The organism is Rhodococcus sp. HNM0563 (assembly GCF_012726195.1).
Classification (GTDB): domain Bacteria; phylum Actinomycetota; class Actinomycetes; order Mycobacteriales; family Mycobacteriaceae; genus Rhodococcus.
Map to the genome: position 1 here is coordinate 56,429 of NZ_JAASAF010000011.1, position 110,614 is coordinate 167,042.

Annotated in this window: 122 protein-coding genes (2 of these 122 cut by a window edge); 89 read left to right on the plus strand and 33 right to left on the minus strand. The window is 67.4% G+C overall.

What is annotated here, in order from left to right; all coding sequences use genetic code 11:
• From HCA61_RS22120 to HCA61_RS22155, 8 genes are all read left to right on the plus strand, one after another.
• Positions 1 to 151, plus strand: partial view of a hypothetical protein gene (locus tag HCA61_RS22120; RefSeq protein ID WP_169690356.1) — the 3' end only. Its footprint begins 509 nt before the window's first position; 151 of the gene's 660 nt are visible here — the last part of the coding sequence; its start codon lies beyond the left edge, outside the window; it ends in the stop codon at positions 149 to 151.
• A gap of 226 nt (positions 152 to 377) precedes the next feature.
• Entirely contained in the window at positions 378 to 683 is a 306-nt protein-coding gene (locus tag HCA61_RS22125) for a hypothetical protein (RefSeq protein WP_169690357.1), read from the plus strand.
• Positions 680 to 982, plus strand: coding sequence for a hypothetical protein (locus HCA61_RS22130; protein ID WP_169690358.1), 303 nt, complete (start codon positions 680 to 682; stop codon positions 980 to 982). The genes HCA61_RS22125 and HCA61_RS22130 overlap by 4 nt, the downstream gene beginning before the upstream one ends.
• Positions 979 to 1,974 (plus strand): NADAR family protein, encoded by a 996-nt coding sequence (locus HCA61_RS22135; RefSeq protein ID WP_169690359.1) that lies wholly within the window; start codon positions 979 to 981, stop codon positions 1,972 to 1,974. The genes HCA61_RS22130 and HCA61_RS22135 overlap by 4 nt, the downstream gene beginning before the upstream one ends.
• Before the next feature lie 93 nt (positions 1,975 to 2,067).
• The gene (locus HCA61_RS22140) at positions 2,068 to 2,475 is read left to right on the plus strand and encodes a hypothetical protein (protein WP_169690360.1); all 408 of its coding nucleotides are present in this window, start codon (positions 2,068 to 2,070) and stop codon (positions 2,473 to 2,475) included.
• 162 nt (positions 2,476 to 2,637) lie between these two features.
• A complete protein-coding gene (locus HCA61_RS22145; RefSeq protein WP_169690361.1) occupies positions 2,638 to 3,486 on the plus strand; it encodes a hypothetical protein in 849 nt (282 codons plus the stop codon).
• A gap of 147 nt (positions 3,487 to 3,633) precedes the next feature.
• A complete protein-coding gene (locus HCA61_RS22150) occupies positions 3,634 to 3,816 on the plus strand; it encodes a hypothetical protein (RefSeq protein ID WP_169690362.1) in 183 nt (60 codons plus the stop codon).
• An 86-nt stretch (positions 3,817 to 3,902) separates the two neighbouring features.
• Entirely contained in the window at positions 3,903 to 4,274 is a 372-nt protein-coding gene (locus HCA61_RS22155; protein WP_169690363.1) for a hypothetical protein, read from the plus strand.
• Between the two features lie 72 nt (positions 4,275 to 4,346).
• Here the strand turns inward: HCA61_RS22155 and HCA61_RS22160 are convergent, their stop codons facing one another.
• The gene (locus tag HCA61_RS22160) at positions 4,347 to 4,613 is read right to left on the minus strand and encodes a hypothetical protein (protein WP_169690364.1); all 267 of its coding nucleotides are present in this window, start codon (positions 4,611 to 4,613) and stop codon (positions 4,347 to 4,349) included.
• 257 nt (positions 4,614 to 4,870) lie between these two features.
• Here HCA61_RS22160 and HCA61_RS22165 point away from each other — a divergent pair, with 257 nt between their 5' ends.
• Positions 4,871 to 7,489 carry an ATP-dependent DNA helicase RecG gene (locus HCA61_RS22165; protein WP_169690365.1) on the plus strand — a complete coding sequence of 873 codons (2,619 nt, stop codon included), beginning with the start codon at positions 4,871 to 4,873 and terminating at the stop codon, positions 7,487 to 7,489.
• A gap of 3 nt (positions 7,490 to 7,492) precedes the next feature.
• Here HCA61_RS22165 and HCA61_RS22170 read toward each other — a convergent pair whose 3' ends face one another.
• Positions 7,493 to 7,774: a hypothetical protein gene (locus tag HCA61_RS22170; protein WP_169690366.1), complete on the minus strand. Its 282-nt coding sequence runs from the start codon at positions 7,772 to 7,774 to the stop codon at positions 7,493 to 7,495.
• Between the two features lie 261 nt (positions 7,775 to 8,035).
• Between HCA61_RS22170 and HCA61_RS22175 the strand changes: the two genes are divergently transcribed.
• The 7 genes from HCA61_RS22175 to HCA61_RS22205 all read left to right on the plus strand — a co-directional run bounded on the left by HCA61_RS22175 (position 8,036) and on the right by HCA61_RS22205 (position 16,268).
• On the plus strand, positions 8,036 to 8,386 hold the full coding sequence (locus tag HCA61_RS22175; protein ID WP_169690367.1) for a hypothetical protein: 351 nt from the start codon (positions 8,036 to 8,038) through the stop codon (positions 8,384 to 8,386).
• 393 nt (positions 8,387 to 8,779) lie between these two features.
• On the plus strand, positions 8,780 to 10,525 hold the full coding sequence (locus HCA61_RS22180; RefSeq protein ID WP_169690368.1) for a class I SAM-dependent DNA methyltransferase: 1,746 nt from the start codon (positions 8,780 to 8,782) through the stop codon (positions 10,523 to 10,525).
• A complete protein-coding gene (locus HCA61_RS22185) occupies positions 10,522 to 11,727 on the plus strand; it encodes a restriction endonuclease subunit S (RefSeq protein ID WP_169690369.1) in 1,206 nt (401 codons plus the stop codon). The genes HCA61_RS22180 and HCA61_RS22185 overlap by 4 nt, the downstream gene beginning before the upstream one ends.
• Positions 11,727 to 14,861: a DEAD/DEAH box helicase family protein gene (locus HCA61_RS22190; protein WP_169690370.1), complete on the plus strand. Its 3,135-nt coding sequence runs from the start codon at positions 11,727 to 11,729 to the stop codon at positions 14,859 to 14,861. Before HCA61_RS22185 ends, HCA61_RS22190 begins: the two co-directional genes overlap by 1 nt.
• A 166-nt stretch (positions 14,862 to 15,027) precedes the next feature.
• Positions 15,028 to 15,342 (plus strand): integration host factor, actinobacterial type, encoded by a 315-nt coding sequence (mihF, locus tag HCA61_RS22195; RefSeq protein WP_169690371.1) that lies wholly within the window; start codon positions 15,028 to 15,030, stop codon positions 15,340 to 15,342.
• 117 nt (positions 15,343 to 15,459) lie between these two features.
• Entirely contained in the window at positions 15,460 to 15,864 is a 405-nt protein-coding gene (locus HCA61_RS22200) for a hypothetical protein (RefSeq protein WP_169690372.1), read from the plus strand.
• Entirely contained in the window at positions 15,864 to 16,268 is a 405-nt protein-coding gene (locus HCA61_RS22205) for a hypothetical protein (RefSeq protein ID WP_206040456.1), read from the plus strand. Before HCA61_RS22200 ends, HCA61_RS22205 begins: the two co-directional genes overlap by 1 nt.
• 214 nt (positions 16,269 to 16,482) lie before the next feature.
• On the opposite strand, the gene HCA61_RS22210 is transcribed toward HCA61_RS22205, so the two are convergent.
• Positions 16,483 to 16,695 carry a hypothetical protein gene (locus HCA61_RS22210; protein WP_169690374.1) on the minus strand — a complete coding sequence of 71 codons (213 nt, stop codon included), beginning with the start codon at positions 16,693 to 16,695 and terminating at the stop codon, positions 16,483 to 16,485.
• Positions 16,688 to 18,292 (minus strand): hypothetical protein, encoded by a 1,605-nt coding sequence (locus HCA61_RS22215; protein WP_169690375.1) that lies wholly within the window; start codon positions 18,290 to 18,292, stop codon positions 16,688 to 16,690. The genes HCA61_RS22210 and HCA61_RS22215 overlap by 8 nt, the downstream gene beginning before the upstream one ends.
• 120 nt (positions 18,293 to 18,412) lie before the next feature.
• Between HCA61_RS22215 and HCA61_RS22220 the strand changes: the two genes are divergently transcribed.
• The 4 genes from HCA61_RS22220 to HCA61_RS22235 all read left to right on the plus strand — a co-directional run bounded on the left by HCA61_RS22220 (position 18,413) and on the right by HCA61_RS22235 (position 22,554).
• The gene (locus HCA61_RS22220) at positions 18,413 to 18,673 is read left to right on the plus strand and encodes a hypothetical protein (protein ID WP_169690376.1); all 261 of its coding nucleotides are present in this window, start codon (positions 18,413 to 18,415) and stop codon (positions 18,671 to 18,673) included.
• Between the two features lie 92 nt (positions 18,674 to 18,765).
• The gene (locus HCA61_RS22225) at positions 18,766 to 18,954 is read left to right on the plus strand and encodes a hypothetical protein (protein ID WP_169690377.1); all 189 of its coding nucleotides are present in this window, start codon (positions 18,766 to 18,768) and stop codon (positions 18,952 to 18,954) included.
• A gap of 67 nt (positions 18,955 to 19,021) precedes the next feature.
• Positions 19,022 to 19,336, plus strand: coding sequence for a hypothetical protein (locus HCA61_RS22230; protein WP_169690378.1), 315 nt, complete (start codon positions 19,022 to 19,024; stop codon positions 19,334 to 19,336).
• A 203-nt stretch (positions 19,337 to 19,539) separates the two neighbouring features.
• Positions 19,540 to 22,554, plus strand: a complete 3,015-nt coding sequence (locus tag HCA61_RS22235; protein ID WP_039583599.1) for a Tn3 family transposase — start codon at positions 19,540 to 19,542, stop codon at positions 22,552 to 22,554.
• A gap of 23 nt (positions 22,555 to 22,577) precedes the next feature.
• On the opposite strand, the gene HCA61_RS22240 is transcribed toward HCA61_RS22235, so the two are convergent.
• Entirely contained in the window at positions 22,578 to 23,246 is a 669-nt protein-coding gene (locus HCA61_RS22240; RefSeq protein ID WP_039583585.1) for a TetR/AcrR family transcriptional regulator, read from the minus strand.
• A gap of 129 nt (positions 23,247 to 23,375) precedes the next feature.
• On the opposite strand from HCA61_RS22240, the gene HCA61_RS22245 reads away from it, so the two are divergent.
• The 3 genes from HCA61_RS22245 to HCA61_RS22255 all read left to right on the plus strand — a co-directional run bounded on the left by HCA61_RS22245 (position 23,376) and on the right by HCA61_RS22255 (position 25,987).
• Positions 23,376 to 24,947: an MFS transporter gene (locus HCA61_RS22245; RefSeq protein WP_039583601.1), complete on the plus strand. Its 1,572-nt coding sequence runs from the start codon at positions 23,376 to 23,378 to the stop codon at positions 24,945 to 24,947.
• A 12-nt stretch (positions 24,948 to 24,959) separates the two neighbouring features.
• On the plus strand, positions 24,960 to 25,241 hold the full coding sequence (locus tag HCA61_RS22250) for a universal stress protein (protein WP_225623914.1): 282 nt from the start codon (positions 24,960 to 24,962) through the stop codon (positions 25,239 to 25,241).
• 128 nt (positions 25,242 to 25,369) lie between these two features.
• Complete coding sequence (locus HCA61_RS22255; protein ID WP_006553200.1) at positions 25,370 to 25,987, plus strand: recombinase family protein; 618 nt, start codon at positions 25,370 to 25,372, stop codon at positions 25,985 to 25,987.
• Positions 25,988 to 26,364: 377 nt separating this feature from the next.
• Here HCA61_RS22255 and HCA61_RS22260 read toward each other — a convergent pair whose 3' ends face one another.
• A complete protein-coding gene (locus HCA61_RS22260) occupies positions 26,365 to 26,925 on the minus strand; it encodes a hypothetical protein (protein WP_169690379.1) in 561 nt (186 codons plus the stop codon).
• A 154-nt stretch (positions 26,926 to 27,079) separates the two neighbouring features.
• Between HCA61_RS22260 and HCA61_RS22265 the strand changes: the two genes are divergently transcribed.
• The 9 genes from HCA61_RS22265 to HCA61_RS22305 all read left to right on the plus strand — a co-directional run bounded on the left by HCA61_RS22265 (position 27,080) and on the right by HCA61_RS22305 (position 33,664).
• Positions 27,080 to 28,489, plus strand: a complete 1,410-nt coding sequence (locus HCA61_RS22265) for a hypothetical protein (RefSeq protein ID WP_169690380.1) — start codon at positions 27,080 to 27,082, stop codon at positions 28,487 to 28,489.
• Positions 28,490 to 28,586: 97 nt separating this feature from the next.
• The gene (locus HCA61_RS22270; RefSeq protein ID WP_169690381.1) at positions 28,587 to 28,820 is read left to right on the plus strand and encodes a hypothetical protein; all 234 of its coding nucleotides are present in this window, start codon (positions 28,587 to 28,589) and stop codon (positions 28,818 to 28,820) included.
• Between the two features lie 381 nt (positions 28,821 to 29,201).
• The gene (locus HCA61_RS22275) at positions 29,202 to 29,645 is read left to right on the plus strand and encodes a hypothetical protein (protein ID WP_169690382.1); all 444 of its coding nucleotides are present in this window, start codon (positions 29,202 to 29,204) and stop codon (positions 29,643 to 29,645) included.
• 84 nt (positions 29,646 to 29,729) lie between these two features.
• Positions 29,730 to 29,963: a hypothetical protein gene (locus tag HCA61_RS22280; RefSeq protein ID WP_169690383.1), complete on the plus strand. Its 234-nt coding sequence runs from the start codon at positions 29,730 to 29,732 to the stop codon at positions 29,961 to 29,963.
• A gap of 200 nt (positions 29,964 to 30,163) precedes the next feature.
• Positions 30,164 to 30,499 (plus strand): hypothetical protein, encoded by a 336-nt coding sequence (locus HCA61_RS22285; protein ID WP_169690384.1) that lies wholly within the window; start codon positions 30,164 to 30,166, stop codon positions 30,497 to 30,499.
• The gene (locus HCA61_RS22290; RefSeq protein WP_169690385.1) at positions 30,496 to 31,452 is read left to right on the plus strand and encodes a cytochrome; all 957 of its coding nucleotides are present in this window, start codon (positions 30,496 to 30,498) and stop codon (positions 31,450 to 31,452) included. The genes HCA61_RS22285 and HCA61_RS22290 overlap by 4 nt, the downstream gene beginning before the upstream one ends.
• A gap of 287 nt (positions 31,453 to 31,739) precedes the next feature.
• Positions 31,740 to 32,474 (plus strand): hypothetical protein, encoded by a 735-nt coding sequence (locus HCA61_RS22295; protein ID WP_346777628.1) that lies wholly within the window; start codon positions 31,740 to 31,742, stop codon positions 32,472 to 32,474.
• 71 nt (positions 32,475 to 32,545) lie between these two features.
• A complete protein-coding gene (locus tag HCA61_RS26915; protein ID WP_346777629.1) occupies positions 32,546 to 33,121 on the plus strand; it encodes a nucleoside hydrolase in 576 nt (191 codons plus the stop codon).
• A 198-nt stretch (positions 33,122 to 33,319) separates the two neighbouring features.
• Positions 33,320 to 33,664, plus strand: a complete 345-nt coding sequence (locus HCA61_RS22305) for a hypothetical protein (protein ID WP_169690386.1) — start codon at positions 33,320 to 33,322, stop codon at positions 33,662 to 33,664.
• A 280-nt stretch (positions 33,665 to 33,944) separates the two neighbouring features.
• On the opposite strand, the gene HCA61_RS22310 is transcribed toward HCA61_RS22305, so the two are convergent.
• The 3 genes from HCA61_RS22310 to HCA61_RS22320 all read right to left on the minus strand — a co-directional run bounded on the left by HCA61_RS22310 (position 33,945) and on the right by HCA61_RS22320 (position 36,366).
• On the minus strand, positions 33,945 to 34,505 hold the full coding sequence (locus HCA61_RS22310; RefSeq protein ID WP_169690387.1) for a hypothetical protein: 561 nt from the start codon (positions 34,503 to 34,505) through the stop codon (positions 33,945 to 33,947).
• A 125-nt stretch (positions 34,506 to 34,630) separates the two neighbouring features.
• Positions 34,631 to 35,068 (minus strand): hypothetical protein, encoded by a 438-nt coding sequence (locus HCA61_RS22315; RefSeq protein WP_169690388.1) that lies wholly within the window; start codon positions 35,066 to 35,068, stop codon positions 34,631 to 34,633.
• Positions 35,065 to 36,366 (minus strand): AAA family ATPase, encoded by a 1,302-nt coding sequence (locus tag HCA61_RS22320; protein WP_169690389.1) that lies wholly within the window; start codon positions 36,364 to 36,366, stop codon positions 35,065 to 35,067. The genes HCA61_RS22315 and HCA61_RS22320 overlap by 4 nt, the downstream gene beginning before the upstream one ends.
• A gap of 299 nt (positions 36,367 to 36,665) precedes the next feature.
• Between HCA61_RS22320 and HCA61_RS22325 the strand changes: the two genes are divergently transcribed.
• The gene (locus HCA61_RS22325; protein ID WP_169690390.1) at positions 36,666 to 37,112 is read left to right on the plus strand and encodes a hypothetical protein; all 447 of its coding nucleotides are present in this window, start codon (positions 36,666 to 36,668) and stop codon (positions 37,110 to 37,112) included.
• A 61-nt stretch (positions 37,113 to 37,173) separates the two neighbouring features.
• On the opposite strand, the gene HCA61_RS22330 is transcribed toward HCA61_RS22325, so the two are convergent.
• Entirely contained in the window at positions 37,174 to 37,605 is a 432-nt protein-coding gene (locus tag HCA61_RS22330; protein WP_169690391.1) for a hypothetical protein, read from the minus strand.
• Between the two features lie 132 nt (positions 37,606 to 37,737).
• Here HCA61_RS22330 and HCA61_RS22335 point away from each other — a divergent pair, with 132 nt between their 5' ends.
• From HCA61_RS22335 to HCA61_RS22355, 5 genes are all read left to right on the plus strand, one after another.
• Complete coding sequence (locus HCA61_RS22335; protein WP_169690392.1) at positions 37,738 to 38,148, plus strand: DUF6573 family protein; 411 nt, start codon at positions 37,738 to 37,740, stop codon at positions 38,146 to 38,148.
• Between the two features lie 280 nt (positions 38,149 to 38,428).
• Positions 38,429 to 40,123, plus strand: coding sequence for a hypothetical protein (locus HCA61_RS22340; protein WP_169690393.1), 1,695 nt, complete (start codon positions 38,429 to 38,431; stop codon positions 40,121 to 40,123).
• A 478-nt stretch (positions 40,124 to 40,601) separates the two neighbouring features.
• Positions 40,602 to 41,153, plus strand: coding sequence for an ImmA/IrrE family metallo-endopeptidase (locus HCA61_RS22345; RefSeq protein WP_169690394.1), 552 nt, complete (start codon positions 40,602 to 40,604; stop codon positions 41,151 to 41,153).
• Positions 41,154 to 42,365, plus strand: coding sequence for an MAB_1171c family putative transporter (locus HCA61_RS22350; RefSeq protein WP_169690395.1), 1,212 nt, complete (start codon positions 41,154 to 41,156; stop codon positions 42,363 to 42,365). It begins immediately after the preceding gene.
• Positions 42,358 to 43,734: a cytochrome P450 gene (locus tag HCA61_RS22355; RefSeq protein ID WP_169690396.1), complete on the plus strand. Its 1,377-nt coding sequence runs from the start codon at positions 42,358 to 42,360 to the stop codon at positions 43,732 to 43,734. The genes HCA61_RS22350 and HCA61_RS22355 overlap by 8 nt, the downstream gene beginning before the upstream one ends.
• Here HCA61_RS22355 and HCA61_RS22360 read toward each other — a convergent pair.
• Complete coding sequence (locus tag HCA61_RS22360) at positions 43,709 to 44,137, minus strand: hypothetical protein (RefSeq protein WP_169690397.1); 429 nt, start codon at positions 44,135 to 44,137, stop codon at positions 43,709 to 43,711. The genes HCA61_RS22355 and HCA61_RS22360 overlap by 26 nt on opposite strands.
• A complete protein-coding gene (locus HCA61_RS22365) occupies positions 44,134 to 44,808 on the minus strand; it encodes a helix-turn-helix domain-containing protein (protein ID WP_169690398.1) in 675 nt (224 codons plus the stop codon). The genes HCA61_RS22360 and HCA61_RS22365 overlap by 4 nt, the downstream gene beginning before the upstream one ends.
• 366 nt (positions 44,809 to 45,174) lie before the next feature.
• On the opposite strand from HCA61_RS22365, the gene HCA61_RS22370 reads away from it, so the two are divergent.
• The 3 genes from HCA61_RS22370 to HCA61_RS22380 all read left to right on the plus strand — a co-directional run bounded on the left by HCA61_RS22370 (position 45,175) and on the right by HCA61_RS22380 (position 46,909).
• Positions 45,175 to 46,119: a DUF932 domain-containing protein gene (locus HCA61_RS22370; RefSeq protein ID WP_169690399.1), complete on the plus strand. Its 945-nt coding sequence runs from the start codon at positions 45,175 to 45,177 to the stop codon at positions 46,117 to 46,119.
• 245 nt (positions 46,120 to 46,364) lie between these two features.
• A complete protein-coding gene (locus HCA61_RS22375) occupies positions 46,365 to 46,514 on the plus strand; it encodes a hypothetical protein (RefSeq protein WP_169690400.1) in 150 nt (49 codons plus the stop codon).
• Between the two features lie 2 nt (positions 46,515 to 46,516).
• Positions 46,517 to 46,909: a hypothetical protein gene (locus tag HCA61_RS22380; RefSeq protein ID WP_169690401.1), complete on the plus strand. Its 393-nt coding sequence runs from the start codon at positions 46,517 to 46,519 to the stop codon at positions 46,907 to 46,909.
• Positions 46,910 to 47,036: 127 nt separating this feature from the next.
• On the opposite strand, the gene HCA61_RS22385 is transcribed toward HCA61_RS22380, so the two are convergent.
• Entirely contained in the window at positions 47,037 to 47,657 is a 621-nt protein-coding gene (locus HCA61_RS22385) for a hypothetical protein (RefSeq protein WP_169690402.1), read from the minus strand.
• 130 nt (positions 47,658 to 47,787) lie between these two features.
• On the opposite strand from HCA61_RS22385, the gene HCA61_RS22390 reads away from it, so the two are divergent.
• From HCA61_RS22390 to HCA61_RS22405, 4 genes are all read left to right on the plus strand, one after another.
• Positions 47,788 to 48,423, plus strand: coding sequence for a type IV toxin-antitoxin system AbiEi family antitoxin domain-containing protein (locus tag HCA61_RS22390; RefSeq protein WP_169690403.1), 636 nt, complete (start codon positions 47,788 to 47,790; stop codon positions 48,421 to 48,423).
• Between the two features lie 353 nt (positions 48,424 to 48,776).
• Positions 48,777 to 49,688 (plus strand): nucleotidyl transferase AbiEii/AbiGii toxin family protein, encoded by a 912-nt coding sequence (locus tag HCA61_RS22395; RefSeq protein WP_169690404.1) that lies wholly within the window; start codon positions 48,777 to 48,779, stop codon positions 49,686 to 49,688.
• Positions 49,689 to 49,857: 169 nt separating this feature from the next.
• Positions 49,858 to 50,244 carry a hypothetical protein gene (locus HCA61_RS22400; RefSeq protein WP_138845962.1) on the plus strand — a complete coding sequence of 129 codons (387 nt, stop codon included), beginning with the start codon at positions 49,858 to 49,860 and terminating at the stop codon, positions 50,242 to 50,244.
• A gap of 107 nt (positions 50,245 to 50,351) precedes the next feature.
• Positions 50,352 to 50,831 carry a GNAT family N-acetyltransferase gene (locus tag HCA61_RS22405; RefSeq protein WP_169690405.1) on the plus strand — a complete coding sequence of 160 codons (480 nt, stop codon included), beginning with the start codon at positions 50,352 to 50,354 and terminating at the stop codon, positions 50,829 to 50,831.
• An 80-nt stretch (positions 50,832 to 50,911) separates the two neighbouring features.
• On the opposite strand, the gene HCA61_RS26045 is transcribed toward HCA61_RS22405, so the two are convergent.
• Positions 50,912 to 51,235, minus strand: a complete 324-nt coding sequence (locus HCA61_RS26045; protein ID WP_206040457.1) for a hypothetical protein — start codon at positions 51,233 to 51,235, stop codon at positions 50,912 to 50,914.
• 251 nt (positions 51,236 to 51,486) lie between these two features.
• Here HCA61_RS26045 and dnaG point away from each other — a divergent pair, with 251 nt between their 5' ends.
• The 6 genes from dnaG (at position 51,487) to HCA61_RS22440 (ending at position 56,071) form a co-directional block, all read left to right on the plus strand.
• Complete coding sequence (dnaG, locus tag HCA61_RS22415; protein WP_169690406.1) at positions 51,487 to 53,229, plus strand: DNA primase; 1,743 nt, start codon at positions 51,487 to 51,489, stop codon at positions 53,227 to 53,229.
• Between the two features lie 106 nt (positions 53,230 to 53,335).
• On the plus strand, positions 53,336 to 54,019 hold the full coding sequence (locus HCA61_RS22420) for a hypothetical protein (RefSeq protein WP_169690407.1): 684 nt from the start codon (positions 53,336 to 53,338) through the stop codon (positions 54,017 to 54,019).
• Between the two features lie 74 nt (positions 54,020 to 54,093).
• Positions 54,094 to 54,576: a hypothetical protein gene (locus HCA61_RS22425; RefSeq protein ID WP_169690408.1), complete on the plus strand. Its 483-nt coding sequence runs from the start codon at positions 54,094 to 54,096 to the stop codon at positions 54,574 to 54,576.
• Positions 54,577 to 54,655: 79 nt separating this feature from the next.
• A complete protein-coding gene (locus HCA61_RS22430) occupies positions 54,656 to 55,159 on the plus strand; it encodes a hypothetical protein (protein WP_169690409.1) in 504 nt (167 codons plus the stop codon).
• 147 nt (positions 55,160 to 55,306) lie between these two features.
• Entirely contained in the window at positions 55,307 to 55,627 is a 321-nt protein-coding gene (locus HCA61_RS22435; RefSeq protein WP_169690410.1) for a hypothetical protein, read from the plus strand.
• A gap of 3 nt (positions 55,628 to 55,630) precedes the next feature.
• Positions 55,631 to 56,071, plus strand: coding sequence for a hypothetical protein (locus HCA61_RS22440; RefSeq protein ID WP_169690411.1), 441 nt, complete (start codon positions 55,631 to 55,633; stop codon positions 56,069 to 56,071).
• Between the two features lie 398 nt (positions 56,072 to 56,469).
• Here the strand turns inward: HCA61_RS22440 and HCA61_RS22445 are convergent, their stop codons facing one another.
• A complete protein-coding gene (locus tag HCA61_RS22445) occupies positions 56,470 to 57,426 on the minus strand; it encodes a hypothetical protein (RefSeq protein WP_169690412.1) in 957 nt (318 codons plus the stop codon).
• Between the two features lie 362 nt (positions 57,427 to 57,788).
• On the opposite strand from HCA61_RS22445, the gene HCA61_RS22450 reads away from it, so the two are divergent.
• The 6 genes from HCA61_RS22450 (at position 57,789) to HCA61_RS22475 (ending at position 60,860) form a co-directional block, all read left to right on the plus strand.
• Positions 57,789 to 59,093 (plus strand): hypothetical protein, encoded by a 1,305-nt coding sequence (locus HCA61_RS22450; protein ID WP_169690413.1) that lies wholly within the window; start codon positions 57,789 to 57,791, stop codon positions 59,091 to 59,093.
• Positions 59,094 to 59,149: 56 nt separating this feature from the next.
• Positions 59,150 to 59,365, plus strand: a complete 216-nt coding sequence (locus HCA61_RS22455; protein ID WP_169690414.1) for a hypothetical protein — start codon at positions 59,150 to 59,152, stop codon at positions 59,363 to 59,365.
• Positions 59,362 to 59,676 (plus strand): WhiB family transcriptional regulator, encoded by a 315-nt coding sequence (locus HCA61_RS22460; RefSeq protein WP_169690415.1) that lies wholly within the window; start codon positions 59,362 to 59,364, stop codon positions 59,674 to 59,676. The genes HCA61_RS22455 and HCA61_RS22460 overlap by 4 nt, the downstream gene beginning before the upstream one ends.
• Positions 59,673 to 60,377, plus strand: a complete 705-nt coding sequence (locus HCA61_RS22465) for a hypothetical protein (protein WP_169690416.1) — start codon at positions 59,673 to 59,675, stop codon at positions 60,375 to 60,377. The genes HCA61_RS22460 and HCA61_RS22465 overlap by 4 nt, the downstream gene beginning before the upstream one ends.
• 78 nt (positions 60,378 to 60,455) lie before the next feature.
• The gene (locus HCA61_RS22470; RefSeq protein ID WP_169690417.1) at positions 60,456 to 60,611 is read left to right on the plus strand and encodes a hypothetical protein; all 156 of its coding nucleotides are present in this window, start codon (positions 60,456 to 60,458) and stop codon (positions 60,609 to 60,611) included.
• 3 nt (positions 60,612 to 60,614) lie between these two features.
• On the plus strand, positions 60,615 to 60,860 hold the full coding sequence (locus HCA61_RS22475; protein ID WP_169690418.1) for a hypothetical protein: 246 nt from the start codon (positions 60,615 to 60,617) through the stop codon (positions 60,858 to 60,860).
• 99 nt (positions 60,861 to 60,959) lie between these two features.
• Here HCA61_RS22475 and HCA61_RS22480 read toward each other — a convergent pair whose 3' ends face one another.
• Positions 60,960 to 61,571, minus strand: coding sequence for a hypothetical protein (locus HCA61_RS22480; RefSeq protein WP_169690419.1), 612 nt, complete (start codon positions 61,569 to 61,571; stop codon positions 60,960 to 60,962).
• A gap of 161 nt (positions 61,572 to 61,732) precedes the next feature.
• On the opposite strand from HCA61_RS22480, the gene HCA61_RS22485 reads away from it, so the two are divergent.
• The 6 genes from HCA61_RS22485 to HCA61_RS22505 all read left to right on the plus strand — a co-directional run bounded on the left by HCA61_RS22485 (position 61,733) and on the right by HCA61_RS22505 (position 71,560).
• Complete coding sequence (locus HCA61_RS22485; protein ID WP_169690420.1) at positions 61,733 to 64,057, plus strand: AAA family ATPase; 2,325 nt, start codon at positions 61,733 to 61,735, stop codon at positions 64,055 to 64,057.
• Positions 64,054 to 65,433 (plus strand): AAA family ATPase, encoded by a 1,380-nt coding sequence (locus HCA61_RS26920; protein ID WP_169690421.1) that lies wholly within the window; start codon positions 64,054 to 64,056, stop codon positions 65,431 to 65,433. Before HCA61_RS22485 ends, HCA61_RS26920 begins: the two co-directional genes overlap by 4 nt.
• Positions 65,434 to 65,489: 56 nt before the next feature.
• Positions 65,490 to 67,304 carry a hypothetical protein gene (locus HCA61_RS22495; protein WP_169690422.1) on the plus strand — a complete coding sequence of 605 codons (1,815 nt, stop codon included), beginning with the start codon at positions 65,490 to 65,492 and terminating at the stop codon, positions 67,302 to 67,304.
• A gap of 254 nt (positions 67,305 to 67,558) precedes the next feature.
• Complete coding sequence (locus tag HCA61_RS26050; protein ID WP_206040458.1) at positions 67,559 to 67,825, plus strand: hypothetical protein; 267 nt, start codon at positions 67,559 to 67,561, stop codon at positions 67,823 to 67,825.
• A gap of 305 nt (positions 67,826 to 68,130) precedes the next feature.
• Entirely contained in the window at positions 68,131 to 68,925 is a 795-nt protein-coding gene (locus HCA61_RS22500; protein ID WP_169690423.1) for a hypothetical protein, read from the plus strand.
• A gap of 310 nt (positions 68,926 to 69,235) precedes the next feature.
• On the plus strand, positions 69,236 to 71,560 hold the full coding sequence (locus HCA61_RS22505; RefSeq protein WP_169690424.1) for a hypothetical protein: 2,325 nt from the start codon (positions 69,236 to 69,238) through the stop codon (positions 71,558 to 71,560).
• A 113-nt stretch (positions 71,561 to 71,673) separates the two neighbouring features.
• Here HCA61_RS22505 and HCA61_RS22510 read toward each other — a convergent pair whose 3' ends face one another.
• Positions 71,674 to 72,183: a hypothetical protein gene (locus tag HCA61_RS22510; RefSeq protein ID WP_169690425.1), complete on the minus strand. Its 510-nt coding sequence runs from the start codon at positions 72,181 to 72,183 to the stop codon at positions 71,674 to 71,676.
• Positions 72,184 to 72,307: 124 nt separating this feature from the next.
• Between HCA61_RS22510 and HCA61_RS22515 the strand changes: the two genes are divergently transcribed.
• Entirely contained in the window at positions 72,308 to 73,348 is a 1,041-nt protein-coding gene (locus HCA61_RS22515) for a hypothetical protein (RefSeq protein WP_169690426.1), read from the plus strand.
• Positions 73,349 to 73,361: 13 nt separating this feature from the next.
• Here the strand turns inward: HCA61_RS22515 and HCA61_RS22520 are convergent, their stop codons facing one another.
• Positions 73,362 to 73,715: a hypothetical protein gene (locus HCA61_RS22520; RefSeq protein WP_169690427.1), complete on the minus strand. Its 354-nt coding sequence runs from the start codon at positions 73,713 to 73,715 to the stop codon at positions 73,362 to 73,364.
• 160 nt (positions 73,716 to 73,875) lie between these two features.
• Here HCA61_RS22520 and HCA61_RS22525 point away from each other — a divergent pair, with 160 nt between their 5' ends.
• Positions 73,876 to 74,115 carry a hypothetical protein gene (locus tag HCA61_RS22525; RefSeq protein ID WP_169690428.1) on the plus strand — a complete coding sequence of 80 codons (240 nt, stop codon included), beginning with the start codon at positions 73,876 to 73,878 and terminating at the stop codon, positions 74,113 to 74,115.
• Positions 74,116 to 74,212: 97 nt separating this feature from the next.
• Positions 74,213 to 74,365: a hypothetical protein gene (locus HCA61_RS22530; protein WP_169690429.1), complete on the plus strand. Its 153-nt coding sequence runs from the start codon at positions 74,213 to 74,215 to the stop codon at positions 74,363 to 74,365.
• 96 nt (positions 74,366 to 74,461) lie between these two features.
• Here the strand turns inward: HCA61_RS22530 and HCA61_RS22535 are convergent, their stop codons facing one another.
• The 6 genes from HCA61_RS22535 to HCA61_RS26695 all read right to left on the minus strand — a co-directional run bounded on the left by HCA61_RS22535 (position 74,462) and on the right by HCA61_RS26695 (position 81,687).
• The gene (locus HCA61_RS22535) at positions 74,462 to 75,256 is read right to left on the minus strand and encodes a metal-dependent hydrolase (RefSeq protein WP_169690430.1); all 795 of its coding nucleotides are present in this window, start codon (positions 75,254 to 75,256) and stop codon (positions 74,462 to 74,464) included.
• Positions 75,250 to 75,513, minus strand: coding sequence for a hypothetical protein (locus HCA61_RS22540; protein WP_169690431.1), 264 nt, complete (start codon positions 75,511 to 75,513; stop codon positions 75,250 to 75,252). Before HCA61_RS22540 ends, HCA61_RS22535 begins: the two co-directional genes overlap by 7 nt.
• Positions 75,510 to 75,806, minus strand: coding sequence for a hypothetical protein (locus HCA61_RS22545; RefSeq protein WP_169690432.1), 297 nt, complete (start codon positions 75,804 to 75,806; stop codon positions 75,510 to 75,512). Before HCA61_RS22545 ends, HCA61_RS22540 begins: the two co-directional genes overlap by 4 nt.
• On the minus strand, positions 75,806 to 76,168 hold the full coding sequence (locus tag HCA61_RS22550; protein WP_169690433.1) for a hypothetical protein: 363 nt from the start codon (positions 76,166 to 76,168) through the stop codon (positions 75,806 to 75,808). The genes HCA61_RS22545 and HCA61_RS22550 overlap by 1 nt, the downstream gene beginning before the upstream one ends.
• Positions 76,169 to 76,326: 158 nt before the next feature.
• Positions 76,327 to 80,649 carry an LAGLIDADG family homing endonuclease gene (locus HCA61_RS22555; RefSeq protein ID WP_169690434.1) on the minus strand — a complete coding sequence of 1,441 codons (4,323 nt, stop codon included), beginning with the start codon at positions 80,647 to 80,649 and terminating at the stop codon, positions 76,327 to 76,329.
• Between the two features lie 150 nt (positions 80,650 to 80,799).
• Positions 80,800 to 81,687, minus strand: coding sequence for an N-6 DNA methylase (locus HCA61_RS26695; protein WP_169690435.1), 888 nt, complete (start codon positions 81,685 to 81,687; stop codon positions 80,800 to 80,802).
• Positions 81,688 to 81,974: 287 nt separating this feature from the next.
• Between HCA61_RS26695 and HCA61_RS22565 the strand changes: the two genes are divergently transcribed.
• Positions 81,975 to 83,102: a hypothetical protein gene (locus HCA61_RS22565; protein WP_169690436.1), complete on the plus strand. Its 1,128-nt coding sequence runs from the start codon at positions 81,975 to 81,977 to the stop codon at positions 83,100 to 83,102.
• Between the two features lie 134 nt (positions 83,103 to 83,236).
• Here the strand turns inward: HCA61_RS22565 and HCA61_RS26700 are convergent, their stop codons facing one another.
• Complete coding sequence (locus tag HCA61_RS26700) at positions 83,237 to 83,368, minus strand: hypothetical protein (RefSeq protein WP_277352057.1); 132 nt, start codon at positions 83,366 to 83,368, stop codon at positions 83,237 to 83,239.
• A 246-nt stretch (positions 83,369 to 83,614) separates the two neighbouring features.
• Between HCA61_RS26700 and HCA61_RS22570 the strand changes: the two genes are divergently transcribed.
• Together HCA61_RS22570 and HCA61_RS22575 are read left to right on the plus strand one after the other, a co-directional pair.
• On the plus strand, positions 83,615 to 84,007 hold the full coding sequence (locus HCA61_RS22570) for a hypothetical protein (RefSeq protein ID WP_169690437.1): 393 nt from the start codon (positions 83,615 to 83,617) through the stop codon (positions 84,005 to 84,007).
• A complete protein-coding gene (locus HCA61_RS22575; RefSeq protein ID WP_206040459.1) occupies positions 84,004 to 84,744 on the plus strand; it encodes an RES domain-containing protein in 741 nt (246 codons plus the stop codon). Before HCA61_RS22570 ends, HCA61_RS22575 begins: the two co-directional genes overlap by 4 nt.
• 425 nt (positions 84,745 to 85,169) lie before the next feature.
• Here the strand turns inward: HCA61_RS22575 and HCA61_RS22580 are convergent, their stop codons facing one another.
• The 3 genes from HCA61_RS22580 to HCA61_RS22590 form a co-directional block, all read right to left on the minus strand.
• On the minus strand, positions 85,170 to 85,433 hold the full coding sequence (locus HCA61_RS22580; RefSeq protein WP_169690438.1) for a hypothetical protein: 264 nt from the start codon (positions 85,431 to 85,433) through the stop codon (positions 85,170 to 85,172).
• Between the two features lie 73 nt (positions 85,434 to 85,506).
• Positions 85,507 to 86,016 (minus strand): single-stranded DNA-binding protein, encoded by a 510-nt coding sequence (locus HCA61_RS22585; protein ID WP_169690439.1) that lies wholly within the window; start codon positions 86,014 to 86,016, stop codon positions 85,507 to 85,509.
• A 103-nt stretch (positions 86,017 to 86,119) separates the two neighbouring features.
• Entirely contained in the window at positions 86,120 to 87,769 is a 1,650-nt protein-coding gene (locus HCA61_RS22590; RefSeq protein WP_169690440.1) for a hypothetical protein, read from the minus strand.
• A gap of 249 nt (positions 87,770 to 88,018) precedes the next feature.
• On the opposite strand from HCA61_RS22590, the gene HCA61_RS22595 reads away from it, so the two are divergent.
• The 5 genes from HCA61_RS22595 (at position 88,019) to HCA61_RS22615 (ending at position 92,147) form a co-directional block, all read left to right on the plus strand.
• Positions 88,019 to 88,891, plus strand: a complete 873-nt coding sequence (locus HCA61_RS22595; protein WP_169690441.1) for a hypothetical protein — start codon at positions 88,019 to 88,021, stop codon at positions 88,889 to 88,891.
• A gap of 539 nt (positions 88,892 to 89,430) precedes the next feature.
• Complete coding sequence (locus HCA61_RS22600; RefSeq protein WP_169690442.1) at positions 89,431 to 90,072, plus strand: hypothetical protein; 642 nt, start codon at positions 89,431 to 89,433, stop codon at positions 90,070 to 90,072.
• On the plus strand, positions 90,069 to 91,397 hold the full coding sequence (locus HCA61_RS22605) for a DnaB-like helicase C-terminal domain-containing protein (protein ID WP_169690443.1): 1,329 nt from the start codon (positions 90,069 to 90,071) through the stop codon (positions 91,395 to 91,397). Before HCA61_RS22600 ends, HCA61_RS22605 begins: the two co-directional genes overlap by 4 nt.
• Positions 91,398 to 91,592: 195 nt before the next feature.
• Positions 91,593 to 91,844, plus strand: coding sequence for a hypothetical protein (locus tag HCA61_RS22610; protein ID WP_169690444.1), 252 nt, complete (start codon positions 91,593 to 91,595; stop codon positions 91,842 to 91,844).
• 9 nt (positions 91,845 to 91,853) lie between these two features.
• Positions 91,854 to 92,147 carry a hypothetical protein gene (locus tag HCA61_RS22615; RefSeq protein ID WP_169690445.1) on the plus strand — a complete coding sequence of 98 codons (294 nt, stop codon included), beginning with the start codon at positions 91,854 to 91,856 and terminating at the stop codon, positions 92,145 to 92,147.
• A 46-nt stretch (positions 92,148 to 92,193) separates the two neighbouring features.
• Here the strand turns inward: HCA61_RS22615 and HCA61_RS22620 are convergent, their stop codons facing one another.
• Positions 92,194 to 92,910 (minus strand): hypothetical protein, encoded by a 717-nt coding sequence (locus tag HCA61_RS22620; protein ID WP_169690446.1) that lies wholly within the window; start codon positions 92,908 to 92,910, stop codon positions 92,194 to 92,196.
• A 261-nt stretch (positions 92,911 to 93,171) separates the two neighbouring features.
• On the opposite strand from HCA61_RS22620, the gene HCA61_RS22625 reads away from it, so the two are divergent.
• Both HCA61_RS22625 and HCA61_RS22630 read left to right on the plus strand, forming a co-directional pair.
• Entirely contained in the window at positions 93,172 to 95,106 is a 1,935-nt protein-coding gene (locus HCA61_RS22625) for a hypothetical protein (protein ID WP_169690447.1), read from the plus strand.
• Entirely contained in the window at positions 95,103 to 95,483 is a 381-nt protein-coding gene (locus HCA61_RS22630; protein WP_169690448.1) for a hypothetical protein, read from the plus strand. The genes HCA61_RS22625 and HCA61_RS22630 overlap by 4 nt, the downstream gene beginning before the upstream one ends.
• A 55-nt stretch (positions 95,484 to 95,538) precedes the next feature.
• Here the strand turns inward: HCA61_RS22630 and HCA61_RS22635 are convergent, their stop codons facing one another.
• A complete protein-coding gene (locus tag HCA61_RS22635) occupies positions 95,539 to 96,186 on the minus strand; it encodes a hypothetical protein (RefSeq protein ID WP_169690449.1) in 648 nt (215 codons plus the stop codon).
• Between the two features lie 203 nt (positions 96,187 to 96,389).
• Here HCA61_RS22635 and HCA61_RS22640 point away from each other — a divergent pair, with 203 nt between their 5' ends.
• From HCA61_RS22640 to HCA61_RS22650, 3 genes are read left to right on the plus strand one after another with little or no spacing between them, the layout of a single operon-like run.
• Entirely contained in the window at positions 96,390 to 96,986 is a 597-nt protein-coding gene (locus HCA61_RS22640) for a hypothetical protein (protein WP_169690450.1), read from the plus strand.
• Between the two features lie 35 nt (positions 96,987 to 97,021).
• Positions 97,022 to 97,444, plus strand: a complete 423-nt coding sequence (locus tag HCA61_RS22645; protein WP_169690451.1) for a hypothetical protein — start codon at positions 97,022 to 97,024, stop codon at positions 97,442 to 97,444.
• Entirely contained in the window at positions 97,441 to 98,433 is a 993-nt protein-coding gene (locus tag HCA61_RS22650; protein WP_169690452.1) for a hypothetical protein, read from the plus strand. Before HCA61_RS22645 ends, HCA61_RS22650 begins: the two co-directional genes overlap by 4 nt.
• 33 nt (positions 98,434 to 98,466) lie before the next feature.
• Here HCA61_RS22650 and HCA61_RS22655 read toward each other — a convergent pair whose 3' ends face one another.
• Positions 98,467 to 98,778 (minus strand): metalloregulator ArsR/SmtB family transcription factor, encoded by a 312-nt coding sequence (locus HCA61_RS22655; RefSeq protein ID WP_169690453.1) that lies wholly within the window; start codon positions 98,776 to 98,778, stop codon positions 98,467 to 98,469.
• A gap of 142 nt (positions 98,779 to 98,920) precedes the next feature.
• Between HCA61_RS22655 and HCA61_RS22660 the strand changes: the two genes are divergently transcribed.
• Together HCA61_RS22660 and HCA61_RS22665 are read left to right on the plus strand one after the other, a co-directional pair.
• Entirely contained in the window at positions 98,921 to 99,220 is a 300-nt protein-coding gene (locus tag HCA61_RS22660) for a hypothetical protein (protein ID WP_169690454.1), read from the plus strand.
• Positions 99,221 to 99,286: 66 nt separating this feature from the next.
• Positions 99,287 to 100,009 carry a hypothetical protein gene (locus HCA61_RS22665; RefSeq protein WP_169690455.1) on the plus strand — a complete coding sequence of 241 codons (723 nt, stop codon included), beginning with the start codon at positions 99,287 to 99,289 and terminating at the stop codon, positions 100,007 to 100,009.
• Between the two features lie 22 nt (positions 100,010 to 100,031).
• Here HCA61_RS22665 and HCA61_RS22670 read toward each other — a convergent pair whose 3' ends face one another.
• Positions 100,032 to 100,715, minus strand: a complete 684-nt coding sequence (locus HCA61_RS22670; protein ID WP_169690456.1) for a hypothetical protein — start codon at positions 100,713 to 100,715, stop codon at positions 100,032 to 100,034.
• Between the two features lie 395 nt (positions 100,716 to 101,110).
• Between HCA61_RS22670 and HCA61_RS22675 the strand changes: the two genes are divergently transcribed.
• From HCA61_RS22675 to HCA61_RS22705, 7 genes are all read left to right on the plus strand, one after another.
• Positions 101,111 to 102,694 carry an ABC transporter substrate-binding protein gene (locus HCA61_RS22675; protein ID WP_169690457.1) on the plus strand — a complete coding sequence of 528 codons (1,584 nt, stop codon included), beginning with the start codon at positions 101,111 to 101,113 and terminating at the stop codon, positions 102,692 to 102,694.
• A complete protein-coding gene (locus HCA61_RS22680) occupies positions 102,691 to 103,734 on the plus strand; it encodes an ABC transporter permease (RefSeq protein ID WP_346777630.1) in 1,044 nt (347 codons plus the stop codon). Before HCA61_RS22675 ends, HCA61_RS22680 begins: the two co-directional genes overlap by 4 nt.
• Positions 103,727 to 104,563: an ABC transporter permease gene (locus HCA61_RS22685; protein ID WP_169690459.1), complete on the plus strand. Its 837-nt coding sequence runs from the start codon at positions 103,727 to 103,729 to the stop codon at positions 104,561 to 104,563. The genes HCA61_RS22680 and HCA61_RS22685 overlap by 8 nt, the downstream gene beginning before the upstream one ends.
• Positions 104,560 to 105,492 carry an ABC transporter ATP-binding protein gene (locus tag HCA61_RS22690; RefSeq protein ID WP_169690460.1) on the plus strand — a complete coding sequence of 311 codons (933 nt, stop codon included), beginning with the start codon at positions 104,560 to 104,562 and terminating at the stop codon, positions 105,490 to 105,492. The genes HCA61_RS22685 and HCA61_RS22690 overlap by 4 nt, the downstream gene beginning before the upstream one ends.
• Positions 105,489 to 106,103, plus strand: a complete 615-nt coding sequence (locus HCA61_RS22695; protein WP_169690461.1) for an ATP-binding cassette domain-containing protein — start codon at positions 105,489 to 105,491, stop codon at positions 106,101 to 106,103. Before HCA61_RS22690 ends, HCA61_RS22695 begins: the two co-directional genes overlap by 4 nt.
• A 231-nt stretch (positions 106,104 to 106,334) precedes the next feature.
• Positions 106,335 to 107,117: a hypothetical protein gene (locus HCA61_RS22700; protein WP_169690462.1), complete on the plus strand. Its 783-nt coding sequence runs from the start codon at positions 106,335 to 106,337 to the stop codon at positions 107,115 to 107,117.
• 69 nt (positions 107,118 to 107,186) lie between these two features.
• Positions 107,187 to 108,230, plus strand: coding sequence for a hypothetical protein (locus HCA61_RS22705; RefSeq protein WP_169690463.1), 1,044 nt, complete (start codon positions 107,187 to 107,189; stop codon positions 108,228 to 108,230).
• A 64-nt stretch (positions 108,231 to 108,294) separates the two neighbouring features.
• Here HCA61_RS22705 and HCA61_RS22710 read toward each other — a convergent pair whose 3' ends face one another.
• The gene (locus HCA61_RS22710; RefSeq protein ID WP_169690464.1) at positions 108,295 to 110,109 is read right to left on the minus strand and encodes an Hsp70 family protein; all 1,815 of its coding nucleotides are present in this window, start codon (positions 110,107 to 110,109) and stop codon (positions 108,295 to 108,297) included.
• A gap of 358 nt (positions 110,110 to 110,467) precedes the next feature.
• On the opposite strand from HCA61_RS22710, the gene HCA61_RS22715 reads away from it, so the two are divergent.
• Positions 110,468 to 110,614, plus strand: partial view of a hypothetical protein gene (locus HCA61_RS22715; protein ID WP_169690465.1) — the 5' portion only. It continues 111 nt past the right edge of the window; the window shows 147 of its 258 coding nt (coding positions 1-147); its start codon is at positions 110,468 to 110,470; its stop codon lies off the right edge, out of view.

Here is a 110,614-nt window from a genome sequence, read left to right on the forward strand (position 1 = left end):
CGACTTCACCGACGGCGACAGCGACGAAGTGTTCGTCCCGGCATTCGAGGACTGCATGTACCTCGACGAGTTGAGGGAGCACACGGGACAGTTCGGCAGGAACACCCGGATCGTCATCACGAGCACCGCGCAGGGCATCACGATCGACTGACCTTCGCGCGCGGTCCGCACCGGGGGAGCGTGGGCCGTGTGCCGCTGGCGGGCCGAACCCGCCGGCGTACGCGCCGCGCAGTCTCCTGTCCGTTGCGCCCCGCCGGTCAGGCCATCGGAACCGCCGTGCGCACTGCAACACCCTCACCCTGCAGGCCGGACTCTGACTACCGACCAACACCAGCGTCGGCAGCAGAAACCTGGCGACACCCCTGAGCAGGAGACCCATGAGCATGAACCTCCACAGCCCGATCAGCCACACCGAGGTCGCCAACAAGCGGGGCACCATCATCCACGTCGGGCAGCAGTGGTGCGACAACAGTCCGACGCGGGATCCGATTCGCCACTTCACCATCGAGTCGATCGAGGAAACCTACGGCCACCACACGGCCATCTGCCGGATCACCCACGGCATCGATCGCGCCACCGGCGTCCAGGTGCTGATTGATCGGGTGGTGAACATCGACATCGACCGACTGCACCCGATCCGCACCGGCTACCGACGGGTCACCCCAGAAGCTGACCCGTCGTGACGGCAGTGGGGCAGGGCAGCGACATCGAGCCGATCGCCATCGAGTCGTACGACACCGCGATGATCACCTGCCCCTACTACCAAGGCGTCACGGGAGGACGGTGCGTGAGCGGCTGCTGGGAGGAGCCGCGGTGTCAGACCGACGAGCCGCACGGTGGATGGCGGGTGCGGGATCAGCAGGGCAGGTTCATGCCGGCCAGCCGAGAACAGCTGCGGGCCACCGCCGAAGCCCGACTCGACGACTACAGAACCCGTCGCCCATCCTTGAATCAGACCACCACCAGCACGGAGACGCAGTGACCAGCCAGAGCACCACCGACACCCGTACGGCCCTCGACGTCATCGACCTCGGAGCGCACCCGGACTGGCCGCTGCATCTACGTCGCCCGGTGCCGATCGAGTGGGCCGGCCGGACCTGGCCGACACCCGAGCACGCCTTCGCGGCCGCGCACACCACCTCGGCGATCGCGTGGGATCGCATCGCCGACCCCGCCACGAGCAGCGAGGCCGCGCACCGCATCGGCACCGGCGCGGTCCGCCGCGACGACTGGCCGACCGCACGATTCTCAGTGCTCCGCGAGATCGTCGCCGCGATGACCGCCGATCTCGTCGTCCAGTCCTCGCTGTCCGCGACCGGCGATGCCCTGCTCGTCGCCGCCGGCCCGGACAAGCTGTGGGGCCGGCACCGGGACCGCGGATACAAGACGCCGATCGGCCGAAACGAACTCGGCCGCATCTGGATGCAGCAGCGGGCGATCGGCCGCGGCGACGACCCGCACCGATGGATCCGGGCGGCAATGATCGGGCATCGCGAGCACCAGATCGTCGAACCCGACACTCGCCAATGGGTGCAGGGCGAGCTGTCGCGCCTGGCCGCGAAATTGACTGCCGAGCACGGCACCGAGATCGCGCTGTCGGGATGGTCGACCGGGGTGGGCATGTGGTGGGCGGACGCCGCCCATCGCGCCGGCCTCACCCTGTGGGCGTACCAGCCGCACCCGGAGCAGACCGCCGGCTGGCGAGCTGAGCAGATCACCGAGCACCAACGGCTCCTCGCGCTCGCCGCCCGCCGCGTGATGGTCGGCGGCCGCCCCGACAAGCGGTTCGACCACGAGGCGAGCGTGCTCATGCTGTCCGATGCAGACGTGGTCATCGCGGTCCGTGACCCTCGGATCACCACGGGCAGCACCGTCGCCGCGCTCCGCGAGCTGGCGTCGCGACGCCAGGTGATCACCGTCGACGTGGTCGCCCGGACCACGACGATCTCTGCGGTCGACCCGGTGTTCGCCTGAGCCGACCCCGAATGGGTAGCAACACCGGGAGGTGCGGCACGACAACGTGAGTCGTGTGCAGCACCGGGCTGCACCTGCTTGCGAAGGAGCCACATGGCCGACACGCTTCCCTGCGACCCCACCGCGGTCGACGCTGAGGTCACCGTGTACCTCAACACCACCGTCGACGGGTCCGGCCGGCCCCTCGGGATCATCGACGGATACCAGCCCAGCCATGCCCTCGCCCCGGTGCTGACCTACACGGTTCAGACGATCCCCACGGTCGCAGGAATCAACGCCGCCCTGGAAGAGGTCTTCTTCGACCTCAACGTCGGGGACGACCCGGCCTTCGTCGCCAACCCGAAACTAGCGGTGGTGTGGTACCGCCGCATCGAGCGTCGCCGCTCACTGTCGGTCGGCGATGTCGTCGAACTGCTCGGCAGACGGTACGCCGTCGCGCGGTCCGGCTTCCAACGGATTGGTGACGCCGTCACCCTCTCTTCCGCGGCACGCGACGAATAGCGTCCGGAGCCCCCGGCCGCCGTTCACCTCCATGGTGGGCGGCAGCCGCATCAGGGCTGGCCAACCCAGCTTGACCGACACCTGCCTCATTGGCGGATTGTGTCGGCTGGCTGTGGCAATCTGTGATCCACTGCGATCTGCCGGCACGAAAGGGAGTCGCCCATGAGCAGCGGGGTTCGCCGCACCAGTGCGGTGTCGCACCGAGAGGTCAACACCGCGATCAGAAGGGCCCGGGCGATTGCGGACCGGTTCCGCAAGCGCGACCCCGACGGCGCCGGACGGATCGATGCAGACATCGTAGCAGCGAGCAAGCTGCTGTCCGCCCGCGACCGGGAGCGCACGCGTCCGTGTGCTTTCCTGCACGCAGTTCTCGCGCTCAACTTCGCCGAGGAACTCGAAGACCGCTACGGACTCGACGGCCTCTCAACCTACGCAGCAAGCGAATTGATCGGCTTGATCGGCCGCACGTTGCGCATCGAGGTGCCCGCGGACATGCTATCCGCTCAGCTGCGTGCACACCTCAATGAACGGAACGCTGCTCTCCTGCACGCACAACGAGGCACACTAGCCGACTCCGATCTGCATCAGCGCCGACTTTCGATCCGGGCAGCGCGCTACGCTCTGGCCATCACCAACGAGCTGCGAGAAGACCTGATGCGCCCCGCATCTGCCAGCACATCGAAGAGGTCGCCCTCTGCGAGCCCATCACGCTCTTCCTCGGATGAACCGCGACGCGTGAAGGAGCAGAAGCGAACCCAGCAGAAGAATTCGAAGAACACGCACCGCGGCTCGCGCAGCACGAAGCAGGCGCGCACCGATGACATGCCGCGTGGCGCATTCGGGCTTCGAGCCAAGGAAGTGGAACGTCTACGGAAGAATGCGCGAGAGCAGCTCCCTGCTGCGACGTCGGGATCCAGCGCTGTGCACCGGAACCCGCGAGCGACAGCAGCCACGAAGGGCGTTGGACACGTGGTCTCCGGAGGGCTTCCCGGGACATCGAAAGGTCACTAGCGGTTCGGGGCTGTCCGTTTATCCCGGGGCAGGTGGAGCAGTCCGTGGCCAGGTTCGTCCCGTGCTGTAACGGTTGAAACACCATTTCAGGTCGTTCCTAGCGTTGCTGTCGTCATCACGGAGACACGACACCAGGAGGACCACGTCATGGCACGGATTCGAACCGAATGCACTTGCGGAACCTGGGACTGGCTTCACGAGCCTCACTGCGACCGAGCCCCCGGCTGCCACGCCGTACACGACGAGTACGCCGACCCCGAGGTTGACCTCACGGACGACTGGGAGCCCACCCCAGCCGACTACGCCGCCGCAGGCCTCAACGCCGCATGACCCATCCGTGACTGCTGCTCCGCCGCTCGAACGGCGGAGCAGCAGTTGATCGCCCACCCTTCACCAACTCCGGAAATGAGATCACCTTGTCCGACTCAGCACGCCCGAAAAGCACCATCGCGCAGATCGTCACGGCGGTCGCCGCCGTCGCCGTCTCAGTCTTCCTTGTCATCGGGTCCTACGTGATCGTCGAGATCGTCGACCGACCGGTCACCCTGACATCGGTCCCGAGCGCGGCCAAACAGTGGGTGTGCCTGCCGTACACCGAGTACGTCCTCGACCAGCACCGCGCCGGCCTGACGCCCGAGCAGATCCAGGCCACCCTCGAGGTCTCGGAACCGGACCGCGGTTCACAGCCGGGAGTCACCGCCCCCACCGTGGACATCGACGAACCGCGCCTCGACTCGATCGACGCGTGCGGCCTGCCCTCCGAGATCATCGCGGCAGCCGCGAAGTAGCGACAGCTGTAGTCGGGAACGACCCCGTCCCTCGCACCCTGATCCGGGTGCAAGGGACGGGGCCGTCATCGTCTATCGAGCGACGCGCTCACGCGCGCCGAGCTCCTTACCGAGCAGGTCGAAGTGCGTGAGCATCCGGTACCAGTCCTCGACATGGTGGTCGACGGGCCAGCCCGCCTCGAACAGACGGCGGATCAGGTCGATCTGCTGGTTGTACCGGTCGACCCACGCAGGCGCCCACACCGTGCCGTTCCATCGGCGGAAGCCGTAAGGCATGTGATCCCAGCCGCGGATGCCCGGCGGAAACGACTGCGAAGCAGCGGAAGTGGAAACGGACATGAGGCCCTCCTACGGGGCTCGGGCGCGGCGGAAGGCCGCGCGGGCGGTGGGTCACAGACAGTGACCCCGGGTCCTCATGTGGTGTGCAACGACGGTATCGACCGCAGGCAGACGCTGTTTCAGCCAGCGATCGGCTGGTGAAGCGGGTCGGTACCGTGCCGATCGCAGCGCACACCGGAGGTTGTCGGTGTGCGCAGGAAAGATGCGGCGCAGGTACGAGCTGTCCGACGTCGGCGGGTCGGGAAGGGTGAGGTGAGGTGACCGCAGTCGAGCAGGTCGATACGTTGCGGGCCGCGGTGATTGCGCTCCACGAGTCGGGATCCGCGACCGCGATTCTGTCGGCCGCCGCGCGATCGGCGCACTGGCACCCAGCCGTGGTCGAGCGTGTTCGAGCTCAGCTGCCGGCGTTCGCTGACCAGCTCGGCGCTCTCGGGTTCGACCTCACACAGATCGCAGGTCCCACCGCGCGAAAGGCGGAGCCGTCGACGGTGGCCGCGCCGCGGCACGGCTTCGGCGCCGGACCTGCCCGCGTCCCACTCGATCCGGCGCTGCGAACACCGCAGCATGCCGCGCCGTCGGCCGGATTTGCTGCCGGTCCCGCCACCCCTGCTACTGACCCGGCCCTCCGCCAAGGGACACCGAAACCCCTGCACACGACCCGAATCGATCGGCCCCGCCACGACGTCGAGATCCCTACCATCCCGACGCTGTCGGCCGCAGCCGTCCTCGGGCAGCCCTCCCACAAGCCGCCACTCGAGTTCGAAGGCACCCTCGACGGACTCCGCGGCGTCCCGATCGACGACCTCGCCGGCATCCGCGACGACGCTGGCGTTGGAGACAAGGAACTGCAGCGCCTCACCGCCGCCGGGATCGCCACGGTCTACGACCTGATGATGCGGGTGCCGCTGCGTTACATCGACCGATCCGAGGTCACCCCCATGTCTGCCCTGCGGCCGGGGATGAAGAACGTCGCCACCGTCGGCAAGGTGCTGTCCACCAAAGCCGACTGGGGAAAGAAGTACGCGCGCATCGAGATCGGCGCCGGCAGCTACCGGGTCACGTCGATGCAGTTCCAGCAGCCCTGGCTGGCGCAACGCTTCCGTCGTGACGACCTCGTGCTGATGTGGGGTGACGTCACCGAATGGGAAGGGTTCATCCAGATGGGCGGCGCGCTGATCGCGCCGATGCGCGATGCCACCGCCCCGTTCGTGCCGGTGTACCCGCAGTCCGACAAGTACCAGGTCTCGACGTGGACGCTGCACCGCGCCGCGCTCGACGCGCTGCGCCGCCTGCCCGCGCTCGACGATCCGCTGCCGGAGCAGATCCGCACCGCCCGCCAGCTGCCGGGCCGCCTCGAGGCGCTGCGTGCCGTGCACGTCCCGGACAACGCCGCCGACGCCACCTCGGGCAGGGACCGTCTCGCCTACGACGAGCTGCTACGGATGCAGTTGGCGATGGGCGTGCAGCGCAACGCCGCCCGGCAGCGGCCCGCGGTCGTGCACGCACCGACCGGCCGACTGACCCGCCCGTGGCTTCAGTCGCTGCCGTGGCCGCTGACCGGCGCCCAGACCCGCGTCCTCAAGGAGATCGCCGTCGATCTGCGGGCGCCGTCGCCGATGAAGCGGCTCCTGCAGGGAGACGTAGGTAGCGGAAAGACTGCCACGGCCATCGGTGCCATGCTCATGGCGGTCGAAGGCGGCCACCAGGCAGCCCTGATGGCTCCCATCGGCGTTCTCGTCCAGCAGCACTACGAGGAAATCGCCGAAACCTGCGAGCATCTCGGTCTGCGTGCTGTCCTCGTCCCGGGGAAGAACAAGCCGAAGGCCCGGCGCGAGGCGCTCGCCGGCCTCGCTTCGGGAGAGATCCACATCGCGGTCGGCACCACCAGCCTGCTGTCCGACGACGTCCAGTTCAAGAGCCTCGGACTCGCGGTGATCGACGAGCAGCATCGGTTCGGCGTGAACCAGCGTGCCGCGTTGCTCGCCAAGGGCCCCGGCGGTGCGATCGCCGACGAACTCGGCGCCACCGCCACACCCATCCCGCGTACCGCGGCGATGACCCAGTTCGGTGACGTCGACATCTCCATCCTCGACGAGCTGCCCCCGGGCCGGACCCCGATCAAGACCCGGTGGGAACCGGTGGTCCCCCTGGACGACCCGACCCACGAGCACTGGGCGTTCGTCCGATCCCAAATCGCCGAGGGCAGGCAGGCGTTCGTGGTGTGCCCGCTCGTCGCCGAGCCGGAAACGAAGGCAGGCCAGGAATCCGAAGCGCAGTCCGCGGCCGCCATGGAAACAGCGGCGGCACTCACGGACGGTGCCCTCGCAGGACTGCGGATCGCGGTGGTCACCGGCCGGCAGAAGCCCGCCGACCGCGCCGAGACTATGCACGCCTTCAGCATCGGAGAACTCGACGTGCTCGTGGCGACCACGGTGATCGAGGTGGGGGTGTCGGTGCCGAACGCCACCACCATCACCATCCTCGACGCCGGCAACTTCGGTCTCGCACAGCTCCACCAGCTCCGCGGCCGCGTCGGACGAGGTAAGCACCCCGGGTTCTGCGTCCTCACCGGTGAGGTGTCCGACATCGGGCAGGCGCGCATGGACGCGATGTGCGAGACCACGGACGGCTTCAAGCTAGCCAACGTCGACCTCGAGCTCCGCGGCCCCGGCGCACTCGCGGGCACCGCCCAGGCCGGGCACCGCGCCGGGCTGCTCGTCGCGGACCTGCTCGCCGACGCCGAGCTGATGCACGCCGCCCGCGCGGACGCGCAGCAGATGCTCGCGGCCGACCCGCAGCTCCTCCGCCGTCCGACCCTGCGCGCCGAAGTCGAACGCGCCTTGGGGGAGGACGCCCACTACCTGCGGCGAAGTTGAGCGCTATGCGGGGACGACATCGGCGGTCCATGACGGGTAGCCGGTGAGGTCCGTGCTGCACCACCATTGCCCGTCGCGCCGGTAACTGTTCGCGGCCAGGACGTCGTCGGCGAGCTGCTGGCCCCAGGTCGTGTTCTGGTGGTCGCTCACGGGGATCTCCCGCTCCCAGGCGGGAGGATCATTCGGGTGGCTGTCGGCGTCCACCGCGGTCAGATCGATCGTGTTGTCGCACGTACTCGGGTGCATGGCGATGGTGGCGGTGATCAGCAGCGACGTGTCGTGCATGGCGCATCCTCTGGTTCGGATCGGTTGATGCGCAGCACGTTACGAACGGAAAGTGCGGGTTGTTTCAGCCGCGGATCGGCGCTTAGAGCTGTCCACCAGGCTCGCGCACAGGCCCAGGCCAGGCGGGGTCGCGACCTAGCGGCCACTCGGTCTTCGGTGCAACACCACCCATCCAGCGAAGGCAATCTGTTGCCACGAAACAGGACATGATGCCCCGGCCATCCGGGCTGGGGCCCGACCCTCGAAAGGGGGGAGTGCGGCATGCGCACTCGTACTGTTTCCTCTCTTCACCTGTGCCCGTCTTGCGGACACGGAATCGTTCGTGCCCGCTCGCTCACGGCACGGGAGATCACCGACGGCGCACCTCAGGACAACCTGGCGGTCATCGGGTGCTGCGCCACCCACAGTGATCCGGCCATCGTCGCCGTGTACGTCCCGGCTGCGACGGTCGCTACGTGGCCGGTGATCACCGCCGACACCGCGATCGACTCGTTCTGCCCCGACTGCGGCGACACCGCGACCGGCTGCAAGTACCTGCAGCGCGAGGTGACGGGGCTTGCCGAGCTCGTGGAAGCGCGGGCACGCGCGGACGAAAAGGTCGGAATGGACTAGGTTTGGTCGCCGCACGGACGCTGCCCCGCCCATGAAGTACAGGGGCAGGCAGCTCCATGTTGGCGTTGCCCGATGGATCCGCACGATCGAGTGCCGCCCACTGGCCGGACAACCAGTGTCGGCTCCTTCGTCCTCCGACACGATCAAGTCCGTGCACGGTCAGCGCAGGCAAGAATGCCCCCCGGTCCGACAGGCCCACGGAAGTCGATTGCCACAGCGTTGCCAAGCACCGTCGTCGCGCCGCCCTCATGGAACGGGGAGCGCTACAGTGCGCGATGATGTCTCTCTGACGTACCGGCTGCTACAGGCTGTGTGCCGCCTGTCCGGACGGCGTGCACAGGCTCGCTGCTGGGCGTCTGAATCGGTCGTCGAGTGAGCCTTGTAAGGAGCGTTGTGAGCACCCTCGGTAGCTTCATCTGGTCGATCGCGGACCAACTTCGGGGTCCTTACCGCCCCAACCAGTACGGCAACGTGATCCTCCCGCTCACGATCCTGCGCCGCCTCGACTGCATCATCGAACCCGACCGGGAAACGGTGCGCGAACTGGCAGCGAAGTACGACAACCCCAACCGCCTGAAGGTCGAGGTCAAGAAGGCCACAGGGCGGCCGTTCTACAACACCTCGAACTACTCCTTCGCCAACCTGCTCGCCGACGCCGACGGGCTGGCGGACAACCTGGCCGACTACATCGACCGGTTCTCGTCCGACGTTGATGTGTTCGAGTACTTCGACTTCAAAAAAGAAATCCTCGCCCTGGAGAAGGCGGAACTCCTGCGCGAGCTCATCACCTCGTTCAAGGCCATCGACCTGCATCCGGATGTCGTCTCGAACGCCGACATGGGCGATGCGTTCGAGTACATCATCCGCAAGTTCAACGAGGCCGCGAACGAGACCTCGGGTGATCACTACACCCCGCGGGACGCGATCCGGCTGCTGGTGGACCTGCTCTTCGCCGAGAAAGATGTCGACCTGACCGAGGCCGGCATCGTGCGCACCCTGTACGACCCCACGGCGGGCACCGGCGGAATGCTTGCGCTGGCCGAGGAACACCTGCTCACCCAGAACCCGGATGCGAAGCTGAGCCTGTACGGGCAGGAGTACAACGGGCAGTCGTATGCGATCTGCAAGTCCGATCTGCTCGCCAAGGGGCACGATGCAACGAACATTGCCTTCGGTAACACCCTGACCGAGGACGCGTTCACGGGCCGCTACTTTGACTACGGACTTTCGAACCCTCCTTATGGAGTCGACTGGAAGCAATACGTCAAAGCTGTCACGAAAGAACGCGACGAAGCGGGCCCATACGGCCGGTTCGCGCCCGGCCTCCCGTCGACGTCGGATGGGCAGATGCTCTTCCTGCTCCACCTGGCCCACAAGATGCGCGCCCCGGAGGACGGCGGTGGCCGCGTCGGCATCGTTATGAACGGCTCGCCGCTCTTCAACGGCGCCGCCGAGTCCGGTCCGTCGAACATCCGTAGGTGGCTGCTGGAGAACGACCTGGTCGAAGCAATCGTCGCGTTGCCGACCAACATGTTCTTCAACACCGGCATTGCCACCTACATTTGGATCCTCGACAACACCAAGCACCCGGACCGCAAGGGCCTTGTCCAGCTCATCGACGGTTCGTCGTTCTGGACGAAGATGCGCAAGAACCTCGGTTCCAAGGGCCGAGAGATCAGTGACGCTGACCGGGTCCAGGTTGTGAAGCTGTACGCCGAGTTCACCGACGCCGACCCGGACTACTCCAAGGTGTTGCGCAACGATGAGTTCGGCTATTGGACGATCACCGTCGAACGTCCCCTGCTCGACGAAGACGGGAATCCCGTCGTCGACCGCAAGGGCAAGCCCAAGGCGGACACGAAGAAGCGTGACACCGAGAACGTGCCCTTCACCTACGGCGGCGCGACCGCCGGCGCCGCGGGCAAAGCCGAGGTCATCCAGACATACTTCGATGCCGAGGTGAAACCGCACGTCCCCGATGCCTGGATCGACTGGGCCAAGACCAAGACCGGCTACGAGATCCCCTTCACCCGCCACTTCTACAAGTACGTCCCACCCCGCCCACTCGCCGAGATCGACGACGACCTGGAGAAGCAGGTCGCCAAGATCCTCGACCTGCTGCGCGAGGTGGAGGGATGACAGACTCGGTCCGCCTCAAGTGGCTGCTGACGGAATCCGACGTCCGAGCGGGGGCCGATGCCGGGGTTCTTCCGCTCTTGTCGGTCTCGATCAGCTGGGGTGTCCGGCGCCGGGAGGCGTCGGACATGACCACACGGGCAGCGTCCGAGGATCTGTCCAACTACAAGCTCTGCCGCGCAGGCGACCTCGTCATCAACCGGATGCGGGCGTTCCAGGGAGCGCTCGGAATCGCACCGGAGGATGGAGTCGTTAGCCCGGACTACGCGGTGCTGCGAGTCGACCCGAGGGTCGACAAGCGGTGGCTGAACTACTTCCTCACCAGTGGATTCACTGTGGCGACGATGGCGAGCCTCGTTCGGGGCATCGGCGGTACCGAGGCTGGGAATGTCCGGACTCCCAGGCTGAACGTCAGCGATCTGCAGTCGATGACCGTTCCCCTCGTGTCGGCGGACGAGCAGCGCGCCATCGCCGACTACCTCGACCGCGAGACCACCCGCATCGACACGCTCATCGAGGAGCAGCGGCGACTGATCGAGATGCTTCGTGAACGTCGCGCATCGGAAATCGCCATGGAATTCACCGAGGCTCGCAGGACTCCACTTCGGCAGGTGCTCGAGTATGCGCAGACAGGTCCCTTCGGTACTCAGCTGACGGCTGACGAATATGTCGACAACGGCATTCCTGTGATCAACCCGACCCACATTCAGCGAGGAGTCATCATTCCGGATGACTCGATAACCGTGACATCGGAGAAAGCAGAGGAACTCGAGCGGTACAGACTTGCTACGGGCGACATCGTGCTTGGGCGCAAGGGTGAGGTCGATAAATCGGCGCTTGTGGACGGACGAAGCGCAGGCTATGTGTGCGGGTCTGATGGGATGGTCCTGCGCCCGGCTGCAGGGACGGTGCCGGACTATCTGTGGTGGTTTCTCCAGTCGACAGAGGCCCACAGCCAGCTTGAGTTCTGGTCAGTCGGGGCGACGGTGAGCGGACTTAACCAGACAACGATCCGAAAGGTCCGTCTGCCGCTCCCGGGTGAACAACAGCAGCGACGAATCGCCAGCTATCTCTACGAAAAGACTGCGAAGATCGACGCGCTCATCAGCGAGACGTTGCTATTCATCGAGCTCTCGCAGGAGCGACGGTCGGCGTTGATCACGGCCGCAGTGACGGGGCAGATCGATGTTCGGGAGATGGTGTGATGGCCGCTCACAACGAGGTCGTCTTCGAGTCCGAGATCTGCACCTACCTGGAGTTCCACGGGTGGCTGTACTCGGCAAACGACGCCGGCTACGACCGGGAGCGGGCGCTGTTCCCCGAGGACCTGTTCGTGTGGCTGCAGGAAACGCAGAAGGCGGCGTACCAGAAGGCGTTGAAGGCCGCGGGGTCGCAGGCGAAGTTCCTCGACGTGCTGACCACGGCGCTCGACAAGCCCCTCGAGCACGGTGGCGGGACGCTGAACATTCTGCGTAGCGGGGTGCAGTACATCGGTGGTGGCCGGTTGAAGATGGCGCAGTTCCGCCCCGAGACCAGCCTGAACGCGACCACCACCGCCCAGTATGCGGCGATGCGGGTACGGGTGATGCGGCAGGTGCATTTCTCCACCGCCGATAGGCGCTGCATCGATCTGGTCTTCTTCGTCAACGGGCTCCCGGTCGCCACCGTGGAGCTCAAGACCGACTTCACCCAGTCCCTGGATGAGGCGATCAACCAGTACCGCACGGACCGACATCCGCTGACCAACGGCCGGCCCGAGCCGCTGCTCTCGTTCGGGCACCGGGCACTGGTGCACTTCGCGGTCTCCAACGACCTGGCCGCGATGACCACCCGCCTCGAAGGCGAGAAAACCCACTTTCTTCCGTTCAACATGGGGCACAAGGGCGGCGCGGGGAACCCGCCGGCCGAGGGCGGGCGCTCGTCGACGGCGTACCTGTGGGAGCGGGTCTGGGACAAGGACGCCTGGCTCAGCATCATCGGCCGGCTGATGATCGTCGAAACCAAGGAAGAGTGGGATGTCGCGACCGGTACGTCGGTGCGGCGCACGAGCATGCTCTTCCCGCGGTTCCACCAGTGGGAGGCCGTGACGAACATCGTCGCCGCGGTCCGCGAGGAAGGCGTGGGGCACCGCTACCTGATCGAACACTCGGCCGGGTCGGGGAAGACGAACACCATCGCCTGGACCGCGCACCGGCTGGCGCGACTGCACGTGGGCGACGAGAAGGTCTTCGACTCGGTGCTCGTGGTCGTGGACCGCACCGTGCTCGACGGGCAACTTCAGGACGCGATCCGGCAGATCGACGGGTCGGGGAAGATCGTGGCCACGATCAGCCCGGAAGACGTCCGCAAGGCGGGCGCGAAGTCGAAATCCGGCCTGCTGGCAACCGCGCTCAAGAACGGTGAGCTGATAATCGCGGTGACGGTGCAGACCTTCCCGTTCGCCCTCGACGAGATCCGCAAGGACTCGTCATTGAAGGGCCGGCGATTCGCGGTGATCGCGGATGAGGCGCACTCCTCACAGTCCGGCCAAATTTCCTCCAAACTCAAGGCCGTCCTGACCGCCGAGGAGGTCAAGGACATCGAAGAGGGCGGTGAGGTCGACGTCGAGGCGATCCTGGCCTCGGAGATGACCGAGCGAGCCGAGTCGGAGAACATCTCCTACCTCGCGTTCACCGCGACACCGAAGAACAAGACCCTGGATCTCTTCGGCCGTAAGAGCCCGGACGGGAAGCCGACCTCGTTCCACCTCTACTCGATGCGCCAGGCGATCGAGGAGGGCTACATCCTCGACGTGCTCAAGGGCTATCAAACCTACGACACCGCGCTGAAGATCGCCGGCAAGGCCGAGAGCGGCGACGGTGGCGAGGTGGAGGAGAGTGCGGCGCGTAAGGGGCTGATGCGGTGGGTGAAGCTGCACCCGACCAACATCAGCCAGAAGGTGCAGATCATCGTCGAGCACTTCCACGCCAACGTCGCCCACCTGCTCGAGGGCAAAGCGAAGGCGATGGTCGTGACCGACTCCCGCAAGGCTGCGGTGAAGTACAAGAAGGCGATCGACGCCTACATCACCAAACGAACTGCCATGGACGACTCGTACAACTACCGCACACTGGTCGCCTTCTCCAGCTCGGTGACGATGGACGAGGACGAGCAGTGGGCTTCGGAGTGGGGACCGCAACCGAGTAAGGACGACGAGTTCACCGAGGCCAACCTGAACCCCGGTGCAGGCTCGGACCTCGCTGCCGCGTTCAAAGGCACGACCTACACGATCATGCTGGTCGCCAACAAGTTCCAGACCGGGTTCGATCAGCCGTTGCTCTCGGCGATGTACGTCGACAAGAAGCTCTCCGGGGTCACCGCCGTGCAGACGCTCTCGCGGCTCAACCGCACCCACCGCACCGCGAGCGGGGAGCGCAAGCGCAAGACATTCGTCATCGACTTCGTGAACAAACCCGAAGACATCCGGGCGGCGTTCGAGCCGTACTTCACCGGTGCCACCCTGGAGACCGAGACCGACCCGTACGTCGTCGCCCACCTCGCCACCAAGCTCGCCCAGGCCGGCATCTACACCCCCGAGCAGGTACGCGGGGTCGCCGAACTGTGGGTCACCCGCAAAGGCAACAACGCGCTCTCGGCCGCGATCAGCCCGGCCAAGCACGACTTCCAGCGCCGCTACGCAGCGGCGCTCGAGGCCGACGACAAAGTCACCCTCAACACCCTCGACCTGTTCCGCAAGGACGTCTCCACCTACGTCCGGCTCTACGACTTCATGAGCCAGATCGTCGACTACGGCGACCCGTACATGGAGATGCTGTCGATCTTCCTGCGGCTGCTTGAGCGGGTGATCGCGGACTCGTCCTGGGCAGCGGAGGTAGACCTGTCCGATGTGGTCCTGGTCGGGGTCAAGCACAACAAGGCGGCCGCGGTCGACATCTCGCTCACCGGGGATGGTCAACTCAAGGGCATCAGCGGCGCCGGCACCGGCACCCGGAAGGACCCGAAGTACGTTGCGCTGCAGGTCGTCATCGACAAGATGAACGACCTCTTCGGCGCCGAAGCGTTCACCGAGTCCCAAGTCCGGGAGTTCGTGCAGGGCCTGGTGCAGCGACTGCTCGACTACCCGGACCTGGTCAAGCAGACCGCGGTGAACTCGAAGAAGCAGTTCATGGAATCGCAGGACTTCCAGTCGGCGGTGACCGAGGCGGTCGTCGACAACCAGGAGGCCCACAACACCATGGCCGACTACTTCTTCAGCGACGGCCCCGCCATCAGCGCCGTCATCGTGGCACTCGCGGATGCGTTCTACGAGGCAGCGATCGATCAGCAGACGCAGGTGTAGAGGGGCCCGACCCTGCACGGTCCCATGCGGGTCAGGCGAAACGGTGGCAGTGCCGCTGATTCGGTGTGGTGGGCGCGTTGGGTGGAGAAGTCGAACGGCAGGATCTGCGTGCAGTTGCCGCACCCCCGGCGGCACAACCGAATCGACTACCTCGAGGAGAACACCGATGGCTCTTCCCCAGCTGTCCCCCGAAGCACGTCAGCAGGCGCTGGCGAAGGCTGGCGCGGCTCGACGCACCCGCGCACTCATCAAGGAGGACCTCAAGAAGGGCCGGGTCGAGCTGCAGGATGTGATCCGGCGAGCCGAAACCGATGAGGTCCTCGCCAAGATGAAGGTCATCGACCTGATCGCAGCGCTGCCGAAGTTCGGGAAGACCAAGGCCTCTGCAGTGATGGTCGATCTCGACATCGCGGAGAACCGGAGCATCCGCGGACTCGGCCAGAACCAGCGAGGCGCACTGCTGCAGCGCTTCACCAGCTGACACCGACCCGTTGCTGCCGGCCCGCCATCCCGGAGGGCCGGCAGTCAGCGTGCAACACCCGTACGAGGCGGACGAAACCATGGCGGCATCTTCCATCCATCAGAAGGAGGCGCGACGATGCTGCAGATCACCCGCAACCCCGAGCAACCCCTCGACCCCGACGAGGTCGATCACCTGGCCCCCGACCACTTCACCGACCCCGACCAGGTGCGCTACCTGATCCTCACGCACGAGCACGTGTTCGCCTCGACCATGCCGGAGGTGACGATCGCTCCCTCGGTCCGCGTGGGACTTGTCGGCGACGGCGATCCGATCTGCGAACTCGTCGCATCGATCAGCCGAATCGAACCGGGCCGCGTCGTCACCACTGACCTCATCGTCACCGACCTCGAGGACTGGGCTCCCGACGCAACGGGTACCGGACACGAGCTGGCCGAGACAGTCCTCGACGAGATCGTCGACCTCATCAACGAGGCACTGTCGAATGCCCTGCACCTCGTAGCCGCGGGAGGTGCGTCATGATGAACCCCGGCAGCGGTGAACCCCAGCCGTATCCTCGATGCATCGATGCCGATGCACCCGCCGACGAAGGCGGGCAGGAGGATTTAATGGCCAAGGCCAAAGACACGGTCACAGTGAGACTGCCCGGGGAACACCGTGCAGTCTCCTGGTCCGGCGGTACCTTCGCCGGCGACCCCGAACTCGTCTCGAGTGCGCAGGGCCTCGCAGCGATCGCAGCGCAGGTCGAGGTCGCCCCGCCTGGCGGGTACGCCACCGCCGGCAACGACAGTCGACAGGCTGCGATGGTGGCGATGCTCGGCGTAGCCCGCGGACGCGGCATCGTGGTCGAGGACGACCCGGAACTGTGGGACGGCATCATCACCCCCGAACCCGACTCTGACACCGGCGGCGAGATCATTCACTGAGCGGAAGGTGCCTTCGCACATGGACTATCGCAGCACCCACGCAGTTGACCGTCGACGTGACCCTCGAGAACGCCGGCGGTCGCCGCGTCCGGTGACCGCGGACCGCGCGGACACCGGACAGAACATGACCGAGGTGATCCACGGCGAGCTGTTCTCCGATTACAAGCCCACGACGGGACCGAGATAGTCCGGGCACCGGGCACCGGGCACCGGGTCAGTGGGTGGTCCTCGCCTCGGTGATCAACTCTTGGGGCATCGCCCGCTGGCCCTCCCGCGCGCGGACCCACCGGACTGCCTCGCTGGGCGACATCCCCAGCACCTGTCCCAGCGCGGCAATCGTGGTGACGAGGGCTCCATCCACAGCGCGAACATCCCAGGCCCGCATGTCCCGGAATGTCGGGAGCGGACGCTGCGCTTGATCAGACACGTTCAATCTCCCACCGCGTAGGGCCGCCGACCACGACGACCTCTTCCTCGGACAAGCATCCCATTCCCGTTCGAGGCAACGACAGAATCCGCGAAGCATGGACCGTGCCGTGCAGTCGGACCGACACGTACTCGTCGTCGTCCCACTCGCGGCGCGCGAAGTACGACGACACCTCGCCGCGAAGGGTGAACGACGCCGCCGGGTTCAACGTCAGATCCGCCTGCTGCCGCTCACCTTTCGCGGCCGGCACCCACGCGGGAGCAGGGGAGCTGGTCGGAAACCACATCCCACGCGACACCGAGACCTCGGAGATCCCGCGCGCTGCGAGATGCCGTTGCGTGAGCGCGTACTGGGCCTGTACCACCGCCCGGGCCCGCCGGGCTTCCACCGACTGCGGCGGGTCCGAGTCGGGGTGGACAAACACATCCCGGACCGCGGACTGCATGTGCACCGCCGCGGGCGACATGTCCCGCTCTGTGTGCGCAGCCCACGCGGACATCGCTTGCGAGGCGACGGTGCGCCGAGCGAGGACCGCGACAGATCCCGTCTCGCTCGGTGTCACCATGCGGTGATCGACGCGCTCTCCGGTCCCGATCTGCCGCCACGGCTCGTCGTCGGCTGTCCGCCAGCACAACCCGGCCGCGGACTGACCCCACTGCGCCTGGTGGGGGGCCGCGAGAACTGCGCACTCCGCGTCGTCGAACAGTTCGCGGTCCTCGACGTCGGTCAGCTCGTCGCCCAACTGGACGGCGTTGTCGCGTTTGACCGGCACCGCGAACGGCTCGAGCGCACCCTGCGACAGCACGACTGGCACGGGCACTCCGTCGATGTGGTCATCCTCGATGCACGACCGCTGCGCTCGGTCGAGCGCCACGTCCCGATGGGCCGCGAACTCTGCGCTGCTCGTCTCCAGCGACCCATCCGCCCGGCGCGGGATGTCCGGAAGCCCCTCGGGTAGCGGCCCGTACCGGTCGTCCCGGCACACCGCCGTGATCGCGTCGGCGTCGGCCGCGGTCAGCGGAATGTCGTCGTACAGGCCGGTCGACAGGGATTGCGCAGCAGCGGTTCCGGCGGCAGTGGGAGCGGGTGTCGGGGGCGGAAGTTGGGTGCTGGCGGTGAGAGCGAGGCGGCGGGCGTCGAGGATCACCGAAGGGCAACGGTGGGAGGCCGCGGCGAACTGGCCGCACGCGGGGCAGCGCTCGCCGCCACCGCGGACCTGCGGAGGCTGCCACCCATCGGCGGCGGCCGGGTTCTCCGCGATGTCGGCGGCACGGCGGCGTGCGAGCCCACGCGTGACGAGCCGGCGGAGTTCAGTGGCCCGCTCCGGCTGTCCGCACTGCTCGTGGGCGTGGGCCTCGAGCATCAGGTTGTGCGCGCCGCGGGCGGTGGACGCAAGGTCGATGCGCTGCTGCTGGAGCTTGCGCAGCGCCTGGTCGAGCTCGCCGGCGGACTGGTCGAGCCATGCCTGAGACGTCGGTTGCCGGGCTGCGGTCGCCAGCCGCGCATCGTGGGTGAGCTGCAGCCGCCGTACCTCCTGCTCGGCGCGGTCGAGGCGATCAGCGGTGTGGGGGAAGCACCGTCGGCCGATACGGCACACGGGGCCCTCCTGGTCTGTGGGGTGCGGGTCGCGCACACCGTAGAAGCCCCGTTCACCACGACCAGGCGGTCAACTTTCTGTCGCAACACAGCACCGGGTGCGTTCGTAGCGTCCTCGGTCATGACCAGTACTGACCCGTCCACCGATCGCGAATCGGTGACTGTTGTGACCATCGACCACCGCCACGGCACCACCGTCTCGGCCCACCGCACCGAAGAGGGCGCCCAGCGTGTGCTGCACGAGCACGCCGAGATGTGGTGGCACGAACTCGCAGACGATCCCGGCCCGATTCCCACGATCCCGGCCGCAGCGATCGAGGAGTATTTCGCCCGGCACCCGAGCGAGTTCTACACGACCGAAGCCGTTGAACTTCAGGACTGATACGGCGCCCGCAGCTGCACCACCGCTCGCGGGTGCTCTGGCCGCCACTTCGGACACGCTCGACGACGCGCTGACTCAGGTTCTCGACGTGGGTGAAGGACGGCGCGCGGCAGGGTGCGCACGGGTCGGGTCCGGTGCGCGAGGTGGTGTGGCTGCGCACCCGGCTGGCAGGTGCGAGGGCGGGCTGGCTTGATCGGCGAGCGGTGCTCGAGATTCCCGTGCTCGTTCTCGACGAGAACTTGCAGGAGGTGGGGGAGTGGACGGTGGCACTGGCGTGTTGACGAGCTGAGGGGGCGTCTTCGGCTGGGGCTGTGTCCCTGGCCGGATGCAAGAGGTAGCCTCGAACGCATGTTCGATAACTGGGCGGCTGGGTTCGACCCTCCGCCGTACCGCGTTGTGGACCCGCCGACGCCAGTGATCGTGCATATCGCAACCGCTATCGGCTCCGTCGACGGGCGCCCCGCCAACGAGCTGCCACTCCGAGTGCGCGCGGAGGGCCTCGCCCTGGATCTCCAGGTGCCGGGGACATTGTCCGCGTGGGCCAGGGTGAATACGGGCGGCTGGATCTGCCGCTGCCAGTTCTCGATCCCGACCGGCAACGGCCGCGGCTACCTCGAAGTCGACCAATGGTGCCCCGCCGTAGCTGTCCGGCCATGCACGTGAGACATGCGGCGAAGTCCAGCGCAATGAGCCGTAACCCGCTCTGACGCTGACGATCAGGGGTAGCCGTAGCATCCGCCGGAAATCGGGCGGATTTGGCGTATCCGACTGGTGGGCACGGGGTTTCGAGTTCGGCATGCACTGTCGACTGGTTGGTGCTTGACTGCCGATGATGATGTTGGTCGGTGCTGGTGGAGGCTGAGGTCGTGGCGACGCGGATGTTCGCGGACGAGGAGTTGGAACGACTGCGGGGATTCCCGGAGATCAGCCGCGAGGAGCTGTTCCGGTACTTCACGCTGACGCCTGCGGATCTGGCGTTCGTGGATCCGGGCCGGGGCCGGGGCCCAGCCGAGCGGCTGGGCTTGGCGATCGCGTTGTGTACGCTGCCGTGGCTGGGATTCGTGCCGGATCGGCTGGTCACGGCTCCGCCGGTGGCGGTGGCTCGTGTCGCCGAGCAGTTGCGGTTGGATCCGGTGGTGATCGGTGCCTACGGCAGGCGAGCCAAGACCCGCACCGAGCATGTGCGCCTGGCCGCGCGGTACCTGGGATGGCGTGCGGTCGGTGCGCTCGAGTTCAAGGAGCTCGATGAGTTCCTGCTCGCGCGGGCGATGGAGCACGATTCCCCGACTCTGCTGTTCCGGCTGGCGTGTGAGTATCTGATCTCGGCGAAGGTGATCCGGCCAGGCCCGGTCACCGTGGTCGAGCGGGTCGCCCACGCCCGCCACCAGGCCCAGACCGAAACCTATGACCGGCTCGCTCACGAGTTCACTGCGGCGCGGTGCGCGGAGTTGGACGGCTTGCTTGTCACCGACGCTTCGCTGGGGATCTCGCGGTTGCGGTGGCTGTCGACCGGGCCGGTGGAGGCCTCGGCGGCCGCGGTCCGCGCCGAGGTCGACAAGCTGGGTTTCCTGCGCGGGTTGGGCGCTGATCGGCTGGATATGTCGGTGCTGCCCGCCGAGCGGCGCCGGTTTTTGGCCACGATGGGCCGGCGCCTGAGTCCGCAAGCGCTGCAACGTCGGGATCCGCAACGCCGGTATCCGATCCTGCTCACGGTGCTGGCCCAGTCCGGCACCGATGTCCTCGATGAGGTCGTGGCGTTGTTCGATCAGGCGATCTCGGTGAAATTCGGTGCTGCCGAACGGAAGATGCAGCAGCGGCTGGCCGAACGAGGAAAGACTGGAGAGGACCGTCAGGCGCTGCTGGACGATCTGTTGGAAATCGTCACCGACCCCGGCGTTCCGGATGAGGAGATCGGTGCGCTGATCCGCGGCGAGAAGATCGGGTGGGAGCGCCTGCGCGCGGCGATCGCCCAGGCCAAGCCCAGGTTGCCGCGTGATCACGGGCATCTGGCGGCGTTGGATTCCTCCTACAACTACCTGCGTCAGTTCACCCCCGCGGTGCTCGAAGCGGTGCGCTTCTGCGGCGGTACCGCCGCGACCGAGTTGCTGATCGCGGTGAACATGCTGCGCGAGTTGAACGCGACCGGGCGGCGCAAGGTCTTCGATGACGCCCCGACCGGGTTCGTGCCGATGAAGTGGCGCGGCTACCTCGACGAGGCCCGCAAATCCGGCAGCGCGACCGCGTATCGGCACTACTGGGAGTTGTGTGTGCTGCTCGGATTGCGTGACGGGTTGCGCAGCGGGGATGTGTTCGTGCCGGGCTCGCGCCGTTACGCCGACCCGGCCGCCTACCTGCTCACCACCGGGCAGTGGGAACCGCAACGCGTTGAGTTCTGCGGCCTGGTCGGGCGATCCGCCGATCCTGGCGTCGCGCTGGCCACCGTGGTCGCCGAACTGCACGACGCTCTCGGTGAGCTGGAGGAGGTGCTGGCCGGCGGGGACGGCCCGGTCCGGCTGGACGAGGGCGGGGATCTGGTGATCTCGCCGCTGAGCGCGGAAGATGTTCCCGCCGAGGCGATCACGCTCAAGGCCGAGCTGACCGAAATGCTGCCGTTCGCGCCGATCGTGTCGCTGCTGATCGAGCTGGACAAACGCACCGGCTACCTGGACTGCTTCACCCACGCCGGCGGTCAGGCCACCCGGACGCCGGAGCTCAAACGCAACCTGATCGCGGTACTGCTGGCGCACTCGACGAACCTGGGGTTGACCCGGATGGCCGAGGCGTGCGGAATCACCTACGACATCCTGGCCTGGACCGACGAGTGGTATGTGCGCGAGGAGACCCTGCGCGCGGCCAACCTGGTACTGGTCGGCTACCACCAGCGGCTGCCGCTGACCGCGGTGTTCGGCGCCGGAACACTGTCGTCGAGCGACGGGCAGCGTTTCCCGACGCGCGGTAAGTCGACCACGGCGCGGCCGTTGAGCCGCTATTTCGCCAGCGAGGGCCTGTCGACCTACACCCATGTCAGCGACACCCACGCCACCTACGGCACCAAGGTCATCGTGGCGACCAAACGCGAAGCCCACTACGTGCTCGATGAGATCCTGGGCAACGCCACCGATCTGCCGATCACCGAGCACGCCACCGACACCCACGGGGTCACCCTGGTCAACTTCGGGTTGTTCGACCTGCTCGGGATGCAGCTCTCGCCACGGATCCGGGATCTGGGGCGGATCACCCTGTACCGGCCGGGCCCGCGCGCCGAGGCCGAGGCCCGGTTCCCGCACGCGGGCCCGCTGATGACCCGCAAGGCCAACCTGGGTTTGATCGCCGAGCACTGGGACGATCTGCTGCGGTTGGCCGGATCGCTGAAGTTCGGGCACGCCACCGCGTCGCTGTTGGTCGGCAAGCTGTCGGCGTCGGGGCGGCAGAACACCCTGGCCGCGGCGCTCAAGGAGTACGGGGCGCTGCGGCGCACCATTTACGCCGCGAGATACCTCTCCGATCCGGACTACCGGCGCAAGATCTCGCGGCAGCTCAACAAGGGCGAGTCGCTGCACGCGCTGCGCCGCGACCTGCTCTATGCCCATGAGGGGATGATCCGGGCGCGCCACCTCGAGGACCAGACCGAGCAGGCCTGGTGCCTGACCTTGACGACCAACGCTGTGATCGCCTGGACCACAGAGTATTACGGGTTCGCTGTCGAGCAGATGCGCCGGACCGGGCAGCGTATCGATGACGAGGTCCTGGCCCACATCAGCCCGGCCCACAGTGCCAACATCAACTTCTTCGGCGCGATCGAGGTCGACATCGACGCCGAGCTGGCCCAGCTGGGCCCGACCGGGTACCGGCCGCTGCGGGTGCGCGACACCTTGTTCTGACCGCGCGGAACCGGGGCCCGTGGTTACGGCGTGGCGATGTCGATAGCGGTGTCTGCTGGCGTGGGTGTTCGGTGGGCGGTGAGGAAGTTGTCGACGAGCCGGGTGCAGTCGTCGTGGTCGATGCTGCGTAATCCGGTGAGACGGGCGAACACGATCGGGCCGAGGAGTTCGATGATGGCGAAGGTGGTGTCGAGCTCGCCGAGCATCGCGCGGGCCTCGGGACTGGTGAGGATCTGGTCGAACGGGTGGCGGTACTGCTCGATGACGCGCGCGCGCAGCGAGGTGACCGCGGCCGGGTCGGGGTGGTCCTCGCCGATGGAACCCATCGCCAGCCAGGCCAGGGTGGTCATCTGCACCGGAGCCTGTTCGATGAGGTCGGCCTGGCTGGCGAGCAGCGCCAGGAGCCGCTCACGCACGGGCCCGGTGCCGGTCGGTGTGTCGACCTGGGGAAGTAGTCGTTCGAAAGTCGCCGCGAGCAGCTGGGTGGTGCTGCCGAAGTGCCGGTAGAGGGTGGCGCGGGCGACCTTCGACACGCGGGTGACCGCCTCGACGGTGACCGCCTCGACACCGCCGGTGGACAGCAGATGGGTGGCCGCGTCGAGCAACCGGTTGCGTGAGCGCGCCAGTCGCGGATCGGCCTGCTCGTCGTCCGCGGCGAGCGGGTCGGTCGCCGCCGGGCCTGAGTCGGTCATGGACGCGCCTTCCTCCGAATTCGTGTCGTTGAACTCTTGATATGGGTGAACTCTATCCCACCCCCCAACCACTATGATACGAATGGTCTCGTACAGATACCGTTGGTCTTCAAAGTCGGGGAGGTGCCGGTGGCCACACCCGGAACGGACACTGTCGAGATCGCCCGCTGGACCAGGGCCCAGTGGTGGATGCTGGCGGTGTCGTGCCTGGCGGTGGCGCTGGTGGTCGCGGCGATGGCGGCGTTGTATTCGGCGTTGCCGCAGATCGCGCTTGCGACCGGGGCCACCCAAGCCCAGCTGACCTGGATCGTCGACGGCTACACGCTGGTGCTGGCGTGTCTGGTGCTGCCCGCCGGCGCCGTCGGTGACCGTTACGGGCGCCGCGTGGTGCTGGTGGTGGGGTTGGTGGTGTTCGCCGCCGCCTCGGCGCTGCCGCTGCTGCTGTCCGACCCGGCCTGGTTGATCGCGACGCGCGCGCTGGCCGGGGCAGGCGCCGCGCTGGTGATGCCCTCGACGCTGTCGATCCTCACTGCAGGGTTCGCCCCCGCTCATCGCGGCCGGGCGGTGGGGATATGGGCCGGGGTCGCCGGATCCGGGGCGATACTGGGGATTCTCGGTGCCGGGGTGCTGCTCGAACGATGGTCGTGGCTATCGGTGTTCGTAGGGTTGACCGTGGCCGGGGCGGTGCTGGCGGGGTTGGCGTGCACCATCGCCGAGTCCCGCCAGCGCGAGCATCCGCAGGTGGACTGGGTGGGCGCGGTGGCGGTGGCGGTCGCTGTCGCGGCGATCGTGTTCGCCGTGATCGAGTTCCCCGCGCGCGGCTGGGCCGACCCGCTCGTCGCCGCCGCCGCCGGGGTCGGCGTGGCCGCGACGGCGGCCTTCGTGGTCGTCGAGCTGCGCTCGGCGGCGCCGCTGCTGGATGTGCGGTTGTTCGCCCGCCGTGGTTTCGGTGCCGGGTCGCTGTCGGTGACCATCCAGTTCCTGGTCACCTTCGGGGTATTCCTGCTGCTTGTGCAGTACCTGCAGCTGGTCTTCGGTTACGGGCCGCTGGCCTCGGCGCTGGCGTTGGCGCCGATGGTGGTGCCGCTGGTCGTGATCTCGGTGATCGCGCCGTGGCTGTCGAGCCTGGTCGGGTTACGGGTGATGACCGTGGCCGGCCTGCTCACCATCGCCGCCGGGCTGGTGCTGGTGAGCCGGCTGACACTCGCCGCGCACTACCTCGACCTGCTGTGGCCGCTGCTGATCATGAGCGCGGGCCTGGGATTGTGCACCGCGCCGGCGACCTATGCCATCGTCGCCGACACCCCCGAGGCCAAACACGGGGTCGCCGCCGCGGTCAACGACGCCGCCCGCGAGATCGGCGCCGCGATCGGGATCGCCGTGGCCGGCAGCGTGCTGGCCGCCGGCTACACCCACCGCATCCAGCCCGCCCTGCCCCAGTTGCCCGAGCCCGCCCGCGGCCCGGTCGCCGATTCCCTGGCCGCGGCGCTGCAGGTCGCCGACCAGGCCGGACCGGTGGCCGCACCGCTGGCCGAGTTCGCCAAGGCCGCGTTCGTGCACGGCAGCGGCCAGGCCGCGCTCGCCCTGGCCGCCCTCACCACCGTCGGGGCGATCGTGCTGGCAGTACTGGCCCCCGGCCGCGCACCACGCCGCCGATACATCTCGACCATTTCCCCCGCAAAACACGCTCCCTTCTCGTGAAAGACGCCCGTCATGACGGCCTATCGCACGATCATCGTCGACACCGACGGATCCGACCGCTCCTACCGTGTGGTCGACCACGCCGCCGAACTCGCCCACGCCACCCACGCCCGGCTCCTGATCATCTGCGCCCGCCACCCCATCGACGCACGTGAGCTCGGGGCGGACCTCGACCGGCTCGGACCCGACGCCTACCAGCTACGCGGCACCACTCCCACCGAGGCCATCCTGCGGACCGCCCACCAGCACGCCCTCACCCACAACACACCCCCACACACCGATAACACCCCCTGACCTGTTCCGTAACCGGATCGGCCACCGGAACACCACGCAGAGCCAACGTCGGCCCAGCTCACCGGTGTTCCGTAGAGGTGTTCCGCTGACTGTGCCGGTCAGCCCCCGCTATCTGGAACACTTTCGGCATGGGTGAGCCGTTCCGCGTCGGATACTGCCGCTGCTCCACCGACGAACAAGACGTCGAGATCCAAACCGAGCAGCTATTGGCGCTCGGAGTGCCGCGTGAGCGGATCTTCATCGACAAAGGGTTCTCCGGGACCACCCGCAAGAACCGGGCCGGGCTCGACAACGCACTCGCCGCCGTCACCTCCGCCGCGGCGGCCATCGACGGGCGACAGGTAGTGCTGACCACGCCGAAGTTCGACCGATTCGCACGCAACATGGCCGAAGCAGGCCAGACCCTGACCGAACTGCGCGAGCGCGAGGTGCTGTTCGGACTCGGGAGCTCGATCTACGACTGGAACGACCCGTTCGGCAAGCTCTTCCTGCAAACCTTGGCCATGGTCGCCGAATTCGAGGCCAACCTCAACCACCTACGCACCCGCGAGGGCATGGCCAAGGCCCGCGCGAAAGGCAGGCTCAAGGGCAAGCAGCCGAAACTTCCTCTCACGGCACGGAAAACAATCCACCGCCGCTACCACGACCCCGCCGACGACGCGAGCCTGGCGGACCTGGCCGAGGAATACAGCGTCGGCCGCTCCACCATCCACCGCATCGTCAGCAGTGCTGCACCACGAGCCTGAGAATTCACCAGCCTGTCGTCAGGATCCCGCTACTTTGCACTTCCTGACAACCTTGGGTTGCGGGCCCTTACGTCCCACACGAGTTCTGGCCCGAATCGGATCGTCGGCGAGCTGGGCGGATACGCCGCGCCCGCCAGGAGCCGGTGGCGAGACAGACGATCGTTTCGACCCAACAGGCCGAGCGGATCACCGACCGGGCACTACGCCATATCCGCCCGATTTTCGGCAAATGCTACGGCTACCCCGATCAGTCAGCGCAGCTTCGGGTGGAGAACGTTCGTGGTCCCATTCGGCTCATGAATCGTCGACGCCCGCCGCTCCTGCTGCAGGGCTGTGCCCCGCGCTCCCGGAGCCTCACGGGCGCCGGCGCGATCCGGCTACCCGCAGAACAGGGCCGCTCGCGCCCGCAGCAGCTCCGGGTCGCCGTCGATCAGGCTGGCCGGAGCGTGCCCTTCGACGGTGGTCATCCACCAGCGGGCTACCGCCCATCCATCACCGTGCTCGGTGACCTGTCGGTTGACCTCGGCAACCACGGGGTGGACCCGCGCCCGCTCGACGTCGAACTGGAACGCCGGGAACAGAAATCGTCCCTGCACTTCCAGTCCGACGATCTCCCCGCGCGACCGCAACCGCGATGCGACGACCCGGTTGCTCGATCCGCGCGCACCCACGGCTTCGGCGACCTCCACCGCGGTGAACAAGGGCTGGCTGAGCACAACGTTCTGTTCCGCGATCTCGGCGCGGGCCGCGGCGAGGGCCTGCTCGACGAGCTGTCCGACGCCGGCCTCGGTGACTGCGGTCAGCGTCGGCCCCATCGACAGCAGGGTGGCGAGTTGGTCGCGGACGGCCTCGAAGGTGGGGCGGCGGTCGAGCTCGGTGAGGATCGCGCGCACGAACTCCGAATCGCTGAGGTCGGCGAGCTGGTCGCGCGGCGGCATGCGGTCCCTTCGTCGTCCAGTGGTAGCGGTGGCTACGCAATCTTGCCCCGTTGCGCGCGTTGCACCTACTCGATCACCTCTCGACCCCCTCCCTCGGGCGGACGGGACACCGAAACCACAGGTAAATCCGGTCGGGGAACAGGGAGAGAAGTTCGTGTGTGATGGGATCAACGATCCGGGAGGGCCACGTCGATGCCCCTCACAGCGCGGCGAGCGGCGCCGCGAATACCGGCGGGCGCTGTACGCGGCGCAGAAGGCCGCCGCCGTCGTCGACCCCACCGGCCCCGACCCGGACGACACCGTCCTGGTGGGGGAGTCCACGGCCGAACTCATCGCCGCCGCCCGCCAGACCGTCGATGACGCCTACGCCGCGTACACCGCCAACCCCACCGTGGAGTCGGTGCGCCGCTACGAGGCCGCTGTCCGCGACGCCGGCGCACTCATCGCCAGCCAGGTCGACGCCGAGATCGCCGGCCGACTCGACCCGACCGAACTCGGCCGAATCGACGCGGCCCGAGCCCACGTCAAAGAGATGCTCGCGCAGCAGATCACCGCGAAGCGCGCAGTCGAGCAGAAGATCCACGACCTGACCACCGAGATGCGCCGGCTGCCCCCGGTCGAACGCGTCGAGCGGCTAGCCCAGATTCGGGAGATGACCGACGAATTCAACTCCCGCACCGCGGCGATCCGCGCCGCCAGCACCGAGGTCGACAACCTCGAGCTGCGCCGCGGCGCCGAGGAAGGACGCATCGCCGCCGAAGTCCTGGGCCGCTACCGCGAGTACGGCACTGTCGTCCCCGACGTTCATCCGATGACCACCGCCCGCGCCCAGTCGGTCACCGCAAACGCCGCCACCGCGTTCCCCTCCGCATGGATGAAAGACTCGTCGGAGAACACCCGGCTGTTGGTGAAAGAGTCCAAGGCCCGCGCCTACTACCAGCACATATCGATGGTTCGAATCAGCGACACCACCGACTACCCCTACAGTGACGACCGTGCCAGCGAGCCGACCTGGGCGACCCGAAAGGCGATGCCCCCGGCACCCGACAAGTCACCGGTCGACCGGATGCGGGAACTGGACTGGCCCGACGGCACCAGCCCCAAGTGGGTCGCTGTCCGCGACCCCGAGACCCGTCGCTGGGGGTGGAAGCTGCGCATGACCAATAACGCGGTCGCGGTGATGTCCGAACTCCGGGTACCCACCTCCGTCGCCGGCCCCGATGAGACGAGGCGCGTCGCCATCCACGAGATGTCGCACCGCATGGAAGCGATCAACCCACGTATCGGGCCCGCCTGCTTGAGCTTCCGCGATCGCCGCACCAGCAACCCTGACGGCACCCTGCACCCGCTCCGGAAGTACGCGAAGAACGAGGTCGTGCGCCCCGACGAGTTCGTCGACGCCTATGTCGGCAAGGACTACAAGTCGGAGGTGCACAGCGAGGTGATGTCGATGGGCATGGAGTCGGTGTTCGGGGGATCCCACGGGGGACTCCAGGGACACCACGGGTACCGCGCCGACCCGGAGCATCGGAACCTGATCTTCGGGCTCTGCGTCACCGCCTGAACTCCGGCTGTCGCGCCTGCAACAGGGTGGGTTTTCGTTTCTAACGTCTCAATCGACCGAAATCGACTGAGACAGTAGAAACTAAGGGGAATTCACGATGGCGCACCTCCCGTACACCGCCACCCACCGACCGGCCGCCTCGGTGGTGCGCCACCGCACCCGCCTCGAGGTGGCGCGGCCACCGGCCCCGGCCACACTCGAGGAGGAGCTCCTCGCGAGCCTGGACGAGTGGATGGCACACCACCCGACCGCGGCCAGCATCGTCGCCGGCGTCAGCGGCGTCGCACTGATGTTCCTCGTCGCCTACGCAGTGGTCGCGTCGAGCATCTGACACCGCCCGCGGCGCCTCGACACCTGCACCGATACCAGTGAACCCACGGCACCGTCGGGGCATCTTCGCGCCACCACCACACCACCGCGGGGACCATCGCAGCGTCCACGGCAGAACCAAGGGCCTGCCGATGACCACCGTTGACGACGTAGTTTGGCTTCCCGCCGAGCTGTTTCTCCTCCAAGCGCTTACCCCGCGCCCAGGCGGGCAGGTGAGAGGTGGGCTGTCCGCGGATCGCCGGCAGGCGCATCGGGGAAACCCGCTGGCTGCGTGGGTATCCCCCGGCCAGCCGCGGGCGAACTGTGAGTGCAACACCCGCCGACCCTCATCGGCAAAGTCGTTCCCGACAGCACCGAGAACGACCGAAAGAGGTTGCCCGCCATGCCCGCTCCCGTGATCCCCACCAAGTCCAACTTCGCTGAGATTCACGGCATCGACACCGAGACCGGCTACCTCGTCGACGTCGACGGCGCGTTCCTCGGCGTGGACCCGGCCATCACCGCCACCAAGCACAAGCTGTTCATCTCCGCCGCGACCGCTGCCGCCCACCTGCTGCGCGCCCGCCCCGCCGCTGGCACCGCCACCGTGTGGAGCCGCAGCCACCAGCGCCTGTGGGACGCGATGAACATCGATCTCGGGCAACTCCGCGGTCACGTCCACCACGACGCCACCCGCTGGCTGCGCGACGCAATCGACCAGGCCCGCGTCGAGCGTCGCCTTCGCGAGAATGGCCAGCCCCTGCCCCCGCGCAACGCGATCTACATCAAGGCCCTGGCCAGCGAGATTCGCCTCGCGGAGCGCTCCGTCGCCCATCTGGCCGCCTGACCCCGCTGCGCCCCGACCTGACCCTTCGGACGGGGCGCAGCGGCCTCCAACCACCCATCTCACTTCGCCCGCCCAGGAGTCCGCATGAGCGATCAGCCACGTATCCGCGTCACCATCACCGAGACCATCGTCTACGAGCGCAGCTACACGCCCGAAGAGATCGCCGAGGCCGCCCCCGGACTCGGCGGCCTCACGCCCGGCGAGATCGTCACCGTCATCAACGACCACGGCGACTCCGAGGGGCACTTGCACGAGGACATGGAGCGCCACAACGAGGTCACCGGCGCAGTCGCTGAGGCGGTCCTCATCCACGTGTGACCAGCACCGCCGGCCCGTCGCTGGGAACTGCGCACGGGCTTGCCGGGCCGGAGCGCTGTCCGTCTGTTCCCGAGGGTTCGCCTCGCTTCGGGGAATGTCACAAGTTTTCGTGGCTGTGGCTGTGCAACACGTGGAGAGGTTCCGTCATACGTTTTGCGCATCGGATCTGCTCACACCCCCGCATTGAATGGAGAGCCACGGTGCACACACATACCGATAAGGCCGAACTTGATCTTGTTGCTGCGGTGCTGCTCGTCGTACCCGAGGCAACCACCATCACCCTGGAGCTCGCGGAGTTCACCGAAGTCCCCACGTGGGACACGATGGCTGTGCTCACCGTCGGAATGTACGGTGCGCTCGACGCGCTCGAACTCGACGCAGACGTCATCGCAGCGTTCTCCGCAGCGCATCCGCCAACAGGCCGGTACGTCATCGACATCGACGCCGCCCTCACCGCGCCCCTCGCCCCGCCGATCCCGCTGCCTCTGCCAGCTCCGACCGTCGAACCGATTGAGTGCCCGCGGGCGGCGTCGTGACCCAGCCGAGGCTCGCACACGCGACCGAGTGGGGGCGGATGTACGGCCGGTTTGTGGGGGACCTGCCGCGCGTGCCCTCGATCACGACCGTTCTGGGGGAGGCCCCGGACACTCTGCACGGCTGGCACGCCCGAGTCGCGGCCGACGCGATGAAGGCGTACCTCGACGGCGGTGACGCACTGGCCCGGTATCCGCACGTGATCGCCGCCATCGACGAAGCCCGCGCCCGCAACCGCGACGTGGACCGCGCAGCGCGCAAAGCGGTCGCAGGGACTGGTGCTTGGTTGGCCGACCAGGCGGCTGAGCGGGGCGATCGTGTGCACGACTACGCCGAACAGGTCGCCCGCTACTACCTCGGAGTCGGCACTCTCGACGAGATCACCGAAGCCCGGGATCGACTCGCCGCGCACAACGAACTCGGCTACGCCGCGCAGTTCGATGACTGGGTGATGAGATACCAGGTCCGGCCCGTCTTCTGCGAAGCGACGGTCTGGAATCACGACACTGGGGGATACGCCGGCACCATCGACATCGGATTCGAGACGAACGGTCTGATGATCATCGGCGACTACAAGTCGAAGGAATCGTTCGACAACCGCCCCAAGCGACTGGACCCCAAGGTCGGGCTACAGCTCGTGGCGGGGATGAACGCGCAGGAGTACTGCACCGACCCGCAGGCCCCCGGTATGTGGGAACCGTGGCGTTGGGGGAAGCCCGCGATGCTCGTCGGCATCGGCATTTCGGACACGGGCGTCGACGTCCAACGGATCAACCCCAACCTCCACGATCTGCTGTGGACGAAGTTCCAGCGACTGCGGGCACTGTGGCAGTCCCACCACGACGTCGACATGGCCGACGTCCTGTCTCCGCTGCGGCCCCCACCATCCGCCGCCCGATGGCCGGACGAAACCCTGGTCCCTCTCAACCTAGGCTCAGCAGGTGCCGCTGCATGACCCGTCGAGCCCCCCGGTCGAACCCGGGGGCTCGACCTCACGGCAGATGCGCTGTCCAGGGGCCTCCAGTGAGTGCCCGTGTCGTCCAAGAACATCGGTTGAAGCCAAGCGGAACGACACTCCCAACCGGAACTGATCGAGTGTCCGGACCAGGCCGCCCAGCACCCGCACAGACCGTGAAGGCGCAGGACAGTGCCATTGGAGAAACGCGCGAGCCGTTTCCAGTTTGATGCATCTATCCCATTACTCTCATGGGTGCGTTACGACACGACAGCTGGAGGATGAGAGTGGGTCAGCCGAACAAGGGACGGTTTCTCGACCGCCCGACCCCTTGGGTAGACCCACCCGCGCCGGGACCGACAGTCGTCATCGACATCGATGGCCCACTGGCCAACATGGACGAGTTCGCGCACCTGATTCAGGCCCCCAAGTACAAGGACCGGGACTGGAAGGCCTTCCACAGCCACTTCGGCGACGCCGCGCTCAACCGAGCTGGCGGGCGCCTCGTCCGTGACCTCGTCGACGCAGGCTTCACCATCGCGTACACCACCACGCGTCTCGACACCTTCATGCAGACCACGGACTACTGGATCCGGCAGAAGTCCCTGCCTCCGGGACATATCGAGTGCCGCGACTTCTGGACCGACGGCACCGTCCGCCCGTCCCTCGACATCAAGCGCCGGCATTGGTGGAAGTGGGTCGACAAGTACGAGGACCAGTCACCGGTCGTGGCCTGGATCGACGACGGTCCCGAAGCTGTCGCGATGCTCGCCGAGCAGGGCTGTCCTGTATGGAAGTTCGACCAGCTCGTCGTCGAGCACCTCGCCGACAACCTGTTGTCGGTCATCGAGCGCGGACCCCGCCCCGCGGACGAGCTCGCCAAGCAGCGCGCCGAAGCCCGCCCGATCTTCGACGAGGCCGAAGCGGAGCACCAGCGCAAGCACAAGAAGTGGCAGCAGGCACATGTCGCCCGAATGAAGCAGCGGCACAAGGAACGCCGCCAACGACGCGCCCAGTCGTAACCGGCCGCCGCCGACCGGTTGTCCTCGTTGACACCGACACCGGCATCGATGACGCACTCGCACTGCTGACCGTGCTCGCCTACCCCGCAGAGTTGATCGGAGTGGGCACCGTCTTCGGCAACTGCACCGGGAAGCAAGCCGCCGCAAACGCGATCACCGTCCTGGCCGCCGCCGGCCGCACCGACATCGCGGTCACCATCGGATCGCCGCGGACCGGACCCGCACCCACCACACCATCCCCACACGGCGCTGACGGTCTCGGAGACGCCGGGATGAGTCCCCCACCGGCATCACCCCAGCCGATGACAGTGCCGTCGACCAGATCCTGCGCGCAGGTGAATGCTCCGGACCCCGGTATCCCTGAACTTCTCGAGGAGCAGCAGCTGCTCGTGCACGTCCCGCGGATCCGGATCAGTCAGATAGGTGGCAGGTGTCCCGAAGTACGACGAAATCGCTTCGAGGACCGCAGGGGAGGCGGTGGGCTGTTCGCCACTGCGCAGTGCGTCCACCGTGGCCGCGTCAAGAGGAACCCCGAAGCAGTGACCGCGGCAGCGACGTCAGCGGACGATGCCTCCGCGACCTCGGGCCGATGCCAGACCCGGAACAGCAAAGACAGACGGTCTGACAACGAAATCGCCGCAGGTTGATCGGCAGTCGACATCGCTCATCATCTCCTTCTGACCTGCAGCGTCGGAGTCCCCGGACCAGAAAACACTATGTGACATCTCGCCTTGCTGGGGATCCACACAGGTCAGCGCGCCGACAAGTAGCGGTGGAACACGGCCGCGCCGCGTTCATAGCGTTGGCGTCGAATCCAACCCGCCGAGTTCACGCAGGAGAACTGCATGACCACCATCGCTGGCCTCGAGGCTCGCCTCACGAAGCTCTACGACGAGCACTCCAATGCGGATCTCGAGATCGAGACGACCAGCATGGCGCTGATCGCCGCGCTGCTGCGCGAAGCGGTCCCGACCGCGACGCACCTGCTGCTCGACTGGGGCGACCAGGGCCCGCACCACGACCTCGCCGATGTCACCGCCGCTGACGGCATGTCACTGATGGAGCAGGTTGAGGAGCGGGCGGAGGACGTCGCGGTGTACGTGACGAACCTGCGCGGCGCCATCGCCGACCGTTTCGAACCGATCAACCCCGAAGGCGGGGTCTACCGCGTCGAACTCGCCCGCTTCTGAGTTCAGTCGCTGTTCCGGCGGGGCTGCTCCAGGGGAGCGGCCCCGCCCACTGCGATCCGGCGAACCAGCGGCACTGCTCGCTCTCGGCGGCCGCACGTCACCGTAGCCATCGCCTGCCGCCCAAGAGGCCGGAGGCCTACGCCCAGTCCTCGGAAAGCACGACATCGATGCGTCCCGCTTGGGAATGCTCGATCAAGATCCCTACGACGTCGCCGCAGCACCGACGTCAGGCTGTCCGGGATCCGGCCCGCCCCCGTAGGGGCAGCCGGCCTTCCCGAGGTCACCCCCAGGTGATGCGGTCGGCCCCGTTCTCGATCGCCCAGACCGCAAGGTCGTGCAGCTGAGTGAGACGACGACTGTCATAGCCCTCGGCGCGGCCGCAGTCGATCATCCGAGGTGTGATCGCGCGCGCCGGTACACCAGCGGACGCGGGTGCGGCCAGCGCGAGGAGGGTGCGTCCGAGGAACTGCTCGCACGAATCCTCACCCCACAGCTCGTCCTCACCAGCGAGCGGCAGCTCACCAATCTCGCCCGCCCCGACGACGTCGCCCGCGCCGAGCCCCGGGAGCAGACCGAGCAACCGCAGCAGGTGACGTGCGTTCGCATTCGACGTATTCACCCACGGAATCTCCTGGTCGCCGTGCACAGGCTCGACCATGTACGCCCCGTAAGCGCGAACCGTCTCGGGATCGGTGCAGCCGGGCAGCGGCTCACGGGTGGTCTCGAGCTCGGAAACGCGGGCGTACGCGGCCTCCCGGGTGGTGTGCCGCTCCCGGCCACCTTCACCGTCGGTGACGTCGAAGCCGGTGGGCTCGATCTCGGGGGTGAAGGTGACCGACATGCTGCCTCCTGAGGGCTGGTGGTTCGGCGATTCCGAACCGGTGCAACCACTTTCGCTTCTAGCTCTGGCCGGTGTTGCACATGCATTCGGGCGCTCTCGGGGCACACGGCCGGCTGGGGTGTCGGTCAGCCAACGACGAACCCGACCAGTTCCGGAAGCACGACGTCGTCCGGTCGGTCGACCAGTCGCAGACCGTCCCGGCGAACCGGTGAGCCCCCCGCGTAGTACGTCAGCACCTGCGCGGCCAGCGCCCGTGTGGCCTCCTCGCGAGTCCGGGTTCGGCCGCGGCGCAGCCGAATGTCGGCGTCGAACACGACGGTGGTGTCGTGCACCGAGACCCGCCCCTCGTCGATCGTCGGGACGCCGGCCATGTTCGCTGCCCACGCGTACCCCACGACCTGCTCGAGGTAGGCCACCGCATCCTCGTCGGGCTCGTCGTCGAAGATCACCCCGAATCGGGTGTACCTGTCGAAGTCGACACCGGATGCGCTGAGCGGGCGCAACACGGCACCGCCCCGCCAGACGGGGAGCTGCTGCCGCATGTTCGGTCGGATGACTGTCATGCCCGACCACCGAGCGCAAGCGGCTGCACACCCAGCCCGTAGACGTCATTGATCGCCTCCTGCACCCACTCGACGCTGTCGGGATCGGTGCATGCCGAGAGCATCGTCGCGAGCGCCACCTCGAGCCCGAGCCCGGCATCGAGGACCTTCTGCGTGACGAGCAGGTCCGCGATCTGCGGCACCCAGCATCCGAGCCCGCCGTCGTTCTTCTCCTCGGCGTTGCGGGTGTGCAGGTTGCGGGCGACCTTGATCAGCTTCGGGTCTACCCCGGCTGCCTCCGCGGCGGTGAAGTCCGCGGCAACCTCGATCGCGATGGGGAACCGCCGCTTGATCGCGTCATCGAGCGGGCGGACGCCCTGGCCGTACTCGTTGTAGCCGATGACCATCCAGAACCCGTCAGCGGCGACGACCGGCTCGGAACCGGGCAGATCGTCGATGTTCAGGGTGCGGCGCCCGTCGGCCACCGACATGAGCACGGCCATGGTCTCGGACGGCACGCGGGAGGCCTCGTCGAGGAAGAACACCTTGCCTTCGCGCATCGCCCGGGTCAGCGGACCGTCACGCCATTCGAACCCGCCGTCGGGCAGCGGGAGGTACTGGCCGACGAAGTGCGAGACGTTGGTGTCGCCGTGGCCCTGCATCACGACAAGATCAGTGCCGAACGCGCCGTAGGGGACGGTGGACTTGCCGCCGCCGGCGGGGCCGTGCAGGCGCACGAAAAGGTCGGGCGAGTTGGCGCGCAGGTGCCGCATGAGGGCGACGTCGGTGTGCCCGGCGACCTGCCGCGGGTACATCGTGTGCCCGTTCGGCAGCACGATCCCGTTGCGCTCGCTGGGGTCGACGGTCAGGCCGGTCACCCGGGCCGCCGACGGTGCCGCAGTGGCAGCGGAGGCAGATACCGGCATTGGGGAGAGGGCCTGAGCGACCACGGCCTCGACGGTCGAGACGTCAGCCGACAGCACAGCGTTCTCGCCCTGAGCGACGGCGACCAGCTCGGCGGGGTCGATCTCACCGATCGCTGCGACGTCGAATGCGACCGGCCCGGCGAGCACCGTGTCATAGCTGCCCTTGGAGCACTTCTTCGTCCACACATCGGCCATCGCGGCGACCGCGGTGTCGACCGAGGCGTACTGCTTATTGGACTGAACGCGCATCCGGTTGCCAACCCAGTTGGCGAAGCCTCCGGAGGCGGTGGCGAATCGGAACGACGAGCCGTCGCGGTACACGAATGCCGCGTACACCTTCTGCTCCGGGCTATTCGGATCCTGGACGGCGAATCCGGCGACGGTCGTGGTCATGGCGTGCTTCTCCTGGTGGTGTGGTCGTGATCGGTGTGCCACCAACGTATGGACCGCCACGCCAAGGTGTTTCAGACCTCGAAGGCGGTGTGATCGGGTTGCGCCGGCACCCCCTGGATGCCCACCGCGCCCCTCGCTCAGGCGCTCCCATGCGCGCGCATTCCCCGCGTTGGATGCGCGCTGTCCGCGGCGCGGAGATGGTCAACCCAGAAATTGGGATCACCGGTGCTGCAACACCTTCCGCGTGAAGTTCGTAGTGTCGGCAGCGTTCACGATCGCGAGATGACGAGGAGCAGGGGATGCACTACACCGATCTCAAAGGCGCACCCGCCGCAGGCGAAATCTGGGCGCCCGGCCCGAAGATGCACACCGTGTGGGTCCTCACCGCCGACGAGCCGACCGTCGTCGACACCCGCACCATGACCGAGATGCGCTACCTGGCCCCCGAGCTGGGCGTCCCGCATTCGAAGAGTGCCGTCGCCGCCGCGCGGAAGGTCCTCGACGACTGCCCCGGCTCCGGATACCCGCGCATCCCCAGGCCTCGCGATGCGGCGGAGGCGGCGGCTGTCGGCCACGCCCGTACCGTCATCGCAGAACGGCAGGCATTCGACAACGACTGGCATCAGCGCCAGATCCGCCGTGGTCAGCGCGCCCCACTGAGCAAGAAGGCGTGGGCGGACCTGTTCGCAGCGCACGTCGCCGAGTTCGCCGTCGACAGCCCGGACCTGTTCGCGGCCGCCGCCTGAGTCGCTGAACCAACGCCTCCGACCCGCGCAGTCGGAGGCGTTCGTTCGTTGTGGGACGCGATCAGGTGCAGCGACTGATGACATCCGCGTACGCACGCAGGTAGGAGAACGCCGGACCGTAGAACACCTCGGTCTCCCCGGTGCAGCCCATCGGATCGACCTCGGACAGACGCCTCCCAAGGTCGGCGGCATGGCGCTTCACCCTGGCCTCGGCATCGTCCAGGTCGGCGCTCCGCTGGCCGGCGCGCCGTACCGTCGAGAGCGGCACCTCGGACACCCAGCTGTTCGTGATCTCCCACCCGCGGACCTCGCGGTAGATGCGGCCGACCTGGACGATCCGGGCGTCATCGGAGCGCGTTGCCGCTGTCCGCCCGACCTTGACCCACCCCGAACTGAATTCGAGGACGTACAGCACGCCATCATTCGCGCGCCGAGTCCAGGGGACTTCCGACGGCCTGATCTCGCCGAACTGAACGTCATTGATGTCGACCACGAGGAACCCTAACCCGCACGATCCACCGCGTCGTGGCTCACCCCATCTCCGCAGATTCGATGTGAAACACCCTCGCAGTCAACGCCATAACGTCATCCCCATCAGCATGACGACACATCCACGGAGGAACACATGAGCAGTGCACGAGCCATCGACCAGCTCGAGGTCATCCACACCTACAGTCGCGCCAACGCGATCGCGGACGGTGTTCTGCACGACGTCACCGAGCTCGCCACCGAGCAGGGCATCCGGTACCCGGTCGCGATTGCGGCCCACGCGTGGGATGCCGCCGTGACCTGGGACGCCGCGAACGGTGCGATGCAGGACGAGACCGGCCGCCAGTGGGACGTCCTGACAATGGCGGCCGTGGCGTTGCGTCGCGCCAGTCGGCTCCGCCTGACGGGCTTGCAGGAGTTCACCGTGTACGTCGTTCCGAACCGCCGCGACGCTGAGGAACCTCAGCCGGTCACCCTCGGGATCTCCGTCGGTCCCGGCGACAACTACGAGCCGGTGCTGACGATCACGGCCCCAGTGGACCGCTGACGCCGTTCACGGCAGCACCTCACCACCGCCCCGGAACGTCCGACGATCCGGGGCGGTGCCATCAAGAGAACAGACGGGCAGCGACCCCCGCCGGCACGCGATCGCGTGCCGGTGGCGGCACCGCCCGCCGCGCAGGCTGTCCGCCCCTGCCGTGGCCCTGCGCCGCCGCGCGCCAGGCGGGAACGGCCGGACTGCACCGCGGAGCGCTCGCCTGCAACACCGTAGGACCGGCGCCGAGACGATCAGTGCAATCACGAACCCACGACCGCCAGGAGCCCCGATGCCCGCCCCAGCCACTGCCTCGCTCGCCCACGCCGCGTGGGAGAGCCCCTCCCATCCGCAATGGCGGCAGCTCGGCTCCCGACTGACCGACTGGGTCGACACACTCACCCCGCGCCGCGACGTCCTCGTATCGGTGCTCCCTCACCATCCCGGCAGTGGGCAGCCCGCCGGTGTGTTCAACCACCGCACCGCCCGCATCGCCCTCGACGCCACCCAAGCGATGCCCGGCCGGCCCGACCCCGACCGAATCGATCTGCGCGACGAGCGGGACCGAGCCCGCTTCCCGGTGCTGACCGGCGTCCTCGCTCATGAGGCAGGCCACGCCACCCACACCAGCCGCCGCTACGGCCTGAGCGGGGCGGTCGCGGAGTGGGCAGCGCTGCTCGAGGAGCCGCGCATGGAGAGCCGAGTGGCCGCAGGGAACCCCCAGGCCCGCCGATGGTTGCAGGCCTCGGCGCTGCACCTGCTCGGGCAGATCGACCCCACCAGCACCGATCACGCAGCCCGCACCCTGGTCCTGCTCGGTGGCCGCGTTCTGGCCGGCGTGCTCGACGCGGAGTCGTTGCCAGACCTGGACGCCGTGCTGGCGCCGTGGCTGACCGTGGAGCAGATCGCGGTGATCGCCGAACAAACCGACCGCGCGATCGCCGCGGAAGACGGCGACACAGCGACGATCACCGCCGCGGCCGAGAAGATCGCCTCGCTGTTCGGGGACGATGCGCAGAGCGGTGGGACCGACGACGGCGACGATGACTGCGGTGCGCACCACGGCGCACCCGGGGACGGCCCGCTCGCGGCCGCACTGACTGCTGTCGCTGTCGCCGCCGCCCAGGAGTTGCGTGCAGCGGCCGGCATCGTCGATCCGTCTCCCGCGGCTGTGGCTGCCCGTGCAGCGCGTCAGGCCCACACCTCGCAGGCCGTCGAGGACCAGCGCACCGCCCGCCAGGGTTCGCACGAGTCTCGCCGCCGCCGCCCGACTGCTGACGATCACAAGCACGCGAAAGTCCTGACCCGGAGCCTCGAATCGGCGGCGTTGCGCGCTGTCGACGTGACCCGCACGCCGTCGTCGACCCCGCCGGGTCGTCTGCGAACCTCGCAGCTGGTGCGGCGGCGGGGACAGATTCATGCTCGGGTGCGGCCGACCGCGACCCCCTGGGAGAACACCCGCCGGCGGACTGTCGACACCCCGAGCCTGGTCGTGGGCGTCGCGCTCGACATTTCCGGCTCGATGGAGCCGTTCGCTGCGCCCACTGCGGTGGCGGCGTGGGCGCTGGCCCGGGCAGTACGGCAGGTCGGCGGCAAGGCCGCAACAGTGACCTGGAATCACACCTCGTCACTGCTCCCGGTCACGGCAGTGAGTGGATCGGTCCCCGTGCCGTCGATCGGCGGCGGGTCCACCGGCTTGCCGGCTGCGCTGCGCGTCCTCGACCGCGAGCTCGCCCTCGGCCGCGATCACGGCGCACGGATGGTCGTGGTGGTGACGGACGGTGACCTTCCGAACGATGCCGCGGTGCGCGAGGAGGCGGAGAGGCTGGTCGCTGCTGGTGTGCGGATCCTGTGGCTTGTGACCGAGGCCGGTGGGATGACGCCGCCCGAGGGGGCAGAAGTCGCCGTGATCGAGGACCCGAGCCGCATTGGGCAGCTCATCGGTGCCGCGGCGGTGACTGCGTTGAGGTCGGAAAATCGCAGGTAGTGGAAATAGCTCAGCCCCACCATGTGGTGGGGGCTGAGGCTCTTTACGACTCGCGCCAGCGTGAGCATGAGCATCAGCGGCACGTACGGCATGTTTCGGCCGACCCGGCAAGCCGGGGTCTGTATGTGTGCGGCCCCGTGGGGCGCGGGATCAGTATGGCACAAGATGTGGCTTACGCAAAGCCCCAATGTGGCTTAAAAGTTGCTTCGTGATTCTGCTGCCTGCCATACCTGGTGGCTCATATGCGCCTTAGCCAGCACAAGTTTATGTTTCAATCGGGTGCGCCAACGATTCGGGACAAAGCAACAATTTGCACTCGGATTGCCCAAAGGTGATGCTGACGGAGCAACGAAAAAACCCCACGAACCCGCCTCGATTCATGCCCTGCGCAGCGGTGATCGTATGGTGGAGCGACGATCGAGCCATGCAATCCGCGTAGCGATAGCCCGGGGGGCGCGCGAGATGGAGGTAACCAGGGGTGGCGCAGTACGACCCAGGTGAGCAGACGGACCCAAACGCACGGAAGCGCGTCGACGAACTGCTTGTCGAAATCCACGAGTCGATGCCCGGCCCGTGGTCATTCGAAGAGTTCAGGACGTGGTTGTCTCGCCGCCGCGGCGTCCCCATCGAGATGCGGCCCCGACCGGACGATCAGCACGTCGACGCTCCATGTGGGTGGACCCTTGTCTGCGAGGACCGCGACATCGTCTACTACCCCCTCGACACACCTGAGACCCGATCACGATTCATCACCTACCACGAGTTCGCACACCTGCTGTTCAACCACGACGACGGTGAAACCGATCGCCACGCCCTGGCCCGCGAACTCGCTCCCGACGTGGACCCCGAACTCGTGAAGAAGGTCTTCGGCCGCACAAACTACGACCGACCCGAAGAACAGGAGGCCGAGCTCCTTGCCCTGCACCTACTGCGCAATGACGTCGAACACCTGGGCATCGGTGTCCGATCCAGCAACCCGAAAGTTGCCACGCGCGTCGGTCGGGCGCTACGGCTGCTTCGGGGTCGATAGATGACCTCGACACTGCCGGCCGCCATCGAGTGGCCGATGATGATCATCCTTCTCACCGTCGCCCTGCTACGGGCGCTGTTCCTACACTCGCGCCTCGACCAGCGATTGACGACCATGCTCGTCTTCTGGGGATTCTGTGCACTCCTGCGTGACCCCCACATCCAGGACCAGCTGGCCGAGCACCTCGTGGATCCGTCAGTTATCCGTCAGACAACCCACATGTTCGCCATGCTCGCCAGTGCGGCGATCATCGGCGCATGCGCGCTCTGGGCCGCCCCTGCGGAACGATCGACGACCGGTCTCGCCGCCGCATGGCACCGGCCCGAAACGCAGCCGATCGTCTATACCGTGGTCTTGACCATGGGACTCGCGCTCTTCCCGCTCTCTGCACCTGCCCGTGCCGCCGGACAGACGCTCGAACAACATGGCGGATGGCAGCTGATCGCCTACATGGTGGTCTATGCGGCCCCTACGATCGTCGCGATCAGCGCGGGGGCGGTGCTCCTCATCGAAGCGGCACGGCAAACGAAGAGTGCGCTGGCGGCCGTCGGATTCGCGCTGGCCGTCGTGGCGTGCGCGATCTCCCTGCTCGACTCCACCACCCGCATCATCAACGCCTGTTTCCTCTACGGCGGTCACCGCAACGCGTTCACAATCTGGCGTAGCGAATCGAACGATGTGCTGTTCTTGCCCGAAGTGACCCTCATCGCGCTCGTACTGACCGGCCCGCTGGTGAACCGACTGGCAGAGCGAATGGGACTGGACAAATCGAGCCGTCAGGTCCGCCGTCTCACCCCCATGTGGAACGACCTGTCCGGCGCTGTGCCGACCGTCATCCTGCAACAGCGCCCCGACCGCGCCGACGAGCTCGCTCAGCGAATGAGCATCGAAATCTGGGACACCCTAATCCGGCTTCGCGACTATCTTCCGCCGCGACTGATTCCCCGGCGCACCCCCGACCTGTCGCACATCCGTGAGCGCGACCGGGTCGGCGTGACAGCAGCGCTTGCGGTGCAGGAGGCGATCGAGGGCTATCGCACCGGGACTCCTCCCGAGTCGTCTTCCGCCACTCCCTCCGACCTCAACCATCTCGATCTTGAAGAACTGGCCCGAGGATGGGTACTAGCTCCTCACACTCTCCGCACCGAGACCGAAGAACAGACAACCACGGAAGGACATGGGCGGCCCGGGCTGTCCACACCACATGGCTGAGCACAACACCATTCCGCATCCCCCCAAACGACTTCCCATCGTCGGCGACGTAGTCGGCATGGATCGCGCCAAGCCCAACCAGAAGACCCTCGTCATGCACGAGCTTCTCGGCCCGATCTACCGCCGCACGATCATGGGCATGCACCTGACCTTCGCGTCCGGCGCCGACGTCGTGGCTGACCTCAACGACGAGACCCGATTCCGCAAGCACGTGGGCCGGCCGATCGCCCAGCTGCGTGAACTTGCCGGCAACGGCCTGTTCACCGCAGACAATGGAACCGGCGCCTGGACCGCAGCCCACAACGTCCTCGTGCCCGGGTTCACCAAGGACGCCATGCGGGGCTACCACGACACGATGAGCGCCACCCTCGCCGAACTCCTCAAGTCCTGGGACCAACGCCCGAGCCAGGCCCTCGACGTCACATCCGAGATGAGCAAGCTGACCAGCGAGGTCATCGGCAGGTGCGGATTCGGCCGCTCGTTCGGCTCGTTCGATCGCGACGAAGTCGACCCCTTCGTCTCAGCCATCCAACGCGCTCTCGACTATTCACAGCGCTCGTCGATCCCACTGCCGATCCTGGGCAAGTTGCTCGGCCGCGCAGAGGCCCGTCAGAACGTCGAGGACATCGCCCACCTGCGCTCGGTCGTCGACGACGTGATCGACGCCCGACTGCAGGGCACCGGGACACATTCCGATCTGCTCGACCTGATGCTCAACAACCCGGACCCTGACACCGGGAAGAACCTCGACCGCGAAAACATCCGCGACCAGGTGATCACCTTCCTGATCGCCGGCAACGAGACCACGTCGAATGCGCTGTCGTTCGCGCTGCATCTGCTTGCCACCCATCCGGAAGTTGCCGCCCAGGTTCGCGCCGAGATCGACGCCGTGTGGCCGGATCGGTCCCGGCCGCAGCTGTCCTTCGACCAGGTTTCGAAGCTGCGCTACACCCGCCGGGTGATCGACGAGACGTTGCGTCTGTGGCCTGCAGCGCCGGGCTACTTCCGGGAAGCAATCGAGGACACGACCGTGGCTGGCGGCTACGAGTTCAAGGCAGGGGACTGGGCGTTCATCCTGTTGCTGCGTCTGCACCGGGACCCGGTCTGGGGGCCTGACCCCGAGCGCTTCGACCCGGATCGGTTCCTGCCCGAGAACGTCAAGGCACGTCCCGGTCACGTCTACAAGCCCTTCGGCACCGGGATTCGGTCGTGCATCGGTCGGCAGTTCGCGTTGCACGAGATGCAGCTCGCGCTGGCGACGATCGTGCACCAGTACGACCTGGTGGCCGACCCGGACTACTCCTTGGAGGTTGCCGAACTGCTGACCTTGCGGCCGGCAGGGCTCAAACTCGAGTTCCGTCCGAGGTAATGGAGCCGCGGCGGTGTTCGTCCACCAGCGCCTCGAGTTCGGTAACCAGCGATTCGAGGCTGCTCTGGGCGCCATCGCCGCCGCGGAAGCAGATGCCGTTGAGTTTGGCGTCGCGGGCTGCGATCAGCGCGCGGAACTGCAGGTCGTAGTTCGCGGTCCCCGGAAGGTCGATCAAGTAGTTCTCGGGAGCAGAGAACTCACGAGCGATGGCTGCGAGGAGGTCATCGCCCGCGCCCGGGTGGGTACCGCTGCGCAACGCGATGATGTCATCGGCGGTGATCTCTGTACCCAGATCAGCGGATACCGCTGCGGCGACAGACTGAGCAGACCGCTCGGACTGTCCGAACTCATGGGCGAGCTGGAACAGCCGGTCTACACGCGTAGCCACTTCGGCAGCTGTCACGAGTCGATGCCTCCTCTGCGGCTAGCGAATCGTTCCTCGAATCGTGCCGCTAGTTCTTCCGGTATGCCGTTTGCGCGGCCAATCAACCAGCGCCGGTAGTAGCGCTCCTCGGCAGAGGGTTCCTCAGGATCGACCGGTTCAGCAAGATGCGCGCTGAACGCGAATTCGATCATGGTAGGGATGCCGTTCTTCGAACTACGGTTCCGTTCGAGGATGTCGGTGACCCAGGTCCCGGTCAGGGAGGAAACAAAGCGCTGCAACGCCTCGGTGGTGCTGGCCAGCCGATGATTGCCGTCGTCTTCCTCGGCGAGGACAGTCAACGAATTCAGGATCTCCAACAGTTCCGTGAGCTGCTCGAGCGAAACAGGGACTTCCATCGGCCCGAGTTCGAACGCCGGCGCAGGGGAAGCTGGACGGACTGGAGGTTCGGGCAGAGGGGTGGGATGTCCGCCGGCCCACACACGTGCCGCGCTGCCCGGCTCCCATCGCAACGCATGATCGAAGCGATTGCGGGTGGTGGCGGTCGGCTCGCTGCCTTCCGCGCGCTCAATGCGCGTCTGTGTGGTGTCCGAGGGGCCACCAGCTGCTGTGACGTCGTCCTGCGTCATCCCGAGTGCTTCGCGGCGCTCGCGCACGATACGTCCGAAGCGGACGCGGTTGGACGCCTTCATGCCTCACAGCCTAGGGGACCAAGCGACATCAAAGCTAATTGATGGCGAAAAAAGTTCACGATCGACATGCCTCCTTATTCGCCACATGAGCTGCGGCTATTACATCTGTCTTGGACATGTCCTCTGTTCGAATGATGCCAGGGTGTCACTTTTGAAGCTGCACGATGGGACGGATGCGCAGCATTATGTCCGATAGAAACACTTGTTCTCCCGGCTGTCCGACGTGAAGCGACCGCTTCTCGCAGTACAGGCACGGTTCATGAGAACTAACTGTGGACGCTCCATTCGCGTGAGATCTGAAACACAGCAGCGGCCCGTTCATAGCGTCGAATCCGACATCGCATCCCAGCCACATCGGAGGTTCACATGACCGCTCCCGCCGCCACCCGCATCCCCGCCAGCCGCGCACTCGGCGCCGACATCAGCGCCGCACGCAACGTCCACGATGCCCTCGAACTCGCCGGGCTGGCCTGGGGGATCGAAGAGCACCCGGCCGATAGCTTCGCCCTCACCACCCCAGGTGGGGTCACCATGACCGGCATGCCGGGGATGCGCTTCTTCCTGCGTTCGGACACCAAGGAGGCGTTGCACCTCGGCGGTGCCCGGTACACACCTGTCACCAACGCGGACGCATTCGCCGCCGCCGACGCTGCGGTCGCGATGGGCGCCCGGTTCGCCACCGGCGGCGCCTTGCGCGGGGGTCGACAGACGTACTTGGAGCTGGATCTGCCGGATGCGGCGGTGAAGGTCGGCGGCAAGGATCTGGTGGCCTTCACGCTCCTACTTCGCACTGCCCACGATGGGTCCGGCCGCGTCTCGGGCGAGGCCCGAGTGAAGCGTCTGGTCTGCACGAATGGGATGACCGCAAACATCGGGTTTCCCGCTACGTTCGCGATCGGTCACACCCGTTCCGCGCACGATCGACTCGCTGCCGCTACGACGATGGTTCAGGGCGCGGTCCGCTTCGCGAAGGAGTTCAGCGCGATCGCGGATCACATGCTCGACACCCCGATGACGCTGACTGAGTTCGGCGCGTTCATCGACGCTATGTACCCGCGGCCCGACGAAGAGAACGCGCGCGAGTTCGGCCGGTGGGAGCGCCGTCGTCACGAGCTGATCGAACTGTTCCGCTTCGCGGACACCAACGATCTCGGCCGGGGAAGCCGCTGGGGCGCGTACTCGGCGCTGACCGAGTACGTCGACTGGTTCGCACCGGTCCGGGGCGGCGACGACGCCCGGGCGACGCGTCAACTCGACGGCACCGCCCAAGGCGCCAAGGACCGGGCAATGAAGATTCTCGCCGGCGTTTGATCGCTCGCTGGAAAGGGCGGGGAGGCCTGCAGGCCTCCCCGCCCTTTCTCGTCGGCGCGTTGTGCTGTCCGCCCCTAATTCAGCCGACCTACCGCGAACCGTGGGTATCACGGGTATCACGGGTATCGCGTGTTTTCCGGGTACTAGGACTGCAACACTGCAGGTCGGAGGGGAGCAGGGTCGAGTCATCACTCCAACCAGCAGAAAGGACACCCGTGATGACCATCGTGCAGCCAACCGGGAAAATGAGTGCCCGGCAGCTCCGCCACAAGCTCAACGTCGCCCACGCGTCCGGGCGGCTTCAGCCCAACGGCCGCGCACGCGCCGCGAAGGGCAAGTGGCGGGGTAACCGCTCCGCCACCCGTCGCCGCGCGATTGCTGAGGCGGCGCGTTGACCATGACCACAGTCGCCGAGATCAACGCTCAGTTGGACGTGTGGCACGAGGTTGTCGCACACGCACAGCGCGCCCTTGCGAGCCTGAAGGTTCAGCGTGTCGGCGTGGTGGCTCGGGACAAGCACCCTGATGCCGCGGAGCTACGCCTCGGCTGCGACGCAGAGGGGTATTACCTGTTCGGGATGTATACCGCGGACGGAAGCGATCTGATCGATGGAACGGAGGAGATCGACGGTATCGATCCTGACGATGAACTCCAGGAAGCAGTCGCCGCTCTGCCGTCTCGGTCGGTTTCCTACAACCGGGACGCCGAGGCATACGTGATCCGGGTTCTGGACGTAACTTCCGCAACTCGGCCGAGCATCGTCGACACCGTGCACCCGAAGGTGGCCTAGTCTCACGCCCCCTCTACCTGATGCCCCAGCCCAGCAGGCTGGGTGGGGCATCAGGTCTTTCCGGGTTCGATGTCCCGGGCAGGAAGTCGGGTTCCTCAGGCGGACGGCTGGCTCTGTGGGAACGCGGTCAGACGGTGGGGCGCAATGGCCATTCCCAGGTCTCACCGTCTGTGATGAACGGGGCGTAGATCAGGGTCGAAGTATTCGCCGGTACCTCCAGCGCGAAGGTGAATTGATATTGCGAGGCGGGAGAGAACGACTGCGGTGTGCTGTTGAGGAAGCACATGAACGCGGGCGAGCTATTCAGACCTGCATGGGTAATGCCGGCGCTGTCGAGTGCGCGCCACTCGTGTTCGTTGAAAATTCCGGGATACGTCGACAGGTCGTCGAGGGGCTCCTGGGCCGTGGCGACGCTCATGTCCACCATGAGGAACTTGCCCTTCTCGGGCATGACGGTCTGTCCAATGGAGCCGGTGCACGAATCGGCGAGTTCGAGGCTGGTGATGGCGAAAGAGATGTCGCAGACGCCGGTGTCGGGACTGCATCCGATCCCACCAGGCTGACCAAGCTCCTTGAGGAAACCGCCACGCGGGCTTTTCGGCGGGGTGGAGGGGGCTGTCGTTGTGGCGTCGGCCGTAGGGGTGTCCAGTGAGGGAATCGAGGGGTTCGGTGCAGCCTCGCTGCCGCAGGCCGTGAGTGCACCGATGGCGGCTAGCCCGAGGGCAGCGAATCGAAACGCGGTCTTCATACATGGTGGATCGTTGGGTCGCCCGGAACGGTTACCGGATTTGTCCGGTCTCGAGGGGCAGTGCTGGCCGTGAAGTCAGTCCCGATAACGTGACTGAAATACCCGCCCCATAAGAGGGTACTTTTGCAGCATGAACGGGACACGCTGGTTGACAATCGCAGCCGAACTCGCCACCACCCAATGGGGCCTGTTCACCACCGCCCAAGCCCGCGCCGCCGGCATGCACCCCAAGCACCTCGCCACCCTCGCCGACGCCGGCGCCATCCACCACGTCCGCCACGGCATCCACCGCATCCACGGCGCCCCCTGGCACCCCCACGAAGACCTCCGGGCAGCCTGGCTCGCACTCGACCCCACCCGCACCGCCGACGAACGCCTCACCGAAAACCCCATCACCGCAGCCGTCTCACACCGCAGTGCCGCCAAGGTCCTTCAGCTCGGCGACGTCGATGCAGACCACCTCGAGTTCACCCTCCCGCGCCGCCGCCAGACCAGACTGACCGACCAACGCTTCCACGTCGGCACCCTCGCCTCCGACGACACCGAGCTCGTCGACGGCCTACCCGTCACCACCGCAGCACGCACCATCGACGACCTCGCCGCCGACCTCCTCGACGGTGGCCACCTCGCCGGAATCATCCACACCGCAATCAGCACCGGACGACTCACCTACGACGCGGCCGCCACAATCCTCGACCGGCACTCCCGCCGCTACGGCCACCCCCGCAACAACGGCCAGCGGCTGCTCGAGCATCTCCTCGCCTGACCAACACCCAGAGGTTCATCCTCGGGGCACACGGGGTCTACTCAATCGCCGGGAGACAACGGTAGACCGACCATCTCCTCGAACTCTGCCCGGCGATCGTCCTCCAACCTGTCCCAGACATCCCGGTACGAGTGCCACGGGATGCCATGGTGAATCCCAGCAGGCTCGCCCCAAAAGCCGACGTTCAACTGCTGTTACCGGCGACGCGGGAATGCACTGCAGCGTCATGAACTGTCGGTCCCCGCTGTCCGCGAACACGCTCACGCTCCCAGGAGACGCCGGCTATTCGTCGCCCTCCCGGACCGGAAACTGCACTGCAACACCGGGAACCACCGCCGCAGACGATTCCCTGCATGACCCAGCGATACCGCAGCGCCGGCGCCTTCCACATGGCCCTGAACGCACGCATCAAGTCCGTAGCTGCTGCCACCGGCGCACCAGCCGCACAGGTCCGCCGCCAGTTCCTGGCTCAACGGTTCCTTGCCCGCGTGTTCGCCGACCCCACCGCTCCCTGGATCCTGACCGGCGGCACAGGCCTGCTGATCCGCCTCGCAGGCGCACGCCACAGCGAAGACCTCGACCTGCTCCACACCAGCCGCGGAACCGACGCCGCAACCGCCATCGCTGACCTGCGCGCCATCATCAACGCCACCGACGGTCTCGACCCGATCCGGTTCACCATCAGCGTCCCGACCACCCTGCACGGCCTCACCGGCGGTGCCACCGTGCGCGTCAGCGCACACCTTGGCACGACTGCCGCCGGGAACTTCCCCGTCGACCTGGTCGTCGGCCGCAGCACCGTCGGTCACATCGAACGCCTCGCTCCGGCACCGGTCCTCGACCTCGACGGCCTCACACCCACGCCCGCGATCGCCCTCTATCCCATCGCGGACCAGCTGGCCGACAAGATCGCCGCGACCTACTTCCGCTACGGCCCGCGTCGCTCGCCGTCGACCCGCTTCCACGACCTGGTCGATCTGCTGTTCATCGTCACCCATTGCGCCATCCCCGCCGCCGACACCCATGCGGCGCTCACCAGCGAATTCCGCCGTCGACAGATGCCCGCCGTCACAGCCATATCCGTACCCGGCGACCGCTGGCATGACGGCTACCGTCGCACCGCTCGACTCGCTGGACTCCCCTCCGAGTACACCGATCTCGACCACGCCCTCGCGACGGTGGGCGCGTGCCTGAACCCACTGCTCGACAGCACCCGCACCACCGGCACGTGGTGCCCGGACGCTGGCGCCTGGCTCGACGACTAACCGTCCCGGGGCTCACGCCCGGCACCCTCCCGGCCAGCACTCACGCTGTCCGACACCCTCGCACGTGGCGAATGCCCAAACCAGCACTGCACAGATCGCCGCTGCAACAACGGAACTCGGCGCACGAGACGGTGAAACCGCACCGCCGCCCTAACACCAGGAGCCGACCATGACCCTGTCGCTGATCATCCCGATGGCCGCATTCGTCGCCGCTGCCGGCATCGGAGCCCGCAAGTGGCTCTACGTCCCCTTGGTGCTGCTCGCGATCCCCGCGCCCGCAGTCGCCACGGTCCTCGCCTCGATTGCCCTGGTCTGGCTCGCTCGCCGCTACGCCGCCAACGCTCGCCCCATCGCCTCCAGCATCCTCGCCGCAATTTCCCTCATTGGCTGGTTCATCGGCACCGGTCCCAGTCTGCAGGGCTACGGCGCGTTCTCGCTGCTCCTGATCCTCGTTGGCCTCGCCCTCACCGCGGTATCCCTCATCCGAATCACCGGCGCGGATATGGAACCCCAACCTGAGGTCGCGTCGAAGTCAGCCACCGAGTCCAACGCCTGACCTCCGGCCTGGCCGCCAATTGATGAACCAGCGCCGACAACCGGGATTGGCCATGGGTTCTGTCCAACCAATGCGAGAACCCCAGCACCAGCGAGGACGATGGACCGATGCCATACGAACCCATGACCCTGACCACCGCCGATGCAGGGCAACTGCTGACCCTCCAACGCGCCGCTTACGTCGCCGAAGCGCAGGCCCACCGAGACCTCGAACTCCCACCGCTGACCGAAACCCTCGACGAACTGATCACCGAACTCGTCCAGCCCGCGGTCACCGCATTAGGCATCCGCGACGACACCGGACGCCTCATCGCTGCCGTCCGCCTCCCCCGCATGAACCACGAACCCCATGCGGCCGAACTTGGCCGCCTCGTCGCACCCGACCAGCAAGGTCGCGGCCTTGGCACCCAACTTCTTCACCATGCCGAGATGCACCTGCAACCGCGAGTGACCGAACTACGACTGTTCACCGGTGAACACAGCGAAGCCAACCTGCGCCTGTACGGAGGACACGGTTACCGCAAAACCGGGCGCACGCCGACCCCCGCCGGCTACGCCCTGATCCACCTCACCAAGCACCTCAACTGACCGCTGTTCACCCACGCGAAGCCGGTGGTGGCTGGCCACGGGATCGGGATCACGCGCAGCCAGCCCGAGACCTCCAACGATCAGAGTTCGCCCGCAACGTCGGCTCGGTAGTGCCTGTTGCTGTCGTCGAGAACCTCATCCCAGTCGACCCCAACCGCATCCGTGAGATGGTGCAGATCAACAAGCAGATCGAGGACCCCGATCTTCAGATCCTCACCGGCATCGCCGACCAGCCGCATGTAGTCGGCGAGCACTCCCACGACGTTCAGCGCCCGCACCGCGTTCGCCTCCGCCGGATCCTCGATCTCGTAGCAACGGGGCGTCTGACTGTGAAGGACCATCGCCTTCGCGAGATCCTCGACAGATTCCGCAGCCCGCAACGTGGGCAATGCCTTCACCGGCATGGGTCCTCCAGATTTCGTAGTGATCGAGAATGACGGCACCATCGTCGAATCCGTACCTGCCTGGTGTTTCACACCCCATCCCTGCTGCACACTGCCAGTGCTGCGCTGCCGGCCGCGGAGGCGTCTCTGGCAATCGGTCGGCGTGGTGAAGCCCGACCGTACGGTGGCCTCCGCCGCTTGGAGCACCATCAAGCGAGCGTCGAGCGGGGCCACCAGCTGGCTCTCGGCGCGGTAACCGTGAGGAGCGTTGCATGAGGATCCCCGATGACACCCTCGAACAGATCCGGGAGCGGGCCAGGATCGACGAGATCGTCGCCCGCTATACGCGTCTGGTTCCTGCATCCAGGGGAGAGGCGAAGGGCTGCTGTCCGCTCCCGGACCATGACGAAAGGACGCCCTCGTTCTACGTCAACCCCGGAACCGGGGTCTTTCACTGCTTCGGGTGCGACCGAGGCGGGGATGTAATCACCTTTCTCGAACTCGTCGAGCAGCTCACCTTCCGTGAAGCGGTCGAACAGCTCGCCGAACAGGTTGGGGCGGCGATCCTGACCGACCGCGAGCAGGCACACCGCAGCAGCACAGAAGGGACACCGAAACTGCTGCGTGCAGCCCTAGAGATCGCCGCCGAGGTGTACGCAACCGCGATCACTGACGACCCCGCCGCCGCGTCTGCCCGTGAGTACCTGACCGAGCGCGGCTTCACCGACGCGCACATCCGTCAGTGGGGGATCGGCTTCGCACCTCGCGGCCGCACCACGGTCCTCGGCGCACACCTGGCCACCCGCGGGCTGCCCGCGAATGCTGGACACGATGCCGGGCTCATCCGTCGGGGCCGGGCCGGTCAGCCCTACGACACCTTCGCCGGCCGACTGATCTGGCCCCTGCGCGACCCGCAGGGCCGCATCGTCGGGCTCGCCGGTCGCAGCCTCGATGACCCCGGCCACAACCCCGACCGCTACCGCAAATACGTCAACAGCGACGACAGTGCTCTGTTCCGCAAGTCCGACACGCTTTTCGGGCTTGCAGCCGCACGACCCGCCATCGTCAGGCAGCGACGCGTGATCGTCGTCGAGGGATACACCGACGTCATGGCAGTGGCAGCCGCCGGACATCCCGAGGTCGTCGGTGTGTGCGGCACCGCTTTCACCGCGACACACGCACGACTGCTGTCCAGACTCCTCGGGTCCGACGGAGAGATCGTCGTGATGTTCGACGCGGACGATGCGGGCCAGACCGCCGCCTGGAAGATCGCTGTCGCCTGCCACCAGTTCGCGACGGTCACCCTCGCAGTTCCGGGGGAGCGCGGTTCGGACCCGTGTCAGCTGCGCGCCGATCACGGCGACCAAGCCGTAAGGGACGCCGTAAACGCACGTCAACCTCTGATTCGGCAGATGCTCGGCCGCCTCCTCGCCGACGCAGACAGCCCCGAGAGGGCGGCCGTGGCCGCGCGCCGCGCGACAGCCATGCTCGACGAACTCGCCGACGACATCCTGATCCTGCGGTACCGGCGATGGCTCGCAGGCGAACTCGGGATCCCCGTGGGGCAACTCAACGTCAACGCCCCACCCCCTACGGCCACGTCTCCCACCGTCACCCCCCTCGAGCACCTGGACTGCATCCGGGATCTCGCGGCCCAGCTCGTCGACGACCCGACGCTGTGGAGCCGTCTGCGACTACCTGACGTGCTCGAACCCGCGGACCTGCTGCCCGAGCGGTACTGCGCCGTCGTCGAGCGCGCCGCAGCCGCCCCGACGGACACCCCGGATCGGTGGGCCTGGCTGCTGTCCACCGCTCCTGACGAGACAGCGCGCGCCGCAGTGACGGCACTACGGGCCGGCACGCCGGACCAGCGGGAACCGATGCGAGCGGTGAGCGAATGCGCGCGAGTTTACGGTCCGGCGCGGTTGGCTGCAGTGCGCTCGAATCCAACCGACCCCGCCTCGATTGGCAGGTTCGCCCAGCTGGCAGCGGGCCTGTCCCGCGTCATGCGGTGAACTCGACGTCGGGCGAGACAGACTGAAACACCGGGGAGTTGGTGTCGGCATCGTTGCTTACGTTCGGAACAACGATCGAGAACGCACCTACCGGAAGGACCTACCGATGACCACAGGATTCACCACGCCCCGCAGTCGCGGTCGGCGCAGCCCCGTCAAGCCGATCGGTTCGACACGATCCGCGGCCGTCGCGCCGGCAGAGGAGCCGACGCCCAGCGTCGACCCGACACCGACCACGTCCGAGAACGCGCCGACCGTGACCGAAACCGCCGCTGCATCCACCGCGCCCGCGGACCCCGCACCCGAGCCGGCACTGCCGACCCCGGACCCCGAGCCCATCCGCGCCGTCCCGCAGACCTCCACGCCCGGCCCGGAGCCGACTGCAGAAGCACCGGCCGCACCGGTGCAGGAGCAGCCGAACCCCACCGAGCCCGAGTCCGAGCCCGCGAAGCCGCGGACCGCCGCTCCCACGCCGGAGCAGCCCGCAGCCCAGTCTCCGGTCGCCCAGCCGAGACCGGAGCAGGAGCCGGAGCAGCCCGCGCCGCTGCCGACGGAAACCTCGCGAACCTCCCACCACCCCTCTGCCGCCAACCCCCTCGTCGTGATCTGGGACGGAACCGTCAGCTACGCCAGCTCCGCGGTCCACGTGCTCGACCTCGACGCCGCCGCACGCGCCGACAACGCACACGACGTCCTCGACGCCATCACTGCGCTCAAGGACGCCGCCACCGACGGCCCGGTCGAAGAGCTGGTCAACACCCTGTTCGGCATCCTGCGTTCCAAGGTCTGAGCAACAGCCGCAGCGCCGGCCCGCCGCGTCGTGGCGGGCCGAAACTACCCTATGGGCTCACGGAAGGAACACCCATGATCACCGTCAGCGCGAACCCCGCGACGGTCGCCAGCTTCGCGGCATACCTGATCGCCGACGAAGACCGGATCGACCGTCTGCTCCCCAAAGATCCGTGGTTTCACCACGGCTCCGCCTACCTCGACAGCGCGTACGGCATCCTCTACGAATTCCTCACCGGGGATTGGCGGATGCTGCCCCCAACCGATCCGGCCCTCGACGTGCATGGTGCGGTCGCTGGCACAGCCCTCGAGGTCTCCGTCGAACTCGTCGGGCCCGAACCGAACGAGCAATCCCTCAGCGGCGTCGTATACCTCGACCTCCCGAACATCGACACCATCCGACTCGCGTTGCCGAACGTCTCCCGCGACACCGACGTGTTCTCCGCCCGACACCTGTACGACCAGGCGGCACAGATCAGCCATGTGATCGCAACACTGTGCGAACTCGTCAACCGGGCACTCAAGCCGGTATCGGCACTTCTCGACACCGCGGCCTGACAGCCCACGAGGCCTGAAACACCTGCCATCACAGTCCATAACGTTCGGGACGAACCAACAACCTCCCGAAAGGACTCCCATGGCAACCGTGACCCTGCCCGCGACGGAATTGCCCATCCCGGACCTCGACTGGTCCATCGCCTCCTTCAAGGGCCACCTGACTTCCGACGGCGTCGCGTACGTCGCGAGTCTGCGGCGCAAGGGCAAGAAGGTCGCCAACGTCGAGCACGACGGCCGTGGCGGCACCGTGATGGTGTTCTGGGCAACGGCCGCGCAGGAACACCGCGAGGCATGGGACCGGTGGGTGGCCGACTACCAGAGCCTGCACCCCGAGGACGCTGCCTACGAACCCGAGGGCATCGCGATCGAGTCGCTGATCAACGAGTACGAGGTCGCGGCGCAGCTCCGGCGCGCGGCACGCCGCGAGACGCCCGTCCTTCGCCCCGGCGAAACCGTCCTCAACTCCGGCGGCTACACCACGCTCCGTGGTCTCGCCGACTCACCCGGTGTGAAGGCACACCTGGAGAAGCCCGAGAACGAGTTCGATCGGTTCTGGGACGGGAAGATCTGGGTCCAGTTGTGAGCAAAACGGCCCGGTGACAAGCGAATTTCTTGTCACCGGGCCGTTCTCATTTGCGTCGCCGCCGTCTGGATAACCAGCGACGTAGCCTCACGCACCGAGTCCACCGGAAGCTTCCCGTCCGGTGACCCCCTACGACAGGAGACGAACATGCCCCAGCGCGACAGCATCGTGGTCCTTACCGAGAGCGAGGCCGCTGTGGTCACGGCCGCGACCAACAACGACCACATCAAGGAGGCGATCAAGGCGCTGACTGCTCGGCTCACCGAGAACAGCACGGCAATGAAGTCGACGCGGTCGGGGCCGAAGACCTCCGAGGAGTTCGAGAAGGCGCGGGACGCGGCACAGGAGAACCTCCAGCTGCTGGAGGTGTTGCCCGAGAGCGAGGGGAAGGCGGCGCTGGTCAACGAGTTGAAGCAGGCCGCTGTCCTCTTCGGCGAGGGGCTGGCCATGCACGGGCAGGGACACTGACCCATGACCGCAACGATGGATGCTGCGGCGGATCAAGGGCTCGCGACGAAGGCTGCCCGCATCCATGCGATGCGTGCGCGGCTGTCGTGTCTCGATCCCGACCAGTCCCGGCTGTTCGCAGAGACTGCAGCAGCGGCTTTGGACACCCAGAGCAACGCGTTGGACGAGCTCACGGAGGCGATCGAAAGCCGCGGTGTCGCGATCGGCTTCTATCGGGAGTCGCGCCCACGCGCGTTCCTGGCGCATGAGGCCGTGTGTCGAGACGCCCGGCTTCCTGGGGTTTTTCCGTACGGCGCGGAGGCGGCCGCGGTGAGCGCGTCCGCGGCGATCCTCTACGAGAACGAGGCATTGGTTGCCGGCCAAGGAGTGCGATCGGCTCTGCTGGCTCCCGTGGTGGCCATCCTCGGTCCGGAGCGGTTCTGGACATCGCACGAGGCAGGCTGACCGCTCGGTCGAGGCGATACGCCGGTGTATCCACAGACGATGTGGGTGCGCCGGCGTATTGCGTTGTGCGGCAGCTTGATAACCAGACAGGCCTTGGATGCCGGGCTGTAGGGCCGGCGCCTCGGTCGGCGCGAGGTCATCAGAGGGGTGGCAATTGGCAAGTCCGCAGGGGCCGGGAGGCCGTGTGAGCCGGCTTCGCTGAAGGCGGTGAGACACCGGGCTGGTGCCGTCAGTCAGTCCGTGGATGGCACGACGAGTACCCCGTTCGGATCGTGCTCATCGAACGGGGTGGCGACTGCTGCAGTGCGAAGGAACGAGACCCGCTCAGAATCGGAGCGGGTGATGGCCTCGGACACGCGGGCTCTCGAGACAGAGGTCGGGGCGCGTGGTCAGCGTGATCAGCGGTGGGGCAGAGGCCATGACGATGGCCCACCGCAGAATCCGGATGTGCTGACTGGATCCGGTTGTGTTCGTGGAGGATCGACTCCGCTGGTGGCGCCGGGACTCCTCGACAACCCCACCGTGCAAAGCCGAGTTCGGAGCGAGGACCCGGTCGAAGTAAGCGCGCGCTTCGATCGGGAGTGCACGCTCGCGGACTTACTGGGGGTGAGCGGAGAGGTGGTCCTGTCCGTCGGCGACGTCCGACGGGTGGGGTGCGACGAACCCGAGGAGATCCCGTGCGCGTCGTGCGATGAATCCGTGAGGGGCGAAGATGCCTTCTGCTGAACGATTTTCGCGATGTCGACCTTGCCGGCGCGGAATCGGCGGGGGATCCGGCTGACGAGTCGGCCCAGCAGCATCCGGGGCGTACGGGAAGGGGTGGCCGCGGTAACAGCGTCGGTCGGCGCGACCTGCTCGACGGCGTCGAAGACGGTCAGATCGTCGAAGGACAGTTGACCGTTGTCAACAGCGCGGTCCTCGGACTCAGTCTCGGTGTCGTGCTCGAGGACCAGGGTCTCGAGTTCGATGACAGTCTCGTCGAACGTCTTGGGTCGTCGAGGCTTCGTTTCGAATGCGTCGCGGACGCCGAGGTTGAGCGCGAGCTTGTGCACGTTGCGGTAGTGCATGCGGAGGATCTTGCCGAGGAAGTTCATCGACTTCCCCTGCTTGGCGCCGCGAAGGACGATCGCCTCGCTCTCTGCGACGCTGAATTCATGCTCGCGGAGCAGGCCGGGGTCGTGGAAGGCGAGCTCGACGACATTCTCGTCCGGCCTGTCCAGGTCAGTGCTGTTGGCGTCAGCGCCATCTGGGCGCTTGGCGGCGTCGGGGATCCATCCGAGAGCGGTGTCGTCGGGGTGGATGTCGGCGTCGGGGTGGATGTCGGCGTCGGGGTGTCCGTCGTAGTCCCATGCCACTCCGGCACGGACGACTGCGCACGGGCCGATGCCATCGAGGATTTCGATTCGAGTTCGGTTTCGGCATGCCTGCACGAGGGGGCAGCGCGCGCAAACCTTAACTGCGCGTTCGCGATCCGACGTTTCGTCAGACTCGAACACGTCGAGGAGGGCGTCGCAAAGACGACGGTCAGCAGAATCGACGACACCAATGGGGTCGCCGAGCGCAGCTGTGCTCATGGGAATGTCCTATGCAAATTGTGTGGCAGATCCGATGGTGATCACTCTAGCGCACGGCGAGCGAAGTTGTGGGATGCGCTGCGGTTTCGGTTGCCCCGAGTTGCGTTGCAACACATGGAGAAGCGAAATGTCACCGTTGGTTCATGACTTACCGATTCGCCACCATCGGATGCACGCACGTCGGCTACAGCACCCGCGGCATGCGGATGCACCGCGACACCGGCTGGAACCTCCGCGTCGTCGACGGCCAACTCGCCTACAACCAGGCCGTCAACCAGATCATCGACGCCGAATGCCAGGGCCTCTGGCACGGCGGAGACGTCACCCACTGGTCCCGCCCACTGCCGCGCGACGTCGAATCAGTCCAGCGTCTCGACGACATCGTCTTCGACGCGGGCCTCTGGAACGGCAAGAACAGCGGCAACCACTGCGCAGGCTCCGGCGCAGACCTTTCCGCCGTCGCCATGTTCGACCGACCCACGATGAACGCCTTCACCGTCTACCCCGACAGCCGCCGCACGCCGGAAGACAGCGTCGGCCCTTACCCTGGCCTCTACGAGATCCACCAACCCGACCCCGACCAGGCCATCTACCTGCACGTCATCAGCCACTACGGACTCGACCCGGATCTCCGCAACCAGGGCATCGCGATCGAACCGGAACCACTCGACCACGGCATCAATATCCTGTGCTCGCACGGCATCTTCGTTGGAGACGAACGCCTCTACAAGGCTGCCGAGCGGCACGGCGCAGACCGCCTCGTCCCGACCGAGTGGGTGACCCGAGGGTTCGACCTCACCCTCCTGTCGGACTTCCACACCCCCGGCCCGGTCGAGGGCTTCGGAGACCCCGACGGACGTGGCCAGGTCTGGTACACCGGCTCGACGGTCCGACGCGGATTCTCCGACGACGAGTCGCCCCGAGGATGGCTGCAAGTCGACCTGCCGGACGCCGCCGCACCCCAGGTGACCCTGCGCGAGATCTGGCAGCGCCCACAGCGCGACTTCGACCCGATCAACGCCACCACCATGACGGTCGCGCAGATCAACGACATGGTGCGCGATCGCCTCGCCTCGCAGCGCTGGATCGACGCCGAGTCGGAAGCTCTCACCGGCGACGGCGGATGGATCCTGCGTCAGCGCATCGTCGGCGCCACACCACAGCAGCGGCAGGGCATCTACGAGCTCGCGGGGGAGTGGGCCAATGCAGCACGCGATGCCGCGTACTGGTCCACCACCTTCGAGAACCCGCTGAGCGGAATCTCACTCGCGCAACCCGCCCACGAACAAGTTTCGATCACCGAGCGTGTCGTCGACCTGCAGGTTGCGCTCGACCACCGCGTCGACCACGGAACCGTCGGCAAGACCCTTCGCGATGCCCCCGAGTCTCTCCGCGACGCCGCACTCACCAAGGCCCGCGCCGCACTTGGCGCACCCCGCGCGGACTGACATTCGGAGAAGCAGGTCCCTACCGTCCCCACCACCAGCCCCACCAGGAGACACGGATGCGCACGATCGACCTGACGGTCAAAGCCACCATGACCGATGAGCAGTACGCCGACTACGCACGGGACTTCGGCGTGCGCAACGTGCCCATCGACCTCGCTGCCTACCTCGAACACAACCTGCTGCGGCGCAGCAACCTCGCCCAGGACTACCTGACCGACATCGCGGTCGCCGCGAGCGATGCGCCAGCCCAGAACGCGGAGGCCCGATCATGACGCGCGCATTGCCACCTACCGCCCCCCGTCGTGTGGCCGAACTCCTCGCCGACAGGATCGTGGAGGACGACAGCGGCATGGCTTGGAAACTCGAGGGCGTCTGCAACCAGACCGACCCGGAGCTGTTCTTCCCGGAGCAACGTGCGTCTACGGCAGTGCCCAAACGGATCTGCGCCAAGTGCCCCGTCCGAGTCCGGTGCCTCAACCATGCGCTGGAACACCACGAAGGGTTCGGGATCTGGGGCGGCATGACAACCAATGAGCGAAAGCGCCTGCTCGCAACAACCCGTGAACGGAGAACCGCCGCATGACCCCTTCCACGGGACAAGATACGAACGACGTCGTCAACGCACTGAACCGCTGGAGCGCTCACTTCGCGACCGAGCCCCTCGCGTGCCCACGCGATGGAAGTGCACTCGTCGCAGTTCGCATCGATGGCCCCGCCTGGACCTGCCCCACGTGCACGATGACCCAGGTTGTGACCGAGGAGCAGTTGACCGCCGCGCTCGACGCGCTTGACCTACCCACACCAACGACCGCCGATCGGCCAATCCCGGGCCGCCGACGCAACGGCCGGCTCGACCTCGGCCTCCCGCGACCCGCACTGCTCGGATCTGGCGGCAACCTCGACGTCTACGGTCTCACCGTCGCGGTGACCACGACGCTCGTATTCATGGCGCTGATCCTGATCATCGCTCGGCTCATCCCGCTGCCCGCCGGCGTCTTCCTCGCCGCGTGGACCGCAAGTTGCGCGATCGGCTACCTGGGCTACGCCACGACCCGCAGGGACATCACGACCGGCTACTGGACGCCGGTGGCGGTCACTTCCGTCGAGCCCGGAATGTGGATCGCACCTCATACCAGGGTTCGGAGCGTCGCCCAGGTCCGGCAGGTGACCGCAGCGCAGCTCACCGGTGTCGTCACGATCACCTGCATCGACGGCACCACCTACAGTCGCCCACGCGGCGCCGTCGTCGCTCAGCTCCATCCGGATCACACACCGTCAGTCTGACCTGCGAGCTGAAACAACCCACTGACTCGATTCCTACCTTCTCTGCGGACAGTTGAGATGGAAAGGACGGCAACGGAAATGGCTCACTACAAGGTTTCCTGGGAGATCGACATCGAAGATGTGGACACACCGCGGGAGGCAGCGCAGCTCGCCCGCGCAATCATGCTCGACCCCAGCAGCGAGGCCGTCACCTTCAGCGTCGCCGGTGAACTCATCGACCTGGGTGAGGAGTAACCGATGGGCGTGAAGGTCGAGGTGTTCGACGCCGAGGCAACCTCGGTCGAGGTCGTCGGTCCCGGCGAGGAACTTCCCTACGGGGACCTCATGACCGGCCAGCCGGCAGTCCAGCCGCCCGGGAAGTTCACACTGCTGATCAGCGGAGATGAGTGCACGGCGATCGACGGCACTCGCACGCAGCTACGCGATCTGCTCCGCCGGATGAAGTCAGCATTGGACGACCCGGCGCTGACGGACGAGATCTGACCCCACCGCTGGCCATCCGATCATCTCGGTGGCCGGCGGTGGCATCACGTCCCGAAGAGGATGCCGGGGCCGAAAGCGTCGTCGCCGAGATCCCCGCGTCTACCACAGCGAGAGGGGTCGCCCGGCGTCCTCGGCGGCGCGGATCCGCGCGTCGATCGCGGCAGCGTCCTCGCCGGCACGCAGGCCCGCGCGCACAGCTTCGGCGATCGCATGGCTCCGTCCCGCTGCGCCACGCACATCCGCCAGCGGCGAGTGCAGGTTCCGCCGGCGCCGAACGTACTCGATGCGATTGGTCGCGTTCGTGCCCAGTCGCATGTGCCCGGGGTTGGTGCACGCGGCGTAGTCGCACTGATGGCAGACCGTGACGTCGTCGGTCGCTGTCCAGCCGAGTCGCGTGATGACACCGTGCGCGAGCTGGAACGCGAACAGGTGCGCGGGAACAGTGCCTCGGCGTGACGGCCCGGGCAGGCTGGCCGCGCGGTAACTGGCGTGACCAGTGGAGGAGATCGCGCCGATCCATGGCCAGCACTGGTTTTCACCGCGCCGGTACCGCTTGCTCTCGAAACGGGCGACTATCACCGGATCGGACAACCACCGCCGCCACAGGTCGGCCGGCACCCGAACAGGTCGGCGGTCACCGAGCAGAGCCAACTGCTCGCCGCGGTCAGGCAGCCCCTCGAGCTCCAACATCAGACCGCTGGCCACCGACACCTCCAAACACCTTCACAGAGCCCACGTGCCCCTGATCGTACGGGCATCGCCGCAGGTCGGCGAGACATATCCGGCCCCGCTGTCACGACTGAAACACCCACCTCGACCCGTTCGTAGCGTCACAGGCATCGACAGGCACCACCACGAAAAGGACCGGGATCATGCTGCGGTTGAAGTCGCTCGAGATCACCAACATCCGCTCCGTCGAGCACATGACACTCGATGTGGACCCGGACGGCACGACCGCTCTGTACGGCCCATCGGGAGTCGGCAAGTCGGGCATCCTCGACGCGCTGCCGTGGTGCCTGTGGGGCGACACTGGGTCAGCCGGATCTGCGGCCGCGCTGCGCCGTGAGGGATCCACCGAACCCGCCCAGGTCACCGCCACCGTTCTCATCGGAAGTGACGAGGTCGTCGCCGTGCGGCGCATCACCCGATCCGAGTCCGGCGTCGAGTCCGCGTCGGCGAAGCTGTGGATTAACGGCGTCAAGCAGTCGAACGTCACCCCGGCGTCGCTGACCCGGATCATCACCGAGCTGACCGGGCTGACCGCGAAGACGTTCCGCGGCGCGTTCTACATGGCGCAGGGGCAACTGACCGAGCTGATGACGGGCACCCCCGCGAAGGTGCAGGAGACCTTCGAAGAGCTGACCGGCCTCGACGACCTGACCAAGCGCATCCAGGGACTGCGTGAGGAGTGCAAGGACGCCGCGGTCCGGGCCGAGGCGCTGCCCGGTGATCCGGCCGAGGTGAAGCGAACCGCCGACGACGCCACGGAAGCCGGCGCCGAAAGTGACCGTCTGCAGCAGGAATCCAACCGTGCCGCCGCCGACGCGGCGGCCGCGCGAACCACCTGGGACACCGCCAGCCAGCAGGCGAAGGAGCTGCAGCGCGCCGAGCGCGCCGCCCGCGACTCCCGCGAGGCGGTGATCGGCGCCGAGGCGCTCGCCGCCGACGCCGGGCAGGCTGTCACTGCCGCCCGGCAGCACCTCCGCGATCTCGGGGAAGTCACCGACAGCGGTGACCCGGCCGAGCACGGCGCCGCCGCGCGCACGGCATGCACCGACCTCGAGCAGGCCATCGGTGAACTGACCCGCCGCGGCACGGAACTCAAGTCCGCCGCCGGGCAGGAGAGCAGTGCCCGCACCGCTGCCGAGCAGGCCCGCGCCGCACACGCGGCCGTCGACCCGGATGCGTTGGCCGCCGCAGTGACCGCCGGGCAGGCCGAGGTGGAGGCCGCGCGGAGCGCACACCAGGAGGCCCTGCGGGCAGCGCACGTCGCCGACGCCGCTGTCGCACAGCGTGAGGAGGCCATCGCGACGCTCTCCCGTGCGATGGACGCCGCCGCATGCCCGACGTGCCGCCAGGACGTCGGCGACGTCGCTGCCCTGATCGACGAGCAGCGCGCGATCCTCGACCAGGCACGTGCCGAGGCAGTGGCCGCACACCAGAAGGCCACCGCCCTGGACCGGGCGTTGCTCGACACCGAGACTCGGCTGCGCAAGTCCCACGCCGCTCTCGCGAACGTCGACAGCCTCGCGCGCGTCGCCGAGCACGCGGAGGCCGCGGCCATCGCCGCGACCCGGCACGCCGACCAGGCCGCAACAGCACTCGCTGAGCTGGTCGCAGCCCACCAGAACGCACCGGTGCCGACGGGGAGGGAACAGATCCACAGTGCAGCGCTCACTGTGCACGAGCAACTGACCGAACGGCTCGCCACCGCACGTACCGTCGCGACGGCGTGGAATGCGTTGGCCGACGTCCTCACCCGGGCGACCGCCACCAGTGAGCGCGTGGAGGTGGCGCGGGCCGCGGTGGTGGACGCGCCCAGCCCCACCGACGTCGCGGCTGCCGAGTCCGCGGAGGCGACCGCACGCATCGCCCTCGACGCTGCCCAGGCACGCGCCGCGGACGCCGCAGCGCAGGCCCAGGCCGCGCGCGCCACAGCGATGCAGCTCGACGGCATCGCCGACGACGCCGCCACCCGGTGGGAACTCAAGAGGGAGGCCGCCGAAAAGGCGGAGATCGCCCGCATCGCCCGTGACATCGGTATCGCCCTGCGCCGGGATCTGCTCGCCGAGTACTGCGCAACGATCTCCGCAGCGGCGACCGACATCCTCACCCGACTGGGCGGGGAGCATGTGGGGTTCGTGATCGACGAGACGTTCGTGCCGCAGGTGGTGTTGCCCGACGGGACAACCCGAGCCACCCGGCAGCTCTCCGGCGGTGAGAAGGCCCGCGCCGCGGTGTGCGCGTTCATCGGGTTCTCCCGCCAGCTCGCCGGCGGCGGCAAGCCCGGCATGTTGTTCGCCGACGAGATCACCGCCTCGCAGGACGAAGCGTTCCGGCGGGACATGCTGACGATGCTGCGGGCCCTGGAGATGCCGATGATCGTCGTCTCGCACACCGCCGACGTCCTCGACATCGCGTCGCGGGTCCTCCGCCTGCAGCGCCCACCGCTCGGATCCACCCAACTCGCCGCGTGATCAACGACCTCCGGCTGTCGTCCATCCCGATGCCGACGACGACAGCCGGAGTGGATCAACGGCCGTCTACCGTTCGACTGCTCCACCACCTGCCCCGAAAGGACCACCACCTCGTGCTCGCCTACGGATACGTCGGATTCCCTGCAGGGTCCGGGAACTCGTCAAGCGCAGCGATAGACCTGGTGCTGCTGCGCGACGGCAAGCCTCGCCGTTGCCACGGCACGATCGGCGCCTCTGCATGGGAGTCCGCACCCACCGGATACGACACACTGCTCGACGGGATTCTGCAGCTCGGGTCGAACGTCGAAGACACACGCGACCGCATCGGCGACCCGAACACGCTGCCGATGCGCGTGGTCGAAATCGCTGACACCGTCACCGACGACCGCATCCCCAATGCCTTCATGGTCGAGTACTTCAACGCGGACGACCCCGACGAGCAGATCGAACGGTTCGCCAGTGCCGCCCTCGCCGCCGGTACTGGCGCCTCCACGGTGGACTGGGACAGCGACCCCGTCGGCACCGACCTGGAACCGGCGATCTGCTCCGACCCCGACCAGACGTACAGCACCCCGTCCGGCGATCCGTACCTTCCGCGGATGGTCGGCGGCATCGTCGATGTCACCGTCGTGCGCGCCGCCATCGACCACGGGTGGACTGTCGGCCTCGCCGGTGAACCCGGGTCCGGCAAGACCACTCTCGCGCAGGTCGCAGCGCCAGACCTGCTGCAGCTGACATTCCACGGCGAGACCACGGTCGAAGACATCGTGGGCCGCTACAACCCCGATCCGACGGCCCCGTCCGGGTTCGCCTGGGTCGACGGGCCTCTGCTGCAGGCCATGCGGGAAGGACGTCCGTTCCTCGCCGACGAGCTGCCGCGCGCACCGCAGGAAGTGCAGGCAGTGTTTCTGTCGGTGTGCGATCACCGCCGCACCTACATCGACACCTCCAACCCCAATGTCGGGCAGGTCGACGCCGCCGACGGGTTCGCGGTGCTGATCGCGTACAACCCCGGCTCGGGATTCGGGATCCCCGAGGCCTTGCACGACCGGATCGCGTTCACCGTCACCGTCCCCACGGACCTGTCGACTGCGGAGAACCTCGGGGTGCCAAAGGCATTCGTCGACGCCGCCCGCGCCCTGATGACAGCGAACGATGTCGCACGGGCGAAGAGCCAAGAGTCGGTGTGGGTTCCGTCGCTGCGTGCTCTGCTGAAAGCCCGCGACATCGCCCCGGTACTCGGCATCGGCTTCGCGGCACGGTCGTTGGTGTCGGCGTGCCCAGAGCCGCTCCTGCGCGGCCGAGTCGCCCAGGAGCTGGAGAGACACCTCAGCCTGGGTTCGGGCGAGCTCGGCGAACTCGTCGCCCAGTCCTGACCAGCACACACATCCGCACCAGAAGCGGGTGCATTCGAGAAGGGAAGTCACAGGAGATGGGGCCGCAGAGTTGGGAGCTGACCGGATGGTCGGCCACCGAATGGGCACGGCAGATCGCCGGCCGCGGCGACGTCACCGTCACCATCGACGCCACACCGGGCGGAGTCGACGTCGACCCGACATCCGGGCAGATCCGCATCGACCCGCACGCGGCAGAGCTGTCTGTCGACGATCGCGGACGCGTTCCCACCACCAGGACGCTCATCGATCGCCTGTCCCACCCGATCCTGGCTGGTCTCGTCCTCGACGGAGCGTCGCGTGCAGCGCATTCGCGGTGGCGAGGGCGGGTCGGCGCCGACGTCTCGGCGGGGGTGCTCGAGGTCGCGTGGGCGCTCGACGCCGCGCGTGCACACCGCAGACTGATCATCCGCAGCCCGAGGTCGCGGCTGTTCCTCCGGTCGGCCGCCCCGGTGACGATGTCGGTCGTGGGGTCGCCGCGCGTGTTGCTTGAGCGTGTGCTGCCCCAGGTCGACGCCGGGGTGCTTCCGCGGTGGGTGGGCGACCGGATTCGCCCGGCCGTGGAGGAGGAGTTCGGCGTTGACGTCGTCGCCGAGTGCACGCAGATCTGGCGTCAGATCCTGGCTCTGCGTGACAGTGACGAGGAGCAGTTGTTGGCGTTGTCCGAGCAGTGGTGTCGGCTGCTTCCAGATGCGGATCCCGACAATGGAAGTGGGGCAGGCTCCGGGCAGGGGGAGGGCGCCGCGCAGTCGGTCGACAGCGGCGACACCGGCCGCGACGACGATCCTGCCGGCACTGCCGGGGACGGCGACAGCGGTGAGGGCGGGGCTGACCCGAGCGACCAGCAAGCCAACCCATGCGAGCGCACCGGCACTGCAGGGGATGGCGACCAACTCGACCCGGGCACCGGGATCGGCTCGGGCTGGACAGACCTGCTGCGCGATCTCGCCGCGGAGACCTCCGGCGAGGCAGAGCTTGAACTCCACCAGGCACTCGGCCCGCAACCGACGCCCGAGAAGCGGGCCGACGACACCCAACGCGATCTCGCCGCGGCCGCAGCGCGATCGGTGTTCGACGCGAAAGCCCTCACCCGCATCCGAAACCGCCCGTCCACCGATACTGACATCGCCGAACGGGCTGCGATCGTCCGCCGCCTCAAGCGCGCCCAGTACGAAGCGCCACGCCAGGTCACCGAACACGTGGCCCACCCCGCGGGCAAGGCCCGCACGAGCGGACTCGTCCAACGCGCAGCGCAACGAGCCAACGGGCAGGTCGTCACGGCGACACCGTGGCGCCGGAACCGGCGCAAGGTTGCCGAGAAGCCACCCCTGCACGTCGGTGTCGTCGTCGACGTCTCCGGATCGATGGACCGCTGGCTCTCGGCGGCCGGCACGGTGATCTGGTCGCTCGCGGCCGCGGCGGCAGAGCTCGGCGGCACCGCCGCAGCAACCGGGTTCGGTGGCACCGTCACCGCACTGCTCGGACCTCGTACCGGCCCCAACCGCGTGCCCATCGTCCCCGGCGGCTCATCCTCAACCGGGTGCGCCGAAGCGATGTCCGCCGTCACCGCCGGCGCCGACCTCACCACCGCATCCGGGGCCCGCGTCCTCGTCGTCCTCACCGACGGACAACTCCCGAGCCACGAAGCCTCGGCTATCGATGATCGCGTGCGCTACCTACGCCGCCACGACGTCCAGGTCGTGTGGGCACTGACCGGTGACCGCGAGCGAGCTTCGGTCATCCCCGAGGACACCACGGTCGTCGACCACGTCACCCCGAACGCATTCGCAGGACTCGTCGCCGACGCCATCGCCACCGCACTCGAACAAGCACACCGTCGCGCGGTGGTCTGACAAGCGCGGTGGGACGGTACTTCGCGACCTGCTGGGCCCCGTTGACAAGCCCCCGTGCGTGTCGGGGGCGCTCCGTACGGGCTATGGCTATGACCGGAGAATCCTCGGACAGAAACTCACTGTCGGCGTGTCGTCACCGGTTACTGCTGATCAGGTCAACTGTTCGGCTGCCACCGACTATCGCCGCAGGTAAAACGCACACTTTGTGCTCTACCGTGGTCGCGTATCTAGTCGTCGACCGCAAGGGAGCAATGATGTCACGCACCGTCCCGTGCCCCAACTCGGTACCTAGCCACGATGAGCACGACGAGAACTCTCCGGAGTACCGCGCCTGCAGAGAAAGCGAGAGGCGCAGAATACTAGATCTGCAGCGCATCGCCACCGAGCGCAGCCTTGGAGGCACGCTCGCCGAGGATCCCTCTGCCCCCGGTTATGCGCTGACCGTCGCGCAGAAATTGGCCGCATTGGCGAATCAGACCCGTCCACAGGGCAAATCAGACGGGCCATCCTTCGGCGGCTGACAGCAGCCCCATTCTCGCGTGTGCGGGGATGGCGTTTGTTGTTCACTCGCATAGTGAGCTGGGGTGATGGCAGGTTTCTTGATGTTGGAAGATCCGTGGTCGGCTACTCGCAACGAGGTCCTTCCACGCCGCAGCCACCGGAGGCAACGAGAAGCCCTGTCCTTCGAGTACCAACGGTCGAGCAACCCGCACCCCGAATGAAGGCTGTTCGTGGGAGCGCTGTCCGCCCACACACTCTCTGCTGGAGAAGCTGCCGCGCATGATGCCGAGCACCTGAATGCTTCCCGCAGAATGTGAGGCCCTCCGTGACCGAACCGACCGTGCGTCACCCGATCAGCATCGAAGACGCCACCCGTCTCGACCCCGCCCAGATCGCTCCACCGATCGTCGTCATCGACGGCGAGCACACCGAGATCGGTGCCGCCCACGGCCGCGTCCTGCCGTTGATCGGCCACCGCCGCCCGTACGTCTACGACGTGTCCCTGCCCGACAAGCGCCGCGTCTACGCCGACACCCCCGAAGATGCTGTCGCGGTGATAGTCGGCGGTGACTACGCCGAGAAGCTCGCCGCCCTGCGCGATCTCGAATCGTCGATCGACGACACCGCGATCGTCGAGGCATGGCTGGCCCTGGCCCGCCTCCGGCACGCCCACGCCGACAGACTCCGACTGGCCCTGCAGCAGCAGATCAACGACCTGGCCCAGCGGGACGGCAGCTGGGACCATCTCGACGCCGAGGAACAGCAGCAGCTGACCAAGGCCGCGGACCCCGACGGCCCCTACCCGGTGGGCGTCCTCGAGGAAATCCCGTTCGTCGACGAGGAAGACCACCTGCGCACCCGGATGACGGGTGTGTGGTCCGCGCGGGTGTCGCTGGTCCTCAACACCGGTGACTACGACCCCTACTCGAACACCCCGCTCCCGCTGTCGGAAATGACCCGCGACGGCGTGGTCGTGCCGGGCGACCCGAACCTGGTCGTCCTCGACATCGGCGACAGTGCTGCCTACCTGGAGTCCCTGGAGAAGGCCGGCTGGCTGACCATGTCGGTGTTGCCGGCCGAGCAGCCCGACCCGATCTTCCGGGACATCAACCCGAGCTGACCGCTGTCCGCCGAGGTCATCTCCACCGCGAGACGCTGTGATTCGACCTCCGCGACACCGGTGCTGTCGGTGCATGCCGCCAGGATGAACAGCAATCGGATCTGCCACACACCCCGAGCGAGGAAGGAGTCGGCGCGGCCAGGGAGCCGCCGCCGGTAGCAACATGGTTTGCAGAGAGAACAAAGCGAGGTCGACCGCAATCCGCCTCGCGAAGGAAATGTGCAAGGCACAGGGGCTGGGCTCCCTGCACGATCGTGAATTGCAGTCCGCCATTCACGAGCGGCAGCATCACTTCGACGGCGCCCCACCGATGACCACTGAACAGCAGATCGCGTTCGTCGAAGGCCTGCGCCAGCAGATCGAGAACGATCCGTCGATCTCGGAGCGGGAGAAGTACCGGCAGAGCTGGGATCAGCCCGGAGTGATCACTCGCCTCGACACCGAACTTGACCGCCTCAAGACCGGGATGTATACCGACCGCTTCGGTAACAAGACACCGCTGACGGACGCGCAGAAAAACGCCGGCAACCAGCTGCAGGCAATCCAGTACCTCGGAACCATGGTGCCGCGCATCCAGTCCGCGAAGGCCACGTACTTCGAGATCAACGCTCGGCACACCGGCCGCAGCATCGGTGAAGTGCAGGCCGAGTGGGATTCGATCATGGCGCGCCAGGGAACCGGCCGCGGCAGCGTCGGTATCTCGTTGAAGGATTCGTGGCGCGACGATCTCGCGGTCGCAGGCCTGTCCGCGCAGGGACAGGCTGACATCGGCCAGTCCAAGCGAGCCCGGGATGCCCTGGCAGAAATGGAAGAGCGGCGCCTCGCGCACCTGGCGAAACAGCCGAGCCGCCCGACGATCCGACCCGAGCACCGTCGGGTGTACGCGCAGTCCGCCAACCCGAATGTGCGGTGCGAACAGTGCGGCCAGTTCGGTCACGAGCAGCCCGCCTGCCCGAACGGTGACCTCGCCGCCCGCCGGAAAGAACTGCAGGCCGAGCACCACGCCGCGACCAACGCCCTCAAGGCCGCATCGTTGCAGCAGGTTCTCGACTCAGGGCAGGAGCCGGTCTATCTGCGCCGCGACGGCGTCGAGGTCGGGGGTGATGAAGCGCGCCGGCTTCTCGAGCAGGACCGTGACAGCTTCGCGGGCGGGCAACCGATCACTACGGTCGCCGAGGCGAACGCGCGGTTGAAAGCCGTCGCCAACAGCGACGCCGAGCTGCAGCAGCAGATGGCGGCCCGCACCGGTGGGGTGTCGTCGTGGGTGCAAGAGGTCGCGTACAACGAGGAATCCGGCCTGATGATGGTCACGACCGCGCCGCGGACCCGCAAGGACGGCCAGGTCTCGCCCGGCAGGACGTACCCGTACCGCGTGTCCAAGGAAGAGGCCGCGCAGATCCTCGCCTCCGACGAGGTCGGCCGAGCCATCTCCAACACCGTCATGCGCCGCGGCAACGGCAAGACCAACGACGCCTACCACTGGGAGAACGCTGCCGACGCCCAGGCCGCCCAGGAACAACGCAAGTGCCCGACCTGCGGGCGATGGGCCTCGATGACGTCCTCGCATGCGTGCCCGGTCCCCGGCTCGGCGGCCGCCGACAACAGCATGGCCGATCGCGCGCAGCAAACGCACTGGCGAGCCCAGGCCCGCGCGGCACGGGAAGCCGGCCTGGAACCGCCGGCACCGCCGATGCAACGGGTCCACCTGATGTCGCAGCGGCAGTTCAAGCTCCCCGGCGGTGGCATCGCGAATGTGCCGCCGCCGCGCGATGTCCGCGATCAGGTCGCCGCGGGCCGCGCCGCCGCCCCGTCGGTCAGCTTCCGGTACCCCGAGGCGACTGTCTCCGGGCAGGCCACCGTCTGGCGCGACGAGGCCGGCGTTGACCTAGTGTCCCCGTTCCCGCAGGCCGGTGGGAACGGGATGCGCTGCACCTGTGGGAAGTTCAGCAGTGGTGGTCGCTGCGAGCACATCGGTGAGGCCCTGTACCGCCTCGGTGACGCGTACGGGGCCGCACCGACCGGGGACACCGCGCTGCGGCCCGGGGTGTCGATGGCGGAGCTGCGCCGCGAACGCACATCGGACACCGCCTACGACGCACCCCGAGCCCCGCTCGAGCGCATGAACTACTCGCGCATCCAAAATCTGCGCGCCCAGCGGCAGGACACCCACAAGGAGGGCCTGTTCGAGAAGCAGCGTCGGGGCGAGCCGATCAACACCCCGTCGGTGAAGCCGCCGAAGGACAACGAGGGCCGAGCGGTCGCATGGCCGACGACGTTCGAACGGGAAGGCAAGGGTGGCGCCAACTCCGACCGCCCCACCGACCTCCACGACCTTGCAGATGTGCAGTACCGGATCCGAGCTGCCCTGTTCGCCCGCACCCGCACGCACTACTCGGTGCTGCGGGACAAGGACGGCGGGATGCGCATCACCATCCCGAAGGCACGGCGCGCGAAGGACGGCACCATCCCGTTCGCCGAGCGGACCCGCCTCGCGGACACCCTCGGCATTCCGGCGCACCACTCCCGTGCCAACGGTGTCTACATTCCGGCGGATACGTCGTGGCGGCACGAGATGCTGTCCCGGTCGTACGGTGACACTCCGCCGATCCGGGCGGCCCGCTACACCGTCGCCTGACAGGAGAGAACACCTGTGGCCCCGAGGGAAACCTCGGGGCCAGAGGCGTATTCGCTGACGACCGGGCTCACCTGCTTGAATGATGTTTAACCGGTCCGCTGGCCGGTGCTGGGCTAGCCGCGGATCACGATCTCAATGGATCCGACATCGACGCCGTACGTCTTTGCCAGCCCTGCCTTTGCCTGAGCAATAGTGAGGCCGGCTGACTCCATTGTCTGGGCAGTTTGCGGAGTAGAGACGACACTGTCCATCTCCTTGAACTGAGCACCGTCAAGGTTAATGCCGAGAGCGTCGAGGTTGGTGTAACGGACCGGGTTACGGTCGCCGGTCCACACATTGGGCTGGCTGATACGGGCGTACTGGTTGAACTCGATCTTCCAGCGGCCCTCGTCGTTGTCAGCCGGGCTGATGCGAGAGATGCGTCCGATCAGGAATGCGCTGCCGTGGGGTTCGTTGCCATCGGCGTACGGCTCCGGATTGTGAGCGTTCTGGGTGCATACGAGCCACTCGCACTTCTTCGCGCGGGCGGGATCGAGCTTCCAGGCCTGCGAGCCGCCTTCAAGGACGATTGTCTCGGGGCTCTTGGCGGTGAATACGACGAGAGCGTTCTCGGTTGCGATCATGAACATATAGTAGCAACTATCCAAAAAGTATCAAGGAAGTATCTTCTAAGTATAGCTCCGATCTACGTGGAGAACTACCTCGCTACCGTCCGCGACAACCACCCGATCAGCGAGGAGACCGCTCGTGAGCAGCGCCATCGACGCCATCGACGACCACGACGTCGTCGACCCGAACGCCGGCCCCTGCACCGAAGAGGAAGCCCGCGAACTCGTCCGCGAAGTCGCAGAGGCAGCTGTCCGCTTCGAGGACGCGATGCAGCAGATCTTCCGCCGCCGCGCCTGGGAGCCTCTCGGCTACGACAACCCGCAGGACCTGATCCTCGGTGAGTTCAAGGACGGCGGCCTGATCAACCCGCGCACCGGTAGGCCCTACGGCCGCGCGCACATCTACCGCATGGCCCGCACCGCACTGTTCCTCCACGAGGTGTCCTCCCGCACCGGAGTGGACGCCACCGAACTCGACGTCGCGGAGAAGGCACTCCGGGCCGCCCGGGAGAACGGCGTCGACGACGTCACGATGCTCACTCAGATCGAGAACCGTGTCATCGCCGCCGCCGAAAGCGGGGAGCAGCCCGACAGCGAGGCCGTGCAGGAGATCGTCGAGTCGGTGATCGCGGAAGCCGCAGGGCGCGCGCCCGCTCAGCCGGCCGAGGAACCTGCCCCGAGCAACGAGCTCGGGGGAACACCGGACACCGGCGGCGCAGCTCCCACCCCGCGGGTCCCCTCCGAGTCTGACGGGGATGTCCCTCTGGCGTCGGAGGGAGATGACCCGACCGACTGGCCCAACACCGATACCCACCACGAACGCGACACCAGCGTCGACGTCAACGTGGACGATCCGTTCGGGGCGTTCGGTGCGCAGGCCACCGGATCGATGGCCCCCGACGGGGGACAGTCATGGGCTGAAACCCTCGCCCGTACCGACGACTTCATCCGGTTCACCGACACCCTGCGTCTGATCAACGAGATGGGCCGCAAGTTGCCCGAGGTGTCCCAGGTCGCCGAGAAGCTCCCCGAGTTCCTCGACGCCTGCGACGATTCCGAACTGACCGCGTTCTCCGAGGCCCTCGACGACGTCGACATGCTGCTGCGCGAGATCCCGCAGATCCGTGAGGCGATCCGCGCCATCCAGGAGTGCACCCAGGACCGCGCCGAGATGATGTAGAGCCCTGGGGCTGTCAGTCCCCGACGACGGATCCGTCGCTGACCCGTTGGTACGGCTGAGAGCCGCAGGAGGACACTTCGACGACCGTTCCGTCCTCGAGGAACACGAACGAGCGTTGCCCGCCGGCGGAGTACGGCAGCGGCCGGGACGAGTAGTACGACGTCCGCCCCTGGTAGGCCGCCCACCGGTAGTAGCCGATCGACCGCATGTACTTGGCGTGAGCGTCCGAGACCGCCGCGTATTCACGCACCCATTCGATGCTGGCGCGCTCGCAGCGAGCTGGGACGAAGCCGTAGTGCCACGCATCCGTGGCGATCTCCGTCCGTACCCCGGGCTCTGCGTCGGCGGTGGGCAGGGGCGTGGTCATGGAACCTCCATGAGCGTCGGGGCGAGTGGACGCCACGACGGTCTCCCAAGCGCGGTCGAGGTGTTTCAGGCCGCGATCACGCCGGCTCGCTCGAGGCCCTGTCCGGGATCGGTGGTGACTAGCCTCGTACTGCGAGGTTATGTGAACGGCGGCGGAGGAAGTGACGAGGAGTCGACGGGCGCGGCTGGGAGGGGCACTGGAGAGCACCGGCGCTCTCCAGCTCACGGGGCGGACCTGGGATGACCCCTTCGAGGGTGATCCCGACGGGACAGAAACGGCCCTGGTGGTCGAGGTGGAACCGTTCCCCGCCGACAGGTACGGGACGATCGTGCCCGGCAACACCGCGAGCCCTACTCCCGACGCCGACAACGCCCACGACGGGGACGGGGACCCCGGATGAGAGCCGGGGGAGCACGCCCTGTCGGTCTGCAACACCGACGACTCCCGGTTGCGAAAGTTGTGTCATCACAACAGCACAGCGAACGGCAGGAGCAGCCATGAAGCGCAAGACCGTCGGCGGAGACGAACGAGACGCCTTCACCCGCGTGAGCCGCCGGGCCACCAACTGGAAGCCCGGAGAGGTGAAGCGGATCAAGGAACGCGCCAACCGCCGGGAACGTCGAGCAATGCGACGCGAACTCGCCGCCTGATACACGAGAAGGGCGTCACCCCAGAGAAATCCCTGGGGTGACGCCCTTCTCCTGTTCGTGCCCTAGGCGTCCATCGGTGGGCTCGACACCTCCTGATCAGCGTGCGGCTGCGGCGTCAGCGACCGTCTCGAACCCCGGTACCGCCAGCACCGCCAGGGCGACCGTCGCGGCCGTCAATGCAGGCAGCAGCACCACCTTCTCGAACGGCCCGTCCGCACGGATCCGCAGCAGCGACGGCAGCGTGAACTCCCACCACCGCTTCCCGTTCACTCTCACAAGCGGCGCGAGGAACGGAATGCCCTCACGGGTGATGCCGTCGCCGATGCAGTGCGTGATGCAGCCGAGCGCGACAGCGACACCGAGGGACACCGACCCGGTCTCGGCGGGGAAGGCCTGCCACGCGATCACCGACAGCAACGCGGCCGCGAGCGTGACGGCCAGCCAGCCCTGCTTCTTCGACCAGTCCCCGGCCAGACCGCGGATCGCGAGCCCGAGGGTGACGAACAGGGTTCCGATGATCGCCGGTTTCCCGAACGTCGTGACCAGCACCGACACAACCACGCCCAGGACCACTGCGAACAGCAGCGTGTGGGTGAGGGTGCGGTGTCCGTCCGAGCGGGTTCCGTCGCGGCGGGTGCCGGTCAACCTGTGGAAGGCCGCGGATACCGCGTTGATGCCCTCGGACGCGATCTGCGACACGACGCCGAACGACCGGGCGACGGTCGACTGGGGATGGTCGAGATCGGGCAGCAACGCCGATCCGGCGCAGACGCCGGCCCAGGCGAAGGTCTCGGCGAGCGAGGACGGGCCACCCCAGCCGGTCGGGAGGACCGCGGCGGCCGCGAGTCCGACCGCGGCGCCGGACATCGCGTGTGTCGGACCCATCACCATGACGACACCCCCATCATCGACGGGGCGAGGCTCTCGACGGCAGGCTCGCTGTCCGGTGCTGTCACAGGGTTCCCGCCGATCAGGTCGAAAAGGGCCGGCAGCCACTGGTAGGTCAGGTCGGCGATCGTGTTCACGACGGTTTCGAAGAGCCGGACGATGGTTGTCGAGTCCATGCCCTCGGACTCCGACCAGTTCACCCAGCCGCGGAACACGCCGAGGCCGACCGCCACCCACAGCACGTACTTCAGGATGCTCACCCGTCGTTCCCTTCCGATGCCGGTGCGGTGGTCGACAGTTGGTCGCGGATCGTTTCGCCGAGCTGCGTCCCGGCGCCGTCGGTGACCTTCTCAAGCTGTTCCTTGGCGGTGTCACTGCCCCGATCGAACAGCTCGCTGATCATCTGCTGGCCGGTGCGGAACCATCCCTCGTCGCCGACCTTGGTTCCCCCGGTCATGTACTGGAAGATCCCGAACACGATCCCGATGACGACGACGAAAAACACAACGCGCGAGACGATTCCCTCGCGTGGTCCTTTTTTCGGCGGCACCATCAGCGGTGCCCCTGTGTCGCGTCGCTGATGCCGGATGATCCATTGTCCAGGTCCTGACAGATGCAGCTCGGGGAGTGGCGTGACCGGCCCGTCACGATCACGCACAGTAGCCAGCTGAGCATCGCGGTTGCGGCGATGCAGAACACTACGATGGCTGCTCGACCCAGACTGTCCGCCGTCTGCCATGCAGCGTGGACAGTTCCTCGTTCACGTGGTGCGAGCATCATCCACATCGCAGCGGCGAGCGGAACGCCCACCACGATCCCCGACCGCACCCTGGTGCAGAACGGGAGCGTCCGCCAACGCTCACGAGCGTGGACGAAAACACCTGGCGAGCCTCCTGTTTCCTGTACAGCAGACATCGGAGTCCTTTCGATCGAAGTCACGTCAACGTACGGGAGGCCTTCACCACGTCGATTTCGCAAAGCATGCGGCTCGACGTGTGACTGCGGACGACCTGCCTCGTTCGGTACGGCAGTGGCGACCCTGGCGGTCGCCACCCGCGGGGCAATCGCCTGGTTCACCACTCGTCGCCATCCCACTCGTCCTGACCGGTTCCCGCCGCGGCGCCCACCGAGGCCGGCACAGGGGCAACCACGGGCTCCTGCGCGGGCTTGTCCACCACCACCGGCACGGCCTGCACCTTCGGTGGAGCGACGGGCTCGTCGGTCAGCACCCAGCGCGGATCCCGCCCACCATCGGAATTCGGGACCATCACCTGCTGGTAGCCCTGCGCGGCGAGCAGTGCACGCAGGCGGTCCTTCGACCCGGTGATCGGATGCGCCGGGCGCGGCGCCACCGAGGCGGGCCAGGGCGCGTCCTCGGTCGAGTTCGGCAGGTACGGCACCTGCACCACGCGGAAGCCGAGTTCGCTGGTGGTGGCCCAAGCGCGACCCTTCGGTGTTCCCTCCTCCGGAAAGCGGGTGCCGTGATTCGTGTCCAGGATCTGCTTCGAGGTGTACTCGTTGACCGGGCCGACACAGAGCCGGAACTCGCACATCTCCTTGAGCTGGGTGGACATGCGATCCTTGTCGGGCTTCTGCGCCGCCAGGATCATGTTGATCTCCAGCGCGCGGGCGAGCTGACCGAGCTCCTCCATCTGCGTCCGGGCAGTCACCTTCTGCGCCTCGATGTCCTCGTTGTCGGACTTCATCCAGAAGTTCGCGAGCTCGTCGAAAAACAGGATCAGCCGCTTCGGGGCGGGGCCGTCCTCGGCCTCGAACTCCGGATGCTCGGCATACAACTTCCGCAGGTAGCGCAGGTTTCGTACGCCCCGCTTGTTGAGGATCGTCTGGCGGCGGTCCATCTCCTGGCGCACATATCCGACGGCATCGACGATCTCGAGCGCTCCGGCGGCGAAGCGGATGACCGAGGGGAACTCGGGAGTCCACGTGAAGTCGGTTCGCTTCGGGTCACACACGATGATCTCGGCGACATCGCGGCACCACAACGTCAGAAACAGGATGATGTCGAGACTGACCGAATTGTGCGTAGGGACAAGAGCGTCCCCTGCTAGGAACTGGCGGGTCGGGGAGTCCACGGAAATGCAGCGCATCGGCCGTGGTTCGACCTTCCGGACGTCGACGATGTACCGGCAGTCGTGCCTGGAGGTATTCGATGCCCGCATGCGTTCGGCGTGGACGAGCTGCTTGCGATGCAACCCAAACACCTTGTCGTGGGTCGTGAACGCGACGCTGTACGCCGTTCCACATACAGCACCGTTCCACATGGCTGGCTTCGCCCGCAGCGTCGCCCGGTAGCCCAGGCCACGAGCCAATTCCAACACATCCTTCGCGAGCCGTTCGTTGGTGTTGGTGAACTCGACCGCCCCACCTGGTGCAACAGTTCCGTCGGTGTCGAGCAGACCGGCGAGAAGGTCCCGTCGCTGCTGCTCACCGGCCTCCAGATACCGGTGAGGAATACGCTTCACATCTTCGCCACAACGCGACTTGAGCAGTCCCTCTGTTCGGAGCAGGGATGTCAGGCCGCCAACTCGATAGAGCGGAGCGACCATGCCAGCGGAATGTGGCACGACATGAACGTCATAGCCTTCGAGCCTGATCCGGTCGAGCACCTCCGCGTCCATGCTGGTGACAGCTCCTCCACGAGAGGTCCCGTCGCCCAGCCACGCGCCGAGCGTGTAAGGACCTATCGGCAGCACCGCGTCCGGATAGTGCAGCGGCTTACACACAGGGATCGAGTGGTTGACGTGACCGCTGTCAGTGCGGAGCGAGTGGCGGATCTCATTGGTTGTGCGGACCTGCCCGATCGCCATCCGCTCACGCTGATCCCATAGCGGCTTGTCTCCGTAGGCTGCAACCATGCGCAGGAGCGCTGCCTTAGGATACAAGGCGACCGCAGGGCCGAGTCGTTCAACCGTCCGTTCCGGAACATCAAGTGTGACCTCACGAACCTCGAGCCGACTGGACAGGCGGGAAGCGTTGACCAGCCACTTCCGCACGGACTTCGCCGCAATACCCGCGCCAGCTGCGATGTCCTCAGCCGTCACCTCGTCATGGGTCCGATAGTGGGCGCACACCGCCAACAACGCGTCCGCATGCGTCACGAGGTCACCGCGCGCCCGTGGGGATCGGACACGACCGATCAAGTAGTCGCACAGCTCGGCACCCGAATAGACGCGAACATTCTTCCGCTGCCGGACCTGCTGCTTCGCGTAGAAATAAGTGCGGTGGACTGACCGCTGTTCCCGCGCCGCGCCGATCGATCTCGCCAGATCATGGATGCGTTTGGTCGTCCCTGCCACACCGGCAAGTTCTGCTACTTCGGGGATCGAGATGACCTCATCCGGGCGTGCTGCATCAGCTGCCGCGCGCAGACGGTCAGTTACCTGCGTTGTCAGCCACGGTCTCCGCTGCCGGGTGGGTGCAGACGGGCCGCTCCGGTTGGCTGAGCGGGAGCGGCGCGTGGCTCGATCCTCGGTCCACCACAGGTGGGCGTCGTCCGCGATGATGACGGTACCGTCGGAGAACTCAACCTCGAAACATGTGTCGGACAGCGGCTGGTCGTAGACACCTGTGATCGTGCACGGCAGCCCGTTCTCGTCGAACACCTCGTCGCCGACCGCAAGGTCACCGAGACGGCGCCAACCGGCGGTCGTCAGCATCGTGGTGTCGACCCACAGGGCTTTCCCAGCTCCGGTCCTCCCTCCGATAAGGCCATGTGCGACCTTGTTGAGATCCCAGTAGAACGTCCCTCCGCCCTTCTGCGGGCCGATGTAGATCTTGCCCTCGCGGAACTTCTCGACCATCTCCTCGAATAGGGGGGTTCCGTTCTCGGGGAAGGCGATTGCGTTGGCCAGTCGTGGCACCGCCGTCAGATTGACCAGGCCCTCGGCGGAGCGCCAGTCGTAGTGCCAGTCGCATGCGGTGTACAGGCCGTCGTAGTGCTGCTCGAACGCATCCTTGGTCTCGGATTTCGAGACATCCAGTGCGCCGAACCGCACCCGGACCTGCGCCGGCAACGCGACGGGCGCCTCGTCATCACAGGGCTCCCACGAGATCACCTCGACGTCGACATCGCTGCGGCGGCCACCGAACTTCTGCTCGACGACGCTGCGAAGCCGCTTGAGCTCGAGCTTCCGCAGCGCACCGATGTGGTTGGACGGGAAGGCACGCGCCTCAACGGTGGTCGTCGCGCCCACCGTCCACTCGTATGCCCACACCAGGCTGGCGGTGGACGCGGTCATGGCGTCGTCGATCACGTTCTCCACGGCCCGCTGGTCTCGGCCGGTCGTGAACGCGCCGGACCCGAAGTCCGCAGTGAACGCGATCGGCGCCCACGGATCGCCGTGGACTTCCTCCTGCCAACCGGTGACACGCGAGGTGGCCGAGTCCTTCGTACGCGCAGCCTTGGCCTGTCCGGCGACGAGGTCGGCAACCCACCGCGCGGACCGCTTTCGCTTGGCATCGACGGAGTCCGTATCGACACCGGTGATCTCGAGGGTCCCGTCGGACCAGGCGTAGATCCATTCGACCCCGCGCAGGTACTCGGCGTCGCAGGCCCGTTCGATGCCGTCGCGGGTGTCCTGGGCGGCGACGTTGTGCGACCCGAACGCGAACACGATGGCGGCGGGGACGGGGACGGGTCCTTCGGTGGGGTGCTCCCGGGTCGTCCAGTCGGTGACCTGCAGGTCGTACATCCCATTGGTGAGCTGCTTCGGCGTCAGCTTGAACCAGTCGGTGAACTTGCTGCGCAGATACGCGATCTCGCGCTGCTGGTGGAGCCGCTTGTCGCCTGCCGGCACCGCTTCGGCGTGGAGCTGTCCGGTTTTGGGGTTGGTGGAGTACACCCAACCGCCGCCGCTTTCGGTGTACGGGTTGGGGACCTGGTCCAGTGCTTTCTCCAGCAGGCCGCGAGCCAGGGGTGGTGCTGACGGCGCGGTCTTCGCGAATGTCACGTCCATGACGAGCGGCCGGTTCTTCGCGCCCCACCGGGAGACTTTGATTCGTGATGAGGCCGGCACCTGTACCGCGGTGGTGGAGCGGGGATGCCCGGCGACCTGTCGGGTGTCCTCGACGAGGCCCTCGACGAACCGCCGGCGGGCGGGCATCACTCGCATGGCCCTTCCGATCGTGACTGCACCGCCGACGAACAGCAGGCCTACGACAAGGAGTGGTACCGAGGCGCCGGCCAGGTAGCTGATCGACGCGGTGGCGCCGAGCAGCAGCCAGTTCCATACTGACCGTCGCAGTCCGAGTAGGGGAGTCGAGTCTGTGAACCAGGTCAGGGTCAGCCAGTCCCGTAGTACTTCGGTTCCCTTCTGCTTTGCCTTCGCCTTGGCGGCGGCGCCCGCGCGGGCACCGAACTTGGATCGGGTGGGCATCGGCTCCGGCCTCCCAGTCGACGGTCAGGACGGCCACACCGTACGAGTGTCGTTATCCGCCCCTGGTCCGGCCAGAAGGTTCACCCCTGGCCGGAGCAGGGTTCTATGTGCGGCGCAGCACTTCGGGCTGGTCCCCGCCGATCCGATCGATCACGACGCAGCCGCGGCAGTGGGGGACGTCCCGGTGGATGCCGGCGTCGCTTCTCGCGTCAACAGCGCCGCCAGCCTCGCGGCGCGAACGACACCGCGGTGATGCTCGAGCACCTGGGCGCGTGTGCTGACGGCGGCGGCGCGGTGATCGCCTGGAGCGAGGGTGTCGGCGCGGTACACCAGCACATGGTCGCCGAGCCCCCAGAGGATCGCGTTGGCGGCCGCGCACGCTACCGACAGATGGTTGATGTCGGCCAGCTCCCAGCCGTAGTGGGCGGGGTCGCCGCCGAGCGCACGGATTCGGTTCGCGGTCGCGGCGAGCAGGCCACCGGTCCCCGCGGTCGGGTCCGTGAACAGGCGGCCCGGGTCAGGGAGTTCGGGCATCGTGAGTGCGGCCATCAGTTCGGCGACCTCGGGCGGGGTGTAGAACTCGCCGAGGTGCTGGCGGGCACTCGCGGGCCGAAGCTCGGTGACGAGGAATCCGAGGACGTCGACGGCGGGGACACCGTGGCGCCGATCGACAAGGTGGGGCAGCCCGGCCCGGTTCGCGGCGTCGAGGACCGCACGGATCGCACGGACGGTTTCGTCGCTGACCTGGTCGTCGAGCCAGCGGTGAAGCGGAGAGGCGATCTGCACCAGGTACGGCTGGTCGAGCCAGACCCGCGCCCACGTCTCGCTCAGTTCTCGGAGCAGGTCAGTCCGGGCGAGCTGCCCGAGGTCGGATGGGGTGCGCTCGGGCCGGTCGGTGATCTGGGTGTGGAGCGCCAGGGTGGCCACGGTTCCCAGGGGGATTTCCAGGGTCGACGGGTTGTTGGAGGTGCGCTGCCATGCGGCGGTCACAGCTGTCGCGACGTTGCGGGCGGTGATGGACGGGTGAGCGTTGGGCACGGGTTGGCTCCTGCCGGTCGAGGATGTCGTGCCGTCGAGACTTCCGTCCCCTGGGCGAGGTGTTGCAGCCTCGATCGGTGGAGGGGCCGGGGACTGGGGGGGGTTCTGGCCTGAAACACCTGCTCGTACCAGTTCATACCTTCGTCGCATCGGATCTGCTCTGCGACAAGGACACACCAATGGCAATGCCGTGCACTGAGATGCCTGTTGACCCCACAGCGCCTCCTCCCAAAGTTATTTTCTCCTTCGGGATGGGCGCCGACTCCACTTCAATTCTGTTGCGGTGGTTGGAAGATCCCACCAGTCGTGACTTCGAACTCGACGAGCTGGCACTGATCACTGCCCACACTGGCAGCGAATGGGATTCCACCCGGACAGCCATGGAGACCCATGTGTTGCCCCGACTGGCCGCCGCGAACGTACGATTCCTCCAGGTCGCCCGATCTCAACGCCACGCCACGATCGACGGCGGCGGCATCGTCGTCCTCGACGACAGCAGGCATCCGACGAGTCTGTATATCGAAGGGGCATACACGCTTTGGGATGAGTTGACCGAGGCCGGGACCGTGGCCCAGGCCTCCGGCGCCAGACTGTGCTCAGTTCACTCGAAGGGAGCGGCACTGGACCCGGTGATCGCGAGGATCACCCGGGGCCAGCCGTATCGGCACGTGATCGGTTTCGAGGCAAACGAACTCGGGCGTGCCGCGAAGGATGCACTGCACAACACCGACTTGCGAACGGGGGAGTACCCCCTCATCGAATGGGGGTGGGACCGTGCCACCGCCAATGCCTACACGGAATCGATCATCGGGACCACAATTGGCCGCTCAGCTTGCACTTTTTGTCCGTTCACCTTCGCTAATCGATCCAGCCGTGCAGCTGCCCTGGAGCGCTTCCGCGTCGAACCCCACGTCGGCGCATCCGCACTGCTCATGGAACGGATCGCAATCGCATTGAACCCTGCCCAGGGCATCGTGGCGGGCAAGCGGCTGACCGATCTGGTGCGCGAGCATGGCCAGCTCGACACGGTCCTCGACGCACTCGATGCCGATCTCCGCCAGCGAGAACACGCCCTCTACGAGGTTCGGCGCATCTTGCGGCCCCGCAAGACCGACCCGACGAAGCTCGGCAACGCTGCACGCTCGGTCCGGATCCGCGGCCGAGGATCACGCGGTGCGATGGAAGGCCTGCTGCGTCGACTCGCCGACGACGGCGTCCGCAAAGGACTGATCGAGGCAGAGACCGGCGACGACGGCATTCTCCGCGTCTACCAGCACCGTCGCGGCCCGGTGTTCCCGACGGTCGAGCGGTTCTTCGTGGTCGCCCCGGCCCTCGCGCACGAGAAGGAGCATGAGCGGTTCGATCAGTGGTGGGCTGATGCTCGCCCCGGCGGGAGGCGCGCCGTGGCGGCCTGACGTCAGCCGCGCGAGGTCGATCGGTGCAAGGCGTGAGTGACGAGCTCGGTTCCCACTTTCGGGTGGAGTGCCAAGCTCGTGCGCCTATGCAGGGCTGACCTCGCAACCGGGTCGGAGGGAAGCTCCGGCCCGCTTCACTGTCCCAGCGCCCGCAACTCCTCAACGACCCGATCGAGCGCCGCGTACACCTGCGCCTCCTCGTCGGAGCGTGGCGGCAGGCCGTCGAGGTGCCGCTCCGCGATGAGGTCGAGCTCGTCGTCGGTCATGCCCGTTGGACGCAGCGACGGCCGGTCCGGTTCCACAGACGAACGAACACCCCCGCTCCTTCCGCGATGGAGCGCGGTAAGCGGCGCGGCAAGTCGGAATGGTTCCTGCGATCGGGCGATTCCTTCGGTTCGGTCCTCCGCCCGGCCGCCGGCTCGCCTGCGCTGCCCGGCGAGCCCGTCGGCCCGGGCGGGAATCTGGACGGCATTGGCGTTGTGATTTATCCTGTGATTAGGAGGTGGATTGCTATGACAACCGCACACCCAAGACCCGACCTCGCCGCCTACAACGACGCCGCCCGCATGAGCCAATCGGAACTGGTCACAGCGCTACGTGAGCTACTCGGCGCCAAGCTCGTCGCGTACCTCGGGAAGGTCAAGGAAACCCGCGCCGTCCGCCAGTGGGCCGAGGGAACCCGCACCATCAACAACGAGACCGACGTCGAACGCCTCCGCATCGCCTACCGCGCCGCCCGCCTGATCGCCGAACGCGACACCCCGGCCGTGGCCCAGACGTGGTTCCAGGGCCTGAACCCGATCCTCGACGACCGGCCGCCGGCGCTGCTGCTGCGCGAGGGAGATCTTCCCGACGTCGGCCCGAAGGTCCTCGCCGCTGCCCGTCAGTTCGCGGCGGTCGGATGAACGCACCTGATCGAACGCTGGTCACCACCCCGCGTGGCGACGTTTGCTGCGCCCAGGTCCAGGGGGCTGCCGCGTACCGCGTCGGCCACCCACCGACCTCATGGGAATGGACACCGTGGGAGTTCGCCACCGACGGCCGCTTCACCGGCCGCTGGGATGATCCGGCGGGGGTGTGGCGAACCCTGTATGTCGGCGCGACCCGCCTGGCCTGCTACCTCGAGGTCCTCGCCTACGCCCGCAAGAGCGATGAGCTCAGCGCCGCGCTTGACGACATCGACGACGACGAGGAGTTCCCCACCATCGCGCCGGGCCGTGTCCCGCGGTCGTGGATGTCGAGCCGGGTCACCGGCAGCGGTGCGATCGGTGGATGGTTCGTGGTGCCCGGCGACGCCGAGTCGGTGGCGACCCTGCGGACCGCCTTCCGGGCACACGCGATCCGGCACGGGCTCCTCGACCTCGACACTGCGGCGATCCGCGACGGCCGGCCTCGTGCGCTCACCCAGGCGATCTCCCAGTGGGTCAACGCTCTCTCCGATCCGGACGGAGAGCCGGTGGCCGGCATCCAGTTCGAATCTCGACACGGTGACGGACTGGTGCTCTGGGCGTTGTACGAGCGTCCCGGCGACGGACCGGTCAGCAAGAACGTCATGGTGCTGGACTACGGCCCCGTCGAGGAGCACGACCCCGACCTGATCGAAGCGATGCGACTGCACAATCTGGTCTGGGAAGACGACTGAATCACCCGGCGGCACAGCGGCTGCCGACGACAACTCCTGTCACATTCGGCGGATAGGTTCCTGACCGACATCAGAACGAGAGAGACAGAACCGATCGTGGAGGGGCGATGACGAACCAACAGGAATTCAGGACGCGGGTCGACAGGGCACTCACCTACCGTACGAGACGTACGGTTCACGATCTATGGAGCACTGCTTGCGGTCCTGGGGATCGTCCTGATCTTCCAACCCGAAATCCCGTGGACTACCGGCTTCCCCATGGTCACAGCAGGTCTGATCGCTGTGCTGTTCTTCGGCGCACAAGCGCGTCTGTACAAGCGCGGCGGGGAAGCGCAGCGCTGACAATCGCCCCAGCGAAGCGAGCCCCGGTCATCTCCTTGGGGGACCGGGGCTCGCTCATCGGTGCTGTCTGTCCGCTGGGTCTTTCACCTGCGGCTTTTGGTGGCGAGTTCTACGGCCCGAGCGGCGGCCAGCATCTCCCTCGCCTCCGCGCGGAGCGACTTGGCGGAGGTCTCGGTGCCGTGGATGTACACGGCTGGTCCCCAGCTCCCGGTGTTGTCGACTCTGATGTCGCCGTCGGCGAACCAGGTCTGCCCGTCCTCGTCGTCGACGCCCTCCGGTAGCGCCGGGCCTGGGTCCCCGCAGCGGGGGCACCCGGAGTCGGTGGCGGTGTCGGCGGTGTGTGTCATGGCTGCTCCCTCAATGTGAAACGGCGGCAGACACCGGGAATGGCGCCTGCCGCCGTCGTAGTGGATGGTCGGATCAGAACGGCGGTTCGTCGCTGCCACCGGCGTTGGCGCCGGCGAAGCTGCCGTTCTGCGGGGAGCTGCCCCACGGGTCGTCGGACGGCGCGCCGCCGCCGGAGTTGGACTGGCCTCCGCCGAAGCCGCCCCCGGTGCCGCCGCTGCGGTTGGCCTTGGTGACCTTCGCGGAGGCGTAACGCAGCGAGGGACCGATCTCGTCGACCTCGAGCTCGACGACGGTGCGCTTCTCACCCTCACGGGTCTCGTACGAGCGCTGCTTGAGGCGTCCCTGCACGATCACTCGCGAGCCCCGGGTCAGCGTTTCGGCGACGTTCTCGGCAGCCTCGCGCCAGATGTTGCAGCGCATGAACAACGCCTCGCCGTCCTTCCACTCGTTCGACTGCCGGTCGAAGTTGCGCGGGGTGGACGCGACGGTGAAGTTCGCGACTGCAGCACCCGCGGGGGTGAATCGCAGCTCCGGGTCGGCCGTCAGATTGCCGACGATCGTGATGACGGTGTCGCCTGCCATGGTGGTGCCTTTCGATTGGTGGTGCGGTGCTAGTGGGGTCGAGCTTTCCGGGCCGGGGTTGCTGGTGTTTCAGGTCCAGCCACCCCGGCCCGGAAGCGGTGTGTCAGCTGGCCTTTCGGTTCTCCGGGTCGCTGTTGAAGGCCTGGCCCGCCTGCTGGCGGAATGCCATCGGGTCGGTGGCCCACTGGGCGACCTGGCGAGTGAAGGCGCTGGCCTCGATCTCGCCCAGCACGCCGGTGGGCACCTTGAAAGTGGCCTTGAGGATGAACCGCAGGTCGTCGATGTACTCGCCCATCCCGCACGCCTCTGCGAGGTTCTTCCACGCGGTGACCGCGTCCGGGTCCTCACCGGCGGTCAGCGGACGGGGGCGCTGCTGCTCCTGCTCGGGGTGCTGCTGACTGGTCGGCTGCTGCTGCGCGGGCGCCGGGGCGTCGCCCTGGTTCTGCGGCTGCTCGGTGGTGTTCTCGCCCGGCTGCTGCGCCTGCGGCTGGGCTCGCTGCGGGACTGGTGAATCTGCCGGCCCCAAGTCGATTCCCAGGTAGGTCGCCATCATCCGCTGCGTACGTGAGAAGTCCTCCGTGGCAGCTTTTCCGACGGCCAGCGACCACGCGCGGCGTGCCTCGTCATCGGTGATGTGCTCGATCGCGTACGGGTAGCGAGTCTGGATGACCTGCTGTACCCACTGGCCCGCTTCCTTGTGGGACGCCTCGTTCCGGTTGATCGCGCCAACGACGGACTTCTGCACCTGGTCGGCCAGCCACAACAGCAGTTCCGTCAGCTGCCACACGTGCTCGAGCGACTTCTCCTCGGTCAGCTCGGGCTGCTCGGACTCCTCGACCGCGGTCAGCGCGTCCTGGAACAGGTACACGGCCGACTGGTGGGTAGCCCGCAGCTTCGCAGCAAGGTACGAGCCCATGTTCGGGCGACCATCGCTGTTGAGCGACTCCCAGGCCTTCGCCTCCGCGACCAGACCAGGTCGACCACGAACGACGCTGGCGGCGGGCTGCCCCGAGCGGGCCGGAGCTCCCTTCGCGCCGGCGATCCTCCCGGCGATAGCCTCGGCGATCGCATCGACATCCGTAGCGCCCCCCTTCGGGCCGGACGTGGTGATGCCACCGGTGCGCTTGCCGTCGGCCACCAGGCACCGCCAGCCCTCCGGCGGCAGATCGCCGAGCTTGTTGCCGCGCAGCTGAGTCCACTCGCTGATGTCGGAGCGCAGGTCCTTATCCGAGGCGATCGCGGTGTCAGCGTGATCGTCGACGGAACCAGCCGCGACGATGACCTTCACACAGTTCGCCTTGGTTGCCTGGGGCTGCCCCGACAGCGACTCACCGCTCGCACCGCGCAGCGCGTGGATCGGGGTCCGCGGGTCGATCGGCTCGTCACGCTTGTTCTCGACGTGCTTGCGGCGACGGGTCTCGATCGCCACGTACACCGGCGTGCTGGTCTCGAAGGCCTTGCGCAGACGGGCTGCGAGCGCGCCGCCCGGCTCAGCGGAGGCACCGAAGTCATGCTTCATGCCCTGCGCACCGGTCGAGGTGGCATCGAACTTCACGTACACGGTGTCGAAGCCGTCGCCGTTCGACTTCTCGACGAACTCCTTGATCGCGATCGAGGCGTACTCCTCGACGAACGTCTCCGCACGCACCGAGATCGCGGTGCCATCCTCCGGATTACCGATCCGAACCGGGTTGCGGTCGTAGGCAACGAAGCGAGCGACGCCGTTAGCAGGGCGGGACACGGTGGTGGACATTGAGCTCTCCTGGTGGCTCGTCGTGAACTGGTGACTGCAACGCTAGAGACGCTCACCGACAGTGTTTCAGTCGTTGCGTTGCTGGTCGCCTACGCCGGTGCCCGCCATTCTGATCGGCCGGTTCTCCATCCATGCCGAACCTGCGCGATCATCTGTGCCGGCAGGGCATGTCACAGTCACGATCGTGCGAGCGATGTCTTGTTTGACCGTTACACGTCCGGGGCCGGACACGGGCCCAACAAGGGAGACATGAACTTCAGCAGAGACGACAATGCACCGTCACTGTGGCGGACGAACCGCCACAAGAGCATCGACGAGCGCATCCTGGAGCTCCAGGACGTGGTGATACTCGGGCCGTCCGCGAACACGAAAGTTCTGCGCGTGGCGCGGGGGAGCGGCGCGGTGGTGGTGCTGGTCGGGCTGTGCGTGGCGGCGCTGGGTCTGCTGTCGGTCATTGTCACCGCAGCGAATGAGTATTCGTCGGGTCATGCGATGGGGCGGGCGTCTTTCATTCTGTTCTGTGGCGTGATGGTGTTTCTTGTGGGCCGTCTGATCCTGGGCATCGCACGCAGGTGTGCGGTCAAGCGTGGTGCGGTGACCCGAGAGACGTTGACTGCCGCGCCGCAGGAGTTCACCGACGCCTTCCGCCTGGCAGTCAACGCCGCCGACATCATCGGCGAATCTCTCGCCTATCGGGAGGGCTGGCTGGCCGAGGCGAATCTCGATGCAGCGTTGTGGGATCTCGCCCGGCACCTCAAGACCGGCACGCGGCTCCACGACGTTCTCGAGGCTGCACCGGTGGGGTTGGAGTACCGAGAGCAGGTCGAGCGGGCTCGCGCCGCGCTGGACGGGTGCTTGGCGCACCTACGGGCCGGGGCGGACCGCCTGACCGGCCTGGTGAGCCGTGTCGAGGCTCTGGACATGGAGTTGACCGCGCCTGCGCGCCGCGCCGAACTGGAGGTGATGCGCGAGCTGCGCGCGCGCCGTGACGCAGAGCAGATGAGTCGACTGTCCGCCGCCGCAGCAGAAGTCGAAACCATCGAGCCGGTGTTCGGTGACGTCGCGGACTCGGTGACCGGGGTGCTCGATGCGTACGACGAGCTACCGCAGAAAAGGTTCTGACCTGTACAGATGACACGTCCGCCGGGTGGCTGGCGTCGGCCTGTCGTTGGATGCCGGGGCGGGGAAAGGCCTCCGCGTCCCGGCATTTTTGTGAGTTTCGTGTGCTTGAGAAGGCGCTCTGAACTGCGGTGATGGCACGTCCCGGCCGGCCATGCGTCGACCTTCCGTAGCCGCGCTTGCCGCGAGAAGCCCAAGACCTCGATGACCCCATCGGATCCAGAAACCGGTCCGGTCGTTCGAGTCACCGACGTCCCGAACTCCGGAGAACCGCAAAAGTACGGTCCCGAGCCATGACCCAGTTCTCCGCTCAGGAACTCCTCGACAGAGGAGATCGTGTGATCTGCCCGGGCTGCAACTGGCTCGTCGCGGCGGGCCCGACGTGCCGTCGGTGCGGGCGAAGCCTGCTCGGCGATAGCCCAACGTCGACGCGATCGCCCGCGCCGCAGAGACCGACTCGCCGGCGTCCCCCCGCGAGTAGGACCACGAGCGCTGACGACCACCGTGGCGACGCCGTCCTCACCGACGAAGCGCTCGGGGGAATGGCTGGCCGAGTCGATCGCACCATCTGGCTTGTCGTGCACGGCGACCCGAAGTCGCAGGGCTCAATGGTCGCAGTCGCTGCCGGCAGGGTGAAGGCATCCGACCCGACCATGTACGCCTGGCGCGACAACATCACCGGTGAAGCGCTCCGCGAACTCGGTGTCCAGTGGCGTCCGATCGACGGCCCCGCCCTGATCGATGTCGCGTTCACGATGCCGTTTCCCCGCAGCTTCGAGGACCAGACCACCCGCATCGCGCCGGCCGTCGCGGGGGAGTTGCCGCGGATCCCCGCGATGCAACCGCCGGACCGCGACAAGCTCCTGCGGGCCGTTCAGGACGCGCTGTCCCCGAATGACCGAGCCAACAAGGGCGGCAAGGCAACCCAGGCGTTCGACAAACGATTCAAGCTCGCCGTCGACGACTCGCGATTCGTGTACGGCGCCGAGGCGAAGACCTACGCCCGGCCCGGTCACACCCATGCCTGGGCACTCGATCGCCCGGGCGCAGTCATCCGCGTCCGCATGATCGATGCCCCCGGAACGCACTTCCCCGAGCCGACCCTGCGCGACCCCGGCCCACTACCCGCACAGATCCAGGCCCTGCACGAGCAGTTGCTGCGCCGCACCGGGGCGCTGCGATGAGCACCGCAGTGGTTCTGTCCGAGCGGATCGTTCTTGGCACTATGCTGCGCGGTGACGACCCGGGGTTCACCACAGACACCCTCGGTCGGCTCACCCCCGCAGCCTTCACCCTCCCCGCCCACCGCACCGTCTTCACCGCAATCGCCCGCACCGCCGACATCGGCACCGTCGACCTGTCGACCGTCATGGTCACCCTCGACAACGCTGACACCCTCACCACAATCGGCGGATTCGACGCACTCGCCGCCGCCGTGCAGGAGTCGTTCACCTCAACCACACCAACCGATCACGTCGCTCGCATCGCCGACCGGGCCGCGGTCGACGCGCGACGGCGGGCGTTGCAGCAGGCCGCGGCTGCGCTCGACGACGGCCAGGATCTCGACACCAACCGGGCGTTCCTGATGGACGCGCTCGCTTCTACCTCGGCGACCGCCCAGCTGTTGCCGTCGATCAGCGACCAGGTCAACGAGTACTTCGCGCTGCTCGACCAGCGCCTCAACGGGGAAGTGCCCGCCGGGCTGCGCACGGGCTGGTCGCGGTTCGACGAGATCACCCTCGGCCTGCAACCAGGAAGCCTCGTCACCGTTGCCGGCCGCGCGGGCACCGGCAAGACAGTCGTGATGATGGACTGGGCACGCCAGGCGTGCCGCGACGGGCACGGCGTGCTGTTCGTGCCGCTGGAGATGTCCGCACAGCAGATGATCGAGCGAGCGATCTCCGCCGAAGCCTGCGTCGAACTCAACAAGCTCCGCGAGCCAGGTTGCCTCGACGACGACCAGTGGGACCGCGTCTCCGGAGCGATCTCCGAGATCTCCCAGTGGCCGCTCTACATCGACACCCGCGCGGGCAGCGTGTCCGAGATCCGCCGCACAGCCACTGCCGCCAAGGCCGCGCTCGCCGAGACCGGTCGGCAACTGCGGCTGATCGTCGTGGACTACCTGCAGCTGATGAAGTCCGAAAGCGGCGGCCGCGGCGCGATCACCCGCGCGGAGGAGATCGGTCGATTCACCCGAGCACTCAAGCTGCTGGCGAGAGAGCTCGAGGTCGTGGTCGTCATCGGGTCACAGTTCAACCGCGCGGCGGCCGACCCGAACAAACTGCCGCGCCTCGATGAACTCAAGGAGTCCGGCTCCATCGAAGAGGACTCCGACATCGTCCTGGCCTTGCACCGGCCACACGCGATCGACGGGCAGATCGGGATGGCGACCGCCGACGAAATCACCGGTCTGATCTTGAAAAATAGGCATGGTGCGGCACAGGCGCAGTTCGAAAGGGCCTGGCACGGACATCTCGCAAGTACAGACGAACCCATGCGTCGAGGGTGACACCCATCGACGTTGCACTTCTACCGCGATCCTCCTCGCGATCACTCTCCATTCTACGCCGCGATAGCAGAGAAGGAGCCGCCTCATCGGCGAGAATCTGCCAACACACCGTACCCGTTCACCTGCGGCTTAAGTTGCGGCACCACCTGCGAAGATTGCCGAGTGCGACACCACAAGGGAACAACGGGCACGAGCATGGGCGGCTCTGTCGTCCGGGTGAAGCGTGCCAAGAAGTCGCCCCGGGCCGACGTCACCTGCCCGGTCTGTAAGGAGCCGAAGCGCTACCCCTGCAAGCGGTACGACGAGAAGAAGCGGAAGATGGTCGCACTCCCCAAGATCCACGCTGAACGGGAGGCGCTGCAGAAGCAGTGGCTCGTAGACCGCAGGGAACGTCTCGCGGCCAAACCCCAGTCGCCACAGGGGTGGCACAGCGTCGATCCCGAATAGGAGACCGTGATGACGAACCCTGCCGACCTGTACGAACGCACCAGAGATGCCCTCGGGCAGCTTCGTGACCTTCGCCGAACCCTGGTCGCCCTGTCCCGCGAGTATGCCGACCTCGAACCCCACGAGCTCGCTGTAGACAACCTCGGTGAAGCGCTCACCGCGGGGGACGCGATCGCCGGCGTCCTGGACGGCCTCTCGACCGTCGACCGGGCGCTCGAGGACGTCGACGATGCTCTCGACCACCCTCTCCAGCTGGCCAGTCGACTCGGACGCCTGCAGCCCGTTCGCCCTGACGGCAAGTGATCGGGTCAGGAGGCTCCGGCCCTGCATTGACGTGGGCCGCCAGCGTTTAGTTGGCAGCCGTGGACGCCTTCGTCGCGATGATGTTCCACCAGTTGCCGGCGACATTGATCGTGGCGCCTTCGATGCGGCCGGTGGTGGTGAACTGACCGGTGAGGACACGGCCGTCGCTGTGCCCGACGCCCGTCAGCGTCGAGTGGACCGACTGTGAGCCACCGATGGTGGCGGTGGTGGTGAACAGGCGGGCATCGGACAACCCGTACTTCAACGGCTCCTCGTTGGTCACCTCGGTGATGATGTCGACCGTCTTCCCGTCGCTGGTCACGGTGTACCGCGAGCAGGTCTGCGCAAAGTCCGTGACGGCGTTCAGGCTGTTGTCGGTCGCGGTGGCAATGGCGGTGCTGAAGGACCGCCCGGTGTGGGGGTTCTCACCTACCTGTCCGGCCCAGCTGTTACCGCCCCGTGCGGTCGCCCACATGGCAACCCCACGGTCGCCACCAGGCCCGCACTCGGCGGGGGAGTAGACCAGGCCATCGCTTGTCCCAGCCGCAGCGACAATCGCCGGAATCACCGAGATCGGCCGTTCGGCGGGATCAGTGATCTCCCATCCGTCGAAAACGGTGCGGGGGAAGTCGAGCGCGGTGACGGTGTTCCCGCGCAGATCCTCGGTAGTGCTGGTGTCGCTGTCGGTGCTGCTGCAGCCAGCGACCGCGAGGGCGAAAAGGATGACCGTGGTGATGGTCCGCGGTCCAGGGCGAGTGCTCACAGGTGGTCCTCAAAGGGTTCGGAAGAAGATTTCCGGGCAGCATGCCCGCCTGGTTCTCCACTTCCCGGTGCCCGAATCGCGCACAGCGTGTCCGGCCCCCAGGAGGGGAAGCCGATCAGGCCGCGGCGGACGGTTGAACGGCGGCGCTGCAGAACCCGGGCCAACGCCTCGACGTGCCGCTCCAGTCCGCTGTCACCCTGATCAGCGCGCGTGAGATCGAGTACCACTGAGCTGGAGAAGCGAACCGCGATCATCGGCCGCATGCCCAACCCTGTCCTGGCCATCGATGTCGGAGCGTGCACGCTCTCCGCGGCCGTCCGTGACACCAGCGGCCGTGTGACCCCGCTCGCGATCGGTGGCACCACCACCCCGCCGGCACGGCTGGTCGTGCAGGCCGGGCAACCTCGGCCAGCCCGCGATGGTGACCCGGTGACGCTGGCGCAGCTCGGACCGCTGGTCGACCGCCTCGACGTGCCGTCCCTCGTCATCGACGGAGTGTCTTGGTCGATCGAGTCCCTGACCGGGTTGCTGCTGCGCCCGGTGCTGGAGACGGCCATCGCCCAGCTCGGGACGACCCCGAAGATCGTGCTCGTCGTGCCCTCGACGTGGACCCCTGAACTGCGGCGCCGTTTCCAACGGATCGTGCATGCTGCACTGACCCGCACCGTCACCCTCATCCCCTCCGACAAGGCCCTCGCCTACGCCCTCCCCGCGCTGCCGGTCGGCGCCGGGATCGTTGCCGTGGACTGCGGAGCCACTGACCTGTCAGCGATCGCCGTCGTCGGTGGTGAGCGCGGCCCACGGATCATCGGACGTGCCCAATCAGACAGCGGCGGAGACATCTTCGACCGATTCCTCCTCGCCAACGCACTCACCGACGCCGGCTTCCCGGACCAGGCCCTAGATGCCCGATGGGGCTTCGCCGGCGTCCCCCGGGTACGCGCTGCCCGAGAAGCGCTCGCGGACAGCGACGCCGTCACCGTCCACCTGCCCCGGCCCGTCGGACGGATCACTCTGTCCGAACAGGACGTTGACGCGACCGGCGCACAGTACTTCGCCCACCGATTCAGCGAGCTGCTGACGCGGCTCGACGAGAACGCCACCGAACCGATCAGTCACCGACTGATGCTGAGCGGTGGACTGGCCTACGACCCGGCCGTACCCGCCGCTGCGCGGGTTCACGGCCTCGTGAAGGTCATGGCTCATCCCCAGCACGTGCTGTGCCGCGGTGCCCTCACCTTCGCCGCTGCAGCGATCGACAGCACCGACGATCCGGGACCCCGCCCTATCACCGACACCGACGCGGACGACGAACCCGCGCCCGGCGGAATCTCCAAACGCACCCTCGCACTCTTCGGTGGTGTCGGCGCGAGCGTGGTGGTCATCGCCGTCGCAGGCGGGCTGGCGCTGTCGGCAGCGATGACCGGCGCACCGGACTTTCGCGAGCAGGAGCTGCCGAACGTCGCCGCATCGGTCCTTCCGGCCAACCAGTCGATCCCCGGCATGAGCCTTCGGTCGTGGACGGACGGTGCTGATGCCACCAACGCGACCACCCGAAGCCTGTCCGCCGCCGATGCGCGATCGTTGGCGTGCGGTGGCACCCGGCCGGCGGCCGGCGCCGAGGCGGACGGGATGCGGTGGCAGTCCTCGCGGATCTTCGTCTCCGACGACACCACCGCCGATGCCGGGGCCGGCGCGAAGGCGACGTCCTGGGACAACTTCGACCCCTCCGCCACCACGAACGTGATCGTCACCGCAGCGATTGTCGGTCGCGACGACCGCGAATCGGTGTGGCAGGACATCAGCGCGAGCAACCAGCGCTGCCCGTCCACCAAGGACGACCTGGTGCGGACCATCGTTGTCATTCCCCAGACCGGACCCGACCCCGGGCCGCCGAGCTACGCCCAGGAGATACCGGTGGCCTCGACGTCCCGAACCCCGACCACCCCACCGACGAGCACCACGCGGGCACCGCAGGGGGGAGTGACCATGAGTACCCAACGGCAGGCTTGGCGCGGGCTCACCCCGGCGAGCGTGTCAGGGACCGGCACCGACATGCACGTCACCTGCGTCCTCGACATCGATGGCGTGGTCCTCAAACGCTCCTGCGCGACCGCCAAGGACTCCGGCACCGCAGACCATCTCGCGCAGCAGGCAGCAGTCGCATTCAATCCGGCCCCGGAGATCACGCGATGACCCCGCCTGACCACACCAAGGCGATGACCGCGGCCACCCGAGTCGATGTGCAGGTCGTCCAGCTCGCGCCGCCGGTGCTCGTCCGCCGCGCGATCGCGCACTACAACGCCCGCCTCGCGCCCGGCAAGCGTCCGGCCGAGACAACCTCGAGCGAAGCGTTCCTCAAACGGCTGTGCGTGAATTGGCTGCGGCACATCGGATCGAACTACGACGCGCACCGCAACGGCGTCCGCAGCAGTGGCGGGCAACAGCTGTCCGACATCGCCGGCACCGTCATCAAGAAGCGGGTGCTCGTGGAGATTGCGCGGGCCTACCCTTGGCTGGTCGAGGAAGCCAGACGCCAGTATCTCGACCTCGACCGGCCGAACCGACGCTGACCCCGGGTGAGAGGACGTCGCCCGTTGGCCCCGCCCTCCCGCCCAAGGGCGTGTTCTACTCGTGCACGAGGGCGCGCACCGCCGCGTGCTGCAGCTCGTCATGGATCGCGTACCAACGGTCCTCCACGGCAGGCCACGCCTGGTCGATCGCGTTGGCGACCTGTTCATCGGTCGCCGCGCGCAGCCGGGCACGCTCGACGTCGCTGAGGTGAGGATCCTCGGTGGCTTCGCTGCACACGACATCGGGCGGGAACACCGACAGTGCGAGCGACCGCGCCGGGGGTGGACACAGCAGCCCGGTCAACCTGCGGACCAGCTCGTTGAAGTAGGCGACGGTGCCGTCGATCAGATCGAAGACAGTGAACTCCTCGCCCAGCGGCAATTGCCATACCGAGTCGATCCCGACATCGCAGATGCCGAAGCTATCGAGGAAGACCTGCATCGTCAGGCCGTTTCCTGTAGGGAACCCCTCGCCGTCACAGGTGAACTCGCCGTAGACGCTCACACGCGCCTCGGTGCTGGACTTCCACGCCGCGTACTCGGTGAGCGACTCGAGCAGCGACCGCAGATATTCCAGGCATGTGCGCTCGTCCTCGGCGTCGTGGAAGTCGAGGTTCGCGAACTGCTCGGTGAACGAGGAGTCGGGGTCATCGAGCAGCGCGTTGAGTACGCAACGCTCGTAGCTGATCGTCAACGGGGTCACGGGAAACCTCCCAGGTCGATGTGCGGTGACACCAGCGATCGTTCGGAGGCTGTGGTGGCGGTGTTGCAGTGCGGTGTCGGCGAGCGCAGTGCTGTCCCTCGTGATGCCCCACAGGTGCCGGCGTCTCGTGTGGCGATTACGGTCTGCAACACCGGAGACGATCGAAGAGTCCGATCCACCAGCGCACGAGAGGATTTCGAGAGATGAGCTGCTACGAATGGGAGGCCGGGACGATCACCCTGCCAGCGGCCGCGGTGCCCGGTCTACGCAAGGCACTCAACGCCTCCGCGATCACCTACAGGGCACTCGTCGTGGCTGAAATCGACGCTGTGTGGAACGACGTCAAGGCCCTGCCCCTGGTCAAGCGGGTTGCCGCGATCCCCTTCGGAGTGTCGATTCCGGTGTCGTACGACGACGTGCACACGCATCGCCGTGCCGATGCCCGGATGCGCGCACAGTCCATCGTCAAATCCAACGGCGGACGCAAGCCGACCCGAGCGGTCATCGCCGCCGCGTTTCCCATCCCCAACGCTCGGACCCGCGAATGGGGAGAGAGCGAGTTCGGCCTGACACTCGAAGGACGCACCCTCCACTGGGAAGTCCCCCAGAACAACCACGCCCGAGACCTCGCCGCCGTCACCGGCCTGTATCAGGCTGTACTGGCGTATCTCAACGACGTCACCTGGACCCGCGGTACCAGCGGCGTGATCGTCGGTCACGACGAATACAACCGAGACACCACCTACGAAGGCGGTGGCGGCAACTACGTGACACACCGGTTCGGACCGGCGGGCCAGTAACCGATCCGGGAGGCAGCGACCGACGCGGTGAAGCGGTGAACCCGCCAGCTACCGTCGCCGCCACCATGACCGTCCTGCGTCCTGCCTCCCCACACGCCGTCGCCGCCACAGCCATCGCCGCGGCCGCCCTCACCGGAGCCACAGTCGGATGGATCCTCATGCGCGTGGCCTACCGCCTCGACCGCCTCGCCGCACCAGATGGTGCCGGGGATCCCGTCTGGTCCCTCACGTGGACCGACGCCAGCTTCCCGTTCACCATGGTGGCCCTCGTCGTAGGTGCCTTCACCGTGCTGTTCGCGGCCCTCGCCGCCGCAGTAGTGCTTGCCCACCAAGCGAGCACCCGAGACATCACCCGCCAGCGCCGCATCCTCGCCACCGGCACAACAACCCCCCTGCTCAGGCGTCCGGCCGTCCCGGACGCTGTCCAACCTCCGAATCGAGGAGCTCACCCACGATGACCATGCACGCGCTTCCCACCTGGGACGCCCGACCCGCCGCCGCCAGCGCGGTCACCGACCATGTCGAAGCGGTCGCGTGGCTGCGGAACCGCCTTGCAGCCGCGCTCCGCTCCCATGTCGAGGTGGACCTGGCCGCGGCCTGGAATCCGGATCTGCAGTCCACCGGTGTGCGCTTGGCGGCCTGGCTCGCTCACGCCTACGGCTACGTCGCCGCCGTGCCCACCGGCGACCTCGCTGCCGGCGCGGAGATGCCGATGGTCGGCCAGTGGCTGACCGATCGCGCCGATCGACTGGCCGAGATGCCGCTGCTCATCGCCTCACCGGCCGCAGGTGCTGTCGCAGTCGCTGCCGCACACGCGCTGACCAGTGACGACGTCGCAGCGCTCGGTGTGCAGGCCGAGGAGATGCCGTACATGCAGGCCCACCTGACCTTCTCCGCTCCGTTCACGGTCACCGCCGACGGTGACGACGCCGCGACCGAGACCATCCACGCGCTGAGTTGGTGGCCCGACGGGGGAGGGTTCCGCGTCGCCGACTGGATCTCGACGTACGACACCCTCACCGCTGATGAGGCAGGCCGCGCGGACGCCGCCGCCCGCGCGTACGGGGGTGCGGCCCTGCCCGCCCTGATGCTCGACTCCGAGCGTCTGCACCCGCAGGTGTGTGCGGCCCCCGAGGCGGGCGATCCACACGAGCGCGAGGGCCAGTTCAGCTTCGATGTGCCGGTGTACGACCGGCGGGGTGATCTGTTCAGCCGGGTGGCGCTCGTGGTGCGACACCTGATCGCCGCGGGGATCCTCCACACGTCCATCGAGCGGGTCCGGCCTCCCGGTTCGACCGGGCACGTCACCCGCATTCCGGTCGTCGTGCTGCGCACCGACGATGATGATCGGCACTCAAGCCGGCTGGCCGTGTACGGATCGTCAGTGGCGATGCGCCGACGCCGTACAGGACTCGACCTGCACTGGAACGACGCGGTTCTTGGCTGAACCGCTATCCGGGGACGGAGCAGGGAAGGCCACTCAGTGCTGGTGGTCGGCCCCGACCGTATGCAGCAACGAGTGGACCGTCGCATCTACCAACCGGTACCGCATCAGCCGCCCTTGCCGTGTCGCCGCGACCCATCCCTGCTCCCGCAACAGCCGCAGTGCCTGCGACAGCGCAGTCGGCCGCATACCGACCGCGTCGGCCAGGTCGGAGACGCACAAGTCCGGCTCGTGATGCAGGTGATGCAGGATCCGCAGTCGATTCGGATCGGCGAGGAGATCGAATCGGCGGGACCACTGCTGCAGATCCTCGTCGGTGGTCGGCGCGGCCACTGTGCGCGTGGGCATCCTCGGGGCTCCTCGAAGTCGGCGATGTCGGTGCACGCCGGAGAGTAACGACGGTCTTCGCCACCGCCAGGTGCAACACCGTCGACGTCGCCGCGGACGCTCAAAGATGTACCGCTCATACAGCTTTCGATGGAGTATTCCCATGACCGAGACCACCACAGAACGCCGCGACCGAATCGTCGAGATCTACCGTGACGACACCGCCCACGTCGTGGCCTACGCGGGCGTCGCCTACCACCTGACCCCCTGCTGCGACGCCTCCGCCAAAGGCTCGCTGGGCGGCATCGTGTGCCGGTCCTGCTATCAGGAGGTCTGCCCGATGTACGGGATGGGCGGGGCGCTCACCGACGACAAGGACTGGGCACGGTTCCGCGCCTACATGCTTGCTGAATACCCCGCCTCGGCGCCGAGCCTGGACGAACGCCGCGCACTCGCCCTATAAGGTCCAGCTAGGGGACACTGGCAGCCGGATCCCGCATTCCCCGTGGTGGTCGGGCAGGATCAGGCCATGGCACCGACCGATCTGAGCACCGTCGAACCGCCCGAGGCATGCCTGGTATGGGTGAAATCCGCTCACCCTCGCCAGGTCATCCTCGATCATCCGGTCACCGTGAATCTGACCTGGTGGAATGATGCGCTGCACGAACGTGGCCTTCCTGGAGGACCCGTCGTCGGACGGGATAGCACCGGGCAACGTGTCGACCACGGCAGGGCTGTCATCACCCGCGGGGACATCTTCGCGCTCGCGGCCGCTTCGTCGGGTTCTCCCACCGATACCCTCGCTCTGCTGTGGCACACTCTCGCGTGGGGCGCGGGCGGGAAGGTGCGGCAGATTCTCAACCGGATGGATTCGGTGTCCTGGGACCGCTCCGTTGCCGCGCTGGCGTTGCGCACGGCGGCGCAGCTGTCCCACCGCGACCCGGAAAGCGCCTACGACACGCTCTACCCGCGGGGTACCCCTGCGATCGCCCATCTCGGCCCGGCGTTCTTCACGAAGTATCTGTACTTCGCCGGGGCCGGTGCACCGGATCACCCGTCGTTGATCCTCGACAGCCGTGTTGCGGCCGCTCTGGTCGACATCGGGTGGACCTCATTGCATCCCGAAACTGGTTGGCCGGCCGAGACGTATCAGCGGTATTGCTCCCTGCTCGCCCGGTGGGCGCAGGAGGCAGGCAATTTGCGCCCGGATCTGTTCGAACGGTGGTTGTTCGACCATTCGGGCAATCCCTGACCTGCGCGAGCCCGCGTGCATGTCAAGCGATGTAGACCCAGTGGCCGTTGGAGCATTGCTGCTTGCGGCCGTCGGGGGTGTACGTGATGACGCCTTGGTCGGCTGCCGGGCACGGTCCTGCGACGGCACCGCCACCGCCGTTCGTGCCTGGCGGCAGCGGCGGGTTGTTGACCGAGTCGAACTGGTCTGCGCAGTACTGTGTCCATGAGGACGAGGTGCCGTCGGTGTAGTACGTCGTGCCGCGGTTGTAGAAGTTCTTGTCTGTTCCGCACCACGCGATTAGCTTGTCCGCCGTCGACTGCTGAGATTGGGCTTGGGGATCGGGGTATGAGCCTCCGGTGTAGGGGTTGCGGCAGACGGTGCCGTCGCACTCGAAGGTGTTGGCCTCACGTTCCTGCCGGAAGTACTCGTCGCCGCCGCGCTGGTCGTAGCACCACTGGGAGAACGCCTTTGTGCCGTCGCTCCACATCGCTTTTCCTGGGGTGCCGTCCAGGCATTCGACGACGTAGGGTTCTGCGACGGTCTCGGCTGAGGCCGTGGTGCTCGGGGCGACGGGCACAGGTTCCGGCTCGGTCGAGGGCGTCGCCGAGAGTGTGGCCGATGTTGTTGTCGGTGGCGGTGTCGAAACCGTCGTGGCCGTGGCCGTGGCCGTGGTCGTGGCTGGCGCCGCGGCGTTCGTATCGCCGTCCTTGGAACAGCCGGTCACCAACAGGACCATAGACATCAGCCCAACTGCCGCAATCGCCTTCATAACCTTCGCTTTCACAACGAAGCCACGAAGGCCCCGACTCGAATACCTGCTGGTCCGTGCACCTAGCCATCGCCGGGCAAAGCCCGGGCATTACAGCGGAGCGGGTCGCTGACCGGCGCTCGTGCATCGCGTACCGCGGGCACGCCTGCCGAACAACGCCCTTGGCACCTCGGTTCGACCCACCGATCGCGCGCCGCTTGGCGCCATGGGCGTCGAGCGGCCTTCCGCTGGTCAGCGGAGATGGAGAAGGCGAAATCTAACTTCGACACCTGCACGACCATGCAGGTGTCGCCGTACTTGGGGCACCGTGACCGGAAGGCCCCTGAGTGCGCACACGATCCCGAACCGCGATGGCAGTCGCTGTCCTCGCCACGGTCGCCGCCGCGACGGCTTGCGCGACCGTCCCCGCAGCGCCCCCCGTACCAGCCGATGGCCTGGTTCTTGCCGAGGGTTTCGACCTCGGTGGCTACAACCCGATCGCCGGTCACGGTGAGGCGGGGGAGTCGAAGCTCTATGACGGCCTGCTGCGGCTGGTGGGCGGCGACGGGATGCCGACCTTCGAGCCGGCACTCGCCGCGGAGATGCCGACCGTCAGCGACGACGGGCTGCACTGGGAAGTGACGATCCGAGACGGCGTGAGGTTCACCGATGGCACCACCTTGGATGCCGAGGACATCGCCGCGACCTACCGCGCGATCCTCGACCCGGCCTCCGCATCCCCGCTGGCAACCTCGCTGAACATGATCGAGTCCGTCACCGCGACCGGGCCGCATGCGGTGCGTTTCGATCTGAGGTATCCGTACGCGGCGCTGCCGACGAAGCTGCTGATCGGGATCGTGCCGGCCGAGCGACTGTCCGGCGGCCCGGCGGTGGAGTCGCCGTTGAACACCGATCCGGTGGGCACCGGCCCCTACACGTTGGTTTCGCTGCGTCCGGATCAGGCGGTGTTCGAGGCGAACGCGGACTACTGGGACGGTGCACCGCAGGTCGAGCATCTGACGGTGGTGCACGTCCCGGACGACAATGCGCGCGCCCAACGGCTGGTCGCGGGGGAGGTCGACGGCGCGAACCTGCCTCCCCGGCTGGCCGCGACCTTCACCGAGCGGCCGGGGTTCGAGGTGGCGTCGAACACCTCCGCCGACTGGCGCGCGGTGAGCCTGCCCGCCGGCAATCCGGTCACCGCGGACCCGGCGATCCGCGCCGCGCTGAACCGGGCGGTGGACCGGCAGGCGATCGTCGACCACGTGCTGGCCGGTTACGGGCGTCCCGCGTCGACGCCGCTGCCCGAGGTGTACGGCGCGGCGTACGAGCCGACCGCAGCATTCGATTTCGATCCGGCGGCCGCCGAGCAGATCCTCGACGCCGCCGGCTGGATCCGATCCGCCGACGGGTTGCGTGAGAAGGCAGGAGTCCGGGCGGAGTTCACGGTCATGTACTTCCCCGAGGACACCCTGCGCCGCGACCTGGCGCAGGCGTTTGCCACCGACGCCGACCACATCGGGGTGCGGGTGAAGGTGCAGCCCGTCGACCGCGTGAGCCTGCCCGATCGGCTGCCGGTCGATGCGGGTCTGCTCGGGGGCGGTGACCTGCCCTACGACCCGGATCCGCAGATCTACAGCACGCTGCACTCGAGCTACGCCCAGCCCGGTGTCGGCTCGCCCTACGACAACGCCTCGGGCTATGTGAACCCGGTCGTGGACTCCGCTCTCGATACGGCGCGGCGCACCACCGACCCCGATGAGCGCGCCGCGCAGTACCGCAGCGTGCAGTCGGCGTATGTCGCCGATCCCGGCTATGTGATGCTCGTGTTCCTCGACCACACCTATGTCTCCAGGGACACCGAGTACACAGGTAGTACCCCGATTCTGGAGCCACACAGTCACGGTGCCTCGTGGGGGCCGTGGTGGAACCTGCGCGAATGGACGCGGCCATGACCACCACCGTCACCCGACCGGCCACGGCCACCGCGCAGACCACGACATCTCGCACCCGTCGCCGCCGGGGCCGGGGAATCGCCCGGATGAGCATCCGGCGGGCACTGTTCGCGATCCCGCTGACCGCAGCGGTCTCGCTCGCGCTGTTCGCCCTGGCAGCAGGCTCGCCGTTCGATCCGCTCGCCGGCTATCTCGGTGACCGCTACCTGACGATGTCGACAGCCGACAAACAGCGTGTGGCAACCGAACTCGGCCTCGACGCCTCGTGGTGGCAGCAGTGGGCGAGCTGGATCGGCCACGCCGTCACCGGCGACCTCGGGTCCTCGCGCAGCTACGCCCAACCGGTCACCACCGTGCTGGCCGAGCGCGGACCCTGGACACTGCTGCTGTCCGGCACCGCACTCGCGGCCGCCATCGTGCTCACGCTGGCCGCCGGGATGTGGGCGGGCCTGCACCCCCGGGGCCGACTCGACCGCGCCATCGCAGCAACTGCAACCGTAGTGCAGGCCGTGCCCCCGTTCGTGCTGTCCCTCGGCGCGGTGACCATCTTCGCGGTCTCCCTGCGGTGGGTGCCGGTGGCAGGGCTGACCGACCCCGGCGCCGACCCCACCGCCGCGCAGATCACCCGGCATCTGGTCCTGCCGGCGGCGGTGCTGACCCTGTCGCTGCTGCCGTGGCTGGTGCACTCACTGCGCCAATCCGTGCGCAGCGCTGCCGAATCCGACGCCGTCCTCGGCGCCCGCGCCCGCGGCCTGCCCGAACCGGTCGTCGTCGGCCGTCATCTGCTGCCCGTCGCGCTCGGGCCGTTCACCACCGTCATCGGGCTGCGGCTGCCCGAGCTGCTCGTCGGAGCGGCGATCGTCGAGGAGATCTTCTCCTGGCCCGGGCTCGCCGGCAGCCTCGTCACCGCCGCCCGCGAACTGGACTTCCCGCTGCTCGCCGCCCTGACGATCGGCACCACCTGGCTGGTGCTGGCCGGGTCGCTGCTCGCCGACCTCGCACACGCGCTCCTCGACCCGCAGGTGGCCGACGATGCGTAGCCTCCGGCACCGCCCCCACCGCGTGGCCGGGGCGGTCGCTGTCCTGGCGGCGATCGTGGTGTACGCGCTGGCCGTCCCGATGCTGACCGGGACAAACCCAGGATTGACCGACTTCGCAGCCGCCTACCAACCGCCTTCCGGCTCGCACTGGTTCGGCACCGACCTTGCCGGCCGGGACCTGTTCGTCCGCACCGCCGCCGGGCTGCGGGTGTCCCTGGTGATCGCCGCGGTCTGCGCGGTCGCCTCCGCAGTCTTGGGGGTGGCGGTCGGTGTCGCCGCCGGCGCACTCGGCGGCTGGGTCGACCGGATCGTGATGCGGCTGGTCGACGGGATCAACGCGCTGCCGCACCTGCTCCTCGGGATCGTTGTCGTCGCGCTCTATCCCGGCAATCTGGTCGCGATCGTCGCGTCGATCGCGCTCACCCACTGGACGCAGGTAGCGCGCATCGCGCGCGCCGAGGTCCGCGCCGCGCGCTCGGCCACCTACCTCGAGGCCGCGCGCCTGTCCGGCGCGACCCGCACCCGGATCGCCATTACCCATCTCGTCCCGGCCGCCGCGGGGCAGGGGATCGTCGCGGTGATTCTGCTGCTCCCGCACGCGATCTGGCACGAGTCCACGCTCTCGTTCCTCGGCCTCGGGTTGCCCCCGGACCAGGCGTCGCTCGGGACGCTGCTGCAGGACGCCCGCGCCGCCGTGCTGACCGGTGCCTGGTGGACCCTTCTGTTCCCCGCGGCCGCACTGGTCGTCACCACCCTCGCTGTTGCGGCCGCCGGTGCCGCGCTACGCGACCGCATCACCCCGCCACTGCCGGAAAGAGCTATCCGATGACCACCCCTGCGCTGACCCTCGACGGGCTGACCGTCCGTATCCCCACCGCCTCTGGGACCGTCCACGCCGCCAGCGACGTCGACCTCACGCTCCGTGCCGGGCAGGTACACGCCCTGGTCGGCGAATCCGGCTGCGGAAAATCCGTCGTCGGCGCCGCGATCTGCGGGCTCCTCCCGACCGCGGCAACCGTCCACGGCGGTATCGCCTTCCACCGCCCAGGACACTCCGACGTCCACCTCGCGGCGGCCCGGCCGCGCGCCTGGCGGAAGATCCGCGGCCGCCGCATCGCGTGGATCCCGCAATCGGCAGCCACCTACCTCACCCCGGTCCGCACCGTCGGCGAGCAGCTCGCGGAAACGTGCCGGCACCTGGACTCGCCACACACCCCGGCGGTGCTGCTGACCCGGGTCGGCCTCGAGCCCACCATGGCAGGGCTGTACCCGCACGAACTGTCCGGCGGCATGGCCCAACGCGCCGCGATCGCGTTCGCCCTCGCCGGCGACCCGCAGGTGATCGTCGCCGACGAACCCACCTCGAACCTCGACCCGGAGCTGACCGACCACACCCTGCGGCTCCTCCGAGCGGCCGCAGACGCCGGGGCCGCGGTCCTGCTCATCAGCCACGACCTCGACACACTCCCCGCCCACACCGACCACGTCGCGGTCATGTACGCGTCCAGGATCGTCGAAACCGGCCCCACCGCAGAGGTATTCGCGGACCCCTGGCACCCCTACACCCGCGACCTGCTCGCCGCGCTCCCGAGCGGCGGACTGCACCCGATCCCCGGCATGCCCCCGACCCTGACCGACCTGCCGAACGAGTGCGTCTACCACCGACGCCGCCCTGCACCCGGATTCTCCGGCGGACCCACCTACATCGCACAACATGGTGACCGGTCCGTGCGTCGCCTGATTGGGGCCGTCTCGTGAGTCTGCAGGCCCATCGCATCACCGCCGTTCATCACGGGGGCGATCCTGCGCTCACCGACGTCAGCCTGACCATTCCCGCCGGCAGCATCACAGGACTGACCGGAGCATCCGGCAGCGGCAAAACCACCCTCGCGCGCGTCCTGGCCGGACTGCACACCCCGCAACACGGCCACATCACCCTCGACGACAGGCCGCTGTCCGTCGCGGCGCCCGGCACGGTCGCGATGCTGTTCCAGTCACCGCGCAATGCCGTCACCGCACGGTGGACCCTCGGCCGGATCATCGCCGAACCCCTCCGCGCCCGCCGCGGTCGCGCCGACACCGTCCACGCCACCGCGCAGCGAGTCGGGCTGACCGACGATCTCCTCGCCCGCCGTCCCCACCAGGTGTCCGACGGGCAACTCCAACGCGCCTGCCTTGCGCGCGCTCTCGTCCAGCGGCCGCGCTACCTGATCTGCGACGAGATGACCGCGATGCTCGACCCGGCCACCACCGCGGCGCTGACCACGGTCATCACCGAGGAAACCCGCAGTGGCCTCGGCGTTCTCGCCATCAGCCACCACCATGGTCTTCTCGAGGTCTGGGCTGATCACGTGATTGCCTGGGCGTGACCGATGAGCCGGAAGGGACTCTCCACACAGGCCGGCGGTTCCGGCCGCATCGACTTGATACCAGCGTGAGGTGAGGAACCACCGCTTGGGGCTGGTCGTCATGAGAGCAGGCTATCGAGCAGACGAACGGCCGATCCTGAGCAACCACCCTGGGGCGCCTTGACGAAGCGCCCGCCGATCCGAGCTGACGGTTGCGCCCGACAACGATCGCCTATTCGATAGTATGTTCGAATGACTGAGGTGGTGGACCATGGCGCGACGATCGCTGACCTGCGTCGCCGCATCGCCGCCGTCAACCCCCGCGGCACCCGAGAAGCCGTCCAACTCCCACCGGCGCACCCGCAGCGCTCCGCACGCCTCCAACCCCCCGACGCCACCGCCGCACCGGCTCCCACCCGTTCCGGTCTTGCCCTACCCGAACACCTTCGCCCCGCCTTTCCCCGCGCCGGGCTACCTCGGGGAAGCACCGTTGAACTGACCGGCGCTCGCGGCCCAGCGGTATCGATCGTCGCCGCAGTCACCGCAGCCGGAGGCCACGTCGCCGTCGTCGACACGCCCACCTTCGGGCTACTCGCTGCCCATGAGCAAGGCGCTGACCTCTCGCACGTCGCCGTGATCGGAAACGCCGGCAACGACCCGATCGCCGTCCTGTCCGTCCTCGCCGACGGTATGGACGTGATCGTCTGGACCCCTGGTGCCACCGTGTTCACGCCGAGCATCGAACGTGGCCTTGCTGCGCGCCTGCGCACCAAGGAAACCACCCTGATCACCCTCGGTGCAGGACTACGCCGCCCCGACTACCGCCTCGATGCCCAGATCATCGACTACCACGGCATCACCGAGGGCTCCGGCCTGCTGTCCGCCGTCGACACCGTCCTCACCAGCAGCGGCCGCAATCTTCATCCGACCCGCACCGGGATCCGTCTCGAACGCGTCCACAGAACCGTGCACGCGTCGCTGCTACCCGACGAGCTCCGGCCACGGCCTGCCACCGACATCCGTACCGGGACCTGAACGCAGCCGGGGCGCACCAGGTGATCGGATACGGTCCATCTGAGCATCGACGGAAGGGTGGAGGCGGGGATGGCAGGAGTCGGTGACAGGCGGCTGTTGATCCGCGATACCAGCACCGGCGGCAGTTGGTCGTCGCCGGAGATGACGGCGTACACGAACGAAGACCACCTGCAGGCCATCATCGCCGGCGCCCCCGAGCACGTTCCCGGGGTCCCCGAAAGCGCTCTGGCGCTGCGGGAGCTGGCCACTGTCGCCGGCCCGGCCGATGTGTGCATCGTCGACCCGGCCGGGGAGATCACCGTAGTCGAATGCAAGCTGGCATCGAACTCCGAACGCCGCCGCATGGTCATCGGTCAGGTCCTCGACTACGCCGCCGCGATCTGGCAGTCCGGCCCCGAGGCCTTCCACCGGCAGTGGTCCCGCCAGGGCGGCCCGGATCTGTCCGAGCTCGATGATGCTGCCCGCGACCGGCTCGACCGCAACCTCGAGGACGGCCGGATCCACCTGTGCCTGGCGGTCGATCTGATCGACGCCGACCTGCGTCGCCTGGTCGAGTACCTCAACCGCATCACCCGCGACGACGTCCGCGTCACCGCACTGCAGCTGGCCTACGCCCGGCACGGCAGTATCGAGATCCTGGTCCCGTCCACCTACGGCGGGGAGATCGCCCACGCCAAGTCCCAAGCGGCACACCAGAAGGACAGCTGGACCAAGGAGTCCTTCCTGGACGCGATCGCCTCCCCACCCGAACGGGCCATCGCCGAGCGGTTGTTCGCACTGCTCGACGGACTCGACGAGCGACTGGGCTCCCACGAGGACCTGTGGTTCGGCACCTTCAGGCAAGGCGGGGTGTTCCTGCACCCCTACGGGTTACGGTTCGCCCCGATCCAGTTGTGGGTCAACAAGGCCGGCCAGCTGATGGCCTACGGCAACTGGCGCCAGTACACCGCGGTGCGAGCCCATCCGGGCTTCGCCGAACTCGCCCGCTTCGTCGGCCAGGACCACCAGGGCGCCATGCGGGGTTTTCCCCTCGCGGAGGTCGACATCGACGCGCTCTGGCAGATCGTGGTGCGCTGCGCTCGCCTGATCAACGAGCCCGCACGGAGCGTGTGAGCACGTCGAGCGCTACGGCAACGCTCGTCGGCCTCGCTGACCCGGTTGTCCCAGGGGGTGACGGTCAGCTGGTCCAACCGAGTTCGGTCAGGAACGTCGTGCCGGTCTCGACGGAGTTCATCCGGAAGGTGGCGTTCAGACCGGTGGAGCGGTCGATGACGGTGTAGCGGACAGAGGTGTTAACCGAGTCGTCGTAGTTCACCAGACGCCTGCTGTCACCGGAGACCGTCGTGGTGGTGCCGTCGGTGGTGTCGCGCAGCCGGATGAAGTTCAATCGGGCGTACTGGTCGTCGCGCCACGCGGTGACGCTGACGTACTCGTAGCGCTGCATCCCGATGGCCTTGCCGAGAGTGGAGTCGGCGTTGAGGTTGCACTGCAGCTGCAGCGCGCCTTCGCTCGAGAACCCGCTCTTGTCGCAGGAGGACGACGAGGTGAGCAGGGTGGTCGGCAGCAGGGATGTCACGTCGTCGGTGGTGGCGCTGAGATGGTGCGACTCGGCGGTCGCCGCGGGCAGCTGTCCGTCGGCGGGCGCAGCGGTCTCGGCGACGGCCGCGGCCGTGGCGGGAAGGCCGGTGTCGCGATCGACCGCGATGAACACGGCCGCCCCGGCGGCGACCGCGGCCAGGGCGGCCCCGGCGAACAGTCGGGGACGGGACGAGCGCAAGCGGAGTAGCCCGGTCGCCGGTAGCGAATTGTGCTGGGCTGCACGGGTGTCCGATCGGGGAGCGCCGGGTCGGGGTGCTGCGGGGCGGGGAGTGTCCGGTCGCAGCACCTCGGTGTCGAGGTCGGCGGCGGGTTCGGTGGTGCGTCCGCCGGCGACGAACCCGGCCGCGCCCTTGGCCACGACGGTCTTCGGGTCGTCGAGGGTGGCGATGGATCCGAGTTCGGACAGCCGCCGATGCACGTACGGGATCCGGGAGGAGCCGCCGGTCAGATACAGCGCCTGCAGACTCGACCGGTCCACTCCGGCATCGCGCAGCACCTGGGCGGCGAGCTGCACGCCACGGGTGATCTGCGGTTCGATGAGCTGCTCGAACTCGTCGCGGGTGAGGGTGAAGGTCAGGTCCGCGCCGTTGCCGGTGACCCGGATCGTCGCCGAGGGATGCTCGGAGAGCAGTTCCTTGGCGCGGCGGATCTGATCGTCGAGGGTGCGTCGGGCATCGAGCCCGTCCGGGGTGCGCAACCACGCCGCCAGATCCGGATCGTCGTCGCGCAGGCGTTCGTCGACCCAGCGGGCGACGGTGGCGTCGAGGTTCTTGCCGCCGAGGGTGTTGTCGCCGCCGGCCCGGATGACCTCGAAGGTCCACTCGCTCGTCGCGGTGAGCACGGCGATGTCGAGGGTGCCGCCGCCGAAGTCGAAGACCGCGATCGTCGAACCCTTGACGATCTTCGCGTCGTGCTGCCGTGAGTAGTAGAACGCCGCGGCGCGGGGTTCGGAGATCAGCGAGACGCGGCCGCCGAGACCGGCCAGGGACGCGGCGTGCCGCAGCACGCCGAGTTCGCCCTGGGACCAGGCCTCGGGGTGGGTGAGCACGACCTCCGCCGGAGGATGGTTGTTGTGCCGGGGCAACGCCTGGTTGTAGACGGTGCGCAGGACCGAGGCGATGGTGTGGGCGACGGGGACGTCCTGGCCGCGGACCATCACAGACCCGACCGCGACGTGGGTCTTGGGGTAGGCGACGAAGCCGGCCGGGTCCACGGTGGCCTGGTTGATGGCCACGTCGCCGGTGGTGATCGCCCCGGTGTGGTCGACGTACACCGAGGACGGCATGAGGTTGGAGGTGTGGGTCAGCGGCAGTGATTCGACCCGGTCCGGGCCGATCCGGTGTGCCGCCGACGTGTTGGACGTGCCGAAATCAACCGCCAGAACCCACTCCATCGCGGCGCGTACCCCCCTTGTGACTCAACCCCCGTGGCCGCGGCGGAGCCTATAGCCTGCCGCGCCTGGGGGAGTCAATGGGTGGAGGGGGATCAGAGGAACAGGCCTGCGCCGTGGTCGTCGGAGACGCCGGTGACGTCGATGTAGGGTGCCGAGATGACCGGTGTCGATGCGGCGCATCACTCGCCGTCCACCATCGACCTCGATGGCAGGGTGTTCACCGGTGTCGGCAGCTCGTCCACCGGACAGGTCCATGGCGCCACACGTGTTCGGTAGCACCAGGACAACGCTGTCCTCTGGGCCGATTACGACCGGCACACCCGCCGTTGATCCTCATCTGTCAGGAGGCCCTGTGATCGTGACCGTCGTGCTGATGCTCGGGGCGTTGGTGTTGCTGGCCGGGTTCGTGTGGACCCGCACCGCCACCGAACCCGCACCGAAGCTCGCCGCGCTCGCCGTCCAAGCGTGCGGGGCGTTGATGCTCGGGGCGGCCGCGCTCGCTTCC

What these genes read in the sequence shown, in the direction of transcription:
- HCA61_RS22555 (WP_169690434.1), bottom strand. Translation starts at nt 80,649, where the DNA reads ATGCCCACCCGATCCAAGTTCGGTGCCCGCGCGGGCGCCGCCGCCAAG.
- HCA61_RS22270 (WP_169690381.1), top strand. Translation starts at nt 28,587, where the DNA reads ATGGCGCACCTCCCGTACACCGCCACCCACCGACCGGCCGCCTCGGTG.
- HCA61_RS22175 (WP_169690367.1), top strand. Translation starts at nt 8,036, where the DNA reads ATGCGCACTCGTACTGTTTCCTCTCTTCACCTGTGCCCGTCTTGCGGA.
- HCA61_RS22630 (WP_169690448.1), top strand. Translation starts at nt 95,103, where the DNA reads ATGACCCCGCCTGACCACACCAAGGCGATGACCGCGGCCACCCGAGTC.
- HCA61_RS22240 (WP_039583585.1), bottom strand. Translation starts at nt 23,246, where the DNA reads ATGACCGACTCAGGCCCGGCGGCGACCGACCCGCTCGCCGCGGACGAC.
- HCA61_RS22305 (WP_169690386.1), top strand. Translation starts at nt 33,320, where the DNA reads ATGACCACCATCGCTGGCCTCGAGGCTCGCCTCACGAAGCTCTACGAC.
- HCA61_RS22530 (WP_169690429.1), top strand. Translation starts at nt 74,213, where the DNA reads ATGAAGCGCAAGACCGTCGGCGGAGACGAACGAGACGCCTTCACCCGC.
- HCA61_RS22595 (WP_169690441.1), top strand. Translation starts at nt 88,019, where the DNA reads ATGAACTTCAGCAGAGACGACAATGCACCGTCACTGTGGCGGACGAAC.
- HCA61_RS22190 (WP_169690370.1), top strand. Translation starts at nt 11,727, where the DNA reads ATGGCCGCTCACAACGAGGTCGTCTTCGAGTCCGAGATCTGCACCTAC.
- HCA61_RS22640 (WP_169690450.1), top strand. Translation starts at nt 96,390, where the DNA reads ATGAGCTGCTACGAATGGGAGGCCGGGACGATCACCCTGCCAGCGGCC.
- HCA61_RS22315 (WP_169690388.1), bottom strand. Translation starts at nt 35,068, where the DNA reads ATGACAGTCATCCGACCGAACATGCGGCAGCAGCTCCCCGTCTGGCGG.
- HCA61_RS22510 (WP_169690425.1), bottom strand. Translation starts at nt 72,183, where the DNA reads ATGATCGCAACCGAGAACGCTCTCGTCGTATTCACCGCCAAGAGCCCC.
- dnaG (WP_169690406.1), top strand. Translation starts at nt 51,487, where the DNA reads ATGAGGATCCCCGATGACACCCTCGAACAGATCCGGGAGCGGGCCAGG.
- HCA61_RS22440 (WP_169690411.1), top strand. Translation starts at nt 55,631, where the DNA reads ATGACCGCAACGATGGATGCTGCGGCGGATCAAGGGCTCGCGACGAAG.
- HCA61_RS22655 (WP_169690453.1), bottom strand. Translation starts at nt 98,778, where the DNA reads ATGCCCACGCGCACAGTGGCCGCGCCGACCACCGACGAGGATCTGCAG.
- HCA61_RS22590 (WP_169690440.1), bottom strand. Translation starts at nt 87,769, where the DNA reads ATGTCCACCACCGTGTCCCGCCCTGCTAACGGCGTCGCTCGCTTCGTT.
- HCA61_RS22280 (WP_169690383.1), top strand. Translation starts at nt 29,730, where the DNA reads ATGAGCGATCAGCCACGTATCCGCGTCACCATCACCGAGACCATCGTC.
- HCA61_RS22355 (WP_169690396.1), top strand. Translation starts at nt 42,358, where the DNA reads ATGGCTGAGCACAACACCATTCCGCATCCCCCCAAACGACTTCCCATC.
- HCA61_RS22455 (WP_169690414.1), top strand. Translation starts at nt 59,150, where the DNA reads ATGCGCACGATCGACCTGACGGTCAAAGCCACCATGACCGATGAGCAG.
- HCA61_RS22585 (WP_169690439.1), bottom strand. Translation starts at nt 86,016, where the DNA reads ATGGCAGGCGACACCGTCATCACGATCGTCGGCAATCTGACGGCCGAC.
- HCA61_RS22435 (WP_169690410.1), top strand. Translation starts at nt 55,307, where the DNA reads ATGCCCCAGCGCGACAGCATCGTGGTCCTTACCGAGAGCGAGGCCGCT.
- HCA61_RS22535 (WP_169690430.1), bottom strand. Translation starts at nt 75,256, where the DNA reads ATGGTGATGGGTCCGACACACGCGATGTCCGGCGCCGCGGTCGGACTC.
- HCA61_RS22200 (WP_169690372.1), top strand. Translation starts at nt 15,460, where the DNA reads ATGCTGCAGATCACCCGCAACCCCGAGCAACCCCTCGACCCCGACGAG.
- HCA61_RS22600 (WP_169690442.1), top strand. Translation starts at nt 89,431, where the DNA reads ATGGCTGGCCGAGTCGATCGCACCATCTGGCTTGTCGTGCACGGCGAC.
- HCA61_RS22660 (WP_169690454.1), top strand. Translation starts at nt 98,921, where the DNA reads ATGACCGAGACCACCACAGAACGCCGCGACCGAATCGTCGAGATCTAC.
- HCA61_RS22675 (WP_169690457.1), top strand. Translation starts at nt 101,111, where the DNA reads ATGGCAGTCGCTGTCCTCGCCACGGTCGCCGCCGCGACGGCTTGCGCG.
- HCA61_RS22320 (WP_169690389.1), bottom strand. Translation starts at nt 36,366, where the DNA reads ATGACCACGACCGTCGCCGGATTCGCCGTCCAGGATCCGAATAGCCCG.
- HCA61_RS22505 (WP_169690424.1), top strand. Translation starts at nt 69,236, where the DNA reads ATGACCACTGAACAGCAGATCGCGTTCGTCGAAGGCCTGCGCCAGCAG.
- HCA61_RS22520 (WP_169690427.1), bottom strand. Translation starts at nt 73,715, where the DNA reads ATGACCACGCCCCTGCCCACCGCCGACGCAGAGCCCGGGGTACGGACG.
- HCA61_RS22310 (WP_169690387.1), bottom strand. Translation starts at nt 34,505, where the DNA reads ATGTCGGTCACCTTCACCCCCGAGATCGAGCCCACCGGCTTCGACGTC.
- HCA61_RS22140 (WP_169690360.1), top strand. Translation starts at nt 2,068, where the DNA reads ATGGCCGACACGCTTCCCTGCGACCCCACCGCGGTCGACGCTGAGGTC.
- HCA61_RS22220 (WP_169690376.1), top strand. Translation starts at nt 18,413, where the DNA reads ATGACCAGTACTGACCCGTCCACCGATCGCGAATCGGTGACTGTTGTG.
- HCA61_RS22370 (WP_169690399.1), top strand. Translation starts at nt 45,175, where the DNA reads ATGACCGCTCCCGCCGCCACCCGCATCCCCGCCAGCCGCGCACTCGGC.
- HCA61_RS22710 (WP_169690464.1), bottom strand. Translation starts at nt 110,109, where the DNA reads ATGGAGTGGGTTCTGGCGGTTGATTTCGGCACGTCCAACACGTCGGCG.
- HCA61_RS22605 (WP_169690443.1), top strand. Translation starts at nt 90,069, where the DNA reads ATGAGCACCGCAGTGGTTCTGTCCGAGCGGATCGTTCTTGGCACTATG.
- HCA61_RS22580 (WP_169690438.1), bottom strand. Translation starts at nt 85,433, where the DNA reads ATGACACACACCGCCGACACCGCCACCGACTCCGGGTGCCCCCGCTGC.
- HCA61_RS22275 (WP_169690382.1), top strand. Translation starts at nt 29,202, where the DNA reads ATGCCCGCTCCCGTGATCCCCACCAAGTCCAACTTCGCTGAGATTCAC.
- HCA61_RS22350 (WP_169690395.1), top strand. Translation starts at nt 41,154, where the DNA reads ATGACCTCGACACTGCCGGCCGCCATCGAGTGGCCGATGATGATCATC.
- HCA61_RS22185 (WP_169690369.1), top strand. Translation starts at nt 10,522, where the DNA reads ATGACAGACTCGGTCCGCCTCAAGTGGCTGCTGACGGAATCCGACGTC.
- HCA61_RS22145 (WP_169690361.1), top strand. Translation starts at nt 2,638, where the DNA reads ATGAGCAGCGGGGTTCGCCGCACCAGTGCGGTGTCGCACCGAGAGGTC.
- HCA61_RS22395 (WP_169690404.1), top strand. Translation starts at nt 48,777, where the DNA reads ATGACCCAGCGATACCGCAGCGCCGGCGCCTTCCACATGGCCCTGAAC.
- HCA61_RS22700 (WP_169690462.1), top strand. Translation starts at nt 106,335, where the DNA reads ATGACTGAGGTGGTGGACCATGGCGCGACGATCGCTGACCTGCGTCGC.
- HCA61_RS26045 (WP_206040457.1), bottom strand. Translation starts at nt 51,235, where the DNA reads ATGCCGGTGAAGGCATTGCCCACGTTGCGGGCTGCGGAATCTGTCGAG.
- HCA61_RS22610 (WP_169690444.1), top strand. Translation starts at nt 91,593, where the DNA reads ATGGGCGGCTCTGTCGTCCGGGTGAAGCGTGCCAAGAAGTCGCCCCGG.
- HCA61_RS22170 (WP_169690366.1), bottom strand. Translation starts at nt 7,774, where the DNA reads ATGCACGACACGTCGCTGCTGATCACCGCCACCATCGCCATGCACCCG.
- HCA61_RS22250 (WP_225623914.1), top strand. Translation starts at nt 24,960, where the DNA reads ATGACGGCCTATCGCACGATCATCGTCGACACCGACGGATCCGACCGC.
- HCA61_RS22335 (WP_169690392.1), top strand. Translation starts at nt 37,738, where the DNA reads ATGAGCAGTGCACGAGCCATCGACCAGCTCGAGGTCATCCACACCTAC.
- HCA61_RS22160 (WP_169690364.1), bottom strand. Translation starts at nt 4,613, where the DNA reads ATGTCCGTTTCCACTTCCGCTGCTTCGCAGTCGTTTCCGCCGGGCATC.
- HCA61_RS22550 (WP_169690433.1), bottom strand. Translation starts at nt 76,168, where the DNA reads ATGTCTGCTGTACAGGAAACAGGAGGCTCGCCAGGTGTTTTCGTCCAC.
- HCA61_RS22375 (WP_169690400.1), top strand. Translation starts at nt 46,365, where the DNA reads ATGAGTGCCCGGCAGCTCCGCCACAAGCTCAACGTCGCCCACGCGTCC.
- HCA61_RS22340 (WP_169690393.1), top strand. Translation starts at nt 38,429, where the DNA reads ATGCCCGCCCCAGCCACTGCCTCGCTCGCCCACGCCGCGTGGGAGAGC.
- HCA61_RS22255 (WP_006553200.1), top strand. Translation starts at nt 25,370, where the DNA reads ATGGGTGAGCCGTTCCGCGTCGGATACTGCCGCTGCTCCACCGACGAA.
- HCA61_RS22385 (WP_169690402.1), bottom strand. Translation starts at nt 47,657, where the DNA reads ATGAAGACCGCGTTTCGATTCGCTGCCCTCGGGCTAGCCGCCATCGGT.
- HCA61_RS22470 (WP_169690417.1), top strand. Translation starts at nt 60,456, where the DNA reads ATGGCTCACTACAAGGTTTCCTGGGAGATCGACATCGAAGATGTGGAC.
- HCA61_RS22570 (WP_169690437.1), top strand. Translation starts at nt 83,615, where the DNA reads ATGACAACCGCACACCCAAGACCCGACCTCGCCGCCTACAACGACGCC.
- HCA61_RS22650 (WP_169690452.1), top strand. Translation starts at nt 97,441, where the DNA reads ATGACCATGCACGCGCTTCCCACCTGGGACGCCCGACCCGCCGCCGCC.
- HCA61_RS22450 (WP_169690413.1), top strand. Translation starts at nt 57,789, where the DNA reads ATGACTTACCGATTCGCCACCATCGGATGCACGCACGTCGGCTACAGC.
- HCA61_RS22125 (WP_169690357.1), top strand. Translation starts at nt 378, where the DNA reads ATGAGCATGAACCTCCACAGCCCGATCAGCCACACCGAGGTCGCCAAC.
- HCA61_RS22230 (WP_169690378.1), top strand. Translation starts at nt 19,022, where the DNA reads ATGTTCGATAACTGGGCGGCTGGGTTCGACCCTCCGCCGTACCGCGTT.
- HCA61_RS22690 (WP_169690460.1), top strand. Translation starts at nt 104,560, where the DNA reads ATGACCACCCCTGCGCTGACCCTCGACGGGCTGACCGTCCGTATCCCC.
- HCA61_RS22475 (WP_169690418.1), top strand. Translation starts at nt 60,615, where the DNA reads ATGGGCGTGAAGGTCGAGGTGTTCGACGCCGAGGCAACCTCGGTCGAG.
- HCA61_RS22705 (WP_169690463.1), top strand. Translation starts at nt 107,187, where the DNA reads ATGGCAGGAGTCGGTGACAGGCGGCTGTTGATCCGCGATACCAGCACC.
- HCA61_RS22205 (WP_206040456.1), top strand. Translation starts at nt 15,864, where the DNA reads ATGAACCCCGGCAGCGGTGAACCCCAGCCGTATCCTCGATGCATCGAT.
- HCA61_RS22405 (WP_169690405.1), top strand. Translation starts at nt 50,352, where the DNA reads ATGCCATACGAACCCATGACCCTGACCACCGCCGATGCAGGGCAACTG.
- HCA61_RS22260 (WP_169690379.1), bottom strand. Translation starts at nt 26,925, where the DNA reads ATGCCGCCGCGCGACCAGCTCGCCGACCTCAGCGATTCGGAGTTCGTG.
- HCA61_RS22665 (WP_169690455.1), top strand. Translation starts at nt 99,287, where the DNA reads ATGGCACCGACCGATCTGAGCACCGTCGAACCGCCCGAGGCATGCCTG.
- HCA61_RS22495 (WP_169690422.1), top strand. Translation starts at nt 65,490, where the DNA reads ATGGGGCCGCAGAGTTGGGAGCTGACCGGATGGTCGGCCACCGAATGG.
- HCA61_RS22575 (WP_206040459.1), top strand. Translation starts at nt 84,004, where the DNA reads ATGAACGCACCTGATCGAACGCTGGTCACCACCCCGCGTGGCGACGTT.
- HCA61_RS22465 (WP_169690416.1), top strand. Translation starts at nt 59,673, where the DNA reads ATGACCCCTTCCACGGGACAAGATACGAACGACGTCGTCAACGCACTG.
- HCA61_RS22625 (WP_169690447.1), top strand. Translation starts at nt 93,172, where the DNA reads ATGCCCAACCCTGTCCTGGCCATCGATGTCGGAGCGTGCACGCTCTCC.
- HCA61_RS22545 (WP_169690432.1), bottom strand. Translation starts at nt 75,806, where the DNA reads ATGGTGCCGCCGAAAAAAGGACCACGCGAGGGAATCGTCTCGCGCGTT.
- HCA61_RS22150 (WP_169690362.1), top strand. Translation starts at nt 3,634, where the DNA reads ATGGCACGGATTCGAACCGAATGCACTTGCGGAACCTGGGACTGGCTT.
- HCA61_RS26050 (WP_206040458.1), top strand. Translation starts at nt 67,559, where the DNA reads ATGTCACGCACCGTCCCGTGCCCCAACTCGGTACCTAGCCACGATGAG.
- HCA61_RS22425 (WP_169690408.1), top strand. Translation starts at nt 54,094, where the DNA reads ATGATCACCGTCAGCGCGAACCCCGCGACGGTCGCCAGCTTCGCGGCA.
- HCA61_RS22365 (WP_169690398.1), bottom strand. Translation starts at nt 44,808, where the DNA reads ATGAAGGCGTCCAACCGCGTCCGCTTCGGACGTATCGTGCGCGAGCGC.
- HCA61_RS22615 (WP_169690445.1), top strand. Translation starts at nt 91,854, where the DNA reads ATGACGAACCCTGCCGACCTGTACGAACGCACCAGAGATGCCCTCGGG.
- mihF (WP_169690371.1), top strand. Translation starts at nt 15,028, where the DNA reads ATGGCTCTTCCCCAGCTGTCCCCCGAAGCACGTCAGCAGGCGCTGGCG.
- HCA61_RS22325 (WP_169690390.1), top strand. Translation starts at nt 36,666, where the DNA reads ATGCACTACACCGATCTCAAAGGCGCACCCGCCGCAGGCGAAATCTGG.
- HCA61_RS22420 (WP_169690407.1), top strand. Translation starts at nt 53,336, where the DNA reads ATGACCACAGGATTCACCACGCCCCGCAGTCGCGGTCGGCGCAGCCCC.
- HCA61_RS26700 (WP_277352057.1), bottom strand. Translation starts at nt 83,368, where the DNA reads ATGACCGACGACGAGCTCGACCTCATCGCGGAGCGGCACCTCGACGGC.
- HCA61_RS22400 (WP_138845962.1), top strand. Translation starts at nt 49,858, where the DNA reads ATGACCCTGTCGCTGATCATCCCGATGGCCGCATTCGTCGCCGCTGCC.
- HCA61_RS22390 (WP_169690403.1), top strand. Translation starts at nt 47,788, where the DNA reads ATGAACGGGACACGCTGGTTGACAATCGCAGCCGAACTCGCCACCACC.
- HCA61_RS22680 (WP_346777630.1), top strand. Translation starts at nt 102,691, where the DNA reads ATGACCACCACCGTCACCCGACCGGCCACGGCCACCGCGCAGACCACG.
- HCA61_RS22430 (WP_169690409.1), top strand. Translation starts at nt 54,656, where the DNA reads ATGGCAACCGTGACCCTGCCCGCGACGGAATTGCCCATCCCGGACCTC.
- HCA61_RS22485 (WP_169690420.1), top strand. Translation starts at nt 61,733, where the DNA reads ATGCTGCGGTTGAAGTCGCTCGAGATCACCAACATCCGCTCCGTCGAG.
- HCA61_RS22460 (WP_169690415.1), top strand. Translation starts at nt 59,362, where the DNA reads ATGACGCGCGCATTGCCACCTACCGCCCCCCGTCGTGTGGCCGAACTC.
- HCA61_RS22380 (WP_169690401.1), top strand. Translation starts at nt 46,517, where the DNA reads ATGACCACAGTCGCCGAGATCAACGCTCAGTTGGACGTGTGGCACGAG.
- HCA61_RS22685 (WP_169690459.1), top strand. Translation starts at nt 103,727, where the DNA reads ATGCGTAGCCTCCGGCACCGCCCCCACCGCGTGGCCGGGGCGGTCGCT.